The sequence below is a fragment of the Streptomyces albidoflavus genome (assembly GCF_000719955.1).
GTDB lineage: Bacteria > Actinomycetota > Actinomycetes > Streptomycetales > Streptomycetaceae > Streptomyces > Streptomyces albidoflavus.
The window spans coordinates 1-108,616 of sequence record NZ_JOII01000011.1; the positions used below are offsets into that span (position 1 = coordinate 1).

Below are 108,616 nucleotides of genomic sequence, written 5' to 3' on the forward strand. Positions count from 1 at the left end.
GAGTCGTCGGCAGCGTCAGATGTGTATAAGAGACAGGTTGTGGGCGGGGCTGCTGGGGCTGACGGCGGACGCGATGTGGCTGGCGTTCCCGCTGTTCTTCGTGCAGCTGCATCTGCTGGCGGGGCGGGCGGGGCCGTGGGCGGTGGCGTTGACGACGGGGGTGGCGGTCTGCTCGTACGCCGCGCACCAGGGCGGGTTCACGGCGGCCGCGGCGATCGGGCCGGTGATCGGGGCGGCCGTGGCGGTCGCGGTGGTCCGGGGGTACCAGGCGCTGTACCGGGAGAGCGAGCAGCGGCGGCGGCTGATCGAGGAGCTGACCCGGGCGCGGGCCGACCTGGCGGCGGCGCAGCACACGGCCGGGGTGCTGGCCGAGCGGGAGCGGCTGGCGCGGGAGATCCACGACACGCTGGCGCAGGGGCTGAGCAGCATCCAGTTGCTGCTGCGCGCGGCCCAGCGTTCGCTCGGCGGCGAGGAGGGCGCCGGGCGGTACGTCGAGCAGGCCCGGCAGGCCGCCGCCGACAACCTCGCCGAGGCCCGCCGGTTCGTCGCCGCCCTCGCCCCGCAGGACCTGGAGGGGACCACGCTGGCCGGGGCGCTGGAACGGCTCTGCGCCACCACCTCGGCGACGGCGCCCCTCACCGTCCGCTTCCACCTCGCCCACGACCCGGGCCCGCTGCCCGCCGCCTACGAGGTGGCGCTGCTGCGGATCGCGCAGGCGGCGCTCGGCAACACCGTGCGGCACGCCGGGGCGCGGACCGCCGAGGTGACGCTGAGCGGGCTCGGGGACGCGGTGGCGCTGGACGTGGTGGACGACGGGCGGGGGTTCGACCCGGCCGCCCTGCCCGCGCCCGACCCGGACCGGGGCGGCTTCGGCATCCCCGCGATGCGCGCCCGCACCCGCGCCCTCGGCGGCACGCTGACGATCGAGTCCCGGCCGGGCGGCGGCACGGCGGTCGCCGCCCAGCTGCCGCTGCCGGCCGAAGGAACCCGGCCCGACCCCGACCCCGATCCCGTACCGGAGGCACCGCGATGACCGTCATCCGTCTGCTGCTCGCCGACGACCATCCGATCGTGCGGGCGGGGCTGCGGGCCGTGCTGGAGACCGAGCCGGACTTCGAGATCGCCGGGGAGGCGGCGAGCGCGGAGGAGGCGGTGGCGCTGGCGGGACGGCTGGCGGTGGACGTCGTGCTGATGGACCTCCAGTTCGGGCCCGGCGCGCGGATGAACGGCTCCGAGGCCACCGCCGCCATCACCGCCCGGCCCGGGGCGCCGCGCGTCCTGGTGGTGACCACGTACGACTCGGACGCCGACACGCTCCCGGCGATCGAGGCGGGCGCCACCGGCTACCTGCTCAAGGACGCCCCGCCGGAGGAGCTGGCGGAGGCGGTCCGGACGGCGGCGGCGGGCCGGACCACGCTGGCGCCCGCCGTCGCGGACCGGCTGCTGCGCCGGATGCGCACCCCGGGTACGGCGCTGAGCAGGCGCGAGACGGAGGTGCTGGGCCTGGTCGCGGAGGGCATGTCCAACCTCCGCATCAGCGAACGCCTCCACCTGAGCCAGGCCACGGTGAAATCGCACCTGGTGCACATCTACGCCAAGCTCGGCGTCGACTCCCGTACGGCGGCGGTCGCGGCGGCCCTGGAACGCGGCCTGATCCGGCGCTGACCCGGGCGGCGCGGGGTCAGCCGCCCCAGACCGCCTTGGCCACCCCGAGCCCCATGACGGCGGCGCCGAGGGCGGCGCTGACACTGAGGGCGACGTTGGCGAAGGCAGCACCGCGGGCCCCGGTCTCGGCCAGGCGCAGGGTCTCGTAGGAGAAGGTCGAGTACGTGGTGTACGCGCCGCAGAAGCCGGTGGCGGCGAAGACCATCAGGTTCTCCGGGGCGGCGCCGGTGAGACGGGCGCCGACCAGCACGCCGAGGACGAGGGAGCCGCTCATGTTGACGGCGAGGGTGCCCCAGGGGAAGCCGGAGGAGTGGCGGCGCTGGACGGCACGGTCCATCAGGTACCGGCAGGGCGCGCCGATCATGCCGCCGACGACGACGAGCAGCCAGGTCATGCCAGGCTCCCTTCCGCGCGGCCGAGGCGGACCGCCGAGCGCGTGAGCCAGGACGCGCCGGCGACGGCGGCGAGCGCGGCGGCGACCGTGAGGACGAGGGTGCCCAGCGCGCGGCCCGGACTGCCGCCGTCGAACAAGGTCTGCACGTCGACGGCGTAGGTGGAGAAGGTGGTGAAGCCGCCGAGGACCCCGGTACCGAGGAAGGGCCGGGTCAGCCGGGGCGCGTCCGGCCACACCTCGGTGAGCAGCGCCATCAGCACGCCCATGGCCGCGCAGCCGACGACGTTGACGACGAGGACCGTCCAGGGGAAGGACCCGGCCGGGGTGGGCCACAGCACCGTCGCCCCGTACCGGATCACCGCGCCCAGCCCGCCGCCGAGCGCGATGGCGAGCAGCACCGGCGCCTGGCTCTCGGGCCGCTCACTCGGCGCGAGTTCGGGCCCCAGATCGGGGTCGACCGGTTCCGGGGGCGGCAGCGGGAGGTTGGCGCGGTGGCTCTCGGCGGGGTCGGGGGCCGCGCCGTCCGGGGTGTGGGGCGGGTGGGACATGGGAGGGAGGTTACGCCGGTCGTCGTCGGCCTAGCCTGACGGCATGCGTCCGCCCGCCGCCCCCGCGCCCGCCCACCCGCCGGGCCCCGGCCCCGAGCCCGAGCCCGAGTGGAACGTCGCCCTCCGGCGCCTCCTCGGCGACCCGTACGTCTTCGTGGCGACCGGGCCGAGGCGCCACGAGGAGTGGGCGCGGGACGTGCTCGCGGTGCTGCGGCGCGAGGTGGCCGACCCGCGCGGCCGGCCCGGGCTGGACGCGGACCGTACCGGTCCGGGGCGCGACGCCGTGCCCGCCTACCCGTTCGCGCCCCCGCCCGCCGAGCGGTTCCCCGCGTACCTGCGGCCGCTGGAGCGGGCGGCGGCGGTCGGCGCGCTCGCCGTCATGAGCGAGGAGTGGCAGTTCGAGCCCGCGCCCGTCCGCTCCCGCCCGGACCGCGAGGCCGTCCTGGCCGACGCGCGGACCCTGCTCGACCGGTACGGGCCGGACGCGGAGTACTGGACCAACGCGGTCGCGGCCGGCTCCGGCCCGGCCCCGGACTTCGTCGCGGCGGGGCTGCGGGGCACCGCCTCGTACACCTTCCTGACCGGGGCGTACGTCAACGGACTCGATCTCTGCGACGACTTGGGGCTCATCGCGGTCAGCGCCGACGAAGTGGGCGTCTTCTGGTCGGTGGGCGCCTGCTGAGGGGCGGCAGCTGCCGTTCCGGTCGCCTGGCCCCGCGGCCATCTCCCCGAAACACCCCTGTCGACTTTCTGTAAATAACAATGCCGGAGGGGTTCCCTCGGACGACCGGCCTTCTTACCATCGGTAACACCACGCATGTGGTATCGCCCGAATCCGGACGAAGGGGCCGCTCCCATGGCAACGACCGACGCACAGCCCGCCGCCCAGGACGAGGGCGGGCACGACATCAACGACATCACCCGCCGGCTGCTCGAATCCTCGGCGAAGCTCTCCTACGACCCGGCCACCGAGGTGGACTGGGACACACCGCTCGACAAGTCCTTCCACGGCATGAGCCCGGAGTGGAGCTCCCTCTACGGGACGCGCTACTGGGACGAACTGACGGAGGACCAGCGCAAGGAGCTGACCCGGCAGGAGTCCGGGTCGGTGGCGAGCACCGGCATCTGGTTCGAGGTGATCCTCCAGCAGATGGTGCTGCGGGACATCTACGCCAAGGACCCGGGCAGCCCCGAGTTCCAGTGGGCGCTCACCGAGATCGCCGACGAGTGCCGGCACTCCATCATGTTCGCCCGCGGCGTCCGCAAGCTCGGCGCCCCGGCGTACAAGCCGCGCCGCGCGGTGATGGAACTGGGCCGCCTCTTCAAGACGTTGGCGGTCGGCGAGGCCGCGTACGCCTCGATCCTCGTCGCCGAGGAAGTCCTCGACGTGATGCAGCGCGACTGGATGCGCGACGAGCGGGTGGTGCCCTTCGTGCGCACCATCAACAACATCCACGTCGTCGAGGAGTCCCGGCACATGAAGTTCGCCCGGGACGAGACGATCAAGCGGCTGGAGAAGGCGGGCTGGCTGCGCCGGAACGTCCAGGCCCTGGTCATCTCCATCTGCGCGTACTTCGTCATCACCAGCATGTGGAACCGCGACGTGTACCGCAACGCCGGTCTGAACACCGAACGGGCGCTGGCCGAGGCCAAGGCCAACCAGCACCACAAGTCCATGATCCGCTCCAGCTGCTCGGGGCTGATGGACTTCCTCGCCTCCGCCAAGCTCCTCACCCGCCCGGCGGCGGCGGTCTACCGGCGGGCCAACCTGCTCTGACCCGCCCGGCGCCACCACGGCGGCGGGCCGCGCGCCCGCCGCCGCGCGCCGCCGTACCCCCGCGGTCCGCGTCCTGGACGGGCCCGCACCCCCTCCTGGTCCGGACCGCCCCGGGCCCGTACGACCGAGCCGGAAGCGGACCATGACCTACGCCATCACCCAGACCTGCTGCAACGACGCGACCTGTGTCGCGGTGTGCCCGGTCAACTGCATCCACCCCACCCCCGAGGAACGCGCCTTCGGCAGCACCGAGATGCTGCACATCGACCCGCGCTCCTGCATCGACTGCGGCGCCTGCGCCGACGCCTGCCCGGTCGACGCGATCTTCCCGGTGGACCGCCTCAAGCCCGCCCACCGCGAGTACGCCGCCCTCAACGCCGCCTACTACGAGGAGGAGGCGACGACGACGGAGCGGGAGGAGGCAGCGGCGGCGCCCGCCTCGGTGACCGGGGACGGCGCCGAGGCGCAGGCCGAGGCGGCCGAGCGCACCGGCCCGCTCTTCCGCGCCTGGGACGCGCCCGGCTTCGCCCGCTCCCTGCCCTCCGACTTCGCCCCGCTGCGGATCGCCGTCGTCGGCACCGGCCCGGCCGGCATGTACGCCGCCGAGGACCTGCTGCTGCACACCGACGCCCAGGTCACCCTGGTCGACCGGCTCCCCGTCGCGGGCGGCCTCATCCGGTACGGCGTGGCCCCCGACCACCCGGCCACCAAGAAGGTCGGCGAAGCGTTCGCCCGCTTCCACCACCACCCGCGTGTCCGGATGCAGCTCGGCCTGGAGGTCGGCAAGGAGCTGTCCGCCGCGGAACTCGCCGCCCACCACGACGCGGTGATCTACGCGGTCGGCGCCGCCACCGACCGGCGGCTCGGCATACCCGGCGAGGAACTGCCCGGCTCGGTCTCCGCCACCGGGCTCGTCGCCTGGTACAACGCCCACCCCGACCACGCCCCCGACGCCGTCTCGCTCGACGCCGAACGCGTCGTCGTGGTCGGCAACGGCAACGTCGCCCTCGACGTCGCCCGCATCCTCGTCTCCGACCCCGACACCCTCGCCGCCACCGACATCGCGGGCCACGCGCTGGACGCCCTGCGCGGGCGGCGGGTCCGCGAGGTGGTGCTGCTCGGGCGCCGGGGCCCCGAGGACGCCGCGTACACCCGGACCGAACTGCTCGCCCTCGGCCACCTCGACGGGGTCGACCTCGTCGTCGACGACCACGACCCCCGGATCGGCGCCGCCATCGACGCCGCCGGGCCGCTGGACAAGGCGGGCATGCTCGGCGGGGTCACCCGTACCGCCGTCGACTGGTCGCGGCCGCCCGAGCCGGGCCGCCGCATCGTCTTCCGCTTCCACTCCGCGCCGCTCGCCGTCACCGGCGAGCAGGCCGTCACCGGGGTCCAGGTCACCGGCGGGACCGAGATCCCGGCCCAGCTGGTGGTCCGCTCGATCGGGCACCGGGGCGTGGCCGTACCCGGACTGCCCTTCGACGAGACCACCGGGACCGTGCCGCACGAGGGCGGGCGGGTGCGCGGGCGCAGCAACGAGTACGTGGTCGGCTGGATCAAGCGCGGCCCCTCCGGCGGCATCGGCGCCAACCGCTCCTGCGCCGCCGAGACCGTCACCACGCTGCTCGCCGACGCGGTCGCGGGCGGGCTGCCCACGCCCTCCGGCAGCGCCAAGGAGTTCGCCCGGCTCGCCCGGCGCCGCAACCGGCGCCTCGTCGACGCCCGGGGGCTCGCCGCCATCGAGCGGGCCGAGCGGGAGAGCGGGCAGCGCGACGGGCGGGTCCGCACCAAGTTCGCCACCGTGCCCGAACTGGTGGCGGCGGCCCGCCGGAGCAGGCTGCGGCTGCCGGGCTGAGACCGGGCCGCGCGGGGCGGCCCGCCGCGAGGTGGTACGGAAAGGTCCCGGCCCGGACCTTCCGTACCACCTCGTGATGTTTCACGTGAAACACGCACGACGCGTCAAAGGTCACAGGGCGGGCGGCCGGGCGGGGCCGGAGGGGACGCGGGAGGGCCCGTTTAACCTGGACGACGGCCCGCCCGCCGGCGGGGCCGTGTCCCGCGAGGAGTAACCGTGAACGCCGTCGTGCCCGCTCAGGGCGTCCCCGATCTGGCCGGACCCGTACCGATCGGGCCCTGCGTGCTGCTGAAGCACGGCGAGGTCTTCCTCAAGGGCCGCAACCGGCACCTCTTCGTCGAGCGCCTCCACGACAACCTGCGCGGCGCCCTGCGCGGCGTGACCGGCTCCATCTGGATCAAGGAGATGCAGAACGTCACCGTCCTCGGCGGGGACGCGCCGCAGGACGAGCTGATCGCACGGGCCCGGCGCGTCATGGGCTTCGTCGCCGTACAGCCGGCGATGCGGGTGGAGACCGGCGAGGAGGCGATCGTCGCCGCCGCCGTCGCCGCCCTGGACGGGGCCGCGCCCGGCACCACCTTCGCGGTCCGCGCCCGCCGCCGCCACAAGCCCTTCCCGCTCACCTCCACCCAGCTGGAGCGCCTGGTCGGCGCGCGGATACAGGAGGCCCACGGGCTGCCCGTCGACCTGACCCGCCCCGACATACGCGTCGAGGTCGAGATAGACCGCAAGGAGTCCTACGTCTCCGGCCTGCGCCACACCGGCCAGGGCGGCCTCCCCGTCGGCACCAGCGGCCGCGCCCTCGTCCTCCTCTCCGGCGGTTACGACTCGCCGGTCGCCGCCCATCGCGCCATGCGGCGCGGGCTGCGGTGCGACCTCGTCCACTTCACCGGGGCGCCGTACACCAACGCCGCCTCCGCCTTCAAGGCGTACGCGCTGGCCCGCGAGCTCAACCGGTACCAGCCGCCCGGCAAGCTCCACATCGTCGCCCTCGGGCACGCGCAGAAGCAGCTCGCCGTGGTCGGGGCCGGCCGGTTCCAGGTCGTCGGCCAGCGGCGCCTCATGGTCAAGGCCGCCTCCGTCCTCGCCCGGCGGCTGCGCGCCCAGGCGCTGGTCACCGGGGACGCGCTCGGGCAGGTCGCCAGCCAGACGCTCAGCAACATGGCCCTCGTCGACGAGGCTGCCACCTTGCCCGTGCTGCGGCCCCTCATCGGCTGGGAGAAGCAGGAGATCATCGACGAGGCGCGCCGGGTGGGCACCGCCGAGATCTCCGTCCTGCCGGACGAGGACTGCTGCCAGTTGCTCGCGCCGCGACAGGTGTCCCTGCGGACCAAGCTGGAGGATGTGGCCGGCTTCGAGAAGCGTCTCGACGCCGACGAACTCATCGACCAGATGCTGGCCTCCGCCCAGGTCACCAGGCCGGGCACGGACGAGACTCCGGCCCCCGCGACCCCGCCCGCCGCACCGGCCTGCGGCACGGACTGAGCGGGGCTGCCCCGGCGGGGCTGGGGGTTGCGGGGTGGGTTGGCTTGGCTTGGCCTGACTTGGCTTGGCCTGGGCCGGGCCGGGCTGGCCTCCGGTGGCGGCGGGGCTGGATTCGGCTGAGCCCGGCTCACCTGGCCGGTCACAGATGGCCTCAAACGCCGGCCGGGCTTGGTTCGGTCGCGACGCGACTGGGCTGCACCTCCACCTGCCGGCCCCGACCTTGCGGGTCAGAGATGGCCTCAAGCGCCGGCCGGGCTGAAGTGTGGTGACGCTCGGCCCCACCGCGCCGGTCACTGCTCGGCCTCAAACGCCGGCCGGGCTTGGGTGGACCGCGATGGAGGCAGGGCTCCGCCTCCATCTGCTCGCCCCGACCCTGCGGGTCACCGATGGCCTCAAGCGCCGGCCGGGCTGAGATCGGCTGAGCACCGGCTCAACGGTGCCGGAACAGAACGGCCTCAAGCGCCGCCCGGGCTAGGTGGCCTCAAACGCCGGCCAGGCTCAGTGGCCTCAATCGCCGGCCGGGCTGTCATTGGCCCTGTCGTTGGCCCCGTCATTGGCCCGACTCCGGCTCGACCGTGCCCGCCACCGATCGGCCTCGAACGCCGCCCGGGCTTGAACAGCCGGCGCAGGACGCCCGCCGGGGCGGGAGGCGCCCTCAGTCGCCGGCGCGCCCGGCGGTGCCCAGGGGCGCCAGGCCGGGCCGCTTCGCCACCCGCCCGTCCGCCGACGAGCGCCCCCGCACCCTGCGCCCCAGCCACGGCCCGAGGAACCCCGACACCCAGCGCGCCTCGGCGGCCAGGGCGCGTACGCCGCGTACCGGGGGCACGGCGGGCAGCGGTACGGCCCAGCCCCGGTCGCTGCCCGGCAGTGCGAGGGCATGGGCGAAGGCGGCGGCGATGCGGGCGTGGCCGAGGGGGGCCGCGTGGAGGCGGTCCGGGCTCCACAGGCGCGGGTCGACGACAACCTCCTCGCCGTACGTCTCCACCACCAGCACGCCGTGCCGGGCGGCCGCCTCGCGGATACGGGCGTTGAGCGCGGGGACGCGCGGTGCCAGCGGCCGGGCCAGCGGGACCAGCCGTTCCATCGCCGGGAAGGTCAGGGTCGCGACGCGCGCCCCGGCGCCGGTCAGTGCGGCGAACATCGCCTCCAGCTCGGCCCCGACGGCGTCCGCGTCGAAACGGGGGCGGAGCAGGTCGTTCATGCCCGCGACGACCGTGGCGAGGTCCGGCCGCAACGCCAAGGCCGCGTCGAGCTGCGTGGCCCGCACCTGCCCGGCCAGCTGCCCGCGCACGGCGAGATTGGCGTACCGGAGCCCGGGCTCGGCCGCGTCCAGCAACTCGGCGAGCCGGTCGGCCCACCCCCGCAGCCCACTCGCCTCGTCCCCGTCCCCCAGCCCCTCGGTCTGACTGTCCCCCAACGCCACATACCGCACCACCGACATCCCGGCCCCTCCTCATCCCTGTCCGGCCCCAACCCTGCCCCGCCCGTCCCCAGGAGGCTAACGGCCTCCCCGTTCCCCCCGACCAGCGGTCGAGGCCACCTTTCCGCCCGGCCGACGCTTGGCCGCCTCCCGGCTCCGGCGGGGGTGCAGGGCCGGTTGTCCAAGCCCGGCCGGCGCTTGAAGCCGGCCAATCAGTGACCGCCACGGTCGAGACGGAGCCCGGCCAATGACAGCCCGGCCGGCGATTGAGGCCACTGAGCCGGGCCGGCGCTTGAGGCCGTTCTGGACCGGCACCGTTGAGCCGGTGCTCAGCCGATCTCAGCCCGGCCGGCGCTTGAGGCCACCGAGCCCGGCCGGCGTCTGAGGCCACCCCACACCTTGCCGAAACGGCAACCCCCTTTGCCCATAGCGCCACCCCGGCCGCATCCTCGGCCCTACCAGCCACCGAAGGGAGCCCCCCTCATGCCCACCCCGCACACCTACGACGTAGTCGTCATCGGCGGCGGCGCAGCCGGCCTCGCAGGCGCCGTCACCCTGGGCCGAGCCCGCCGCACCGTCCTGGTCGTGGACGCGGGCACCCCCCGCAACGCCCCCGCCGCAGGCGTCCACACCTTCCTGAGCCGCGAGGGCGTCAGCCCCGCCGAGCTGCTGCGGACCGGCCGGGCCGAGGTCACCTCGTACGGCGGCGAGATCCAGGAGGGCACGGTCACCGACGCCCGCCGGGAGGGGGACGGGTTCGTCGTCACCCTGGCCGACGGGAGCGAGGTGAGTGCCCGCCGCCTGCTGGTCACCACCGGCATCACCGACGAGCTGCCGCCCGTCCAGGGCCTGGCCGCCCTCTGGGGCAAGGACGTGCTGCACTGCCCGTACTGCCACGGCTGGGAGGCCCAGGACCTGCCGACCGGCGTCCTCGCCACCGGCCCGCTCTCGGTCCACCAGGCCCTGCTGTGGCGCCAGTGGACCGACGACCTGACCCTCTTCACCCACACCACCGCCGGCCCCACCCCCGAGGAGCGCGAGCAGCTGGAGGCCCGGGGCACCCGGATCGTCGACGGCGAGGTCACCGAGGTGGAGACCGACGGGGAGGGGCGTCTGGCGGGCGTACGGCTCGCCGACGGCAGCACGGTCCCGGTCCGCGCCCTGGCCACCGGCGGCACGCTGACCGCCCGCGCCGGTTTCCTCGCGGGGCTCGGCCTGGAGACGGTCCCGGTGGAGGTCGGCGGCACGGTCATCGGCAGCCGCCTGGACACCGACGCGACGGGGCTGACCAGCGTCCCGGGCGTCTGGGCGGCGGGCAACGTGGCCAGCCCGACCGACCAGGTCGTCATCTCGGCGGGCGCCGCGGTCCGGGCCGCCGCCGTGCTCAACATGGACCTCGTCACCGAGGAGACCCGCCGCGCCGTCGAGGCCCGCCGGGCGGGCTAGGACGGGCCAGGTCCGGCGCCCAGGACGTACGAAAGCCCGGCCGGGCCGGTCGCGAGGACCTGGTCCGGCCGGGCTCGGCGGGTGCGTCAGCCCTGCTCCGGGGCGCCCCCGAGCTGGGCGGCGGCCGTTTCCACGGCGGTGCGCTCGACGGCGGGCTCGGTGCCGGGGGCCGGGCGGCAGGTGAAGCCGAGGCGGGTCAGGGCCCGCGTGACCTCACCGGCGCTGAAGTCGCGCCGGTCCTGGCGGGTGATGACCTCGCCGACCTGCTTGACCGGGTAGTGGTGGCGGCCGATGATCACGTACTCGCCGGTGACCGGCTCGGGCTTGACGCCCTTCATCTTCGCCACCACCTCGCTCTTGACGAGGTCGAAGGGGAAGCGGGCGATGACACAGCGCATGGGTGCCTCAACTCACGGGGTTTCGAAGGGGACCGGCGCCGGACAGCGCCCCTGGGATGCCGGTCGGGAAGGGGAGCGCGAGGACAGGCTGAGCGTATCCGTCCACGCGCCCTGCGGGGGAGGATTCGGGCAGGCGTTCTGCCCGCCCGGACAGCGGGCCGCCCCGGGCCCTGCCGCCTAGGCGGCAGGACGGGCCCGGACCGCCGCCGCGCGGCGTGCCTGGGCCGCCGGGCTGCGACGGCCGCGCGAGGAGGAGGCGCCGCGACGCGGGGAGGCGGGCGCGGGGGCCCGTACGACGACGGGGACGCCGGAGGGCGTCCGGGCGCCGGTGATGCGGCTCAGCTCGGCCTCGCCGGAGCGGACCCGGGTGGTCTGCGGGGTGATGCCCGCGTCGGCCATCAGGCGGCTCATGGAGCGCCGCTGCTCGGGCAGGACGAGGGTGACGACGCTGCCGGAGGCCCCGGCGCGGGCGGTGCGGCCGCCGCGGTGGAGGTAGTCCTTGTGGTCGGCGGGCGGGTCGACGTTGACGACCAGGTCGAGGTCGTCGACGTGGATGCCGCGGGCGGCCACGTTGGTGGCGACCAGCGCGGTGACGTGCCCGTCGCGGAACTGGGTGAGGGTACGGGTGCGCTGGGCCTGCGAGCGGCCGCCGTGCAGGGCGGCGGCGCGCACCCCGTTGCGAAGCAGGTGCTCGGCGAGCCGGTCCACGGCGTGCTTGGTGTCCAGGAAGAGGATCACCCGGCCGTCGCGGGCCGCGATCTCGGTGGCCAGGGCGTGCTTGTCGGGCCCGTGGACCTGGAACAGATGGTGCTCCATCGTGGTGACCGCGCCGGCCGAGGGGTCGACGGAGTGGACCGTCGGGTCGTCGAGGTAGCGGCGGACCAGCAGGTCGACGTTGCGGTCGAGGGTCGCCGAGAAGAGCAGCCGCTGCCCGCCCGGGCGGACCTGGTCGAGCAACTCGGTGACCTGCGGCATGAACCCCATGTCGGCCATCTGGTCGGCCTCGTCCAGCACGGTGGCGCCGACCTGGTCCAGCCGGCAGTCGCCCCGGTCGATGAGGTCCTTGAGCCGCCCCGGCGTCGCCACGACGACCTCGGCGCCGCCGCGCAGCGCCGACGCCTGCCGCCCGAGGGAGAGCCCCCCGACCACCGTCGTCATCCGCAGCCGCAGCGCACGGGCGTACGGCGTGAGCGCCTCGGTGACCTGCTGGGCCAGCTCACGGGTGGGGACCAGCACCAGGCCGAGCGGGCTGCGCGGCTCGGCGCGCCGCCCCTCCAGCCGGGCCAGCAGGGCGAGGCCGAAGGCGAGGGTCTTGCCGGAGCCGGTGCGGCCCCGGCCGAGGATGTCGCGCCCGGCCAGCGAGTTCGGCAGGGTCGCCGCCTGGATCGGGAACGGCTCGGTGACGCCCTGCGCGGTCAGGCAGGCCAGCAGCGGGGCGGGCAGGCCGAGCTGGTCGAAGGCGTCGACCGGCGGGAGCGCGGGGGTGCCGGTGACGGGCGGGGCGAACTCGCCGCGGGCTCCGGCGCGGGTGCGCTCCCCGCCGGAGCGGCGGGCGCCCTGCGGGCCGCCGCGGCCCGGGGAGCGGAAGCGGTCGGGGCCGGCGGAGCGGGGGGCGCCGGCGCCCCGGTGGCCGCCGCCGGAGCGTCGGCCGGTGCGGTTGTCGTCGCGACTCGCGCGGTTCTGGTTCATGGGAACCTCCTCGTTGCGGAACGCCGGGGAATCCCGGCCGCGCGGAGCTGAACGCGGAAGAGTCACCGATACGAACCGAAGAACATGCGGGGTGAAGCCGGGGCAGCCGAAGAGCCGCGAGGCTCAGGAGCTGAACTCGCTCGGGAGCACGACTGGCTCAGGAGCTGCACTGATGGACGCTCGGGCGTCCGGAAAGCGCGAGGGGCGGCGACAGTACGCCGGTGACGCGCTCGCTCACTGCGGTGAAGGCCGGGGGACGAGGCCGGGTGTGCCGTGCGGCACCGCGCGGGGCGCGGTGGGGCGGGCGGTCCACAGGGGGTGTCCGGGCGGGGCAGGTCGGCTCCGCCGGGGGAAAGCACGAGCTGGGGCCCGCACCCAAGGTGCGGGCCCCAGCTGCGTCGGTGCTGAGCGTCGTCAGGCGACGACGATGTTCTCGGCCTGCGGGCCCTTCTGGCCCTGCGTGACGTCGAAGCTGACCTTCTGGCCCTCGATGAGCTCACGGAAGCCCTGGGCAGAGATGTTGGAGTAGTGGGCGAAGACGTCGGCGCCGCCGCCGTCCTGCTCGATGAAGCCGAAGCCCTTTTCCGCGTTGAACCACTTCACGGTGCCAGTAGCCATGTCAATTCTCCTTCGGGGCAATTCACCGGGACACACACTGTGCGTATCCCGCGCCGCCGCGATGATTACCCCGCCCGGAGAAAAATCTCCGGAAATACACAAGCGTTCCTGCTGATGGCCGTCGGTTTCCGACGGGCCCTCCGCGAAGAGCGTGAAATTCTGGCAACCACAACTGCAACTCGACCGACACTAGCACGCGCCCTCCGGCGGCACAGGGGCGAAAAGTGCTCATTCCGGCGGCCCCTGCGGATTACCGTCCGCAGCCCCGTGAGGAAACCCGCACCCGCCGCGCGACCTCTTTCTGCACCAGCCGCGACAGATATTCGGCGGCCAGCTGTCGGGGCTGTGCCGGGGCCGGTCGCCCACCCCGGCCCGCGAAGGCCCGGGCCTACCCTCGTCGCGGTCGGTCGAACCCCGCGACACTCCGCCGAAAACTGTCACGGCCACGTTAGACATGGGACCTTCCCGGAGTTAGCCTTTTTCCTCCGGGTGCTGTGATCCGCCGGAGTCCCGAGCCCGCCGCAGGCAGCGGAATGGGCCGGGGGAACTTCCTCCGGAAGGAGCAGCGATCCGTCCCACGAAGAGGTGCAGGTGACCCGAAAGACCCCGCCGGACCCGGCGGACAAGTTCGACGACGAGGACTACCCCGCGTACACGATGGGCCGCGCCGCCGAGATGATCGGCGCGACCCCGGCGTTCCTGCGGGCCGTGGGCGAGGCCCGGCTGATCACGCCGCTGCGCTCCGCCGGCGGCCACCGCCGCTACTCCCGTTACCAGCTCCGGGTGGCCGCACGCGCCCGGGAACTGGTCGACCAGGGCACGCCCGTCGAGGCCGCCTGCCGCATCGTGATCCTGGAGGACCAGCTCGAAGAGGCCCTCCGCGTCAACGAGCGGCTGCGTGACGCCGCCTCCGCGGCTCCCCGCGACTGACCCGTTCAGACTCGCTCCTGTCCCTGGTCAGACCAGGGACAGGGTGACGGTCACGCACTTGCCGCCGCCGGGCAGCGGCCGCACCGAGACCTCCCGGCAGAGGCGGCGTACCAGCGGCCAGCCGTAGCCGCCGACCAGCGGGCGGTCGGGGTCGAAGGGGCCGTCGGGGCGAGTGGCGGCGGGCAGCTCGGGGCTGGCGTCGCTGACGTGCAGCGTGAGGTGGGACTCCTCCAGCTGGACGTCGAAGCCGGTGAGGCCGCCGCCGTGCCGGATCGCGTTGGTGACCAGCTCGGAGGTGACCAGCAGGGCGTCGGCGACGACCACGGTGTCGCCGAGCCCGTCGTCGCTGTCCCCGATGGCGTCCGGGCCGAAGCTGTCGCGCAGGGCCTGCTGGACCAGGGCGCGGGCCTCGCCCGCCGTACCGGGCACCTGCGGGGTACGCCGGGTCTGCCGGTGCTGCGGCGCCTCGACGATCCGGGGTGCCTGCGCGGGACGGTGGCCGTTCCCGGCACGGGCGGCGCCCTGCCGGTACTGGATCAGATCTCCGTCGCCTTCGTCGACTGTCACGGCTGGCCCCCTTGCACGTCGGTACGGCTGCTCGGCTCTGCGGTTGCGGTACGGCCTGTTCGCGGCCGGGGTCCGGGCCCCCGGCGGGGGTGCCGCCGGAGGACCGGGTACCCGGGTGCGGCCGGTTTCATTGCTCCCGGGCCGCCCTGGCGTCGGGTGCCGTCTCGAAAGCGGCGAGGGTGCCGGTCACCTCGAAGAGCCGGGTGACGAGATCGCTCATCGGTCCGGCGAGGATGAGGCGCCGCCCCTGCTCGCGGTGGTCGCGCAGGGCCCGTAGCAGGCTGCCCAGAATGCTGGAGTCGGCGAAGCCGGTCCCGGAGAGGTCCACGACCGTCCGGGACGTTTCCGCGCGCAGCGCCTGCGCGAGAGCGGCGTCCAGCGCGGGTGCGGTGTGCAGGTCCACGTCGCCGTGAACCCCGATGACGAAGGCGGAGAGCTCCGCGCTCGTCGTGATGTCCATACCGGATCTCTCCAGCATGCTCCTGTCCTCCTTTTCCGTCCGGGGCAACGCGGCACCCTCGGTCTCGGTTCTCGCGGAGGCCCGGACTGCGGGCCCGCGGATCTCGCCGGTGGCCGCGGGGGCGCACGGTGCGGTTCTCGCGGCCGGACTGCTTCTCCTGGCGTTCCACGAATCCCACTCCTCGGTTCGGACGGTCCGTTCCGTTCAGCGCTTTTTGCCACGATCTCCCTGTTCAAACGGGCGGGCGGCGTGTACGGGGGAAATCTCGGAGCGCGCACCGGGCGTACGCGGGAAAGGTCCCGACGCGCCGGAGGAGCGGGCCGCCGGGGGCCGGATTCCGGCCCTCGTGAGGGGTTTACGTCCTGTTCGGAAGCGGAATGCGGGCGGCGGCGCACCGCTCCCGACCAGCGAGGACGCCGGGAGGTGGCGGCCGGGAGCCCGGCGGGAAGGCCCCGGATTCCGGGATCGAAACCTGCGAATCCCGTGAAATTCGCTTTTCCGGGAGGTGGGCGCCGGGGCGGAATAGGAAATGCGGCCGTCAGGCCGGGCCGGGCTCCTCGCCGGGGCCCACCAGGTAGCCGTGGGTCCCGGTGATTTCCAGCAGCCGGTCCAGGTGGGGCGGGCGCCGGTCGAGGCGCAGGGCGCAGGCGGCGGCGCCGGTGCGGCGGCCGATCATGAGGAGGGCGGACAGTCCCAGCGAGTCGCAGGCGGTGAGCCCGGCGCAGTCCAGCCGCAGCAGCCGGGGTGCGGGGCGCTCCGCCAGGCGGCGGGCGACCTCCCGTACCAGCGCGTCGGCGCTCTCGTGGTCGAGGGCGCCGGCGAGCCGCAGGGCGAGGGTGCCGGGGGCGGCGGGCTCGGCGGTGAGGGTCAGACCGGTGCCGCCGAGGTCGTCGGGGTCGTCGGGGTCGTTCAGAGGGGGCATGCGGGCTTTCCGGGGCCGGTGGGGGGCGGGTGGGTCGAAGAGGCGGTCAGCCGCCGGTGAGGGCGACGCCGCCCCGGCGGAGGAGGCGGGTGGCGCGGGGGAAGTCGCGCAGCGGTTCGCCGAGGAGTTCCAGGGCCGGGGTGAGGGAGCGGGCGGGGACGCCGCGCGCTTCGAGGATGCCCGCGGTCCAGACGAGGAAGGAGGTGAACAGCGCGTCGTCGTCCACGTAGAGGGCGGTGGCGAGGAAGTCGACGATGTGGGCGATGTCCTCGGCGGTGCGCTCGCGCTGGCGCTCGGTGTAGCCGCGCATGGCCGGGAAGCGGTCGTCGAGCCCGTCCACGGTCTCCCGGACGAGCCGCGTCCGGCCGCGGCTGACCAGCGTGTACTCCTGGTCGGCGAGGTGCGGCAGGTCGTCGACCGGCTCGTGGAGGACGGCCCCCGAGGGCACCCCGAGTCCGCCCGCGGCCACGTCGGCGGCGGACCGGGCGTCCGGCGCCCAGCCGTCGGCGCCCAGCAGCCGCGCGTACCGCCCGTCGGCGCCGAAGGCGGCCCCGCCCGCGAGGACGGGCACCCCGGCGGCCTGGCAGGCGGTGATGGCGGCGTGCGCGGTGGGCAGCCGGGTGGGGATCGAGGAGGAGAGGGCGACCAGGTCGGGGCCGGTCTGGTGGAGGTGGGCGATGAGGTGCGGGGTGGGGGCCTGGGCGCCGAGGAAGTCGACGCGCCAGCCGCGCAGCCGCAGCGTCTCGGCGAGCAGCCGGGCGGGCAGCGCGTGCCACTCACCCTCCACGCAGGCCACGGCTATCCGCCCGCGTCCCTCGCCGGGCGGCGGCGAGCGGTGGGCGAGGGCGGCGATGATCCGGTCGTTCATCGCGGTGGCGGCGTGCTCCTGGACGACGGAGAGCCGGCCTGCGGCCCAGCCGAGCCCCACCTCCGCCTGGACGGGCCCGATCACGTCGAGCAGCGCCTCCTCGGCGCTGAGCCCGTCGTCGAGGGCGGCGAAGAGGACGTCGGCGGCGGCGTACTCGTCGCCGGCCAGCAGTGCGTCCCAGAGCAGCGCGCGCAGCGGCTCGGCGGCAGTGACGGTCTCCTCGGGCGTACGTGTGGTCATGCGCTGCCCCTGCCCCGGCCGGCGGCGCTCACCACGCCTCCGGGGGATTTCCTCGGCACGGTGACGGCGACCATGGCCATGTCGTCGTGCTCGCCGGCGCCGACCCACTGGGCGGCCAGCATCTGGACGCGCTCGACGACGGCCTCGGCGGGCATCCCGGCGCATTCGGCGAGCGCCTCGCGCAGCCGCTCCTCGCCGAACATCCGGTCGCCGAAGGGGCCGCCCCGCGCCTCCGTGACGCCGTCGGTGTAGAGCAGGCAGGTCTCCCCGGCGCGAAGCGTGACCCGGGCGGTGGTGGCCTCGACCTCGGGCAGCGCGCCGACCAGCGACCCCCGGGTGTCGGCCGCCTCGACGGTGCCGTCGGCGCGGACCAGCAGGGGCGGCGGGTGTCCGGCGCTGGTCAGGTCGAGGCGGACCGCGTCGCCCTCGCGGACCGCGGAGGCGAGGACGAGGGTGGCGAAGCGGGTGTGGTGGGAGCTGAGCAGCGAGTCGTTGAGCATCCGCAGGACGCGCGGGTGGTCGTCGGCCATCGGCAGCAGCGCCTGGAGGGTGTTGCGGATCTTGCCGGTGAGGACGGCGGCGTCCAGTCCCTTGCCGCAGACGTCGCCGAGGACGACCAGGGACGCCCCGGCCTCGCCCGCCGTCGGGTGGACGTCGTAGAAGTCGCCGCCGACCCGCTCGCCGCGCTCGGAGGCGCGGTAGCCGCCGGCGAACTCGACGCCGCGGATCTGCTCCAGCCGGGGCGGCAGCAGTTCCCGCATGAGGGTCTGGGTGACGGCGGCCTGCTCGGCGTACATCCGGGCGGCGGAGAGGGCGGCTCCGGCGCGGGCGGCGAAGAGGCGGGCGAAGACCTCCTCGGGCTCGGTGAAGCCGCGCTTGCCCTCGCGGCGGAGCAGGATCAGCGCCCCGGCCGGGACGCCGTGGCCGGGCAGCGGGATGACGGCGACCGCGCAGACCGGCCCGTCGAACTCCTCCGGCACGGCCCACGTGGGCAGCGCCCCCGGGTCGATCCAGCGCGAGGGGACGGGCGGGAAGCCCTGGAGCGCCTCGGCGAGGCCGGGCACCTCGGCCGGGTCGAGGGCGAGCAGCGCGCGGGTCGAGCCGCCGCCGTCCACCGCCCAGGCCAGCGGGGTGCGCCGCCCCGCGCCGGGGAGGACCACGACGACGCCGTCGGCGAGATGGCGGGCGGCGAGCTGGGCGGTCACCTCCATGCAGCGCTCGGTGTTGAGGGTGGCGAGCAGCGCGTTGGAGGCTTCGGAGAGGAAGGCGGTGCGGGCCCGTTCGACGGCGAGCGCGGCCTCGGCCTCGGCCCGCCCGGTGTCGTCGCTCAGCCACCAGACGAGTCCCGCGGCGCCGGCGCCCCGGCTCCCACCGCCGGCCGCCGGCCGTGCCACGGCCCGGTAGACCCGCTCCCCGACCGCTCCCGAGACGGCGTCACCCGGCTCCTGTCCGGCAACGGCCGCCCGGTGGGCCGCGCCGAGCCACTCCGGTACGGCGTCGGAGAGCGGGGCGCCGGGGACGGCGGCGGGGAAGAGGGCGGTGGCGTGGGCGTTGGCGGTGACGACGGCTCCGGCCGCGTCGGCCACCAGGACCGGGCAGGGGGCCTCGTCCCAGGCGCCGGGCGCGGCGGTGCGCCCGGTCCGCGCCCGGGGCGCGCCGATGGTGGAACTCTTCGTAACGTCCACGTGTGTGGGCCCTTCGCTGGGACCCTGCCACCTTCCCGGCAGATAGAGACGACGGTCCTCCCCTCCTGGAACCATCCCGCACGCCCGGCCCGCCCGGCAAGCCGCCCCCGCCGCGAACCAGCCCTTCCCGGCCCCGAGGTCCCTGCTCCCGCCGGTGAAAACCGCTCGCCCCGGCACGCGCGGCCCTCGCAGAATTCCTCACCGCACCCCTTCTCCACCCACTCCGCCCCACCGAACGGACCCGCCGTGCCCCTCGCCTCCGCGCTCCCGGCCCACCACGACCGCACCGGCCGCCTCGTCACCCTCGGCCCGGTCACGGACGCCAACTGGCGGGCCGTCGCCGATCTCGCGCCCCACGACGAGCAGCGCCGCTTCGTCGCCGCCCTCGGCGCCCGCTATCTCCTGCTCTCGCTGCGCGAGGAGGTCTGGACCTCGCTCGCCGTCGACGCCGCCGGCCGCACGGTGGGCCATGTGATGTGGGCGTACGACGCCGACGAGGACGTCCACTGGATCGGCGGGATGCTCGTCGACGCCGCCGAGCAGGGCCGGGGCGTGGGCCGGGCCGCGCTGACCCTCCTGCTCGATGGCCTCGCCGCCGCTCCCGGCTGCCGTGAGATACGCCTCTCCGTCCACCCCGGCAACACCGCCGCCACCCGCCTCTACACCGCCCTCGGCTTCCGCCCCACGGGCCTGGTCGAGGACGACGAGGCGGTGCTCGCGTGGACACCGCCGGCCTGAGCGCCGGATCGCGGGTGGTCGGGGACCACCCCGGCACTCGTGTACGGTGGGGTCTACCGACGCGGGGTGGAGCAGCTCGGTAGCTCGCTGGGCTCATAACCCAGAGGTCGCAGGTTCAAATCCTGTCCCCGCTACCACGATCCGGCCCCCGGGCGCGCACAGCGCCCGGGGGCCGGATGCTTTTCACGGCGCCCACGGACGGGGAACGACCCCCGGTACCTGGTGGTCTCGGGGCCGGGGCCCGGCGGGAGTTCGTTCCCCTCCGTCGAAGAACTCCGCGCCTCCCCCGGGGCCCGGCCCTCTCGGTGCGCCGCCCCGGCCGGCGGCACGGCGGGACGAGGGCTCCCCCGCCGCCCTCGTACCGCTCGCGCGCACGAGCGGGCGGGCCACCGGCTCGTGGAGCGGTGGCGACCGACCGGAACAGTGTGCGGGAACCGGCCGAGAACCGGAACCTTTTTCTGGAATCCGTTTCCAGAAAAGGTGTTCTAGGCTGGCGCCGACCCGCTCACCCGCCCGCGCTTCGCGCCGCCCACCCCCGAGGACACCTCAGCCGATGAGCCCGAAGCAGCAGCGCGGCGAGGCCACCGTCGAACGGGCCCTGGAGGCCGCCCTGTTCGTCTACGCACGCGAGGGCGAGCAGGGGTTCACGGTGAGCGCGGTCACCCGGGCCGGCGCGCTGAGCCCCGGCAGCCTCTACCACCACTTCGGCAACCTCGACGGGCTCGTCCACGCCCTCGTCCAGCGCTGGCTGGAGCGGCTGATGACCCCGCTCGCCACCGCCCTGCTGGAGGCGGACTCCGCCCGCGAGGGCATCCGCGCCGCCGTCCGCGCCTACCTCGGCTTCGTCCGGGACCACCCCGACGCCGCCCTCCTCCTGCACTCGGCCACCGCCGACCGGCACGGCATGGCGCACGCGAAGGAGCTGCGGGACGCCCAGGAGGCCCGCCTCTCCCCGCTCGCCGTCTGGCTGCGGCACCGCATCGCCACCGGCGAACTGGCCGACGTCTCCCCGTCGTTGCTCGAATCGCTGATCCTCGGCCCGGTCGTCGCCACCGCCCGCCGCCACCTCACCCTCGGCGACACCGACCTCGACGAGGCCGCACGGGAACTCCCGGAGCGCATCTGGAGCGCCGTACGGGGATAGAGCGACCACGCTCCATTCCCCAGGCCTTCACCAAGGCAACCCCAAGGGGAATTTTCCGCCATTTCTCGGGGGCGGGTTCTCCGCCAGCCCCGGCGTCCGCCTTCCGGGCCCCACCGGCACACCCCGGCCCCACCCGCACCCCTGACTGCACATCAGGCCCCTGACCTGGCCGGATCAAGCCAGGGCGCACCATTTCCCGCCACCCCGTTCGAACTCATTGTGCAATTACCGGCGTTCACTTGTGCGAAATATGTGACGAAAGAAAGAGGAGGCGCCGGTCACCGCCAGAACTAAAGAGCGAGTAAAGGGATGCGGGGCTCTCCTTTTCACATCGGGTTAACTTGGCAATCGCTTTACGCTGTTAGCGTTTTGTCGATGCCGGGCCCGGACCGGAAGGAGGCACCGTGCGCTTCACCCTCAGCCGTTTCGCCGGCGCCCTCCTGGCCGGCCTGCTCCTGGCCCTCCCGTTCACCGGCCCGGCCACCCCGCCCGTCCCCGCCGCGCACGCCACCCACGACCAGGCTCCGGTCCTGGCGGTGGAACCCACGCACGCCGGCTGCGGTGCGGGCGAACGCACCGGTGAGATCAGCGCCTTGCGTCACACCCGCGACCGGCACCGGGCCGCCGCGGGCGCACCCGGTGACGGGTCCGCCCGAGCGATCCCGCCGAACCGGTTCGCCACCCCGCACGCGACGGCCGTCCGCGTCCCCTTCCCGGACGCGCACGCGCCGAGAACGTCCGGCGTGCACGAACCCGCGGCCCTGCAAGTCTTCCGCTGCTGAGCCGACCCGCGGCACCCCCCGGACGCGCCCCGCGCCCCGGCCGGCACCCCCTGGTCACCGACCCGGGGCCACCCCGGCATGCCGCCAGCGCCACCCTCACATCCGCACCGACGCGCCCCCCGGCGCGCCAGGAGGAACCACTGATGCAGCCCCTCATCGATCACGCCCGCTCGTTCCGCCGCCAGTCGGCCGAGCGCCCCGAGGAGTTCGCCCGGCTCGCCCAGGGCCAGTCCCCGCAGGTCCTCTTCATCACCTGCTCCGACTCGCGGGTCGTCCCCGCGCTGATCACCGGCGCCCGCCCCGGCGAGCTCTTCGAGCTGCGCACCGCGGGCAACATCGTCCCGCCGTACGCCTGCCAGCCGCCCACCGGCGAGGCCGCCACCATCGAGTACGCCGTCGAGGTGCTCGGTGTCGCGGACATCGTGGTCTGCGGCCACTCGCACTGCGGAGCCGTCGGCGCCCTGGTCCGCGGCGACGACCTGACCGCCGTCCCCGCCGTCCGCGACTGGCTCGCCCACGCCGCCCCGCGCCCCGAGGGACCGGTCGAGGACCCCGCCGTCGGCGGCGCCGTCCAGAACCACGTCCTCACCCAGCTGCTCCGCCTGCGCTCCTACCCCTGCGTCGAACGCCGCCTGGAACAGGGCACGTTGCGGATGCACGGCTGGTACTACGAGGTGCACACCGGGTCCGTCCTGGCCCACGACGCCCGCGCCGACCTCTTCCGGGCCCTGTGAGGGCCGCCGTGGAGAAGACCGCCCGCTTCCCGTACCTGCGGCAGGACTTCGCCGCCTCCCTCGTCGTCTTCCTGGTCGCCCTGCCGCTCTGCGTCGGCGTCGCCGTCGCCTCCGGGGTCCCGGCCGAACTGGGCCTGGTCACCGGCATCGTGGGCGGCATCGTCACCGGCCTGATGCGCGGCAGCAGCCTCCAGGTCTCCGGCCCCGCCGCCGGCCTGACCGTGCTGGTCTTCGAGGCCGTCCAGAACTTCGGCCTCGCCACCCTCGGCGTCATCGTGCTCGGCGCCGGAGTGCTCCAGCTCGCCATGGGGCTGCTGAAACTGGGCCGCTGGTTCCGGGCCATCTCGGTCTCCGTGGTCGAGGGGATGCTCGCCGGCATCGGCCTCGTCCTCATCGCCGGCCAGCTCTACGCCGCCGCCGGGCTCAAGGCCCCCGCCGCCGGTCTGGACAAGATCACCCACCTGCCCGGCGCCCTCGCCGGGGCCCTCGGCAGCTCCACCGCCCTGATCTCGCTCGCCGTCGGCGCCGGAACGGTCGCGGTGATGGTCGGCTGGAACCACCTGCCGCGCAAGTTCCGGGCCGTACCGGGCGCGCTGGCCGCCGTACTCCTGGCCACCGTCGCCTCGCTCGTCCTCAGCCTGCCCGTCGCCACCGTCGAGGTACGCGGGCTGCTCGACTCGGTCCAGCCGCCCGGCGCCGGTGCCTTCGGCCAGCTGGCGAGCCTCAGCCTGCTCGGGACCATCCTCGCCTTCACCCTGATCGCCTCCGCCGAGTCCCTGTTCAGCGCGGCGGCCGTGGACCGGATGCACGACGGCCCCCGCACCCGCTACGACCAGGAACTGGTCGCCCAGGGCGCCGGCAACACCGTCTGCGGCCTGCTCGGCGCCCTGCCCATGACCGCCGTCATCGTCCGCAGCTCCGCCAACGTCCAGGCGGGCGCGCGGACCAAGGCGTCCCGGGTCATGCACGGCGTCTGGCTGCTCCTCTTCGCCGCCCTGCTGCCCGGCGCCCTCGCCCTGATCCCGCTCCCCGCCCTGGCCGGCATCCTCGTCCACGCCGGGTGGAAGCTGATCCCGCTCCGCTCCTTCGTGCCGCTCTGGCGCCACCACCGGGGCGAGGCCGTGATCCTGGTCGTCACGGCCCTCGCCATCGTCACGGTCAATATGTTCGAGGGCGTCCTCATCGGCCTCGCCCTCTCCGTCGCCAAGACCGCCTGGACCGCCTCCCACGTCAAACTGGAGGTCATAGACAAGGGCGCCGGCCCCGTCCAGGCCCACCTCTCCGGCAACGCCACCTTCCTCCGGCTCCCCAAGATCCTCGACAGCCTCGAATCCCTCCCCCAGGACCGCCCCGTCGAACTCGACCTCTCCGGCCTCCACCACCTCGACCACGCCTGCCGCACCGCCCTGGAGAACTGGGCGGAACGGCACAGCGCCTCGGGGACGGAGCCGGTGCGGATGACGGCACTGGCCCCGCCGGAGGGCACCCCGGACTGACGCGGGCGTGCGCGGGAGCCCTGTTCACGAGCGGTACGCCGGGAACAGGGCCTTCCGCGTGCCGGGCCGCCCGGCCCGCGGGCTCAGCTCGTGGGGAAGGGGCCGATGCGGTACAGCACCTCGTCGGCGTGGGCGGCGGGAAACCGCTCCGCCGGGAAGAGGAGTGCGGTACGAACCGGGGCCGAGCGCCCGCGGGCGTACTGCTCCAGGACGGTGATGAGGCCCTGGCTGCCGGTCGCGGCGGTGGTCTCGACGTACCGGGCGCCCCGGGCCCGTTCGCGGTCGGCCGCCGCCTCGAACAGCTCGGCGTCGAGGAAGGGGAGGGCGAAGCGGGCGACGGCGGCGTACTGCCAGACGAAGTAGGTGTCGGGGGCCTCGGGGCGCCGGTAGCCGGTGACGAAGCCGACCACCTCCTCGTCCAGGGTGGCGACGAGGGAGGTGTCGGCGAAGTCGCGGAACCAGAGGGCGTAGTGGTGCGGGCCGTTCGGGTCGAGTGCGGCAGTCCGCTCGGCCAGCCGCCAGACCGCCGGGGCGTCGGCGGGGCGGGGAGTGCGGTACTGGACTCCCCACTGGGTGGTCCGCCCCGAGGGGCCGGGCGTGGGAAGAGCCGTCGTCATGGTCGGACCACCTCGGTGACGAAGGGGTAGGCGCCGTTCTCGTCGTGCTGCTGCCGGTCGTGCCAGAAGAATCGTACGACCATGTCCCGTCCCTTCGTGGTGGATTCAGCCTGCGCTGTCGGCCCGCTCCGGTGTGGCGGGCTGCTCGGCCACCACCTCGACCTGGTCGGCGAAGGGGGTCGTCGCGCTGTCCGGATCGGCCTCCCAGGGCAGGTCGACCACGACCGAGGCACAGCGGCCCGAGGAGTCGTGCAGGGCGCCGAGGGTCGCACCGGGCGCCAGCCCGACCATGACCGAGGCCGCCCGGGCCGGGGCGTCGGCGCCGGAGGGCTCGACGGTCGGCCAGTAGCCGTCCTCGCCGATCCAGGAGACCGGGGCGCTCGCGCACCGCACGTCCGCCAGCCGCGCCCCGGCGGTGTGCTCGACGAAGCGCTGCACGGCGCGCCGGGACGGCACCGGGTAGTCCGGCCGGATGCCGAGGGCCAGGTCGACGATGGCCGGTTCGACGGGCTTGCCGGTGGCCAGGTGCCACAGCATGGTGATCGCGTCGCCGGGGAGGCGGGCGGCCACCTCCATCAGCACCGGCTGGCCGTCGCGGAGCCGGAACTCGGCGTGGGTGATGCCGCTGTCGAACCGCAGCGCCTTGAGGATGGCGGCGTTGGCGCTGACCAGCGCGTCGGTGTGGGGCAGCGGGAGCTTGGCGGGGCTGGTGTGGCCGATCTCGGTGAAGTACCGGCTGCTGTCCTCGTTGGTGAGCTTGGCGGTGACGCCGCTCCACACCACCTCGCCCTGGTGGACCAGCGCCTCCACCGAGAACTCCGGCCCGACGACCAGCTCTTCGACCAGGATCGTCTCGTCGGGCTCGTAGGCGGCGAGCGAGGCCCGCAGCTCGGCGTCGTCGTCGACCCGCAGGACACCGGAGCTGAACATCCGCCCGGCCGGCTTGACGACGCAGGGGTACACCTCGGAGCTGGCGTTCTCCCGCTCGTGCGGGGCGAAGGCGCGCGAGACGGGGCCGTGGTCGCGCAGGATGACGCGCTGCATGACCTTGTTCCGGCAGACCCGCGCCGCCCAGGTGCCCGCCCCCGGCAGGCCCAGCACCTCGCAGAGCACCCCGACGGGGTCCACGAAGACCTCGCCGCTGCATATCACCCCGCGTACGTCGTAGTCGGCGATCCAGTCCTGGACCGAGGCCAGTACGCCGTCGACGGCGGCGTCGGGGAGCTGGCGGACGGTGGCGATGCGGGACAGCGGGTGGGTGCTGTCCGCCATGTGCCCGGTCAGCCTGGGCAGGTCGGTCACGGGGCCGACGACGACCAGGGGCGCCATCCCGCGCTCGGCGATGTCGGTGATCAGCCGGTGCTGGCGGGCCAGGGCCGGCAGGTCGCTCATGACGATCACGGCGGGCGGACGCTCGCTCTGACGGTTCAACAGAACTCCTCCAGACGGAATGCCGTCCCGGATCGGGCGCGGCGGCAGGGTGAGGGCGACCGGGAAACGGGGCGAGGTGTCCCGCGCTCGCGCGACGGCTGCCTGCCGGGATCATCAACTTCCCTGCTCCACACTGGTGTTGCGGGAGCAGCGGCGTACGCCACGGTACGTTCCGCGCGGAGGCCGATCAAGGCATATCGGAGTCATCTCGCCGTTTTTACCGGCACGTGGGAAAGTCGGGTCCGTACGCGCGCCGAAGGGGCGGGCCCGGCTACTGGCGGTAGCCCGCGAGGAAGCGGCCGATGCGGTTGATGGCGACCTCCAGGTCGTCGGCGCGGGGCAGGGTGACGAAGCGGAAGTGGTCGGGGCGGGGCCAGTTGAAGCCCGTGCCCTGGACGACGTGGATCTTCTCGCGCAGCAGCAGGTCGAGGACGAACCGCTCGTCGTCGACGATCTTGTACACGTCCGGGTCGAGCTTGGCGAAGGCGTACAGGGCGCCCTTCGGCTTGACGCAGCTGACGCCCGGGATCTCGTTGAGCGCCCGGTGGGCGACGTCGCGCTGCTCGGTGAGCCTGCCGGTCGGCAGGGTGAGTTCGGCGATCGACTGGTGCCCGCCCAGCGCGGCCTGGATGGCGTACTGCGCGGGCACGTTCGGGCACAGCCGCATGCCGGCCAGCATGGACAGGCCCTCCAGATAGTCCCTGGCCTGCTCCTTCGGGCCGGAGACCGCGAGCCAGCCGCTGCGGAAACCGGCGACTCGGTACGCCTTGGAGAGGCCGTTGAAGGTGAGGGTGACCACGTCGTCGCTGAGGGCGGCGAGGCAGTGGTGCTCGGCGTCGTCGTAGAGGATCTTGTCGTAGATCTCGTCCGCCAGGACCATCAGGCCGTGCCGGCGCGCGAGGTCGAGGATGCCCTCCAGCAGCTCCTTGGAGTAGACCGCGCCGGTCGGGTTGTTCGGGTTGATGACGACGATGGCCTTGGTGCGGTCGGTGATCTTCGCGGCGATGTCGTCGAGGTCGGGGAACCAGTCCGCCTCCTCGTCGCACAGGTAGTGCGTGACGCGGCCGCCGGCCAGCCGGACCACGGCCGTCCAGAGCGGGAAGTCGGGGGCGGGCACGAGGACTTCGTCGCCGTCGTCCACCAGCGCCTGGACCGCCATCTGGATCAGCTCGGAGGCGCCGTTGCCGAGGTAGACGTCGTCGACGGTGACGCCGGCGACCCCGCGCTGCTGGTAGTACTGCACCACCGCGCGCCGGGCGGGCATGATGCCCCGCGCGTCGCTGTAGCCGTGGGCGTTCGGCAGGTTGCGGATGATGTCCTGGAGGATCTCCTCCGGCACCTCGAAGCCGAACGGCGCGGGGTTGCCGGTGTTCAGCCGCAGCACGCTGTGCCCGGCCTCCTCCAGGGCGTTGGCCTGGTCGACCACCGGCCCCCTGATCTCGTAGCACACGTCCTTCAACTTGCCGGACTGTCGAAACATCATCTGCGGCCTCCCGACCGTGACTGGCACCGCGCCGCCGTGGCCACTTCGTTCTACCAAGTACCTACTTGGAAAGTCCAACCTTTTGATAGGCTGCGCGTCATGACGCGCCGAAGCTACGACCAGTACTGCGCCGTGGCCCGAGCCCTGGACGCGGTGGGCGAACGCTGGAGTCTGCTGATCGTCCGTGAGCTGCTGGCCGGCCCACGGCGCTACACCGACCTCCACGCCGACCTGCCCGGCGTCTCCACCGACATCCTCGCCACCCGGCTCCGGCAGCTGGAGAGCGAAGGCGTGCTGGAGCGCTGCCGGCTGGAACGCCCCGTCAACGTCTCCGCCTACCGGCTCACCCCGCGCGGTGAGGCGCTGCGCGGGGTGATCGAGGCCCTCGCCGCCTGGGGCGCGGAAGGGCTCGGCGAGCCCCGCCCGACGGAGGCGATGCGCGGCCACTGGTTCACCGGCCCCGTCACCGCCCCGGTCAGCCCCGGCCCGTGAGGGCGGGCTCAGCCGGACACGGCCACCGCCTCGTCCAGGAGGTCGAGCCCCTCGGCCAGTTCGTCGTCGGTGCTGGTCAGCGGCGGCAGGAGCTTGACCACCTCGTCGCGGGAGCCCGAGGTCTCCACCAGGAGCCCGCGGGCGAAGGCCGCGTCGGCGGTCCGCCGGGCCGCCTCCGGCTCCCGGAAGGCCAGCCCCCAGACCAGTCCCCGGCCGCGCACCTGGGCCACCCGTACCGGGTGACGACGGGCGAGTGCGGTCAGCCGCTCCCGCACGATCAGCCCGCGCTGCTCCGTCTGCTTGGCGAGCAGGTCGTCGGACCAGTACTCCCGCAGGGCGGCCGTGGCCGTCACGAAGGCCGGGTTGTTGCCGCGGAACGTGCCGTTGTGCTCGCCCGGCTCCCACACGTCCAGCTCGGGGCGGAAGAGGGTGAGGGCCAGCGGCAGGCCGTACCCGCTCAGGGACTTGGAGAGGCAGACGATGTCCGGGGTGATCCCGGCCGCCTCGAAGCTGAAGAAGGGCCCGGTCCGGCCGCAGCCCATCTGGATGTCGTCGACGATCAGCAGGATGCCCCGCCGGCGGCACAGCTCCGCGAGGTCGGCGAGCCAGGTGTGGCCGGCCGGGTTGACCCCGCCCTCGCCCTGCACCGTCTCCACGATGACGGCGGCGGGCAGATCCATGCCGCTGCTGCTGTCCTCGACCATGCTGTCCAGGAGTTTCAGCCCCGAGACCTGGCCGTCCCCGAACCCGTCGTAGGGCAGCCGCCAGGTGTGCCCGAGGGGCAGGCCCGCGCCCGCGCGTTTGGCGGCGTTGCCGGTGACGGCCAGGGACCCCAGCGACATGCCGTGGAAGGCCCCGGTGAAGGCGACGACCGTCTCCCGCCCGGTCACCTTGCGGGCCAGTTTGAGTGCCGCCTCCACGCTGTTGGTGCCCGTGGGGCCGGGGAACTGGACGCGGTACTCCAGCCCCCTCGGCACCAGGAGGCGGGCGGCGAACTCGGCGAGGAACTTCTCCTTGGCACCGGTCAGCATGTCGAGGCTGTGGGTGACCCCGTCGCGCTCCAGGTAGTCGATGAGCGCGCGCTTGAGCACCGGGGGGTTGTGCCCGTAGTTCAGGGCGCTGGCGCCGGCGAAGAAGTCCAGGTAGACGCGGCCGTCGCGGGAGGTCATCCGGCTGCCGCGCGCCTGCTCGAAGACGACGGGCCAGTTCCGGCTGTAGCTGCGGACTTCGGATTCGATGGTGGTGACGGTCATGAGGTGTCCTCGGGTGCGGGCTGCAACAGGAAGTCGCGGGGAGTGGGGAGTCGGGGCTCAAAGGCCCCTCGTTCAGGCGCCGCGCAGGGACGGCACGGTGAGGACCACCGTCGCCGCGAGGGCCAGCAGGACCAGGACGCCGGTACAGCGCAGCCCGGGCCCGCCACGGCGTACGGCGGCGACGGCGCCCAGGGCGTAGCCGGTCACCGCCGCGGCGGCCGGTCCCAGCAGGAGCAGCGGGATGCCGCCCTCCCGGGTGCCGAGCCAGGCGAAGACGCAGCAGGCGACGCCGACGGCCGCCACCAGGGCCCGGGAGGGGCCCGCTCCGTCGGGGCGGAGCCGCGCCGCGATCCGGGCGGCGGTACGGACGTTGGTGAAGCAGTAGGAGAGCAGGACGGCCGTGGCGGCCCCGGCGAGCACCCAGCGCAGCGGCGCCGCCGCCGGGTCCCGCCCCGGCGGGCCCCCGGCGGCCTGCTGGACGGCGGCGAGCCCCAGGTGGACGACGGCCACCCCGGCCGCGCCCAGGGCGACGCCCCCGGCCACGCTGCGGGCCCCGGCGGCCGTGCCGGGGACGGCCGAGGTGACCACCTCCCAGCCGACCCCGGCGAAGAACAGCGCGGCCAGCGCCAGCCACCAGGCCCCGGCCCCGGTGAGCCCCGGGGGCGCCAGCGAGGTGGGCGCGCCCGCCGCCGCCTGGCCCGGCACGGACCAGGCGACGCAGGCCAGCGCCACCGCCCCGGCGGCCCAGGGCCGGAGCCGCAGCACCGCCGCCGGGAGCTGGAGCGGGGTGAGCGCCGCCGCCACCGCGACCACGAGCAGGGCGAGGGCGAGCAGCAGGCCCGCCGTGCCCGGCCGGGGCGGGGCCCCCTGGGCCGCCGTCAGCAGGCAGGTCGCGGCGAACCAGGCGATGGCCGCCTGCCCGGCGGTGAAGGCGACCGCGAAGACGCCGTCCACCGCCCGCGCCGCCCAGCCGCCCAGCAGGGCGCCGACGGTCCCGGCCAGGGTGGCCGGGGTCAGGCGCGTACGGACCAGCAGTGCCAGCAGGAGGCTGACGGTGGCGCCCAGCACGAGGTGGGCCGACCAGACGAGCAGGGCGCCCTCGCCCGTCAGCGAGGCGACCACGGAGGGCATGACCAGCATGCCCGCACCGAGGACCCCGGCGGCGACCTGTCCGGCGAGCGCCGGCGCGGGTGGGTGGCCGGTGTTCCGCACGCAGACGGCTTCGCTCGTCGGCTCCATCAGAGGAGACGCTTCCGCAGGCTCTCGGCGATGACCTTGGCGCGCAGCGACAGCAGGCTGAACGAGCCCGCGTCGCCGATGCCGTGGCTGGACTCGCAGAGGCCGTTGAGGAAGAGCGTGGGCGTGTCGGGGTCCACCGTCTCCACCTCGTAGTCCTGGCCGACGGAGAGGTAGCCGTGGTCGTCGAAGGCGAAGGCGTCGGCGACCTCGCGCAGCAGCGCGGGGACGCGCTCCTGGTGGGCGGCGGGGCCCAGGTCGCGGAAGCCGGTGGCCAGCACGACGAAGTCGGCCTGGTGCTCCTCCGCCTCCCCGGTGGTCAGCTCCTCGACGTCGAGCCGGACCCCGTCCTCGCGCGCCTCGACGGAGCGCACCTGGCGGCTGCCGCTGACGAAGACCCGCTGGTTGCCGTCGAGCCGCTGCTCGTAGACGAGCCGGTACAGCTCGCCCAGCACATCGCCGTCGGCCGAGGAGTAGTTGGTCAGGCGCATGTACGCGTCGATGGCGTCCTTGCGCTCGCGCGAGGCCCGGTAGTAGTAGTCCGTGAAGCCGGGGAAGTACCCCTCCTCGCTGAACGGGCTGGTGTCCTTCTGCCGCAGCGTCACCGAGCGGACCAGGGTGGTGACGCGGGCGCGGGGGAAGCGGCGGGCGAGGTCGAGGGTGAGTTCGACGGCGCTCTGGCTGCCGCCGACGACGGTCACCGCACGCGGGGCGGCCTCGTCCTCCTCGCCCATGCCCAGGGCGCGCAGGGAGGGCAGGTAGCGGGTGAGGTGGAAGACGCGCGAGGAGTCCACGGCGTCGAAGGGTTCGGGGATGTAGGGGGCCCGTCCGGTGCCGACCACCAGGGCGCGGGCCTGGTGGGTCTCGCCGGCGGAGGTGGTGACGGTGTAGAGGGGGCGGCCGTCGGCGTCGCGGTCGACGGTGACGCCGGTGACGTGCACGCCGTAGTCGACCAGGTGGCCGAAGTGGCCCGCGGCCCAGGTGACGTACCGCGCGTACTCCTTGCGCAGCGGGAACTCCATCGGGACGTTGAGGTGTTCGAGGAGGCGCCCGTTCTCGAAGAGGTAGTTGATGAAGGTGAAGCGGCTGCGCGGGTTGCGCAGCGACACCAGGTCGCGCACCGGGTGGTTCTGGATGTCCGAGCCGTCGAGCATCATGGCGCTCTGCCAGGACGGCCCCGTCCTGGCCTCCAGGAAGTGCACGTCGAAGTCGCGGCCCTCTTCGTCGAGGGCGATGGCGAGGGCGAGGTTGGCCGGGCCGAAGCCGATGCCGAGCACGTCGTGGCAGCGGGTCACAGTTCCCCCTAGGGATGAGGCGGAAGATTGGGTGGATGCTCCGGTTCAGGTGCGCTCCGTCGCCCTCAGGCGGCGGCGGAACGGGCGGCCGTCACGACCGCTTCGGCGATTCGGCGGCCCGCTTCGGGCGCCGTCTTGACACCGGCTCCGTTCCAGCCGCGTACCGCCCAGACGTGCGGTACCCCGGTGGTTTCCAGGAGGCCGGCGGAGGGGCCGTACGCGTCCGCGGCGCGGACGGTGGTCAGGTGCGGCGCCGTCGGGAGCCACGGCAGATGGGCGGTGAGCGCGCGGGCGGTGGCCCGCGCGTGCTCGGGGTCGGGCCGCGCGTCGAGGGGCGGGTCCCAGACGAGGTGCGGCATGCCGATCAGGGTCCGGCCCGGGCCGGCCGGTTTGGCGTACAGCCCGGTGCGCAGGTCGACGAAGGTGGCGTGCGGGGGTACGGACGGGCGGCGTTCGACGATGCTGACCTGGATGGAGCGGGCCCGCACCGGCGAGCGGGGGCGCAGCCCGGGCACCGGGTCGGCCGCCCAGGGCCCGACCGCCGAGACGACGCTCCCGGCGAGGACCTCCCCCGCGTCGGTGACCACCACCGGCCGCCCGCCCCGGGCCTCCACCGCGCGGACCCGCACCCCGCAGCGGACGGTGGCCCCGTCGGCGGCGGCCTGCTCCAGCCAGTCCGCCGCCACCTCGGCCGGGGCGACCCAGCCCGCCTCCGGCTCGACCAGGGCGATACCGCCGGCCAGGTGGATGCCGGCCGCCTCGGGGCGGCGGGCCACCACGTGCGCGGAGGTGCCGAGCGTGCCGTTGATCCGGGCGGCCGCCTCCCGGAGCTCGGCGTCCTGGGCAGGGTCGGCCACCGTCACCGCCCCGGCCGCGTGCAGCGGGGAGCGGCCCGACGCCCAGCCCTCGGCCCTGCGGTAGACGGCCAGGCTGGGCGCGGCCAGTTCGGCGACGTCCGGGTCGGGGTCGTAGGCGCGGACCATGCCGCCGGAGGGACCGGTGGCTCCGGTGCCCGGCCGGGGCGCCTGTTCGAGGACGAGCACCGAGGCGCCCCGGCGGGCGAGGTGGTGGGCGACGGCGGCGCCGGTGATCCCGGCGCCCACCACCACGACGTCCGCGCGGCCGGGTAAGTCGCCGCCCGCCGGCCGCGCCCCCGTTCCGGCCGCGCTCACGCGTGCCCGCTCGCGGCCGCCGGCGCCGGCGCCGGTGCCGCGCACCGGGTGCCGGAGGGCAGGAAGGTCCAGTCGGCCTCGCGGACCGGCTCCCCGGGCAGCCCCAGCCACTCCCAGACCCGCTGGGCCAGGCCGGGGGTGATCGGCCAGGCCAGCGCGGCGAAGACCTTGGCGGCCAGGTACTCCAGGGCCAGGCTGGTGCGGGCCTCCTCGGCCAGCGAGGGGGTGGCCCGCAGCGCCTGCTCGGCCGCCCGGAACTCGGCGCAGCGGGTCACGAAGGACTCCAGCTGGTCGACGTAGCTGCGGGCGCTGAACGACTCCGGCAGCAGCAGGCCGTCGAGCTGGCGGGTGGCGAGGTTGAGGTACCGGTAGAACTCGCGGTGCACGTCGGTCCAGGCCCCGGTGCCCGGCACCACGGCGCCGTCCTCGCCGGCCGAGGCGGCGAAGCCGTCGAGCCAGGCGTGGGCCGCGCGGTACAGGGGGTCCTCGGTGAGCTGCCCGGCGCGCTCGGCGGTGATCCGGGTGACGCGGCCCTCCGGGGCCTCGCGCAGCAGGGCCAGGCGTACGGCGTCGGGGCCGGCGGCGGCCAGCGCGTCGTCGGCCCAGACGGCGTGGCCCCGGCTGGTGGAGAACTTCTCGTCGCCCAGGTGGAGGAACTGGTTGGTGACGAAGGCGGCGGGCAGGTGGTCGGCGAGGCCGGCGGCGAAGGCCAGGACCGGCAGCAGCACCGCGTAGTAGAAGCTGTTGTCGTAGCCGAGGAAGAGCGCGATCCGGGCCGGGCCGTTCTGCTCCGACTCGGTGCGGGCGGCGTCCAGGAAGGTGAGGGCGAGGTCGGCCCAGGCGTCGAGGGCCTGCCCGTCGCCCAGGTCCACGCCCCACTCGGTGGTGCGCCCCAGCCGGTAGGCCGGCAGCCCCTCGTCCAGCAGCCGCTCGACGAGGGTCAGCAGGTCGGGCGGGGTGTGGGCGAGACGCAGGTACTCCCGCAGCTCGGCGGCGTAGGCGTCGAGGTCCAGCCAGAGCGCCCGCTCGGTACGGGTGACGGCCTCGGTGCCGCAGATCCGGCAGTGGGCGGCGCTGAGTTCGCGCGCCTCGTTGGGGCGGCCGCAGGCTTCGCAGATCTCCCCGTCGCTGGCCGCGTCGCAGTGTGCGCAGCGGCCCCGGGCGAACGCCTGGTGCAGCGAGAGCGCGCAGGTGGGGCAGTAGGCGGTGGGCCGCTCCTCCTCCTTGGCGGCGGGCGAGGCGGCCACCTTCTCGAGCAGTTCCCTGATCCGGGCCCCGTGGCCGGGGTCGGCGGCGGGGCGGGTGAGCCGGTCGAGGGTGACGCCGGCCGAGCGCAGGGTCGCCACGATGGCGTCGCCCTCGGCGGTGGCCACCTCGGCGGGGGTGGTGCCGCGCAGGCGCGCGGCGGCGGCGACGTACGACTGGTGGTCGTCGGTGCCGGTGACGTAGCGGGCCTCGCGGCCCATGCTGCGCAGGGCGCGGGCCAGCATGTCGGCCCGGACGTAGGGGCCGGCGAGGTGGCCGAGGTGGAGGCCGCCGTTGGGCGTGGGCGGCGGGCAGAACACCAGGCTGCGCTCGGCGAGCTGGTCGCGCGGCGGGCTCTTCTCCAGGACGGCCACGGCGCTCGGGATGTGCTCCCAGAAGACGGAGACGATGTCGAAGGGCTCGTCGAAGTCGTTGCGGATCTCGTGGAAGCCGAAGGGCGAGAGGTGGACGACCTCGCCCGGCCCGAGCACCCGCTCCTCCTCGCCGAGGACGACGACGGCCTTGCCCGCGAGGACGATGAACATCTCGCCGTCCTGGTGGGCGTGGCGCTTGGAGACGGTGTGCGCGGGCACGCTGCCGAAGACGGAGCCGAACGGCAGCCCCTCGATGTCGGTGGCGGACAGCATGGGTTGCAGGTGCATCTCGTAGGACCAGCTCATCGCCGACCGGTCGAAGGCACGCGTGATCACAGGGACTCCCCCAGAGGTGTGAGGTGGAAGGGACGGTCCGGCGTCAGCCGTCCGTGCCGGGCCGCGTGGCGGGGCCGCGCAGCTTCGTCGGGGTGCCGTCGGGCCCGAAGGGCTTGCGGAGGGTGAAGGAGGTCGGCGTCGGGCCGTGGTCGTGCAGGTGCTCCAGCCGGCCGCAGGCGTCCTCCCAGGTGGGGATGGTGTCGTCGGCGACCCACCAGGCCGCGTACGAGGGCCACTCGGGCTTGAGGAACCACTCGTGGCGCCGGCTCAGGGTGGAGCGGTGGATTCCGGAGTAGACGAAGGCGAAGACGGATTCCAGGTCGGCCCAGAGGGAGAGCGTGGAGGCCCGGCTGTCGGTCTCGTCGGTCCGGCCGCCGGTGTAGAAGCGCGGCACCTCGAACTTGCCCCACTCCCCCCAGTCCCGGTCGAAGTTGGTGATGTGGCTCTGGCCGGGGTCCTCCTTGGCCCGGGCGAGGAACCCGGGGCTGCCCTCGGCCTCCTCGAAGGTGGGCGGCGTCAGGTCGTCGAACTCCTGGACCTCGGGGTCGCCGTACGGCTTCTTCAGGATCGCGAATGTCGTGAACGCGACGCGTGGCATCGGTCTCTGTCCTCCCATGGGTGTGGTGCGCGGCCGGACGCGGCCCGGCGCCTAGGGGGTGTCTTCAAATCCTGTGCGGTGTCCGCGGTGTCCGGTGCGTGCTCTCGGCACGCCGGGCGGAAGCTCTCGTACTGGACGTACTTGGGTTTCCGCCCGGTGTGGCGAGAGTGCGTGCCGGGCGCCGTGGGCGCCGTGCGGGATTCGAAGACACCCCCTACGTGCGCGCGGCGCGCTTGGAGCGGGCCATCAGCCCGCGCATGAACTCCCGCTGGAACTCGGCGGGCCGCACCATGCGCCCGGTCAGGGCCAGGTACTTCTGGCTCAGCTCCTGGCTCTCGCAGATGGTTTCGAACATCCGCAGCCGGGTGGCCTCGTTCTTGCCGACCAGGGAGTCCCCGCAGATGCCCTCGGCGTGCGGGAGGAGGTTCTCCTCGAACCGGCGGCGGTACTGGTCGAGGCCCTCGCGCAGGTCGTCGCCGGCCAGGGAGCGGCCGTCGAGGGAGTCGGCCAGCAGCTCGGCGGTGAGCAGCGCGAATCCGCAGCCGACGCCGGCCATGGCGTCCAGCGACAGGGCCGCGTCGCCGACGAACGGGACGGACCCGGCCACGGGCGCGCGGAGCTGGCTCGGGTAGTCGCTGTAGCCCAGCAGGGGGGACTCGGGGACGGCGTCGGCCACCGACGGGGCCTCGGCCAGGCCGTCGAAGTACTTGAGGAACTCCTCCATGCGGCTGTCGGCGCCGCGCCATTCGGCGACCCGCGCCTTGTCCGCGAAGAGGACCAGTTCGGTCCTGCCGCCGACCAGCGGGTAGGTGCAGGCCAGGTCCCACTCGTTCATGATGAAGACCGAGCGGTTGTCGGCCCGGGTGTCGATCCCGGTGAAGTAGCCGAAGAGCGCGACCCGTTCGTTGGGCCGGACCTCGGCCTCATTGCCGAGCAGCCCGGCCAGCCGGGAGCGGCGGCCGTCGGCGGCGACCACGAGCCGGGCGCGAAGGCGGTGGGTGCCCCGGGCGTCGCGGGTGTCGAGGGTCCAGCCGGAGTCGTCCTCGGTGACGCCCTCCACGGCGGTGTCGTCGAGGAAGTGGACGCCCCGCTGCCGCGCGGCCTCGCGGATCGCGGGGTCCAGGACCCGCCGTTCCAGGTTGAGCGCGTAGGAGTCCGGCTGCTCGGGGTCGTAGCCGGGGCCGGGGGTGTCGACCACGCCGCCGGGGGTGACGAAGACGGCCTTGGTGGTCACCGAGTGGGCGGGCTCGCTGAGGTGGCCGAGGCCGAGCCGGGCGAGGAGCGGGACCGTGTGCGGCTGGACGAAGTGGGTGCAGAGCTGCTTGTAGTGCTGGTCGGTCAGCGGCTTCTTGTCGAGGACGGTGACCCGGTACCCCTTCTCGGCGAAGTGGATCGCGGTGGCGCAGCCGGCGAGGCTGCCCCCCACCACCGCGACGTCCCACGTCGGGTCGTCGGGTATCTCAGTGCTCACAGGACGACTACCAACTCTCTGTTCGGGCTGAATCTCTCCATGGCGCATGTGCTGCGGGTACGTCCTGGGGTGCCGGTCAGCCGGCGCAGCCGCAGGCGGCGTGGTGGACCTGGTGGGCGTGGCCCTGCCCGGCGGCGTGGCCCTCGGTCGGGTAGCCGTCCCGCTTCCACCAGTCGAGGCCGCCGATCAGCTCCTTGACCCGGAAGCCCGCGGTGGCCAGCTTGATGGCGGTCTTGGTCGAGGCGTTGCAGCCGATGCCGTCGCAGTACGCGACGTAGAGCGACGCCTTGGAGAGGCCGGCCAGCGACTCCTGGGAGATCGAGCGGTGCGGGATGCTGATCGCCCCGGCGATGTGCTCGGCCGCGTACGCCTCGCTGCTGCGGCCGTCCACGACGACCAGGTCCTGCCCGGACTCCAGGGCGTCCCGCAGGTCGGCGGAGTCGGTCTCGTACGCCAGTTTGGCCTGGTAGTGGGCGAGTTGGGCGGACTGCTCGCGGGAGCCGCCCGGGTCGGCGGCGGCCACGGTCTGCTCCTCGGGCTCCTCGGGGGCGCCCAGGAACCGTTCGGCGATGGCGTAGAGGTCGCCGAGGGTGCTCGGGGTGACCAGGGAGTCGGCGTGTTCGCCCAGGTCGACGCCGGCGTCCTCCAGCAGCGTGACCAGGACGCTGATGGTCAGCAGGGAGTCCATCCCCAGGGTGTTGAGCGGGGTGTCGTCGGGCAGCGGGGCGAGGTCCACCGGCTTGCCCAGCGACGCCTCCAGGTACTCGGCGACCTTGTCCTTCACCACTGTGGTCACAGCTCCACCTCTTCAAGGGTCTCGACGGCACCGTCGGCCGTCAGCGCGAAATAGTGCGAGTTCGACTGCTCGGCCGCCGTCGCGAGCCGCTGGATCAGCTCCGGTTCGCCGGCTTCGGCGGCCGCTTCCGTGGGGGCCCAGCCGAGCAGGGCCGGGCGCAGGGGTTCGGGCAGGGCGCCGCGCAGGTGCTCCACCGCGTCGGCGACCACCCGCCGGTCCTTCGCGAGGAGGACGAGGGCGAGCACCTCGCGCTGGTGGCGCGGGATCACGGCCACGGCCGCGCCCTCGGCGCCGGGGCACTCCAGGGCGGCGCGGCGGATCTCGGCGAGGTGGGTCCGGCGCCCGGCCAGCCAGGCGATCTCCTCGGCGTACCGGTGCAGCACGAGGGTGCCGTCCGGGTCGCGGGAGCAGAGGTCACCGGTCCGGAACCAGCGCGTGCCGTCGGTCTCGACGACGGTACGGGCGGTCTCCCCGGGCTGGTCGAAGTAGCCCCGCATGACCTGCGGGCCGCCGACCCACAACTCGCCCACCTCGCCGGGTTCGCGGAGTTCGGCGCCGTCCCGCACGAGCCTGGCCCGGGTGCCGCGCAGGGGCCGGCCGACGGGGCAGGCGGTGGTGCGGTCGGCGTCGGAGGGGCCCAGTTCGTGGGTGAGGCTGAAGATGGTGGCCTCGGGCGGGCCGAACGCCTGGACGAGGCGGACCTGCGGCAGGTTCTGGAGCCAGGGGCGCAGCACCGCCGGTTCGCAGACCTGGGCGCCCGTCATGACCAGTTCCAGGGACGGCAGTTTGGCCGGGGTGATCTGGCGCCCGTCGCCGGTGATCTGCGTCAGCATCACGGTGACCGCCAGCAGGTGGGTGAGGCGCTGCCGGGCGAGGACCGAACGGATCACGGCGCCGGCCGGCAGAGAGCGGAACTGGTGGACGAAGGCGCCCACCGACAGCGGGAGGACCGTGTCGAGGAGCGAGACGTCGAAGTGGAACGGCGAGAGGCTCAGCACGCGGGACTCCGCCGTCAGGCGCAGCACCTCGTTGTGGCCGCCGAAGTGGGCCAGCAGGGCGGCGACGCCGATCTCGGCGCCCTGCGGCTCACCCGTCGCACCGGAGGCGAAGACGAGGTAGGCGGGGTCCTCGGGCCGGTGCGCCACGGTGGCGTGCGCCGCGTCGGTCCCGGCGAGGGCCTCGTCCAGCTGCTCCTTGCCGAGCCACGGGGCGGCGAGCGCCGGTTCCCGGTCGTCCAGGGCGAGGACGGCGGCCGGGGCCAGGCGGGTGAGCAGGGAGTGCAGACGGGGTGCGGGCTCGGCGGCGTCGAGCGGGACGTAGACCGCGCCGCGCTTCCAGACCGCCATGATGATCATGGGCATGACAGCTCTTTTCGCGGCCAGGACCACGACCCGGTCCCCCGGGCCCACCCCCAGCCCGGCCAGCCGGGAGGCGAGGGCGAGGGCGCCCCGCTCCAGCTCGGCGAAGGTGTGGCTGTCCGTCCCGTCGTCGATCGCGGTGCGGTCCGGCCACTTCCGGGCCGGGGCCACCAGCAGATCGCCGAGAGCGGGCGGGGTGCCGGCCCCGCCGGCGGAATCGTTCGACCACGGCGGCAGTACGGCCGCCTCGGCGTTGGCTACCACGCTCAGCGCGCTCCTTCCGGAGGAAATGCGGTCCGGGCGATCTCGGCCACCGCGTCGCGGGCCGAGGCCACCTTTCCGGCGTACAGGCAGAAGTCGTGCGGGAGGTCGGGGAAGTGGAGGTGGCGCAGGCCGTCCGGGCGGTCGGCCGCGCGCTGCCCGGCGAAGGCGAGCCCCTCGTCCCGGAGCACGTCGCACCCGGCGGTCACCACCGAACAGGGGGGCAGCAGGGCCAGGTCGCGCTCCGGCAGGGCCAGCGGATCGAAGTGGCGGGAGCGGAAGAAGGGCGTCAGCGCGGACTTGAAGAGCCGCATGCTGTCCCGGTCGAGGAAGTGGCCCTCCCCGTAGGCCCGGTAGGAGTCGCGCTCCGTCTCCAGGTCGAGGACCGGGTAGAGCAGGACGAGGCGCGAGAAGACCCCGGGCAGGGCGCGCAGGGCGAGGTAGAGGGCGAGCAGGCCGCCGACGCTGTCCCCGGCGAGGACGATCCGGGGCGCGGTCAGGGTGCGGCAGCGGGCCGTGAGCTGCGCGGCCAGCCGTTCCACCGACTCCTCGACGGTGTGCTCGGGCACCTTGAGGTAGTCGAACGCCTCGACGGGCGCCCGTAATCGGGTGGCCAGGGTGCGCAGGAAGGGCTGGAAGACCTCGGTGGAGTAATAGACCATCCCGCCGCCGTGGAGGTAGATCACCCACGGGGCCCGGGGGTCCTCCACGGCCGGGCGGATGACCACCGAGTCCTCGCCCTGCTCGGCCGAGGCGCCGTCGTCCGGGTCGGGGTCGCCGCCGAAGCGGGCGATCCAGCGCGCGGCGTTGAGCCGGTCGGTGACCGGAGAGCCGGTGGTGGCCGGCGCCCCCATGATCTTCCTGGCGGCGGCGAGGCGGCCGAACTCCGGGTGTAACGCGCCTGTCCGCGTCTCATCCATGGGCGTCCCCGTCGACAGGTTCGGCCTCTCCGGCGGGGGTGAGCACGTAGTGCGTGGCGCTCGCCTCCCGGGCGGCCTCGGCGAGCCGGCGCATCAGCAGCTTCTCGTCGGTCTTGCCCGTCGAGGAGACCGACAGCTCCGGCGACCAGGCGACCAGGGTCGGCCGCATGTACGTGGGCAGCAGCTCCGCCAGCCGCTTCTCGGCCTGGGCCACCACCGCCCGGTCCGGCGCCATCACCACCAGCGCGATCACGTCGTGGCCGTGGCGCGGGACCACCGCGACGGCCGCCCGCTCGACGCCGGGGCAGCTCAGCACGGTCTGCCGGATCTCACCCAGGTGGATACGGCGTCCGGCCAGCTTCACCTCGTCGTCGTCACGGCCACGGAAAACGATGTCACCCCCGGCGTCGTAGGCGCAGAGGTCGCCGGTGCGGTAGTGGCGGACACCGTCCACCTCCACCACGCGCCGCGCGGTCTCCTCCGGCTGGTCGAAGTAGCCGCGCATCACCTGCGCGCCCCCGATCCACAGCTCACCGGTCCGCCCGGGTTCGCGGATCTCGCTGCCGTCCTCGGCCACGATCCGCGCCACCACCCCGCGCAACGGCCGTCCGATCGGGTACGAGCCGACCCGCTCGTGGTCGGCCTCGGCGATCTCGTGGGCGACGCAGACGATGGTCGCCTCGGTGGGCCCGTAGACGTTGATGACCCGGACCGCGGGGAGGCCGGTCTTCCAGACGTTGATGACCCCCGGGTCGCAGACCTCGGCGCCCGTCATCACCATCTCCAGCGCCGGGAACGTCTCCGGGGAGACCTGGCGCCCGCCCTCGGTGATCATCGTCAGCAGGGTGGAGACGGCGATGAGGTGGGTGATCCGCTCCCGCGTGATGACCGCCCGCATGATGGCGCCGGCGTGGACCCCGCGGAACTGGTGGACGTAGGCCCCCAGCGACAGCGGCAGCAGCGTGTCCTCGATCGACACGTCGAAGTGGAACGGGGAGAGGCTGAACACCCGGGACTCCGGGGTGAACCGCAGCACCTCGTTGTGCGCGCCGAAGTAGGCGACCAGGTTGGCGACGCTGATCTCGACGCCCTTGGGCTCCCCCGTCGATCCCGAGGTGAAGATGATGTACGCCGTGGACTCCGGCCGGTGCGGCACGGTCGGCCACGGAGCGGCCGGCGCCGTGAGGATCGCGTCCAGCTCCCCGCGCCCCGCCCAGGGCACCCCGTCGGCCACGGGCTCCCGGTCGTCGAGCGCGAGCACGGCCTTCGGCCGCAGCCTGCCCAACAGCCCGCGCAGCCGCGGCTCGGGCTGGGCGGCGTCGAGGGGGACGTAGACGGCGCCGCACTTCCAGATCCCGATGGCCAGCACGGGCATGGTCGCGCACTTCTCGGCGAGGACCGCCACCCGGTCGCCGGGGCGGACGCCCTGCCCGGCCAGCCAGGCCGCCAGCGCCTGGGCCTGGGACTCCAGTGCGGCGAAGGTGAGGCCGGTGCGGCCGTCGTGGAGTGCGGGGCGCTCGGGCCACCGGCTCGCCGCGGCGGCGACGAGGTCACCCAGCGCGGGCGCCGTGTCGGCCTGGTCGGCCGCGTCGACCGACCACGGGGGAAGTGGGGCCGGCGCGGCCTGGGGTATAGGGCCTGTCGTCACGAGGCTCCCCGTTCGTCGGTGTCGTAGTGGAAGCGGAGCTTGGGCTTGCCCACGGCACCCATGCGCCGGTAGAAGCCGATGCCGAGTTCGTTGCCGGGCGGCGTCTGCCACTCGGCCCACTCGCAGCCCTGGTCGCGGGCGAACTCCCGCAGCCGCTCCAGGAAGGCCCGGCCCAGGCCCAGGCGGCGGTAGGGCTCCTGGAGGTAGAGACAGTCCAGGTAGGCGAAGCGCCGGGCGCTCCAGGTGGCGAAGTCGGTGGTGACGGTCATGAAGCCGCAGGGCGTGCCGTTGTCCGTCGCCACCCAGCCGTGCAGCGCGGGCCGCTCGGCGAAGAAGGCCGAGCGCCACCGCTCCACCTGGCCGTCCTCCGTGAACTCGGCCTCCTCGTACGCCGCGTGCTCGCGGCACAGCTCCAGCAGTGCGTCCAGGTGCCCCGGCTCGACCGGTTCCACCTTGATGTCGTGGTTCACACCCACCCCGAGAACGTCGTGCCCAGGTACGCGTCGAGCGTGGCCTGGTCCAATGTGCCTTGCGCCAGGACGGTGTTGACCCACGCGTCCCGTTCGAACTTGATGATCTCCAGCTCCCAGACGCAGGCGACCAGGTCCCGCTGGGCGAGCGGCGCGAAGACCGTCTCGCCGCCGGCGCCGGTGACCGCCCCGCGCACCCGGTGCCGGAGCATGTCGGCGTCGTACCACTGGCTCACCAGGAGGTAGTCGGCCTGCGCGCCGCGGTGCAGGATCAGGAAGCCGGCGGGGTGGTCCTCCTCCTGGAGGGGCTCGTCCAGTACCGAGGCCGCGTGCCGCCGCAGCCAGCCGGGCTCGGGGAGTTCGCGGTTCCGCTCCGGATCGGCGAACATCGCGTACGCCTTGAGGGTCCGGCCCCCCGCCTCCACCGGCGGAAGCGCCGTGACCAGGCGCGGTACGTAGGTCAGTGGGTTCATGGGGTGGCGTTCCCCGCCCGCAGGTTCTCGGCCATCTCCATCACGCGCAGTTCGCTCCCGGAATACTCGGATCTTCGCTGACGGAAGGCGTCTTCAAACATCCTGAGCATCTACCGCGAGGATGCTGATGACAACGCCCGCACTAATTACACAGTCAATCAAATACCGCAGGGCCTTCATCCCCGTTAAGTACGCCAGTTCGAGGACCCGACACGCCATAAGAGCACACGCCCCCAAGCCGCGCAATCACCTTCCGGAACTCGCCTTCCGTCGGCCACGTCACACTCACCTCCCGGTAACACCCCGCACAATCCCCGGCGGAACCCCGGAGGGACCGCGCACCGTAACGGCGTCCCGGAGCCCCGGCGCACCCCCTCGTACCGGCGGTACCATCTGCCGTCTACAGCTGGGTAGTTGGCCAAAAAACGCTGGTGTGGCGCCCGGGCACGCCAGGCCCGCGGGCTCCCCGTCCAGAGTGTGGAATTCCGGTCCCGACCGGCCCTGCGGGGCGGGACACATTCGCCCACCTCGCCCGTCCCCTCGCGGGGATATTCATTGGATATTCATAAGACGACCCGGAGATCGGTTCTCCGTCTCGTAAGATCCGCTGACGTTCAAGAGCGGGACAACGAAGGGGAAGGCATGCGATTCAAGCCACTCACGAAGACGCGATCATCACTGGTCGCGACTTTCGGCGGGCTTCCGGACGGCTTCTGGTGGCTCTGGACCGCGCAACTCATCAACCGGGCATGCGGCTTCATCATGCCGCTGCTCGCGTTCTACGTCACCGACGAGCTGGGCCGTGACGCGGCCTTCGCCGGCACCGTCGTGGCCGCCACCGGCGTCGGCTCGCTCGCGGCGGGCCCGTTCGGCGGGATCCTCGCCGACCGGCTCGGCCACAAGCCGACCCTCGTCGGCGCCCAGGCCGCCACCGCGGTCTGCATGGTCGCGCTGGCCTACGCCAGGTCGCCCTGGGCCCTGCTGCTGGGCGCCTTCGCCGTCGGGCTCGCCAACAACGCCACGCGCCCCGCGCACAACGCGCTCATCTCCGAAGTGGTCACCCCGGAGCACCGGGCCCGCGCCTACTCGCTCAACTTCTGGGCCATCAACATCGGTTACTCGGTGGCGATGCTCTCAGTCGGCCTCGTCACCTTCACCGGCTACACCGCGCTGTTCTGGCTCAACGGCGCCACCACCCTGATCGGCGGCATCCTGATCGCGGCCCGGGTCCCCGGCGGGCGCCCGACGCCGCCACCGCCCGACGCCGAGAAGGGCGAGGGGTTCGGCGCGGTCCTGCGCGACCGGACCTTCGTCGGGTTCGTGGTGGCCGAATTCCTGGTGCTCACGATCCTCTACCAGTCCGAGGCGGGGCTCCCGATCGCCATGGGCCAGGACGGTTTCTCGCCCAGCACCTTCGGCCAGGTGGCCGCGCTCAACGGCATCGTGATCGTCCTCGTCCAGCTCCCCCTCACCCGCTTCTACAAGCGGTTCCCCGAGTCAGGGGTGCTGGCCGGCTCCTCGGCGCTGATCGGCGTCGGCTACTCCGTCCTCCTCCTCGGCGACTCGGCCTGGATCTACGGCCTCTCGGTCGTGGTGTGGACCCTGGGCGAGATCGGCAACACCCCCACCAGCTTCACGATCGTGGCCCGCATCTCCCCCGACCACCTGCGCGGCCGCTACCAGGGCCTCTACCAGATGGCCTGGACCGGCTCCCTGGTGGTGGCGCCCCTGATCGGCGGCGGCGTCATCCACAACTGGGGCGCCACTCCCCTCTGGATCGGCTGCCTGATAGTCGGCCTGGCCGCGGCCGCCGCCCAGCTCGGCATCGGCACCCGCCTCGGCCGCCGCGTCACCGAGGAACCGTCCGAGGCCACGATCCCCGCCCCCGCCTCCCCCGCCGCCGAGAAGAGGCCGGCCACCGAGACCGACGGCTGACCCACCGGCCCCACCACGACCGAAGGCCCAGTCCGGAACCACTCCGGCCTGGGCCTTCCCCGAGCCCCCTGTCGGATTCGAACCGACGACCTACGCATTACAAGTGCGTTGCTCTGGCCATCTGAGCTAAGGAGGCGTGCCCGTGCAGTGTACCCATCGCGGGGGCGGGGGCCGGGTGGGTTTCCCGGGGGGTGCGGGCGGGATCGTTACCGGTCGGGGCATGATCCTTGTTCTGCGGGTACTGACAGAATCGCCGCGACCGGGTAGCTTCCAGGTGGTCCGCTTCGGTGGACTGGACCAATCACCCGCCACGGGAGTCCCCGGGGCGGTTCACCTTCTTTACTCGGATCGTCCGGCACGTTCCTGCCGGTGAAGGGGGCCTGTCACCATGGCCACGGTTACGTTCGACAAGGCGACGCGCATCTACCCGGGCTCGGAGAAGCCCGCGGTGGACCAGCTGGAGATCGAGATCGCCGACGGGGAGTTCCTCGTCCTGGTCGGTCCCTCCGGCTGCGGCAAGTCCACCTCGCTGCGGATGCTCGCGGGGCTGGAGGACGTCAACGGCGGCGCCATCCGCATCGGCGACCGCGACGTCACCCACCTGCCGCCCAAGGACCGGGACATCGCCATGGTGTTCCAGAACTACGCGCTCTACCCGCACATGACGGTCGCCGACAACATGGGCTTCGCCCTGAAGATCGCCGGCGTCAACAAGAGCGAGATCCGCGCCAAGGTCGAGGAGGCGGCGAAGATCCTCGACCTCACGCCGTACCTGGACCGCAAGCCCAAGGCGCTCTCCGGCGGTCAGCGCCAGCGTGTGGCGATGGGCCGCGCGATCGTCCGGGAGCCGCAGGTCTTCCTCATGGACGAGCCGCTCTCCAACCTCGACGCCAAGCTCCGCGTCTCCACCCGTACCCAGATCGCCTCGCTCCAGCGGCGCCTGGGCATCACCACGGTCTACGTCACCCACGACCAGATCGAGGCCATGACGATGGGCGACCGGGTGGCCGTCCTCAAGGACGGGCTGCTCCAGCAGGTCGACTCGCCGCGCAACATGTACGACAAGCCGGCCAACCTCTTCGTCGCCGGCTTCATCGGCTCGCCCGCGATGAACCTCATCGAGGTGCCGATCACCGACGGCGGCGTGAAGTTCGGCAACTCCGTGGTGCCGGTCGACCGGGACGCGCTGAAGGCCGCCGCCGACCGCGGCGACACCACCGTCACCGTCGGCGTGCGCCCCGAGCACTTCGACGTGGCCGAGCAGAACGGCGCCGCCGCCGAGGCGCTCACCAAGCAGAGCTCGGGCGCCCCGGCCGGTCTCGCCGTCACCGTCAACGTGGTCGAGGAGACCGGCGCCGACGCCTACGTCTTCGGCAGCGTCGACCTGGACGGCGGGTCGAAGGACCTGGTCATCCGCGTCAGCAGCCGGGCCGTCCCGGAGAAGGGCGCCACCGTGCACGTCGTCCCGCGCCCGGGCGAGCTGCACGTCTTCGCCACCTCCACCGGCGAGCGCCTCAGCTGACCGCACCCCGCACCGCACCCGGCAGGGCCGGTCCCCCGCAACACGCGGGCGGACCGGCCCTGCCGGCGTTTTCCCACGCCTTCCCCACCTTGCGTCAACTTCACACCCCGAAAAACCCGAGCGCCACAACTCGATCGAGTGACTAAATGTCGCCAAATCATCACTTGCCGCTACTCTCAGGCGCGTGAACCACACCGCTCGCCGCATCGGCCGCTCCCTCGCACTCGTCCTCCCCGTCGTCCTGGTGCTGTCCGGGACGTTCGCGGTCTCCCACGTCAACTGGTCGGGAAACCCGGCCGACTCCGTCCTCACCGCCTCCTCCGAGGACGCCTCCGTCCCGGCCAAGCCCCGCGCCGCCCACGACGTGCTGCGCGACAAGCTCCTCCTGGAGCTGCACGAGAAGGACCCGGGCGAGGCGCTCACCTCGCTCCAGCGCGCCGTCGACCGCAAGCCCTCGCTCGCCCGGCACTGCGTCTCGCTCGCCCGCGCCCTCGGCAAGGCGGCCGTGAAGACCTACGGCGCCACCCGCGCCCAGTCCTTCGCCCGCCCCGTCTGCGACACCTCCTTCGCCTCCGGCGTCGCCCAGTTCGGGTGACCGCGCCCGCCCCCGCCCCGCAGCCCCCGCCGGCCAGGCCCACGCAGGCGGTCGTCCTCGCCGGCGGGCAGGGCACACGGCTGCGCCCGTACACCGACGACCGCCCCAAACCGATGGTGGAGATCCCCGGCACGGGCACGCCGATCATCGGCCACCAACTGGCCTGGCTCGCCGCCGAGGGCGTCACCGACGCCGTGATCTCCTGCGGGCACCTGGCCGGGGTGCTGCAGGAGTGGCTGGACTCCGCCCCGCTGCCCCTGCGCACCCTCACCGTGGTCGAGGAGGAGCCGCTCGGCCGGGGCGGCGCCCTCAAGTACGCCGCCACGCGCCTGCCGGACCCCGGCGCGCCCTGGTACGCCACCAACGGCGACATCTGGACCCGTTTCCCGCTCGGCGAGATGGCCGCCTTCCACACCGAGCGGGACGCGCTGGCCACCCTCGCGCTGGCCCGGCCGCGCATCCCCTGGGGCGCCGTGGAGACCGACGCCTTCGGACACGTCACGGACTTCGTCGAGGCGCCCCCGTCGCCCTTCCACATCAACGCCGGCGTCTACGTCTTCGCCGCCGCCTTCACCGCGCTGCTGCCCGAACGCGGCGACCACGAGCGGACCACGTTCCCCCGGCTGGCCCGCGAGCGCCGCCTCGCCGGGTACCCGATCCCGCAGGGCGCCTACTGGCGGGCCATCGACACCGCCAAGGACCTCACCGAGGCTGCCGCGGAGCTGGCCGCGTACCCAGGCCGCTGAGCCGGACGGCGGAGCACACCCGGCCGTCCGGCGCAACGACGTACACCACACGCTCTGGCGGGAACGCCCCACCCGCCCCGGGCGTTCCCTGGGGACCGACCCAGCTCATAAGGAGAGAAAGCGTGTCCGCCAGTCCGACGGACCCTCCGGGGCACAGTCCCCGACCATCCCGCCCACATCATGATCAAGGCACTCGGCGGGGTGGTGTTCGATGAGTGCCGCTCTCGGCCTGCTGGCCGTCTTCGTCCTGACCGCCGGCACCGGCTACTTCGTCGCCCAGGAATTCGCCTACGTCTCCGCCGACCGGCTCAAGCTGGCCCGCGAGGCGGAGCAGGGCGACCATCGCGCCGCACGCGCCCTGAAGGTGCTGGAACGCCTGTCGTTCATGCTCTCCGGAGCACAGCTCGGCATCACCGTCACCGGCCTGGTCGTCGGCTTCCTCGCCGAACCGTCCGTCTCCGCGCTGCTGCGTCCGGTCCTGTCCGGCGTCGGCATCCCGGACGCGGCCGTCCCCAGCATCTCGGTGATCCTCGCCTTCGTCCTGGCCACCGCCATCCAGATGGTCCTGGGCGAGCTGGCGCCGAAGAACTTCGCCCTCGCCGTCCCCGAACGGCTGGCGAAGTCCCTCGCCGCCTCCACCCTGCTCTACCTCAAGATCGTCGGCCCGCTGGTCCGGGTCTTCGACAGCTCCGCCAACTGGCTGCTGCGCAAGGTCGGCATCGAGCCGGTCGAGGAGCTGCACCACGGCGCGACCCTGGAGGAACTGGGCCACCTGATCGGCGAGTCCCACCAGCAGGGCGAACTCCCCCGGGACACCGCCCTCCTCCTCGACCACGCCCTGGAGTTCTCCGAGCGCCCCCTCAAGGAGGTGCTGGTGCCCCGGGCCGACACCGTCTTCGTGCGGTACGACGCCCCGGCCACCGAGGCGGTCGACCTGATCGCCCGCCACGGCCACTCCACCTACCCGGTCCTCGGCGACCACCCCGACGACGTCACCGGCGTGGTCGGCGTCCGGGAGCTGATGCACCTGTCCGAGCCAGCGCTGGCCGCCACCACGGCGGGCGGGGTGGCCCGGCAGCCCCTGCTGCTCCCCGAGATGCTGGCGCTGCCCGACGCGGTCGAGCGGATGCGCGAGGGGGACGACGAGTTCGCCGTCGTCCTCGACGAGCACGGCGGGGTCGCCGGCATCGTCACCTACGAGGACATCGCCGAGGAACTGGTCGGCGACATCGCCGACGAGTCCGACCAGGTCACCGACGTGGCCGCGCCGGACGGCACCGGCTGGCTGGTGGACGCCCACCGCCGCCTCGACGAGGTGGCCGAGGCCACCGGCGTCACCCTCCCCGAGGACGAGGCGTACGAGACGGTCTCCGGGCTCATCGTGGACCGGCTCGGCCGCTTCCCGGCCATCGGGGACCGGGTCGGCGTACCGGCGGGCGACGGCCGCGAGGCCGTCCTGGAGGTCCGCACCCTGGACCGGCACGTGCCGGACCTGGTGCGGCTGGAGGTCGCGCCCGCCCCGGCGGCGACCGCTGAAGGGAGCGAGGCATGAGCTTCGGTCTGGCCATGTTCGTGACCGTGCTGCTGCTGATCGGCAGTGGCTTCTTCGTCGCCGCCGAGTTCGCCCTGGTCGCCGCCAAGCGGCACCGGATGGAGAAGGCGGCCGCCGAGGGGAAGCGGGGCGCGGCCTCCGCGCTCGCCGGGATGAAGGAGCTGTCCCTGATGCTGGCCGGTGCCCAGCTGGGCATCACGGTCTGCACCCTGGGGCTCGGCTCGGTCTCCAAACCGGCCGTCTCCCACGCCCTCGACCCGGTCCTGGTGAGCTGGGGCCTGCCGGCCTCGCTCAGTTACGGGATCGCCTTCGCCATCGCCATGATCGTGGTGGTCTTCCTCCACATGGTGGTCGGCGAGATGGCGCCCAAGTCCTGGGCGATCGCCCACCCGGAGAGTTCGGCGATGCTGCTGGCCCCGCCGTTCCGGGGGATCGTGACGGTGGTCCGCCCGCTGATCTGGGTCATGAACCGGATCAGCAACGCGCTGGTACGGCTCTGCCGGGTCACCCCGCGCGACGAGCTGGCCGAGGTCCACAACCGCGAGCAGCTCACCCACCTGGTGGCCGAGTCCCGGCGCCTGGGCCTCATCAGCGAGGACGACTCGGAGCTGATCACCAGCTCGCTGACCGAGCCGCTGAGCCCCGTCGAGGCGCTCCAGGTCCCGGCCGAGCGGATCGTCTCCGTACCGGCCGGGGCGGACGCCGAGACGATCCTGGCGACCGCCGCCGCCCACGACCGCAGCCGCCTGCTGGTCCGCGACGGCGACCGCTTCATCGGCTCGCTGCACGCCCGGGACGCGCTCATCACGCGCGCCCGGGGCCGTAAGGCGACCGCCCGCGCGCTCGCCCGGCCGCTGCCCGCCCTCACCGAGGGCGACACGGTCGGCCAGGCGATCGAGCTGCTGCGCCAGCGGCGTGCCTCGCTGGCGCTGGTCCAGGACCGGGAGGGCCGGGTCACCGGCCTGGTCTCCCTGGACGACCTGCTGGCCCGCCTGCTGCACCCGCAGGAGGCGGCCTGACGGACCGTCCGGCCCCACCGGGCCGGACACCGCACCACCGCGAAGGCCCCGGACACGTACCGCGTACGTGTCCGGGGCCTTCGCCCGTTCCCGGCGGGCGCCGGGCCGGGGGTCAGCCGAAGAGGCCGCCGACCAGCTTCGGGCCGCCTCCGCCGCCGGAACCGCCGTCGGCCGGGTCCTCGCCCGGCTCCTCGGCGCCGCCGCCGTCGCCGGGACCCGGGCCGCCGCCCGGCTCGCCGGAGCCGCCGCCGGAGGAGTCGTCACCCGGGCCCGCGCTGGTCTGCGGCGGGGGCTGCGGGGCGTTCTGCTGCGGCGGGGCCTGGCCGGGGCCCTGGGTCTCGGCGGGGGCGGTGGTGCCGGTGCCCGCGGTCTCCCGCTGCTCGCTGCCGGCCGGGCCGCTGCTGGTCTCGGAGGGGCCCTCCGACGTGCCGCCCGAGGGGGCCTCGTCGGGCCCGGCGGAGGCGTCGGGGCTGCCGGAGACCTGGCCGGACTCGCTGGGCAGCGGCATGCCCGGGACGCTGTTGCGCGGGGCCTCGCCGGGGCCGGGGACGACGACCCGGTCGGCGTCGCGGACGGCGCTGCCGAGCAGGGCGCCGAAGAGCAGGGTGAGGCCGACGGCGACGGTGGCGACGACCAGGCCGCGCTTGAGCACCCAGCGCCGCAGCTGCCAGAGTTCGGCGCGCGGGCCGAGCTTGCGCCAGGCGTCGGCGGCGAGTTTCCCGTCCACCGACCAGACCGGGGCGCCCGCGATGATCAGCGGGGTCCAGGCGGCCAGGTAGATGACGTCGGACATCGAGTAGACGGGGTTCGCGCGCCAGCTCACCGTGATGAGCAGCCCCGCCGCGAGCACCGCGCCCGCCGAGGCGGCGAGCCGCTGCCACAGGCCGAGCACGGTCAGCACACCGACCAGGACCTGGAGGAAGGCGACCAGCAGGCCGACCCCGACCGGGTGGTGGACGGCGAAGCCGTGCAGCGGCTCGGCGAGCGACCAGGGCTGGAGCGAGCCGAGCCACCGCATGAGGGAGCCGCGCTCGCCGCCGTCGAAGTAGGCCGGGTCGCAGAGCTTGCTCATCCCGGCGTAGGCGGTGGCGAAGCCGAGGCCGACGCGGAGCGGCAGCAGGACGACGCCGAGGTTCATCCGCCGGTACGGGTAGTACGCGTGGCGCACGGAGGAGCGGGCCTTGGGGCGGCCGTCCTGGTCGAGGTCGCTGCCGTCGCCGCCGTCGGTCCCCGCGCGGTCGCCACCGTCGTCGCCGTCGTAGGCGGGGGTGCCGTGGCGCGGGGTGTACGTGTCGTCGTCGTAGGCGCTGCCGGCCGAGCGCATCCGGGGCAGGAGCGGTTCGCCGGGGGTGTGGCCGGTGAGGGTGGGGATCTCGCCGGTGGCGACCTCGTCGGGGTCGACGCGCGGGATGACCTGGGTGGCGCCGGGCGGGTCGTCACCGTGCCGGACGCCGGAGGCGCGGACCGCCTGGAGCAGGCCGGTGGTGGCGCCGCCGTCGCCGGGCGCGGACCGGCCGGACCAGACGACGGGCGCGCGGCGCCGGGTGACGGTACCGACGACGGGGATGCGCGCGGTGTCGGCCGACGCGCCGCCGGTGAGCCGCGAGATGCGCGGGGACTGCGCCTTCTGCGCGGAGGGGAGCTGTACGCGGAAACTCGCGTGGTTGACGATGACCTGCGCCGGGTCGCAGTGGACTTTCACCATGCTGAGCGGCGCGGGAGTTTCGTCGAACCCTGACGAGCGTCCCCCCGTGGGCGTGCGGGGCGTTCTGGTTTCCACGCTCATCTAACCGAGTGATGCGTGGTTTGGACACTGCCTTGACGCCACCGAATCTGTCCGGGCCCCGTCAAATGATCTTGGGGCCCGGACCGGAAGCGGATCAGGCGCGGCGGCGGGCCGCCTCGTAGAGGACGATGCCGGCGGCGACACCGGCGTTGAGCGACTCGGCGCCGCCCGGCATCGGGATGCGGACCCGGATGTCGCAGGTCTCGCCGACCAGCCGGGACAGCCCCTTGCCCTCGCTGCCGACCACGACGGCGACCGGGCCCTCCAGCGCCGGCAGGTCGGTGACGTCGGCCTCGCCGTCGGCGGCCAGGCCGACCACGACGACGCCTTCCTTCTTGTACGCCTCCAGGGTCCGCGTCAGGTTGGTGGCGCGGGCCACGGGGGTACGGGCGGCGGCGCCGGCCGAGCTCTTCCAGGCACCGGCGGTCATGCCGGCGGCGCGCCGCTCGGGGACGACCACGCCGTGGCCGCCGAAGGCGGAGACGGAGCGGACGACGGCGCCGAGGTTGCGCGGGTCGGTGACGCCGTCGAGGAGGACGATCAGCGGGTCCTGCCCGGCGTCGTAGGCGGCGGCCGTCAGGTCCTCGGCGTGCGCGTACTCGTACGGCGGGACCTGGAGGACGAGGCCCTGGTGGTTGAGGCCGTTGGTCATGCGGTCCAGCTCGGGGCGGGGGGCCTCCATGAGGTGGATGCCGCCGCGCTCGGCCGCGAGCGCCAGGGCGTCGCGGACCCGCTCGTCGTTGTCGATGAACTGCTGGACGTAGAGGGTCGAGGCGGGCACGCCGTCGCGCAGGGCCTCGTAGACCGGGTTGCGGCCGACGACCAGCTCGGAGGTGGAGCGCTGGCCGGGGCGGGCCTTGGGGCGGCGGGCCTGCTGCTTCGCCTTGGCGTTGGCGAGGCGGTTCTTCACGTGCCCCTTGCGCGCCTCGGCGGGCGGGGTCGGGCCCTTGCCTTCGAGGCCGCGGCGTCGCTTGCCGCCGCTGCCGATCTGCGCGCCCTTCTTACCGGACATGCGGCGGTTGTTCGCGGCCATGAGGTCTACCTGTTTCCGTCGGGTACTGCGTCAGTTGAAGCGGGGTGGTGGTGCCCGGTGGCCCGGGCACGCCGCCACCCAGTGTGCCGCCTCGCGGGCGGGGTGGCACACCGGGTGGGGTACGGCGTCTGCGCCGGGGCTCAGCGGGGGCCGAGCGTCCAGCGCGGGCCGGTGGGGCTGTCCTCGATGACCAGGCCGGACTGCTGGAGCTGGTCGCGGATGGCGTCGGCGGTCGCCCAGTCCTTGCGGGTGCGGGCGGCCTCGCGCTGGTCGAGGACGAGGCGGACGAGGGTGTCGACGGCGCCGTGCAGGTCCTCGCCGCGGTCCGCCTCCCCCGCCCAGTGCGGGTCGTACGGGTCGAGGCCCAGGACGCCGAGCATCGCGCGGACCTCGGCGAGGCGGGCGACGGCGGCTTCCTTGTCGTCGGCGGCGAGCGCCGAGTTGCCCTGCCGGACGGTGGTGTGGATGACGGCGAGGGCCTGCGGCACGCCCAGGTCGTCGTCCATCGCCTCGGCGAAGGCGGGCGGCACCTCGGTGGCCGGCTCGGGGGTCTCCCCGGCCTTCTCGGTGACGCGCTGCATGAAGCCCTCGATCCGCGCGAAGGCCGACTCGGCCTCGCGCAGCGCCTCCTCGCTGTACTCGATCATCGAGCGGTAGTGCGGGGTGCCGAGGTAGTAGCGGAGGACGATGGGCCGCCAGTGCTTGACCATCTCGGAGACGAGGACGGAGTTCCCGAGGGACTTCGACATCTTCTCGCCGGCCATGGTGACCCAGGCGTTGTGCACCCAGTACGTGGCGAAGTCGTCGCCGTACGCCTTGGCCTGCGCGATCTCGTTCTCGTGGTGCGGGAAGACCAGGTCGAGGCCGCCGCCGTGGATGTCGAAGGCGGAGCCGAGGTACTTGTGGGCCATCGCCGAGCACTCCAGGTGCCAGCCGGGGCGGCCGCGGCCCCAGGGCGTCTCCCAGCTGGGCTCGCCGGGCTTGGCCGCCTTCCACATGGCGAAGTCGCGCGGGTCGCGCTTGCCCGTCTCGCCCTCGCCGGAGGGCTGGCGCAGCTCGTCGAGGTCCTGGTTGGAGAGTTCCAGGTACTCCGGGAAGGAGCGCACGTCGAAGTAGACGTTGCCGTCGGCCTCGTAGGCGTGGCCGCGCTCGATGAGGCCGCGCATCATCTCGATCATCTCCGGCACGTGGCCGGTGGCGCGGGGCTCGTAGGTGGGCGGGAGGCAGCCGAGGGCGTCGTAGCCGTTGTTGAAGGCGCGCTCGTTCTCGTAGCCGATCGCCCACCAGGGGCGCTCCTGCTCGGCCGACTTCTTGATGATCTTGTCGTCGATGTCGGTGACGTTCCGGATGAAGGTCACGTCGTAGCCGCGGTAGGCGAACCAGCGGCGCAGGATGTCGAAGTTGAGCCCCGAGCGGATGTGCCCGATGTGCGGTGCCGACTGCACGGTGGCGCCGCAGAGGTAGATCGAGACACAGCCCGGCGTCAGGGGGGCGAAGTCACGGATCTGCCGGGCGCTGGTGTCGTACAGCCGAATAGTCACGTCTCCCAGGGTAGTAGGCCCCGGGCAGTGCCCCGCCCCCCGTGCGCGAAGGTCGTCCACTTCGTGACCGAAGGGAGCGGGGTACGGGCGGCTCAGAGGCGGCCGACGACCTTGTCCGGGGTGACGCGCACGACGACGCGGGCGGCGTCCTGGCCGGAGGCCGGGTTGAACTCGGCGTAGGACTTGCCGGTGTACTTCCGGGACAGCTCGTCGATCAGCTCCTGGCCGCCCTCCTCGGTGACGGTGGCCCGGCCGCGGATCTCGGCGTAGGTGTAGGGCTCGTCGAACGGCTGGACCTGCACGGTGACGCGCGGGTCGCGGCGCAGGTTCTTGGTCTTGCGCCGGTCGACGGTGGTGGAGAAGAGCACGTCGTTCCCGTCCCGCTTCACCCAGACCGGGGACAGCTGCGGGCTGCCGTCGGGCTGGATGGTGGCGACGGTGATGAAGACGGGGGTGTCCAGCTTCTGCTTGAGGGCGTCGCTGAGCTGCGCGGTGTCACTCATCGCGGGAATGCCTCCTGATGCGGATGGTGCCTACGGTTCTTTGCTCACCCCTACCCCGCAGCGCGCCCCGCCTCACCGCCGCCCCGCCCGGACGGCAGCAGCCGCGCCGCCACCGCCCCCGCCAGCGGTACGGCGGCCAGCGCGCCCCACAGCACCGGCGCGGGCGCCTGGAGCAGCAGCCCGCTCGCCGCGCTCCCGCCGAGCACCGCGAGCCCCGACACCGAGGAGAGCGCCCCGGTGGCCAGCCCCAAATGCCGCCCGTCCACCAGATCCGGTACGAGCCCCCGGGCGGCCGGGACCAGCAGCATCTGCCCGCAGGTCAGCAGGGTGACCAGGACCGCGCCGGGGAGCAGCCCGCCGGGCCCGCCCGGGGTGACGGGCACCAGGGCGAACCCGGCGGCGACCAGGGCGAGCCCGCCGGCCAGCGCGGTGCGCGGGGCGAGGCGGACGGCGGCGTGCCGGGTCAGCGGGATCTGGGCGGTGACCACCAGCAGGGAGGAGAGGGCGAAGAGCCAGCCGAGGGCGGCCTGGGAGCCGGTGGCCCGCTCCACCTCGGCGGGCAGGGCCAGGTAGAGCTGGTTGTAGGCGAGGAGCCAGGTGCTGTAGGTGAGGCAGAGGACGAGGAAGCGGGGGTTGCGGGCGAGGTGGCGAACGCCGCCGCGCGGGCGCTCGCGGTGGACGGCGGCCCGGCGCGGCATCAGCACGGCGTGCCCGGCGAGGACCGCGACGAAGACGGCGACGCCCGCCGCGCAGGCGGCCCGGAACCCCCACTCACCGCCGGCGGCCAGCAGCAGCGAGCCGAGCAGCGGCCCGAGGAAGGCCCCGGCCTGCCCGGCGGCGGAGAAGACGGCGAGGGTGCGGGCGCGGGCGGTGCCGTCGGCCTGTTCGCGGCGGACGGCCTCGCGGGCGGTCTCGGACTCGACGGCCGGGGAGAACAGGGCGGCGGCGAAGCCGGTCAGCACCACGGCGGCGACGACGGTGGCGGTGGAGCCGGCCAGGGCGAGCCAGGCGAAGCCGGCGATCCGCAGCAGGCATCCGGCGAGGACGACGGGCCGGGGCCCGTACCGGTCGGTGAGGGCGCCGCCGACGACGAACAGCCCCTGCTGGCTGAAGGTGCGCAGCCCCAGCATTAGCCCGACCAGCCACCCCGCCATGCCGAGGCCGTCGCCGAGGTGGCCGGCGAGGTAGGGCAGCACGGCGTAGAAGCCGGTGTTGAAGGCGAACTGGGTCCCGGCGAGCAGCCGCAGGTAGGGCGGCAGCCCGGTGATCTCGCGGAGGCTGGAGGTGGCCGGGCGCAGGCCGGTGCCGGTGCTCATGCGGCGGCCTCGCGGGCGGCGGGGGCGGTCGGGGCGGTGGCCGTGGCGGTGTCGGCGCCGGTGCGGCCGCGGACGGCGGCGGCCAGCAGGACGGCCAGGGCGCCGAGGACGGCGAGGGCGGCGGCGGGGGCCAGCACGGCCCAGGGGGCGCGTTCCACGTACGGCATGTTCTCGGAGAGCATCCGGCCCCACTCGGGGGCGGGCGGCTGGGTGCCGAGGCCGAGGAAGCCGAGGGCGGCGAGGGCCAGGGCGAGGGCGGGGACGCGGAGCAGGGCGTGGCGGGTGACCGGGGGCAGCACGGCGGGGAGCAGGTGGCGGCGGAGCAGGTGGGCGCGGCCGGCGCCGAGCGAGCGGGCGGCGGCGAGGTGGGGCGCGGCCCGCTCCTGGACGTACAGGGCCTCGGTGTGGGCGGCGAGCGGTGCCCAGGCCACGGCGGCGACGGCGGCGGCCGCGCCCCAGGGTCCGGGTCCGGCGACGGCGGCGGTGAGGAGCCCGGCGAGGACGGCGGGGAGCGCGTTGACGGTCTCGGTGAGGGCGCCCGCGCGCAGGAACCCGACGGCCAGCCCGAGCAGCAGCGCGGCGGCGGCGACCGCGAAGGCCAGCAGCACGGTACGGGCGGCCCCGTGGCCCAGCCGGGCCAGCACGTCGCGGCCGAGCGCGTCGGTGCCGAAGGGGTGCGCGGCCGAGGGCGGCAGCAGCCGGGCGGCGGCGTCCACGTGCAGCGGGTCGCGCAGCAGCCCCGCGACGAGCACGGCGCAGAAGACCACGGCCAGCACGACCGCCCCCGCCGCGACCCCCTTGCGCGCGGGCAGCCGGGGCGCGACCAGTGCGGGCAGCGCCCGGTCGGTCAGGGCCGGGCCGAGCAGCACCCGGCTCAGCAGCCGTACGGCGAGGGCGGCGGCCAGCCCCGTCAGCAGCAGCATCAGCACGGCGGCCTGGAGGACGGGCAGGTCCTGGGCGAGGGCGCCGGCCAGCGCGGTGGAGCCGAGGCCGGGCACGGCGAAGAGCGTCTCGACGGCGACCGCGCTGCCGGTCAGCCCGACCACCACCAGCCCGCCCTGCGGCAGCAGCCCCGGCAGCGTGCGGCGCAGGGCGTGCCGGGCGATGCGGCGCGGCGGCAGCCCGGCGGCGGTGGCGGCCTTGGCCCAGGGTTCGGCGAAGGCGGCCGGGAGGGCGTCGTCGAGGAGGCGGCCGAGCAGGGCCCCGGCGGGCACGCCCATGGCGAGGGCGGGCAGTACCGCCTGGGCCGGGGTGCCCCAGCCGAGCGCAGGGAACCAGCCGAGGTGGACGGCGAGGACCGTGGCCAGCACGGCGGCGAGCAGGAATTCGGGGAGCGCGGCGAGGACGGCGGCGAGGACCCCGGCCCGGGTGGTGGTGGCCTCCCGGCGGGCGCCCCGGCGCAGGGTGCGGGCGCTGAGGGCCAGGGCGAGCAGCAGGGCGACGGCGAGCGAGACGCCCATCAGCGAGAGCGAGGTGGTGAGCGCGGCCGTGACGTCCGGGCCGACCGGCTGCCCGGAGACCCAGGAGGTGCCCAGGTCGCCGTGGAGCAGCCCGCCGGCCCAGCCGCCGAGCACGTGCGCGGGTCCGCCGTCGAGGCCGGTCTCGGCGCGGATGGCGTCGAGGACCTCGGGGGTGGGCTGCCGGTCGCTGTAGCGGGCGTGCAGGATCGTCAGCGCCGGGTCGGTCGTGGTCAGCCAGGGCAGCAGGCCGATCAGGGCGAGGACGGCGAGCAGGGTGAGGGCTCGCCCGGCGAGATGCTTCACGTCGGTGGCGGTCGTGGTCGCGGCGGCGGGCCGGTCAGCGCAGCCGGGTGTCGGCGGTGATCAGGCGGCGCTCCATCGGGTCGAGGGCGACCCCGTCGACCTTCCCGGAGTCGAAGCCCTGCACGAACCGCTCGTGGACCAGCGGCACGGCGGCGTCGGCGCCGAGGATCTTCGCCTCGGCCGCCATCTCGGCGGCGTGCCGCGCGTCCTGCCCGTCCGCCCCGGCCGCCTTGGCCACGGCCTCGTCCACACCCTTGTCGCAGAGCTGAGCGATGTTGAAGCTGCCCTCGCAGGTGAAGTCGGAGCCGAGGTAGGAGACCGGGTCGGCGGTGTCGAGCAGGGTGTTCCGGGCCTGGATGAAGGCGTCGTACTTCCCCGCCAGCGCGTCCGCCTCCATCTGCGCGTAGTCCCGCACGTACTGCTTGACGGTGAACCCGCGCGCCTGAAGCTGCTGCTGGACGGCGGAGGCGACCTCGGGCAGCTCGGGCCGGTTGGTGTACGTGGCGAGCACGATCTCCTTCGTCTTCGCCACCTCGGCCTTGCTCGCCGCCTTCGCCCGGCCCTCGGGCTCCTTGCGCGCGTCGGCGGCCCACGGCACCCCGGGCCCGAGCAGCCCCCGCGCGGTGTCGGCGCGCCCCTCGTAGACCCCGTCGACCAGCGCCTTCGAGTCGATCGCCGACCGGGCGGCGGCCCGTAGGGCCGGGTCGGCGAAGACCCCGTTCTCCGTGTTCAGGTACAGCGTGTTGGTGCGCGCGGTCGGCACCTCGTGGATCTGCTTCTCGTCCAGCAGCGAGGTCTGCGCGACCGGCACGTACTCGGCGATGTCGGCCGTCCCGGTCCGCAGCGCGTTGGCCCGCGCGGTCCCGTCGGCGACGAACTTCACGTCGACACCGGGCGCCTTCGCCTTCCGGCCCCAGTAGGTGTCGTTCCGGTCCAGCTTCGCGGAAACGGCGCCGTTGACCTCGGTCAGCGTGTACGGCCCGGTCGCGTGCCCGGCCGGGTTCACCTTGCCGCCCTTCTCCCCCTTCGCGTAGGCCGCCTGGGACAGGATCGCGAGCGAGGGGTTGGCGAGGCGCTGGGGCAGCAGCGGGTCGGCCTCGTCGGTGGTGATCCGGACGGTCCGCTTCCCCGCCGCCTCCGCCGTGAGCCTCACCTCGCTGAGGACCCGCGGCTTGGGCGAGGCGTCCTGCGCGGCGGCCAGCGACCGGACGACCGCCTCGGCGTCGACCGCGTCGCCGTCCTGGAACCGGGCGTCGCGCAGGGTGAACTCCCAGCCCTTCGCGCCGTCCCGCTGCCACTTGGTGGCGAGCGCGGGCTTGGCCGCGCCCTCCTCGTCGATCCGGGTCAGCCCCTCGACGACCGAGAGGCGGCTGAGGGTCACCGCGTCGTCCCCGTACGGCGACATGGCCTGCGCGGGCGGGAACGCCATGACGGCGCGCAGCCGCTGGTCACCCCCGCCGGACGCGCCCCCGTCGGTCGAGCCGCCGCAGGCGGCGACGGGAACGAGCAGCGCGGCGGCCCCGAGCGCGAGCAGGGGACGGCGGCGGACGGAGTACTTCGACGGCTGGGACGGCTGGGACGGCTGGGACGACATGGGCGCGACCTTATATGAAAACGATTGTCATAAGAAAGCGGGATACGGATGTTCCGGCTCAGGCGGGCGTGGCGGCCGGCTGCGCCAGCCCCGCCACCGCCACCTCGAAGTGCACGATCCCCTGCCCGCCCCCGGGCAGCGCCCGCTCGTCGCAGACCTCCTCGGCGGTGGCCCGCCAGAACGCCTCGGCGCCGGGCACCGACGGGTCGGTGTGCAGATAGACCCGCTCGTACCCGCCGGCCCGCACCACGAAGTCGCACAGCTCCCGCACCAGCCGCCGGGCCAGCCCGTGGCGCCGGTGCTCGGGGCGTACGTAGATCCGGCAGAGCTGCGCGGTACTGCCCGAGGGGAAGCGGTCGGCGACCCACTGCGGGTTGGGCGGCGCGGCCGGGCCCCGGTCGCGGACGGCGCCGGTCGCGACGATCTCCCCGTCCCGCTCGACGACGAGCAGCGTGCACCGTTCGGGCTCCAGGTAGGCGGCGGCCGGGTCGATGATGTCGGCGTGCCAGCGGGGCACGTACCCGGAGCGCAGATCCCGGTAGACCGTGTCGAGCATCACGGCCCGCGCACCCGGAACATCGGCCTCCGACGCGGTCCGCACCACATACGCGTCCCGCCCGGCCTCCTCGGCCCGCTCCCGGACGCCCGCTTCCACTCCGGCCACCACAGCCATCCCGCCTGCCACCAGCCCCTCATCAGCCACACGAACCTGCCCCGCCAGCGTACGTGCAACTGATGTGCAGAAGCGGGCCCCCCTCTTCCGGAAGCACCCCCTCCGCCCTGTCGGACCCCCCTGCCACCCTGCTCCCATGGACAGCGACGACGAACGACTCCTCCGCGGCCGCGTCTACGGCCACGACCCCACCGCCCCCGAAGCCGGCCCCCTCCCGGGCCACCACTACGCCGAACTCGTGGGCGGCCCCCTCGACGGCCTCCTCCTGGACATCACCACCGTCCCCCCGGAAGCCCGCCCCGAAGGCGCCGCCCTCCCCACCGCCCTCAGCACCCACGGCCCCGAAGGCCGCTCCCTCTACCAACCCCGCCCCACCACCCCCTCCCGCTGGGACTGGCAGGGAGACCTCCGCTGACCAGAACCAACCCGGCCACAACCGCCCCACTCCCCATCAGCCCAGCCGCCCCCTCCCAGCCCGGCCGGCGTTTGAGGCCACTTCTCAGCCCGGCCGGCGTTTGAGGCCACTTCTCAGCCCGGCCGGCGTTTGAGGCCATCGGTGACCGGCACGGTCGATCCCACCGCACCCCCAAACCAGCCCGGCCGGCGTTTGAGGCCACCCCAGCCCGGCCGGCGCTTGAGGCCACCCCAGCCCGGCCGGCGCTTGAGGCCAAGACCAGCCGGGCCGGCGCTTGAGGCCAAAGAGCCCGGCCGGCGCTTGAGGTCAGCCCACCCGGTACACCAGGGCGGTGGCGATCGCCGCCAACCCCTCACCCCGCCCGGTGAGCCCCAGCCCGTCCGTCGTGGTCCCGGACACGGACACAGGCGCCCCGACAGCGCCGGACAAGGCAGCCACAGCCTCATCCCGCCGCTTCCCGACCTTGGGCCGCAGCCCAACGACCTGCACCGCCACGTTCCCGACGTGGAACCCCTCGGCCCGCACGATCCGCGCGGCCTCACCGAGGAGCGCGACCCCGGACGCCCCGGCCCACTCGGGCCGGGAGGTCCCGAAGTGCGCCCCCAGATCCCCGAGGCCGGCGGCCGAGAAGAGCGCGTCGCACGCCGCGTGCGCGGCCACGTCCCCGTCGGAGTGCCCGGCGAGCCCGAACTCCTCCCCCTCCCAGTGCAGCCCCGCGCACCACAGCTGGCGCCCCCGCTCGAAGGCGTGCACGTCGGTCCCGATCCCGACCAGCGGCATCGTGAACCCGGCCTGGCCCTGCGGCCCCGTCTCAGTACCCATCGTTGGCCCTCCTGCGCGCCAGTACCGCCTCGGCCAGCACGAGATCGAGCGGCCGTGTCACCTTGAACGCCTCTTCGTGTCCGGGCACGACCACGACCGGGAGCCCCAGCCGCTCGCAGAGCCCGGCGTCGTCGGTGGCGCCCTCCCCCTGCACGGGGCCCTGCCGGTGCGCCCGGTCGAGCGCCTCGCGGTCGAACCCCTGCGGCGTCTGCACCGCCCGCAGCCGCGCCCGCTCGGGCGTCGCCACCACGGGTTCACCGGGTCCGGTGGCGCCTTCGGCGAGCGCCCCGACCTCCTTGACGGTGTCGCTGAGCGGCAGCCCGGGCACGACGGCCGGGGCCCCGCCCCGCACCGCCGCCACGACGCCGTCGACGATGTCGACCGGCACCAGCGGCCGCGCCGCGTCGTGCACCAGGACGGTCGTCACGTCGGCGGGCAGCGCGTCGAGCCCGCGCCGTACCGACTCCTGCCGGGTCTCGCCGCCGGCCACCACCACGATGTCGGTCTCGTCGCCGCCCCCGGCCCGCGCGGGCGCGAAGGAGGGCGCCTCGGTGGGGTGGAGGTGGTCGTCGACCATGGCGCGCACCTCGGCGACGCCGTCGGACGGGGCGACCACCACGACCAGGGACACGGCGCGCGAGGCGGCCATGGCCCGGACGGCGTGGACGAGCATGGGGGTTCCGTGCAGCGTACGCAGGGCTTTCGGGGTGCCGGGGCCGAGCCGCACGCCGCGGCCGGCCGCCGGGATCACCACCGCCGTGCGGGGCGCCTGGGTTTCGTCAGTCATCGGTTCCGTTCAGGTTTGTACGCTCGGGCGTCCTGGGTATGGCCACCAACGTGCCGGGCGCGACGTCTGGACCGGACCCTTCCGTGACTTCCGGTCGAGCCGTTCACCGGGGACCCGGCACGTCCAGCAGCGACACGCCGGGGGCCTTCCGACCGCAGACGCGACACCACACCGCACGCGGCACGCGACGATCAGTATCCCGGTACGCCAGAGGGGCACACCGGCAGGCGTGCCCCTCTTTCGTGGCTCCCTCTCGGCGCAGCCCGCTTCTCCGTCCGGACATGCCGAATCGCCCGGTGAAGAAGATCAACGGGCGATACGGCAGATGGACGTGCGCGCTTCACGCCACGCCGCTCCGCGAGGAGCGGGGTGTCAGGAGGCGAGCACCTCGTCGAGGAGGGCCTCGGCCTTGTCCTCGTTGGTGTTCTCGGCCAGCGCCAGCTCGCTGACCAGGATCTGGCGAGCCTTCGCCAGCATGCGCTTCTCACCGGCGGACAGACCGCGCTCGCGCTCCCGGCGCCACAGGTCGCGGACGACCTCGGCGACGCGGATCACATCGCCCGACGCCAGCTTCTCCAGATTCGCCTTGTAGCGTCGGGACCAGTTGGTCGGCTCCTCGGCATACGGCGCTCGCAGCACCTCGAAGACCCGGTCCAGACCGTCCTGGCCCACTACGTCGCGCACGCCGACCAGCTCCGCGTTGTCCGCGGGCACACGCACCGTCAGGTCGCCTTGCGCGACCTTGAGAACCAGGTAGTTCTTGTCCACACCCTTGATCTGACGAGTTTCGATTGCCTCGATCAGCGCGGCCCCGTGATGGGGATAGACCACGGTGTCGCCAACCTTGAACGTCATGTGACAGGTACCCCTTCCGTGGCTATCAAGGGTAACACGAGAATCGGGGCCCTTGAATGGCGTTTTCGCAGGTCAGGCCATATCTCGGGGCTTGACAACAACAACGCGAACGTGCTGCGAAGGGCCTGCGGAACGAGGTATTCGCAGGTCGGGGCAGCTCTCCGGGGAAAGGGAAACGCGTACGTTACAGGTAGTTGAAGCCGTAAAGGAAGGGCTTTATGTCCTGTTTTGTCCGGTACGGTGACCCCCTGTACGGCTCCCGCGTTCGAGGGACCGCGTCACACTTCCCGGCATTGCCGGAATTGATCACGCGGGCGCGTCCGGGGCCCCCGGAGGGGCCGGCTCGGGGGCGCCGGGGAAACGCCGGGCGGGATCACGGCGCGATCACGGGGTGATCACACGGCGCGGCGCGGGGCGAGAAGCGGCGGGACTCTGATCCTTTTCCCCGGCGCCCATGCATTCCTTACCGAAAAACCCGGGAATCCCCCTCACCGGAGCCCCCCGCGCATTTCCGCATTGCCAGGGCCCGGGGCGTACGCCGGTCGCTGCGCGGGCGCCCTCCCGACGGGGGGACGTAGGGCCGCCCGGGGTGTCCCTGGTCCGGGTGGAGGCGGGTCGGGTGAATCCCGGTGGCGACGGCTCGGTAACCTGATCACGCTTGACCGGGAGGGTCCCGATGCGCCCCTTGTCCCGTACCGCCCTCGTTCCGTCCTCGTTCAAGGAGTTGCCCGCACCGTGAGCAGCAGCCTTCGACGCGGCGCCCTCGCCGCCGCCGCCATCGCGTTCTCGATCGCCTCGCTCGCCTCGTGCGCCGCAGGGAACAACGCCGAGACCCACCAGATCAACCCGGACAACGCACGGGCCACGGTCGGCGACATCATGGTCCAGAACGCCGTGGTCGTGACCCAGCCCGACCGCGAGTCGACCGGTCCGGCGATCGTCGCCGCCACGATCTTCAACAACGGCACCAAGGACCAGACCCTCGACTCGGTCGTGGTCGACGGCGTGAACAAGAAGGCCGAGCTGACCGCCGCGCAGGGCAACGGCAAGCTCACCATCCCGGCCGGCGGCCGCCTCATCGTCGGCGGCGAGGACAACGCCTCGGCGGTCCTGCCCAGCAGCCGCACCGCCGTCCTCGACGGCAACGCGCAGGCCATCACCTTCACGTTCAGCCGCACGGGTGACGTGAAGCTGAACACCCTGGTCGTCCCGGCCACCAGCTACTTCGAGAAGTGGGGCCCGAGCGAGATGCCGAGCGCCCCCGCCTCGGGCAGCCCCTCCCCCGACACCTCCGCGAGCCCCGGTGAGGGCTCCGAGACCCCGGCCGACGAGACGGGCGGCCCCACCGAGGGCGCTGAGGGTGCCGAGGGCGCGCAGGGTGAGGCGGCCGACGGGGCGTCGCACGCCGGTCACTGAGACGCGTACGTACGTGAGGAGGGCGGGACCCGGTGCGGGTCCCGCCCTCCTCACGTGTTCCGGCCCCCGTGCGGGGGCCGGGCCCTGTCAGGGCTCGAACTTGTAGCCGAGGCCGCGCACGGTGACCAGGTAGCGCGGGGCGCCCGGGTCCGGCTCGATCTTGGCGCGCAGGCGCTTGACATGGACGTCGAGGGTCTTGGTGTCGCCCACGTAGTCGGCGCCCCAGACCCGGTCGATGAGCTGCATCCGGGTCAGCACGCGTCCGGCGTTGCGCAGCAGCATCTCCAGCAGGTCGAACTCCTTGAGCGGCAGGTCGACCTTGCCACCGGAGACGGTGACCACGTGCCGGTCGACGTCCATCCGCACGGGTCCGGCCTCCAGGGCCTGCGGTACGGCCTCCTCCGGTTCGCCCCGGCGGCGCAGCACGGCGCGGATACGGGCGACCAGCTCGCGCGAGGAGAAGGGCTTGGTGACGTAGTCGTCGGCCCCTATCTCCAGGCCGACGACCTTGTCGATCTCGCTGTCCTTGGCGGTGACCATGATCACCGGCACGTTGGAGCGGCCGCGCAGCTGGCGGCAGACCTCGGTGCCGGGGAGACCGGGCAGCATCAGGTCGAGCAGGACCAGGTCGGCGCCGTTGCGCTCGAACTCGTCGAGCCCCTCGGGCCCGGTGGCCGCGATGGCCACCTCGAAGCCCTCCTTGCGGAGCATGTAGGACAGAGCGTCGCTGAAGGATTCCTCATCCTCGACGACGAGCACTCGGGTCACGGAAGGACCTCCGGGGCAGGAAGAACGGATGGTGGGGCGGTGAGCGGTACGGGTACGTCGCCGGTGGTGCGGGCGGCGGTCGCGCCGGAGGCGTCCGGGCCGCCCGTCGCGGGCCGGGGCCGTGTCTTCGGCCGCGTACGGCGGTCGCGGGTGGCGCCGGCCTCGGGGAGGCGGAGGGTGAAGGTCGAGCCCTGGCCCTCGGAGCTCCAGACGGTGACCTCGCCGCCGTGCGAGGCGGCGACGTGTTTGACGATGGCGAGGCCGAGGCCGGTGCCGCCGGTGGCGCGGGAGCGGGCGGGGTCGACGCGGTAGAACCGCTCGAAGATCCGCTCGCGGTCCTTCTCGGATATGCCGATGCCCTGGTCGGTGACGGTGATGTCGATGTAGGTGCCGTCGGGCTCGGCGACCCGGCGGGCGGCGACGCCGACGCGGGTACGGGGCGGGGAGTAGTTGACGGCGTTCTCGACGAGGTTGCCGAGAGCGCCGACCAGGGCGCCCCGGCTGCCCCAGACGAAGAGGTCGATGTCGCCGCCCCAGCTCATGGTGATCTGCTTGTGGGCGGCGGCCTGGCGGCTGCGGTCCATCGCCTCGGCGATCAGCTCGTCGACGTCGACGGGCTCGGCGTCCTCCATCGGGTCGTCGTTCTGCACCCGGGAGAGGTCGATCAGCTCCTGGACGAGGCTGGTGAGCCGGGTCGCCTCGATCTCCATCCGTCCGGCGAACCGCTCGACCGCCTCCGGGTCGTCGGCCGCGTCCCGGACCGCCTCGGAGAGCAGGGAGAGGGCGCCGACCGGGGTCTTCAGCTCGTGGCTGACGTTGGCGACGAAGTCGCGGCGGACCGCCTCGATCCGGCGGGCCTCGGTGAGGTCCTCGACCAGGAGCAGCACCAGCCGGGAGCCGAGCGGGGCGACCCGCGCGGAGACGGCGAGCCCGTCCCCCCGGCCGGCGCCGCGGCGCGGCAGGTCCAGCTCGGCCTGGCGTATCTCGCCGTCGCGCCGGGTGTCGCGGGCCATCTTCAGCATCGGCTCGACGGCCAGCTTGCCGCCCCGCACCAGCCCGAGGGCGTACGCGGCGGAGCTGGCCTTGACCACGCCGTCCCCCTCGTCGAGGACGACGGCGGAGGAGCGGAGGGCGGAGAGGACGGTGTCGACGCCCGGCGGCAGCACCGGGGTGCTGTGCAGGGAGGAGCGGGTGGGCCGCCGCAGCTCGCGTTCGCTCCAGCGGAACGCCAGCATCGCGATGACACCGGTGCACACCCCGGCGATCGCGGCCACCGCGGCCACTGCCGTGTTCACGTCCATGTGTCCAGGTTATGCGCGCGGAACCCCCCGCTCACAGCGGCGGGAGTGCGGCCCGCACCACTCGTCGCCCAGAGTTCACCGTGGCGACGGAGCTGGTTCACCGGAGATGCCGGATGTCGTCGCGAACACCGCTCATCGTGGGAGCGTGGGGCCCAGAGCCCCCCGTTACCGGGAGAGAGGGAGCCCATGCGGGACGCGTACCACGAGGAACTGGACTCGATCGGGGACAGCCTGGTCGAGATGGCGCGGCTGGTCGGTTCGGCCATCGGACGTGCCACGACGGCGATACTGGACGCCGATCTGAATCTGGCGGAGAGCGTGATCGCCGGGGACCAGAAGATCGACGACCTCCAGCACGACCTGGAGGCGCGGGCCATCGCGCTGCTGGCCCGCCAGCAGCCCGTCGCGACCGATCTGCGGATCGTCGTGACGAGCCTGAGGATGAGCGCCGACCTGGAGCGCTCCGGCGATCTGGCGAAGCACGTGGCGAAGCAGGCGCGGCTGCGCTACCCCGAGTCGCCGGTCCCCCGCGACCTGCACGCGACGCTGCTGGAGATGGGGCAGCTGGCGCAGCGCCTGATGGCGAAGGCGGCCGAGGTGATCATCACCAAGGACGTCGACCTGGCGCTCCAGCTGGAGACCGACGACGACGAGATGGACCTGCTGCACCGCACGCTCTTCCAGCACCTGATGGACGACCGCTGGAAGCACGGTGTGGAGACGGCGGTCGACGTGACGCTGCTCGGCCGCTACTACGAGCGGTTCGCGGACCACGCCGTCTCGGTCGCCAACCGCGTCGTCTACCTGGTCACCGGCGAGCACGCCGACGGCATCCAGACGCCGGGGGTGCCGGTCGAGGGCGTGTAGCCCGGACAGGTCACGCACGACACAGGTCACGCACGACAGGAGGGGCGGGGTGCCGTGGGGCATCCCGCCCCTCCTGTCGTCCCGCCCCTCCTGTCGTCCCGCCGGTCACGTCCGCTCCCGGTGCCCCGGCCGTCCCGCCCGTCACGTGCGGTGGTGTGAGCGGGCGCAGCGGCGTGCGACCGCCCCTGCCCGCACGCCCATGTGCGCCGTTGATGCGCCCGCCGGTCGGGGCGTCCAATGAGAGGCGGTACGGCTCCGAGCCGTACGCACCGCCCGCCCGTCCGCGAGCTGCGGACGCGTACCCGGCCGATCGACCGCCACCGCGCCGGCCGGGCCGCGTACGCCGTCCGCCCGCGACCTGTGAAGGGAACGCCATGGCCCAGGCCCGCACACCCGAGACCACCCAGGAACAGCGCGTCCACCCCGCCGACCGCCGCGACCTGCCCCGGCTCGTCCTGCTGGGCGCCTGCGGCTGCGGCTCCAGCTGCGGCTGCGGGTGCCAGTCCGGCGGCTCCTGCCAGTGCGGGGGCGGCTGCGGCTGACCCTCCGCCCGGCCCACGACCGCACCCGTGCGGTCGTGGGCCTCTCCGTGCCGGAATAACTGGACAAACGTCCAGGTTGTTCGTCCGGAAGATTCCCGCTGCAACGAAACGGAGCATCACGATGACGTGGGTCCTGCTGGCGTGCGCGATCCTCGCCGAGGTCACGGCGACGATCTCGCTACGGCTCTCCGAAGGCTTCTCGAAGATCGCCCCGTCGGTCGTCGTGGTCGTCGGCTACGTCACCGCCTTCACCCTGCTCGCCCTGGTCCTCAAGCGCGGCATGGCCATCGGCGTCGCCTACGGCATCTGGGCCGCCGCCGGCGTCGCCCTGGTCGCCCTGATCGGCGCGGCCTTCCTCGGCGACAGCCTGACCCCCGTCCAGTACGGCGGCCTGGTCCTGGTCGCCGCCGGTGTGGTCGCCCTGGAGGCCGGCGGTGCCCACTGAACCCGTGGCGGACGGCCGCCGGGCGCGCGGCGAGGAGACCCGGCGCCGCCTGCTGGACGCGACGGTCCGGGTGATCGAGCGGGACGGCGTCGCGGGGGTGACCCACCGTGCCGTCGCCGCCGAGGCGGGCGTCCCCAAGTCGGTCGCCTCGTACCACTACCCGGCCGTCGACGACCTCCTCACCGCCGCCCTGCGCGACAGCTCCGACGCCTACGCCCGCGACCTCGCCGCCCTGCTCCCCGAGGGGTACGGCCTGGGCGACCTCGCCGCCCACCTCACCGCCTGCCAGGAGGAGAACCGCTCCCGGGCGCTGGCCGAGTACGAGCTGTACCTCCAGGCGGCCCGCCGTCCGGCCCTGCGCCCGGCCGCCGCCCGCTGGACCGCCGTCCTCGCCGAGCTGGCCGCCCCCTTCACCACCGACCCCGCCACCGTCGCCACCCTCACGGCGACCCTGGACGGCCTCTTCCTCCAGGCCCTGCTGCGGGACGAGCCGGTGGACGCGGGCCGGGTGGAGGCGGCGATGCGGGTGGTGATCGAGGGGGCGGCCCGGTAGGTCAGCGGGCCGTCCGCCGGGTGTGCCAGTACCTCGGCCCGTCGTCCCCCGGCGTCTCGTGGTCGCTGCTCAGCACGGTGTCCGCCGCCAGGTCGGGGCGCTCGGCCGCGACGTAGTCGTCCTCGGCGGGCATCCACTCGCCCGTCCAGAGCGGCTCGGCCGCCGCCCCGTCGCGCTCCAGGCCGCGCCGGAGGCGCAGTGCGCGGGCGGCGCGGCAGAAGAGGCGGTGGTGGTAGTAGGGGCGGGCGGCGAGGTGGGTGCTGTAGACGCCCTCGACGATCAGCGGGGTACGGGCCGGGACCTCGACCCGCTCCCCGAGCCGGTCGCTTCCCCAGTCGTACCGCTCGTACGCCAGAGGCTCCCCGCGTGCGGCCGGGGCGAGGACCTGTTCGCGCAGGCGGCGCAGGTCGAAGCCGGGGCCGACGGGTGCGCCGGCCCGGGTGCGGTCGGCGCTGGGCAGGTGGAAGTCGTCGACGTGGACGATGTGGGCCTGCGGGAGGTGGCGGGCGAGCTGTCCGGCGAGGGTGCTCTTGCCGGAGGCGCCGGGTCCGTCCACGCCGAGCAGGTAGTGGCCGCCCCGGTCCCCGGCGCCGGCGCGGACGCGGGCGGCGTAGGCGGCGACGTCGAAGAGGGCGTACGGCCCGGATTCACCGGAGGTGGGGTCAGCCATGTCCGCCCTCCGTCCTCGCGGGGGTGTCCGTCGCGGTCCTGCGCCGGACCGTCTCGCGTGCCTCCTCGGGCAGCGCGTCGGCCGGCGCCAGGAGGGGCAGCAGCTCCGGTTCGCGGGTCAGGGCCCGGAAGGCGAGGGCCACCGTCACCTCGTGGCCGGGCCGGTGGACGATCTCCACCCGGTCCCCGGCGCGGATCTCCCCCTCCGCCACCACCCGCAGGTACGCCCCCGGCTCGGCGGCCACGGTGAACTCCTTGATCCACCCCGCCCGCTCCAGCCACCCCTGGAACGTCCCGCACGGCACCCGGGGTACCGCCACCTCCAGCACCACGTCCGCCCCGATCCGCCAGCGTTCGCCGATCAGGGCACCGTTGACGTCGAGGCCGCGCGTCGTGAGGTTCTCGCCGAAGGCGCCGCCGGCCAGGGGGCGTCCGAGCACCCCTTCCCAGCGGTCGAGGTCCTCGCGGGCGTACGCGTAGACGGCCTGGTCGGTGCCGCCGTGGTGGCGCACGTCGTAGACCCGGTCGCCCGCCAGCCCGACCTGTCCGTCCCCCTTGGGCCCCGGCGCGGACACCGCCACCGGACCCGCCACGGGACGCTTGTCGATCCCCGTGGTCGTCACGCCCTTCCAGGGGTTGGGACGGGGCACGCCGACGTTCACGGAAAGCAGTTCCATACCCGGAACGCTATGCGCACCACGCCCCCGCCGACCACGGATTTTTACCCGCGCCCGACCCCCACGGCCTCGTCGGCCGCCCGCGCCGACCCCTTCCACCAGGAGCTCACCGGCTCCCACACCTCGACGTACCGGCCGGCCCCCAACTCCCGCGCGGAGAAGGTCCGTCCGTGGTGCGAGGGGTCCGCCGCCACGGTCACGCCGCCGACCCGCCGGGTCTCGTCCCCGGGCGTCCCGACGGTCCGCACGGTCGCGTACGCCTCCTGCCCCGTCACCAGCCGGTACGGCCCGCTCTCCCCCGGCGGAACGTGCTGGGCCGCCCCGTCCAGGTTCCCGAAGGTGACGGTGGGCAGGCGGTCGACGGCGCAGGTGTGGCGCCCCCGGTTGGTCACGGTGATCCGGACGACGGTCTTGTCCCGGGCGTCCGCCCTGGCCCCGACCTCCACGGCGGAGGGGCGGCAGGTGGGGAGCGGGGCCGCCTGGACGGTGGCGGCCCCGGCCTGCGGGGCGACGGCGACGAGCGCCGCCCCGGCGGCGGTGAGAGCGAGCAGTGGACGGACACGCATGGGGTACCCCCTGTGTCGAACTCCGCCCGGGGCGAGCGCCTGCGGGCGGTTGTGGTCAGTTTGACCGGCTTGAGGGGGGCGAGGTTGTAGCGACGTCACCCGCACACGCACCTGACGACCCGGCTTCGCCCGATCGGGCACAGTTGCCGCAGCCGGGTTGCGCTTATTTCACTTGTTGCGAACAACTCGAATGCAACGGTGGAGGCGCCATGGGGAACGCAACCGGGAAAAAGCTCGAACCAGGCGTGGTGGACGCGGGCGACGCCCAGCGCGCACTGCGGCGGATCAACGACTACCTCTCAAGGACAGCCGGGAGCGACGACGACATCCAGGTACGCCTGGAAACCGGCGCCGACGACGAGGCGCTCGTCCTGCCACGGCCTGTGGCGGAGATGTTCGCCTCGATGCTGGCCGCCCTGGCCAACGGACAGGGCGTGCAGGTCATGCCGGTCGACGCCGAGCTGACCACCCAGCAGGCCGCCGACATGCTGAACGTCTCCCGCCCCTACCTGATCGGACTCCTCGAATCCGGCGAGATCCCCTTCAGGCTCGTGGGCCGCCACCGCCGCATCCGCTTCGCCGATCTGCACCAGTACATCCGGGAGGACGACTCTGCACGCAAGGGAGCAGCCGACGACCTGATGGAGCTGGACCAGGAGCTGGGACTGCTCTGACATGACCTTTGTCGTGCTCTACGACGCGTGCGTGCTGTACCCGAACACGCTGCGGGACCTCCTGATCAGAGTCGGCCGGAAAGGCTTCGTCCGGGCTCGGTGGACGGAGATGACCCTGGACGAGGTGGACCGGAGGCCGGCGAGCTCCGGCGGGGCGCCCCGGGCCGCGCGTGCTGTCAGGACACCGGTCCGCCGCCGCTCGGCGCGTTGCTCAGGTCGACCACGCAGAAGAGGTTGCCGTCCGGGTCGGACAGGACCACGAAGTCGGGCCGGGGCGGGTACAGCTGCCAGTCGACGGGCCGGGCTCCGAGCGCGGTCAGGCGGTCCACCTCCGCCCGCTGCTCCTCGGCCGAGTCCGTGAAGAGGTCGAGGTGGAGGCGGGGACGTGGCTCGGGCGGGGAATCGCTGAGCATCAGGGCCAGGGCGCGACCCGAGCCGTCGGCGTGATGGAGCGTCCGCCAGGTCTCGGACCGCCACTCCTCGGCGGCCACCAGATCCAGGGCTTCCGTCCAGAAGGTCACCGCCCTGGGGAGGTCCGTGACACCGATGACCGGGATACCGAGTCGCAGCATGCGAGCGACTCTAAAGGCCGGCCCACCGGATCAGGCCGAACGGAACCCGCCCGCCTTGACGCCCGCCACGAAGGAGGAGAACGCGGCGGCGTGGAGTTCGAGGACCGGGCCGCCCGGCGCCTTGGAGTCACGGACAGGGACGGTGCCGTGCGCGGCGGCCAGGTTGGTGGCCACCTCCACGCAGTTGCCGCCGTTGTTGCTGTACGTGGACGTGAACCAACGCGGGGACGGGGACGTGGACGCCATGGAAGTACCCCTTCGCAGACGGCTGTTCGTCAGCCGAGCGTAAGGCGCCGCCTCGCCCCGCGCGAGAGCGCCTCCGCGTCGTGGCCGGGACAGCAAGGAGCCCCGCCACCGCTCCCGCGACGGGAGGTGGACGGGGCTTCCTTGACGCTGTTCGCCTGGGTCAGGCCGAGCGGAACTCGCCCGCCTTGACGCCCGCCACGAAGGAGGAGAACGCGGCGGCCGGGACGCTGAGCACCGGTCCACTCACGACCTTGGAGTCACGAACAGGGACGGTGCCGCGCGAGGCGACGAGGTTCGTGGCGACCTCTACGCACTGGCCGCCGTTGTCGCTGTAGGAGGACTTGAACCAGCGGGGGGATTCGGTCGTCACGGGGTGCCCTTTCGTAACTGGTTGATCATGGCCACAGACGCCGCCTGGGACGGAGCCTCGGCCTGTAGCTGATGGTAGGCCGTCAGCAGAGGCAGTACTGACGTACTTTCCCGCTCCAGATGCCCTTGCTGAGCCGATTCGGCATATGACATCAGCGAACGATCCGGCATCGTGAGCAAGGTTATCGGCAGGTTGAAGGGTCGGCGAACACCCATGTCGAAAGTCGCCACCTGAAGCACGGTGTTGTGCAGGTCGGCGAACTCGACCAAATGCGCCAACTGTGCGTCCATGACCTTCGGGCTCCCGACGGGCCGACGGAGGCATCCCTCATCCAGAACCACGAAGACGAGCGGCGGAGGTTGCCGCTGGAGAACCGTCTGGCGTTCAGCGATCAAGCTGACCCGCTCGTCGGCCTGTTCAGCGGTGATCGCACCTCGTTTCACCGCGCTCTGCGCCAGGGCCTCGGCGTACTCCTGCGTTTGCAGCAGACCGGGCATGACGCCCACCTCGTACAACCGGACCTCTGCCGCGCGCCCCTCGTAGCCGATGAACTGCGGGAAGCCTTCGAGCAAGCTCCCCTGCTTCATCTCTCGCCACTTGCGCTCGAAGGACTCTTCCGAGCCAGACGTGCCGAAAACTCGGTCTAGTCGGCGGGAGAGACGCAAGGTCGGAAGCTTCCGACCAGTTTCCACGGCCGACATATGCGAACTGGCATATTCGACTTTGTCGGCCATCATCTGCTGTGTCCAGCCCAGTCCCTCTCTCAGCTCGCGCAAACGCGCGCCGTAAGCCGCCTGGGGACTGCTTTCCGGGTTCAGCTCCTTGCGATTCAAGGAGGCATCACCAACCTTCCGTGCTCAACTGTCACGTTGATCGCGCTTTGACTCTAGGTCAGCCTGAGTGCTCCCGGTAGCGAAATGGCTACAGAGAGGAACAGGCATGCCCGGATTGAACGTTGCCCCGGACGGGGACCCGGCAAGCGCCCGCGTCGACTGCGACTCCTGCGAGGAGTTCCGGCAGGGCGAGGCGGAGGCCAACGCCGAGCGGGACTGGAGCAGGGCGACCGACTGCCGCGTCCTGCTCAGACGGCACCAGGACTCGGCCGATTGCGTGGCCCCGGAGCCCCGGTGAACACGCCGGCCCCGCCCGACGAACCCCCCGGCGGACCGGACGAGCCCGCCGAACCGGCGGAGGACTCCCCGCAGTTGCGGCGCCTGCGGGCCCGCATCGCCGAGGAGAACCGCCTGCGCCGCTGGCTCCGGCGCGCCCTATGACCGCGCCCGGAGCCTGCCCGGCGACGGGCGTCGAGTACCTCGCCGAGGTCCACGGGGGTGCGGCCGCCTCCTCCGTGTTCCTCGGCGGGGTCGTCGCCCCGACCCGCCGCCTCGCCCTGCGGTGGCTGCGCCGCCAGGCCCACCGCCTCGCCGACGCCCTCGACCCCGATCCGCACACGACCCGCCTGCCCGCGCAGGCACTGCGCCCCACGCCCCGTACCGCCGAGCACGCTCCGGCCCAACTCCGCTTCTGGGCCGCCGACCCGGACTACGCCGAGGAGGCCGCCGACCGCCTGGCCGCCGGCTACCCGTACCGCTTCACCGCCCGCGAGGGCCCGGCCTGGTATCAGCTCACCGCCCGGCCCCTGCTCATCCCCGCAAGCTCCGTCCGGCCGCCCGCGTGACGGCGGCGGCCGGACGGCCCCCCATCCCGACCGAGGAGACACCGTGACCACGCCGAACCCATCCCCCGACGACGACCGGCCCGACCCGCCGGGCACCCCGGAGCCGGACCAGCCCCGGCCGGAGCCCCCGGACGCTCCCCGGTACGTGCGCTGCCCGATGCTGGGCTGCGGCAGGCTCCACGAGGTGACCGACTGGTGAGGGGCGGTCAGGCCGCCAGGGATTCCCGCTCGCGCTCGGCGACGCCCTGCTGTTCGGCCGCGTCCAACGCGTCGGCCACGTAGCGCAGTTCCTCCAGGAGGCGGGTCGCCTCCACCACCAGGACGCCGAAGGGGCGGTGCGGGTCGGTGAGCGGGAGCTCCTGGCGGTCCGCCTGGCCGAGCACCTCTTCCAACGCGCGCTCCGCCACCTCGTCGGCCTCGCGCAGGCGCGTGGTGCGTTCCGGGATGCGGTCGAGGTCGAGCTCGGTGAGGACGTCGACGGCGTCGGCCAGCGCGGCCAGGTAGACGCTGTAGGCGGTGAGCAGCGGGGCGGAGGAGTAGGTGTTCTCCGTCTCGCGCCACTGTTCGAGGCTGCGGATCAGGGAGTTGAGCTGGTAGACGACCCGGTCCATCGCACTGAGGACCTGGCGGTAGCGGTGGAATCCGGTGATCCGCCGGTGCGAGGGAAGCAGCCGGCGGGGGTTGCGGCGCAGGCTCGCGTCCCCCGTCTCCAGCGCCGCCCGCGCCTGCACGGCCGCCCGGTGGGCCCGCTCGCCGCCGGCCCGCCACTCCCGCGTCCGCTCCGGAGCGTACTCCCCGGCCTCCAGCCCCTCGGCCACGGCCCGGAGCAGGCCGCGGATCTCGCAGGCGAAGGAGCGCAGGCCCTGTTCGGCGCTGCGGTAGCGCAGCGGCGGTGCCAGACAGACGTTGACCACCAGGCCGATCCCGCAGCCGACGAGGACCAGCGCCACGATCTCCCCGAGCATGGTGGCCCGGGTGAGCGTGGTGGAGGCGGAGGTGAAGGCCGAGAAGGCGAAGAACGCGGCGGTGGGGACCTGCGCGCTCTGCTCACCGAGCCCCTTCCACTGCCCGATGGCCAGGGCCACCAAGGCAACCACCAGGAAGACGGAGAGTCCGGTTCCCAGCAGGAACCCGGCCACGGCCTGCACGGTGACGCCCACCGTGACGGCCGCGGTGTAGCGGAGTGCCTGGCGGATCGAGGTGTCCACGGTCGTGTTGACGGCCAGGAGCGCCGAGAACGGGGCGAAGGCCGGCGACTCGAAGCCCAGGACCTCCTTCGCCAGCCACCAGGAGACCGTGGCCGCCAGCGCGCTCTTGAGCACCAGCAGGACGAGGTTGCGCTCATGGCCCGGGTGCCGGAACACCGCCGCCCCCGCACGTCCCGTCCTCTTGAGAAAACCCACTGCCGCCATGTGCGCCACCGTCCTGCGCGCGGCACCGTACGCCCGGTCCGCCGCCGTATAGCTCTCCTTCGCCTCCGGCCGCTTCCTGACCTGGCTCACACTTCCGTGCCCGCTTCACACCGTGGCATACGTCGGCCCCCAAGGCTCAACCACGGATCTGTGAACCCGCCCACCCCGGCCCCTCAGACGTGCCCCGTCCCGGGCCCCACCCCGCGCATCCGCCCGTCGTGGCCTGCCAGGTCGCGCAGGAACACGCCGAAGCCACCCGGGGCCCGGGGCGTGGTGCGGCCCGAGGTCAGCACCGGGCACGCGTCGGTGCGGAGCACCCGCGCCGTGCCGGGCAGGGCCTCCACCAGGGCCCGGTCCTCCCCGCAGGCCACGGGGGGAAATCCGCCCGCGGCACGGTAGGCGTCGGCGCGGACTCCGAGGTTGGCGCCGTGGACGTGCGGGTGCACCCAGCCCGGCCCCGCCCGGTCGGCGAAGTAATGGGCGTCGTGCCGGACGCGCAGCGCCGCCGGCACGGGCGGGAGCGGGGCGATGCGGATGGTGCCGAGCACGCAGTCCCAGCCCTGCCCGGCGGCCTCCAGCTGCCGGGCGAGCCAGGAGGGCCGTACGACGCAGTCGGCGTCGGTGGTGACGATCCAGGTCTCCTCTGCCGGGGCGCGGCAGAGCCGCAGGGCGTGCTCGACGGCGGCGGCACGGGCGGCCCCGGCCTTGCCGTGGGCGACCTCCACCACGCGGGCACCGTGCCGCGCGGCGACGGCCGCCGTGGCGTCCTCACACGCGTCGGCGGCCACCACCAGGTGCGTCTCCCGCACCCCCGGCAGCCCGTCAAAGGCCAGTGCGCGGCGGATCGACCGGAGCGCGGCGGGCAGCGACGCCGCCTCGTCGTGCGCGGGCACGGCGATCACCAGGGAGCTGACGGCGCCGCTCACACCAGCCCCTCGGCCTCGGCGGGGGTGGGCGGCAGGGACCCGTCCGCGAACGGGCGGGTGAACGTCCCAAGGACGAAGTCGGGGTCACGGAAACCGGGCCCGGGCACCAGCCCGGCACGCGCTTCCAGCACGGGCGTGAGCTGGGAACCGGTCAGCCGGTGCTCGGGCACCTCGTGGTCCCAGTGCACGGTCACAAGCGTGCCGCCGGGCTCCAGCGAGCGGACGGTGTTCGCCAGGAGCCGGTCCAGCCGCTCGTCGTCGAAGTAGTAGAGCAGCTCGGAGAGGACCACGAGGTCGAAGCCGCCCTCCGGCCACTCCTCGGGCACCGCCATCCGCCTGACCCGCACGTGCGGGAGGTCCGCGGTGCGCGCGGCGGCCTCCTCGACGGCGGTGGCGACCCGGTCGGCGGCCACCACCTCCTCGCACCGTCCGGCGAGCATCCGGGTCAGCACCCCGACCGAGCAGCCCGGTTCGAAGGCCCGCCGGTAGCGGCGCCGGGGGAGCGAGGCGAGCGTGAGGGTGTACTTGCGGTGCTCGTACCAGCGGTCGGCGAGCCGCCACGGGTCGGGCGCGTCCGCGTACATCCCGGTGAAGTAGGACTCGGGGGTGGAGTCGTTCACGACAGGTCCGTTTCCACGATGACGGTCTCGAAGTCACGCTGGTGATGGGCGAGTTCCTCCGGCGGGAGGATGACGGCCGGATGGTCGGGCAGCGGCGCGGTCTGGGTGCGGAAGCGGCGCACCGCCGCCCGCTTGCGCGCCCGCTGCGCCGCGGACAGCGGCAGGCGGTGACAGCGGGTCCACGGCACCCGGGCGTCCTCGGGCACGGCCCAGTGCCACATCCACACCGGGTACTGCCACAGCGGGACGCCCACCGAGGCGGCGGCGGTGCGCGCGGCCCGGCCGACCGCCTCGTGGTCGGCGTGCAGATCACCGCGCCACGGCGCCACGCACAGTCCGGCCCCGGTGGAGCGCAACAGCTCGGCCACCGTACGGGCCAGCACCGTCTCGTGGGCGCCGACACGGGTGTCGGCCAGCGCGAGCCGGTGACGGGTCCGGCGGTCCACGCCGAGCGCGTCCAGCGCCTCGGCAAGTTCCCGGCGGCGGGCGCGGGCGAGCGCCTCGGGCGGCAGCACCCTGCTGCCCGGGTGGGACGCCTCCCCGTCGGTCGCCGTCAGCACGTGCACCTCGCGCCGTTCGGCGGCCAGCCGCGCGGCCGTCCCGCCGAACCCCAGGACCTCGTCGTCGGGATGGGCGGCCAGCACCAGCACCGGGCCCTCGGGGAGGGCCGGTTCCGGCCACTCGCCCGGCGCTGGCCACGCGGCCCACTCCCGCTCGTCGGTCCCGGCGGCCTCGATCGCGCGGGCCGCTTCCGACGCGGCCGGCTCCCGGTCCGGTCCGGGCGCACTCACAGGGCGCTCTCCGGGTCGCTCTTCGCCCCGGCGAGGTGGGCGCCGAGGGCCGCGAGGTCACGCTCGGCGTGGTGCTGGCGGATGTACACCGTCAGGTCCGCCACCCGCTGGGCGTGCTCCATGTCGTGGCACAGCGGTCCGGCGCCCAGGGCCCTGCCGACCTCGTCCAGCACCCGGGCGCAGACGTCGGCCACCAGCGCGCGCACGCGCGACGCACGCACCTCGGCCCGGCCCTCACGGTCCCGTGGGTCCCGGTCGACGGCGTCGGCCGCCGCCGCCAGCGCGCACACGGCTCCGTGGAGCGCGACGTCCACCGCCCCGAGATGGGCGGCGAGCAGCGCGTCCGGTTCCTTACGGCCCGCCTTCGCCCGCAGGGCGTCGGCGACGCCCTGCGCCCCGCCGAGCCAGCAGGCGGCCACCCCGATGCCGCCGTGCCAGAAGCCGGGACGGCGCAGGTAGGCGTCCACGTCGCCGACCGGCCGGGCCGGCACCTGGGCGAACCGCACGTCCGGCGAGTCGCTGCCCGCCATGCCCACGGCCTGCCAGGTCCCGGCCACCGGGGTGTACCCGGGCCCGCCGGTGGCCACCGCGAACAGCCTGCGACCCGCGTCGGTGTCGGCGGTCACCAGGGCGTGGGTGCAGCTGTGCGCACCCGAGCAGTAGGGCTTCACACCGTCGAGCAGCCAGTCGTCCCCCGGGCCCTGCCGCGCGGTGAGGACGGCTCCGGGCGGCTGGGCGGCCCAGACGGCCCAGCGCTCACCGGGGCCCGCGGGCGGGGCACCGAGTTCGGACAGGATCGCGAGGGCGTCGGCGTGCCCCTCGGCGAGCCGGGCGAGGGAGAGGTCGGCGAGGGCGAGGTCGTGCAGGACCCGCAGGCGTCGCCGGGTCCGGCCGGCGCCCGGGAGCGGCAGGCCGGCGGGGTGGCCGTGGTCCACCCAGCGGGCGAAGCGCTCGGCCGCCGCCCTGCGCAGCACGTCGCCGTCCGGGCCGCCGCGAGCGGACGGGTCAAGGGGGAAGGTCATACCTCCCGGATTCTCGCTGTCGCCGCTTTCACGCCTCCCCCGACACGCTCGTGAATCCGTTCACGCATGAGTGGGCGGCCACGGGACACACGTACATCATCCGCACAGGAAAGGGGCCGTCCTCCCATGATCACTCCGCATCCTCAGCGCCTTCGTACGCTGCTGGCCCGCTACGCCCAGGCCCGCATCGCCCACTTCGAGAACGAGGGCGAGGCCACCCGCAGGGCCCTGGAGGACGCCACCTACACCCTCTGCGTCACCACGGGCACGTCCACGGCCGAGGCCGCGCTGCACCGCGCGGACGACCTGCTGGCCGGGTCGGCGGCCCCGTACCGCAGCACCGTCCGGGACCAGGGCGAACGGGCGATGGCCGCCTGAGGACCGCCCACGGCGCCGGCCCCCGCGTCCCGCGACACGCCGCCCCCGCCCCGTAACAGGAATCGTTTACGTGTAACAGTCACGTATGAAGGAAAGGCGGACCGGAACGGCTCGCCCCGCAGCGCAGGTCTACGTGATCAGCAAGGCTCGCTCACGGCGAGCAGACATCACGACCGCAAGGACGACCGATGCGCGCTCAGAAGATCACCCTCGCCACGCTGGCCCTCGTCACGGGCCTCACCCTCACCGCCTGCCAGGGCGACGACACCGCCGCGAGCACCGACGACGCCGCCCCCGCGGCCTCCTCCCCGGCCGGGGACGACGGCGGCGCCGGCAAGGAGACGGTCGAGGAGACGGCGGCGGCGTCCGGCGGCGACACCGCCTCGGACGCGCCCGAGGGCAGCGGCGGCGGGCAGATCAACACCGGGCCCTGCAAGACGGCGAACCTCGACATCTCCGGCGCCCACGGCATGGGCGAGGGCACCATCCACATCGCCTTCAAGAACACCGGGGACGCCTGCTACCTCAAGGGGTTCCCGGGCGTCGACCTCAAGGCCGACAGCGGCCCGGGCAGCATCAACGCCAACCGCAGCGACCTCGCCACCCCGAGCGTCGTCCTCAAGACCGGCGAGTCGACCCGCGCCACCCTCCACTACCCGGCCAACCACTCCGGCGGCTCCGGCGTCGACATCACCCTGCTGGAGATCACCCCGCCCGAGGAGACCCACTCCAAGAGGATCCCGACCAAGATCAACGTGCCCGTCTCCGACAGCTCCACCTCGGACGAGGTCATCATCGACCCGGTGGGCACCGGGAAGCAGTAGCGGCCACGGGCGGAATCCGGCCACCGAGGGGCATGCCCCACTCACCCCGGGTGAGCATGGAGAGCGCGTTCCGGGACAGATGTGTCTGCGAGACCATCCGGCCCGAAGACCCGAGGAAGGCACCTCCATGGCCCCGCTCACCGCCCAGCACCTGCGCGTCCTGCTGTCCCGGTACGCCGAAGCCCGTATAGCGCAGTTCGAACACGACACCGCACCCAACCGGCGGGCGCTCAAGGAGGCGGCCGAGGTCCTGTGCAGCGCCACCAGATCGCCCGACATCAAGGCCGCCCTGTTCAAGGCGGACGACCTGCTGGCGGCCGGGGCTCCCGAACTCCACCTGCCCAGACGGGCGGCCGGGGCGCGGGAGACCTCCCGGGTCCTGATGACCTGAGGGCCCGGCCGCCGGGCACGCCGGGACCGGGAACGCGTTCAGCGGCCGGCCCCGGCCACCCCGTGCCGGCGGGAGACCTCGTCCCAGGTGTCGCCCGGACTGACGCCCACCGGGCGCCGGAACGCGTCGTAGCCGATCCGGCGCGGCCCCTCCAGCTGCAGCCAGCTCTGCCGCCCGTCCTCCCCGGGCAGCCGCAACGCCCGGTACTGGCGCGGGAACCGGCTCTTGTCCTGGCTGGTGATCTTCAGCACCTCGGCCGCCCGGGGCCCGCACCGCAGCACCAGACACGGCCGGTCCTTGCCGTCGTGCCCCTCCTCGAAGGGCACGTACGCGAACCAGATCTGGCCCGGTCGCGGCCGCGAGCCCGGCGCCGGTTCCGGGACGGGGCCCGTACGGCGAAGGGCGAGGGAGACAGCCGCGAGGCGACGCGGTTCACGGACCAGGGCGCGGCCCGCCAGGAAGAACATCCCGAGGGTGGCGATCCCGGCGGCGCCGAGACCGGCGTCCGCGTCATGCCCCACCAGGCCGAGCAGCGCGCCGAGCAGCACCGTCAGCACCAGCCCGGCGGCCAGGAAAACCCCGGTCACCGCCAGCGTGCGGTAGAGCGCCGGGAGCGCGACCGGGCCGCCCGTCCGGCGACGGGCCGACGCCCTGGCGAACTGGTGGCCGTACGCCGTCAGCAGGGCGAGCAGCGGGAGCAGGAGCAGGGCGGAGGGCAGTGCGGAGGTGCGGCCGGGCAGGCCGGGGACCACGGTGGTGTTCAGCCAGGCGGACATCAGCACGAAGCCGGCGAAGGCGACCGGGGTCACGATCAGGGTCGCGCCGCCCAGCAGGCAGCCGCTCCCCGCGCCGGCGGCACGGCTCCTCAAACGCCCGCGAATCGTTTCCTCGTCCATCGCTCCCCCTCGGGCCACGGGCCCCGGCCGGGCACCTCCCCGTACTGATGCCCTGGACCGGGGCCCTCACGTCAGCGAACCAGAGGGCGGCGGAGGTGTCTGCGCACCCCGGCACGGTCCGGGTGTGAACGAGTGCACAGTTCCCGGCCTCCTCGCGAAGTCGCGAAGTCCCGACGGATTCACCCGTTCGCAGCGCGCCACCGAGCCGGGGCCGCCCGCCCCCTTGCCCGCCCGCCTCGCGACACTTATTTTACGCACGAGTAAGTACGCGCATCGGGAGGGGAGTTGACATGACCGCCTATCAGACCGTCATGGTCGGCACGGACGGTTCCGAGTCGTCTTTCGCGGCGGTCGAGGGGGCCGCGCGGCTCGCCGCCGTCTGCGGGGCCGAACTCGTCGTGGTCTGCGCGTACGTACCGATGCGCGGGCCCGAACTGGTCCGCGCCCAGGACCAGCTGGGGGCCGAGGCGTACCAGGTCGTGGGGTCGGCCCCGGCCGAGGACACCCTGCAGACCGCCCGCGACCGGGCCCGCGCGCAGGGCGCGGAACGGGTGCGCTCCCTGGCGGTGGAGGACGAACCGGTGGCCGCGCTGGCCCGGGCCGCGCGGGAGTGCGCGGCCGATCTGCTGGTCGTCGGCAACCGGGGCCTGCGCTCCCTGGCCGGGCGGCTGCTGGGCTCCGTACCGGCCGACATCGCCCGCAAGGCACCGGTCGACGTGCTCATCGTGCACACCACATGAGCGCCGGGGCGGGGGCCGGAAACGGGGACGGGGACGGGGACAAGGCGCGGGCCGGGGAGCCGCACCCCGCCGTCGAGGAGCTGCTGCTCGGCGGCGGCCGGGCCTACACGCGGCAGGAGATCGCCGAACGGGCCGGGGTCGGGCCCGAACGCACCCGGCAGATCTGGCGGGCCCTCGGCTTCGCCGCCGTCGACGACGACGCGCGGGTCTTCACCGACGCGGACGCCGAGGCACTGCGCGCCGGCGAACGGCTCATCGCGGCCGGGCTCATCACCGAGGAGAGCGAGACGATGATGGCCCGCGCCCTGGGCCACCACCTCTCCCGCCTCGCCGAATGGCAGATCCACGCCCTGTGGACCTGGGCGGGCCGCGACCCCGCCCGCCCGGTGGACGGCGCGGCCCTGCTGGAACACGCCGCCGTCCTCCTCCCGGAGATGGAACTGCTGCAACGCCACGTCTGGCGCCGCCACCTCGCCGCCTACGCCGGGCGCGCCCTGGCCGGGGCCGCCGCGCCCGGCGGGCACGGGGAGGCGCGCCAGAGCGGGGACGTCCGCGAACGGGCCGTCGGCTTCACCGACATGGTCGGCTACACCCGGATGACCCGCGGCCTGGACAGCACCGCCCTCGGCCGCGTCCTCGACCGCTTCGAGACCCTCACCGGCGACGTGGTCGCCGAGGGACGCGGCCGGGTCGTCAAAACCATCGGCGACGAAGTCCTGTACGTCTGCGAGTCCGCCGCCTCGGCCGCCGACATCGCCCTCGAACTCACCGCCCGCGCCGAGGCCGAACCGGACCTCCCCCGCCTGCGCACCGGCCTCGCCCACGGCCCCGTCCTCAGCCGCTTCGGCGACGTCTACGGCTCCGCCGTCAACATCGCCGCCCGCCTCACCGCCGTCGCCCGCCCCGAAACGGTCCTGGTCAACACGGAACTGGCCGGGGAACTGGCGGGCGACACCTCCTACACCCTGAAGGTGCTGCGACCGGTGTCGGTCCGGGGGTACAGCCGACTGCGGCCGGTACTGCTGCGGCGGGGGCGGGGGGCGGGCTGAGCCCCGGTCACCGCTGCCGTTCCCCTGGAGGCGGGCTGCCGTACAGGGTTCAGGGGAAGCGGAGGTCCGCGATGGCATCGAGGTCGATGCCGTACAGGGCGTAGACCTTGGTCGTGTTGACCGATGTCAACCGGTCGCGGTCGATGCCGAGGGCGGCGGCGGTCTCCCAGACCTGGTCCGCGTCGTCCGCCTCGATCTCCAGGTAGGGAGGAATGCGGGGCCATGCGTCGATCTCCAGCCGCGCCGGGCCGAGGGTGTACGAGGTCCGCCGGTTCTCCTGGTAGCCGCGCGGCGTGAGGCCGATCAGGCCGAGGAGTTGGGAGGCTTCCTCGAACGAGTCGACGGTGACCTCGGTCTCGTGGGTGCCGTCCACGGCGTCCGTGGCGATCTGCTTGACGCACAGGGTCGTACCGGCGCCGGTGTCCCGCAGCCGCACCCAGCGGTTCGGCGTGGCCGGGAGGGTGTCGTACACGTAGCGGCGCATGAGCCGGGGACCGGAGCGCCGGATGCCGCCCGCCTCGGTGATGAGCCGGGCGGTCTTCACGGGGTCGATGTCGAGTGCCTTGGCCTCGTACTCGATGCCGGCCATCAGGGCTCCGTTCGTCGGGGTTCGCCGCTCCGTGAACGAGCGTCCCGCGCGGGTGAAACGGCCGGGGCCGCATCCACTCCGCCCCCGCGGCCCGAAGCTCCCAGTACCCCCCATCCCTCACCCCCAACAGGAGGCCCCCATGCACACCCCCCTGCTCCGCGCCGTAGGCGCCGCCACCGCCGTCTACGGGGCCCTGGTGACCGTTCGCCCGGGACTGCTGGCCAAGCCCTCGGGGCTGGCCACGGCGGACGGGGACGTTCCCCGGGACACGGAGATCTGTCTCCGGCCGCTGGTGTGGCGGGACCTCGCCGTGGGGATCGCCATGGCGACGGCGCCCGAGGGGCCGGCGCTGCGTACCGCGACCGCCGTGCGGATCGCCTCCGATCTGGGGGACGCGCTGTTGCTGGGGCCGACGCTGGACCGGCCCTACCGGCCGAAGGTGCTGGCGGTGTCGGTCGGGTGGGCGGCCCTGTCGGTGATCGGGCTGTACGCGCGGCGGGGGAAGTGACGGGTGCCGCCTACCGCTTCCCGGGCGGCAGCGGGAAGAAGCCGCTGGTCCGGGCGCGGTAGGCGGCGTAGCCGGGGCGTTCGGCCATGTGCCGCTCCAGCAGGGCCTTGCCGCTGCCGAAGATGAGGAGGGCGGACATGACGAGGGGGGAGACGAGGGTGGCGGCGGCGACCGGCGGGGCCGCGCAGACCAGGAGGAAGAGGCCCCACCAGACAAGGAAGTCGCCGAAGTAGTTGGGGTGGCGGGTCCAGGACCACAGGCCCCGGTCCATGATCTTCCCCTTGTTGGCGGGGTCGGCCTTGAAACGGGCCAGTTGCCGGTCCCCGATCGCCTCGAAGGCCACCCCGACCGCCCACAGCACGGCCCCGCAGACCGCGAGGACGCCGACCGGTTCACGGACGTACATCGCGGCCTGGACGGGGAGGGAGACCAGCCAGACCAGGGCGCCCTGGAGGAGATACACCTTGCGGAAGGCGTAGGCGGCGGGGCTTCCCGGCGCCTTGGCCAGCATCCTGGCGTATCGCGGGTCCTCGCCGTGGCCCCGGCCGCGACGCCCGATGTGGACGGCGAGGCGCAGGCCCCAGGCGCAGGTCAGGGCGGTGGCGAGGAGGGCGAGGGTGGTGTCGCCGGGGTCGGGGCGGGTGCGGGAGAAGGCGTACGAGGTGAGGGCGACGGCGGCGAAGGCGGCGCCCCAGGCGACGTCGACGATGCGGTGGACGCCCTTGCGCAGGGCGAGGGCGAAGGTCACCAGCATGACGGCGAGGGCGGCGCCGGCCGCGACGGCGAGGTTGAGGGCGAGGCCGCCCCAGTCGGTCATCGGGCCGCCTCCCCGAGGCCGTCGTACCAGGCGGCCGGGGTCGCGGGCATACCGCTGCTCCCGTCGCGGCCGGGCCGGACGGCGAGGATCTGGTCGACGCCCATGCGGCGCTGGTCGAAGGCGAGGGAGCCCCCGGCGAGGTAGAGCCGCCAGACGCGGGCGGTGACCTCGCCGACCAGGGCGACCGCCTCGTCCCAGCGCTCCTCCAGGGTGTCGGCCCAGGCGTCGACGGTCCGGACGTAGTGCTCGCGCAGCGACTCGGTGTGGCGGACCTCCAGGCCCGCGCCCTCCAGGAGACCGGTGGTCTCGCCGAGGGGGCGCATGTGCATGTCGGGGGCGATGTACGTCTCGATGAAGGCGCCGCCGCCGGGGGCGTGGGCGCCGCGTGACATCTGCTGGACGAGGGCCCGGCCGCCGGGGCGCAGCCGGTCGTGGATCAGGCGGGTGAAGGCGGGGTACTCGGCGTCGCCGACGTGCTCGCCCATCTCGATGGTGGTCACCGCGTCGTACGCCTCGCCGGGCTCCAGGTCGCGGTAGTGGCTGAGGCGGACCTCCACCAGGTCGTCGAGGCCCTCCTCCTTGACGCGTGCCTCGACGTGGTCGCGCTGCTCGCGGGCGAGGGTGACGGCGGTGACGCGGGCGCCGTGGTGGCGGGCGGCGTGCAGGGTCAGCGAGCCCCAGCCGCAGCCGATGTCGAGCAGGCGGGCCCCGGGGCGCAGCCCCACCTTGCGGCAGACCAGCTCCAGCTTGTCGAACTGGGCCTGGGCCAGTCCGTAGCCGCCGGTGCCGGGCGGGCGGGTGAAGTAGGCGCAGGAGTAGGCCATCGCCGGGTCGAGGAGGAGGCGGTAGAAGTCGTTGGAGAGGTCGTAGTGGTGGCTGATGGCGGCCCGGTCGCGGGCGGTGGTGTGGGTGGCGCCGGAGAGGCGGGCCGGGCGGCCGGGGGCCGGCGGGCGCGGGCCGAGCGCGCCGAGGGAGACGGCGGCGGGGACGGCGCGCAGGAGCTGCCGGGGCCCGGGCGGGCCCGGCAGGTCGCGGGGCGCGGCGGACCAGAGGGCGCGCAGGGCCTGGCCGAGGTCGCCGTCGACGTCCAGGTCGCCGCTGATGTACGCCTGGGCCAGGCCCAGTTCGCCGGGCGACCAGAGCAGGCGGCGCAGGGCGCGCCGGTGGCGGACGACGACCACCGGCAGGGTGCCCGAGGGGTCGGCGGGGCCGGACTCGCTGCCGTCCCAGGCGCGGAGCCGGAACGGCACGGGCCCGCCGGTGATCTCCTCCAGCGGCTCGGTCATGCGCTGGGCGGCGCCTTTCACGCGGGGCTCCCTTCGGTACGGGGTGCGGGGACGGCGGCGTCCTCGCGCTTGAGCAGGATCTGCTGGACGTCGAGGTAGCCGGTGGCGAACCCGGCCTCGGAGTAGGCGAGGTAGAAGTCCCACATGCGGCGGAACACGGCGTCGAAGCCGAGCGCGTCGACCTGGTCCGCCCGCTCGGCGAACCTCGCCCGCCACAGGCGCAGCGTCTCGGCGTAGTGCGGGCCGTAGCGGTCGCTGCGGACCAGGCGCAGGGTGGTGCCGGTGCGGGTGAGGTCGTCGACGGCGCGCAGGGAGGGGATCATCCCGCCGGGGAAGATGTACTTCTGGATCCAGGTGTACGAGGAGCGGGTGGCCCGCATCCGCTCGTGCGGCATGGTGATGGCCTGGAGGGCGACCCGGCCGCCGGGCGCCAGGCGCCGGTCCAGGACGGCGAAGTACTCCGGCCAGAACTCGGCGCCGACCGCCTCGATCATCTCGACGCTGACGATCGCGTCGTAACTCCCGCTCACGTCGCGGTAGTCGCAGAGCCGGACGTCGACGCGGTCGGCGTAGCCGGCGTGGGCGACCCGGGTCAGGGCGAGGTCGCGCTGTTCGGCGGAGAGGGTGACGGTGGTGACGTGGGCGCCCCGGGCGGCGGCGCGCAGGGCCAGTTCGCCCCAGCCGGTGCCGATCTCCAGCAGGCGGGTGCCGGGGCCTGCCTGGACCAGGTCGAGGAGCCGGTCGATCTTGCGGTGCTGGGCGGCGGGCAGGGTGTCGAAGGTGGCGGGCAGGGAGCGGAAGACGGCGCCGGAGTAGGTGAGCGTCTCGTCCAGGAAGAGGGCGAACAGGTCGTTGGAGAGGTCGTAGTGGTGCTGGATGTTGTCGCGCGCCGCCTCGACGGTGTTGCGCTCGGAGGCCGGGCGGCGCAGGTCCCAGAGCCGCCGCACCCGGTGCAGCGGCGCGGGCACCAGCTGGGTGAGGTGCTGGGCCAGCACCCCGAGGACGGCGGGCAGGTCCTCGGCGTCCCACTCCCGCGCCATGTACGACTCGCCGAAGCCGATCAGCCCGCCCACCGCGATCCGGCGGACGAAGGCGTCGGTGTCGCGCACCCGCAGCCACGGCCCGCCCTTGCCGAGCCGCCGCCCCTCGGGCCCCTCGCCCCACGCCACGTGCAGCGGCAGCCGGTCCAGGGCGCGGGTCAGCAGCAGCCGGCCCAGCAGGGCGCGGGGCGGGGAGCAGCGCGGCACGATGGCGACGCCGGGCCAGCGGGCGGCGTCGACCTGGTCGCCCCCGGGCGGGGCGTCGGGCGTCGGGGCGGACACGTTCATTCCAGGCCCTCCTGGGGGCGGTGGCGGGGACGGGGGACGACCGGCAGGCCGCGCGCCCACAGCCGGATGCCGTGGAGGCGGATGCCGAGGGAGACGGCGAGGGTCGAGAAGGGGCGGCGGGCGGCGGCCCGCAGCAGGGCGCGCGCCGTGGCGGGCCCGCGCGTGCCGCGCACGGTCGCGGTGAACCGGCGTACGCCCTCGCGGTCGAGGTGGACGGCGAGGTCGAGGCGGGCGCCGGGTTCGGGGAGCCGCATGCGGTAGGTGCCGTCGACGGTGAAGAAGGGCGAGACGTAGAACTCCTTGGGCGTCTCGGCCCGGCCGTCGGCGGCCTCGGGGCGCAGCAGGTAGCAGTGGCGTTCGCCGTAGGTGTTGTGGACCTCGGCGACGACGCACCGCAGGTCACCGGTGCCGCCGCTGTCGGTGCCGCTGTCGCCGTCGGTGGCGGTGGCGGTGGCGGGGCCGTGGCACCAGTACAGGGTCAGGGGGTTGAAGACGTGGCCGAGGACGCGGGCGTGGGCCAGCATCAGGACGCGGCCGCCGGCGAGGTCGATGCCGTGGGCGGCGAGGTAGCGGTCGAGGCCGGCGCGGAGGGCGGGGCCGGGGGCCTCGCCGGGCGCGGCCGTGCCCGCGAAGTGGTCGCGGGCGTCGAAGCGGGCCAGCGGGCGCAGGGCGCGGGGCAGCACGGGTATGTGGTCGAGGTCGACCAGCCACAGGTAGGTGCGCTGCCCGAAGGCGTACCGGCGCGGGCCGGTGCGGACGTGCCGGATCTCGCAGCGGTACAGCGCCGGGGCGGACGGCGCCGGGGTCACCAGGTCACCCCGAGCCGTTCGGCGGCCAGGACCCCGGAGCGGCAGCCGTCCTCGTGGAACCCCCAGCCGTGGTAGGCGCCGGCGTAGACGGTCCGCTCGCCGCCGAGGGTGGGCAGCTCCTTCTGCGCGGCCACCGACTCCGGGGTGTAGACGGGGTGTTCGTACGCCATCCGGGCCAGGACCGTGTCCGGGTCGACGCGGCCCTCGTCGCCGAGGGTCACCACGTACCGCTCGGGCGCGTCGAGGCGCTGGAGGCGGTTCATGTCGTAGCTGACCCGGACGTGGCCCCCGGCGCCCGCGCCGCGCGGCACGACCCGGCCGCACTCGGGCAGCAGGTAGTTCCAGGAGGCGCGGGCGCCGGGCGCCTTCGGCAGGAGCGAGGTGTCGGTGTGCAGCACGGCCGGGTTGGCCGAGTACGGGAAGGCGCCCAGCACCCGCCGCTCGTCGGCGCTCGCGTCGGCGAGCACCGCCAGCGCCTGCCCGGGGTGGACCGCGATCACCGCCGCGTCGTAGACCTCGGTCGAGGTGGACCCGTCGCCGGTCGCGGAGGTGACGTGCACGGCGGAGGCGGTGCGCACCACGCGCCGGACGGGGGCGGAGGTCCGCACGTCCGGGAGCTGCTTGGCGAGCACGTCCACGTACGCACGGGAGCCGCCGGTCACCGTCCGCCAGACCGGCGACCCGCTCACCGAGAGCATCCCGTGGTGCTCCAGGAACCGGAACAGGTAGCGCGCCGGGTACTCCAGCGCCGTCCCCGGCGCGCACGACCAGACCGCCGAGACGAGCGGGATCGCGAAGTGCTGCACGAAGTACGGCGAGAACCCGTGCCGGTCCAGGAACTCCCCGAGCGTCGGCCCCGCCTCGCCCCCGTCCGCCAGCAGCGCCCGCGCCCGCCGGTGGAAGGCCGTGACCGCCGTCAGCATCCGGACGAACCGCAGGTCGGCCACGTTCCTCGGCTGCGCGAAGAGCCCGCGCGGCCCGAGCGCGCCCGCGTACTCCAGGCCGCACCCCTCGCACCGCACCGACATGCTCATCTCGGACTCCTGGGTCTCCACGCCCAGTTCGGCGAAGAGCCGCAGCAGGTGCGGGTAGGTCCGCTCGTTGTGCACGATGAACCCGGAGTCGACCGACCGCACCACCCCGTCCGCCCCGGTCAGCTCGTGCGTGTGCGCGTGGCCCCCCAGCCGCTCGTCCGCCTCGTACACGGTGACGTCGTCCGTCCCCCGCAGCACGTACGCCGCCGTCAGCCCGGCGATCCCCGCCCCCACCACCGCGATCCGCCGCCGCTCCCGCCCCATGCCACGCTCTCCTTCACCACGCCCGCCGAGAAGAGGGGCCCGGCCGGAACCCCTCACCTCTCTCTTCGGAGCGGGGGGCCGGTTGGATTGGGGAAGAGATGATTTTTTCCGCGAGAGGGCGGGCGGCGGGGATCACGCCCCGGGCAGGTGGCCGCCCTTCCGCGCCCGCTCCCACGCCTCGGCGCCGTCCGGGACGAACCTTCCCGCCGTGATCAGCGCGTCGATCTCCGCCGCCGTGCACCAGCGGATCCCGGCCATCTCCCCGGGGTCCGGGCGCAGCGGGCCGTCCGTGCGGGCCTCGTGGAGGGCGAGCCAGTACGGGGCGATCGCGCCGTCGCAGAAGAAGGTGAAGAGGGGGACGGGGCGGGCGCGCACGCCCAGTTCCTCGGCCAGCTCGCGGGCGGCCCCCGCCGCGTAGCTCTCACCGGCGGCGACCGCGCCCCCGACCAGCCAGTTGTGGAGGCCGGGGAAGCGGGTGGCGTGGGCGGGGCGGCGGTGGACGAGGTAGCGGCCGTCGGCCCGGTGACAGACGGTGACCGCGATGCGGTGGGGCCAGCCGTTGCGGACGGCCTCGCCGCGTTCCACCACGCCGATCACCCGGTCATGCTCGTCGACCCGGTCGACCCATTCCGTCATACGGCAACTCCCCTGCTCAGCGGACCCCTTCAGCCTCTCAGCCCGCCCCCGGCCCGTACCCTGCGCCCCATGACGACCCACGAACGCGAACTCACCCACGGACCTGTCGACCTGTGCCGCTCCGACGGCACGTTGGCGCCGGAGGCGGTCGGCTGGTCGCGGCGGCCGGTGCACCGGGCCAACCTGCGCGGGTGGGGGCGGACCAAGCGCTGGGAGTACTGGTGCGTCACCACCCCCACCCACCTGGTGGCGCTGACCGTCAGCGACCTGGACTTCCTGCGGCTGGACGCCGTGTACGTCCTCGAACTCGGCGCGGGCGGGCGGGAGATCGAGCGGACCGCGCTGCGGCCGGGCGGGCCCGGCACCCCGCTGCCCGAGGGTGTCGCGGGCGCCCCCGGCCCCTTCGGCGGCCATGACCTCACCGTCGGCCCGGCCCGCCCGGTGCGCGACCAGGTCCGCATCGGCATCCGGCGCGAGGGCGCAGGCACCCGGCTGACCGCCCGCTGCCTGGCCCCCGGCACCGGGGAACAGGTGGAGGTGGACGTGTACGCGGGGCTGCCCGAGGGCCACGAGACCCTGTCCGTGGTGGTGCCCTGGGGGCCGGACCGCTTCCAGTACACCTCGAAGCAGACGGCGCTCCCGGCCCACGGCCACGTCCGGATCGGGCGGCGCGAACTCCCCTTCGCGCCCGGCGACTCCTGGGCGGTGCTGGACCACGGGCGCGGGCGCTGGCCCCGGGTGGCGCACTGGAACTGGGGCGCGGGCTCGGGGCGTACCGGCGGGCGGACGGTGGGGCTCCAGTTCGGCGGGCGGTGGACGGAGGGCACCGGGGCCACCGAGAACGCGCTCTGCGTCAACGGCCGGCTCTCCAAGCTCGGGGAGGAGCTGACCTGGTCCTACGACCTGGCGGAACCGCTCGCCCCCTGGCGGGTGCGCACCCCCGGCTCCGACCAGGTCGACCTCACCTTCACCCCGGTCCACGACCGGGTCACCCGGACCGACGCGGGGCCGCTGTCGAACCACACCGACCAGTGCTTCGGCCACTGGAACGGCACCGTCCGCACGGACACGGGCGAAGAAGTCGCCGTCCACCAGGTGCTGGGATGGGCGGAGGACGTCCGGATGCGCTGGTGACAGGGCCGGACGGGTGGTGTTGAACACTCCGTTCAACATATGTCGTTGACAACGGAGTGTGCGCCTCGCACGCTGGTGCCATGACGACCGAGCCGGGCGCCCAGCAGCCCTCCCCCGACGCCAACGCCGACGCGCCCTTCACCGCCCCCGCCCCCGAGCGGGCGCGCACCCACCGCGTGCACGCCTCGCTCTTCCGGATCGCCGAGCGGCACGCCGCCACCGACGAGCAGCGGCGCCGCCAGGTGCACCCCTCGATGATCGGCCCGCACGAGGCCGTCCGCCTCGTCTCCTACCTGCTCAGCGGCACCGCCCTGCCCGAGGGCGACGAGCCGGAGGTCGACCAGGCCGACGTCACCGCCGCCCTCACCCTCGTCCCCAGCGCCCGCGCCGACCTGGACGAACTGGAGACCGGCCTCATCCGCATGGCCCGCGGCCGCGGCATGACCTGGCAGGAGATCGCCTTCGGCCTCGGCCTCGGCACCCCCCAGGCCGCCCGCCAGCGGTACGAGCGGCTGGCGGGACGGGCGGGAGAGGAGTAGCGGGGGCGGGGGGCGGACCCCCGGGCAGGGGAAGCGCGTCCGCGCCCCGGCCGGCTCACCCCACCAGTGCCCGCCAGGTCACCGGCCCCGCCTCGCCGTCGACGACCAGGCGGTTGAGGCTCTGGTAGGCGCGGACGGCCGTGGTGGTGACCGAACCGAAGGAACCGTCCACGACGAGGCCGGCGCTGCGCCTGTTCAGGGCCGTCTGCAAGGCGCTGACCTGCTGGCCGGAGCTGCCCTGGCGGAGCGTGAGGACCAGCTTGGGCCAGGTCGCGGGGCCGACCTGGCCGTCCGCCACCAGGCCCTGGGCCGCCTGGAACTTCTTGACGGCGGCCACCGAGACCGAGCCGTACTGCCCGTCGGCGACCAGCTGGTGGCCGCGCTGCGTCATCAGCCGCTGGACGACGACGACCGTGGCGCCGGACGCGCCCGGGTCGAGCCGGGGCCAGCCCCCGCCGAGGTCCACCCCGCGTGCGGCCATGAAGGCGACCGGGTCGGTGATGCCGCCGAGGCCGCCGGTGTGCGTCTCGAAGTGCAGGTGCGGCCCGGTGACGTTGCCCGTCGCCCCCATGTCGGCGATGCGCTGCCCCGCCTTGACGGTGGCGTTGAGCGCGACCCGGTAGGCGCTCAGGTGCCCGTAGTACGTGTACTGGCTGCCCCCGTGCGAGATCACCAGGGCGTTGCCGGTCCGGCCGCCGAGGCCGCCGCCCCACGCACGCCGGATCACGGTCCCGGCCGCCGCCGCGTAGACCCCCGTGCCGGTCGAGTTGGTGACGTCCTGCCCGGCGTGGGAGGAACCGCCGCGGGGGGCTCCGTAGTGACCGCCGCTGGGGAAGTGGCCGAGCGCGGGGTTGGCCCAGCTCCCGTTCTTCGCCGAGGCGGCGGAGGCGGCCGGGGCCCCCGCGACGAGCCCGACGACGGACAGCCCGAGCCCGGCGCCGAACCCGGCGAGCAGCCCTCGCCGCGAGACCACGCCACGCTCCGGCACCTCAGCCGCCGTGACACAGGATTCGCACATGGTTCTCCCCTCCCGGAAGGGCCAGAGACTGACCCGCACATGACAACAGTGTCTACCCGCATAGACCATAGAGAGGATGACGGCGTCCGGCCAGAGGCCGAGCGGCCGCGGCCCCGGCGAGCGGGCCCCGGCCGCGTCCGTCCGCGCGGCACGGTCAGTCCGTGGCCCGCTCCGCCGCCGACTTCTCCGTGGTGGCCCCCGAGGTGCGCAGGGAGCCGCCGGAGGTCTCCAGGTGGGCGCGGACGAACCACTGGAACTGCTCCAGGTCGCGGAGCTGCTCGATCAGGAGGTCCTCGGTGGCCGGGTCGATCCGGCCCGCCTCGGTGACGGCCTTGCGGACGTCCTCGACCACGCCGGTGTAGACGACGTCGAGGGCGCCGAGGTGGGCGATGGCGTCGCCGCGGCCGATGCTGTAGTCCTCCCAGGTGCGGGCGGAGACCAGCGCGCCGGGCGTGCCCTTGGCGACGCCGCCGAGGGCCGCGATCCGCTCGGCCACGTCGTCGGCCATCTCGCGGACCCGGTCGACCTGCGGGTCCAGCATCTCGTGGACGGCGATGAAGTGCGGGCCGACCACGTTCCAGTGGATGTGCTTCAGCGTCAGGTGGAGGTCGTTGAGGGCGTAGAGCCGCAGGCGCAGGAGGTCGATGAGCTTGCCGCCCTGCTCGACCGTGAGGCCGGGGACGGTGTAGCGGGGGGTGGTGTCGGTGGCCATGGGGTGTCGTCCTTCGTGTGGGGCGGCGGTGAGCTGGTGATCTTTTTCTGTTCCCCGTGATCACGAGGCTCACCGCCCGCCCACTCGACGGAGTGACAGGGAGGAGGGGATGTTGACGCCAGGCGGGGGAGGCCGCACCGGCGTGCCGGTCACTCCGGCACGTACACCACGTTCGGCCTTCCGGTCACCGGGTGCGGCCCGATACGGGTGTGGACGCCGTAGACGTCGTGCAGGAGTTCCTCGGTGAGTACCTCGGCGGGGGTGCCGGTGGCGACGACGCGGCCGGCGGCCAGGACGTAGAGGCGGTCGCAGTAGGCGGCGGCGAGGTTGAGGTCGTGGAGGACGACGAGGACGGTCGGGGGCAGGGTGCGGGCCAGGTGGAGGATGTCCAGCTGGTAGCGGATGTCCAGGTGGTTGGTGGGCTCGTCCAGGGCGAGGATGCGGGGGCGCTGGACCAGGGCGCGGGCGATCAGGGCGCGCTGGCGTTCGCCGCCGGAGAGTTCGTCGAGGCGGCGGTCGGCGAGGTGGGCGGCGCCGACGCGTTCCAGGGCGGCCCGGCACTGGGCGGCGTCCTCGGCGGTGTCGCCCTCCCAGAAGCGCTTGTGCGGGCTGTGGCCCATGGCGACGGTCTCACGGACGGTCAGGCCGAAGGCGCCGGTGGCGTCCTGCGGTACGGCGGCCACCAGGCGGGCCCGCTCCTTGGCGGTGAGGCCGGCCGCGTCCTGCCCGTCGAGGAGCAGCCGGCCCGAGGTGGCGGTGAGGGTGCCGTAGACGCAGCGGAGCAGGGTGGTCTTGCCGCTGCCGTTGGGGCCGACCACGCCGACCGTCTCGCCGGGGGCCACCTCCAGGTCGACGCCGTCGAGGAGGAGGGCACCCGCGCGGCCCCGGCCGGGCGGGGGGAGGCGGTAGCCGAGCCCTTCGGCGCGCAGCGAGCCGGGGGCGGCGGCGCCGAAGCCCGGGTCGGCGGGGGCGGGGGCGGTGCGGTGGGTCATCCGGTGACTCCTTCTCCGCGCGAGGACCGGCGCAGCAGCCAGAGGAAGAACGGCCCGCCGGTGAGAGCGGTGATCACGCCGACCGGGATCTCCTCGGGCGCGGCGACGGTACGGGCGACCAGGTCGGCGACGACCAGGAAGAGGGCGCCGCCGAGCGCGGTGACCGGCAGCAGCCTGCGGTGCCCGGCGCCGACCAGCAACCGGGCGGCGTGCGGCACCATCAGCCCGATGAAGCCGATCGCCCCGCTCACCGCGACCAGCACGCCGGTCACCAGGGAGGCGAGGACGAAGGCGCCGGCGCGGAACCGGTGGGTGTCCAGGCCCAGCACGGTGGCGCCCTCCTCCCCGGCGAGGAGCAGGTCGAGCGGCCGGGAGAGGGCGAGGAGCAGCCCGGTCCCGGCGATCAGCACGGCGGCCGGGAGGAAGAGGCTGTCCCAGCGGGCGCCGCCGAGGCCGCCGAGGGTCCAGAAGAGGATGGCGCGGGCGTGCTCGGCCTCGGTGGAGAGGACCAGGGCGAGGCTGGTCAGCGCGGAGAGGATGTACTGCACGGCGACCCCGGCGAGGATCAGCCGCCCGGTCGTCATGGTGCCGCCGCGCCTGGCCATCGCGTAGACGACGACCAGGGCGCCCATCGAGCCGGCGAAGGCGGCGACGGGCAGGGCGACGGTGCCGAGCAGGCCGGTGCCGACGCCCGCGACGATGACGAGGACCGCCCCCGTGGAGGCGCCGGAGGAGGCGCCGAGCAGGAACGGGTCGGCCAGCGGGTTGCGGACCAGCGCCTGCAGGACCGTACCGGCGACGGCGAGTCCGCCGCCGACCACGACTGCCAGCAGCACGCGCGGCAGCCGCACGTTCCAGATGACCGGCGCGAGCGGCGTCGGCTCGCTCCCGGTGAGCGCGGCCAGCACCTCGCCGGGCGGGACGCGGACCGAGCCGAGGGCGAGCCCGGCGAGGGCCGCGAGCAGCAGCAGCCCGGTGAGCAGGGTGAGGACGGCGGGGTAGGGCAGGGCCCGGCGGCGGGGCTTCAGCGCCGCCGGGGTGTCCGCGAGGGCGGTCACCACGGGGCCCTACTTCGCGGCGCGGTCGGGGTGGAGCTGGTCCGCCAGCTCGTCCACGGCGTCGGGGACGCGCGGGCCGAGCACGGCGGAGGAGAGCGGGAGGACGGCGAACCGCTCGTTCTTGATAGCGGGCACGTCCTTGAGCGCCGGGTCGTTGAGGAGCTGCTTCTTCTTGGCGGCGACGGGGGTGCCGCCGTAGTCGTAGATGACGACGACCTCGGGCTTGCGCTCGACGACCTTCTCCCAGGAGACGTCGCCGAAGGACTTGTCGAGGTCGGCGAAGACGTTGCGGCCGCCGGCCCGGGTGATGAGGTCGTTGCCGATGCCGTGGCCGCCGGCGGTGAAGGCGGAGCTGTCGCCGCTGTCGAAGACGAAGACGGCGGGCTTCTCGGCGCCCTTGAGCCGCTCGGCGGTGGCCGCGAGCTGCTTCTCCTGCTCGGCTATGAGCTTCTCGGCGCGCTCGGGCACGCCGAACGTCCGCGCCACCTCGCGCAGTTCCTTGCGCAGCTCCTTGACGCCCACGGGTCCGTCCGTGCAGCCCTCGACGTTGAGGCGGGTGGTGATGCCGTCCTTGGCCAGGGCCGCGCGCTCGCGCCCGGAGCCCTTGTCGAAGGCGCTCGCGTAGCCGCCGTAGACGAAGTCGGGCGAGGTGGCGATCAGCTTCTCGTACGAGGGGTACTCGTCGGCGACGACCTCGATCCGGTCGTAGGCGGCGCGGTACTCGGGGAGGATCTTGTCGTCCAGGAAGGCGGTGCCCGCCATCCGGTCCTCCAGGCCGAGGGCGAGCATGACCTCGGTGACGTGCTGATTCATCGTCACGGCCCGCTCGGGCGCCTGCTCGAAGGTGGTCTTCACCCCGCAGTTGGTGACGGTGTACGGGAAGCCGTCGCCGCCCTTGGCCTCCTTGCCGCCCTCCGCCCCGGCCGGGCTGTCGCCGCCGGCGCCGCAGGCGGTGAGCGGGAGGAGGAGTGCCGCCGTGGCGGCGAGGGCGCGCGGGGCGCGACGGGGTCCGGGCATGACCGTGCCTCTCCGGGGGATGACCGCGTCCCCTGGTAGTGCGAGTTGAGGCGGCGGGTCAGTGTCGGACTCCCGGGCCCGTCCGCGTCGCCGCGTCGTGCCCGGTCACCGTGGCGGGACCGCGCCGGATTCGCACCGGCTTCCTGTCCTCCGCCGCCTGGGTGAACGCCGCGATTCTGCCACGCGGGAGGCGGAGGTTCCGGGGCGAGGCGGGGAGATCGTGCTCACACCGGGCGGGACGGGACGGGGCCGCCGCGCCCGCCCGTGCGCCCGGGCCGTGCGGCGGGCCATGCTGGTCCCCGACCGCCGAGCCCCGGAGACCCCCGTGCCCCCACCCCCCGCCTCCAGCGCCTCCCCCGCCGTCGGCCGCGCCCTCGACATCCTGCTGTTCCTCGCCGGGCGGACCGGGCCGGTGCGGGCCGGGGTGCTGGCGCGGGAGCTGGGGATGCCGAGGTCGTCGGCGTACCACATTCTGGCGGTGCTGGCGGAGCGCGGGTTCGTCACCTACCTGCCCGGGGAGCGGGCGTACGGGCTGGGGGTGGCGGCGTTCGAGATCGGGTCGGCCTATCTGCGGCACGAGCCGCTGGAGCGGCTGGCGCAGCCGGTGGTGCGGCGGCTGGCGGGGCGGCTCGGGCAGACCGTGCACCTCGGGGTGGTCTACGGCGCCGAGACGGTCTACCTGCTCAAGGAGCGCCCGCCGCGTGCCTCCGCCGCCGGCACCGCCCTCGTCACCGACATCGGCGTCCGGCTCCCCGCCCACCTGACCGCCAGTGGCCGCGCGATCCTCGCCCACCTCCCCGAGGCCCAGGTCCGCGCCCTCTACCCGCGCCCCGGCGACCTGATCACCCGGACCGGCCGGGGTCCGCGCTCGCTCGCCGAACTTCTCGACCTGCTCGCCGCCGACCGGGCCCGCGGCTGGTCGGAGGAGACCGAACTCGTCTCGGAGGGGCTGCGCTCGCTGGGCACCGCCGTCTTCGACCACCACGGCCACCCGGTCGCCGCCCTCTCCACCACCTGGCGCCGCCACTACGCGCCGCACGACCCCGAGCGGGTACGGGAGGAACTGGGCCGGGCGGCGGCGCGGCTGACCTCGGCGGTGTCGGGACGGGCGCCCGGGGCCGGGTGAGGGGTCAGCGCTTGCGGGCGACGGCCCCGTACATGGCGATGTCGCGGCCCTCGACGCCCTCCTGCTCGGGGCCGGGGCGCCAGGTGTGGACCTGGGTGACGCCCGGGTCGAGCAGGTCCATGCCGTCGAAGAAGGAGGTGGCGGTGGCCAGGTCGCGCAGGGCCATGGGCATGCTCTGCTGCCGGTACTCCTCGGCGACCCGGCCCACCTCCTCGGGGGCGAAGTCGGCGGTGCCGATGGTCATGGCCAGGTAGCTGCCGGAGGGCAGCGGCTCCAGCAGCCGGGCGACCAGGCGGCGGTCCTCCGGGGGCAGGATGAAGTGCATGATCCCGATGATCATCAGGCCGACCGGCTTGTCCAGGTCGATGAGGTCGCGGAACTCGGGGCTGTCGAGGATGGCGTCCGGGTCGTGCATGTCGGCGTCCACGTACGCCGTGGCGCCCTCGGGCGTGCTGCGGAGCAGGGCGCGGGCGTGGGCCAGCACGATGGGGTCGTTGTCGACGTAGACCACGTGCGACTCGGGGGCGACCTCCTGCACCACCTCGTGGAGGTTGGGCGAGGTCGGCAGACCGGTGCCGATGTCGAGGAACTGGCGGACGCCGTGCTCCTCGGCGAGGTACCGGCCGGCGCGGTGCATGAACCGGCGGTTCTCCCGCATGTGGACGGGGAGCGCGGGCCAGTGCCGGCGCATCGCCTCGCCGGCCTCGGCGTCGACCGGGTAGTGGTCCTTGCCGCCGAGGATGTAGTCGTAGACGCGGGCGGAGTGGGCGCGTGAGGTCACCAGTCCGCTCGGGCGCGGGTCGGGGGTGTTCATGCGGCGTCCCTTTCGGTCGAACACGTGCGTGGGGTCATCTTCTCCTGCCTCTCCGCGGAGCGCGGCAGCATGTATGCGCCGGTTGGCCGGAGTTCACCGTTCTGCCTGTATCTGGAGGGCGATGACGGCGATGTCGTCGAGGCGGTTCTGCACCGGCGGCAGCAGGCCCTTGACCAGTTCCGTCAGGGGAAGTCCGAGGCCCGCCAGTTCGTCGGTCCGCTCGCGCAGCCGCCCGAGGTTGTGGCCGATGTCGGTCCCCGGTGTCTCCACCAGCCCGTCGGTGTAGAGGACCAGCGTGTCGCCCTCGCGCAGCACCGTGTACAGGTCGGAGCGGGAGACGCAGTCGGCGACGCAGAGCGGCGGGTCGGCCGTCGTCAGGCCGTGGAGGTACCGCGCGGGCTGCCCGGCCGGGATCAGCAGGGGCGGGGGATGGCCCGCGTTGGACAGGGTGACGCGCCAGAGGTGCTCGCTCTCGCGGCGCAGGATGGCGTGGACCGCCGTGATCATGGACGGGGTGTCGAGCGCCTGCACGACGCGGTCCAGGCGGGCCAGGGTGGTGGCGGGGCTGGTGTCGGGGCCGCTGTCGTACGCGAGGGCGCGCAGCATGCTGTTGACCCGGCCCATGGTGGTGGCGGCGTCCACGTCGTGGCCCGCGATGTCGCCGATGGAGAGGGCGAGGGCGTCCGGGGCGAGGCTGACGGCGTCGTACCAGTCACCGCCGACCTCGGCGTCGGAGTCGGCCGGGTGGTAGAGCGCCGTGCTGACCAGCCCCGCGACGGGCGGCGGGGCGGCGAGGAAGGACTGCTGGAGTGCGAGGGCGGTCTCCCGGGCGCTCTGGAGTTCCATGGTCCGCCGCAGGGGGCCGCTCATCTGCTGGAAGACGTCCTGGAGCAGCGCGAGGTCGCCCTCGTCGCAGGGCGGGTTGCCCCGGCAGGTCGCGGTGGTGGCCAGCGCGACCGTCCGCCCGGAGACCACCACGGGCACCAGGGCGACGCTGGTCGCGCGGGCCTCCCGCAGCCATTGGGCGGAGGCGGGCGAGATCCCCTTCTCGGGCGGGTGACCCTCGGGGAAGGTGATCAGCTGGGCCTGCTGCTCGCGCATGGCGCGCTGCGCGACGGGCCCGAGCAGGAAGTCCGGCTCCAGCGGGGCGAGCGAGGGCAGGCCGGGGGCGAGGTCGACCCGCTCGACCTTGTCCACCGGCGGGCTCGCCGTACTCCAGAGGTCGGCCTCCTGCCCGTGCGGGACGAGGAAGATCGCGACGGCGTCGGCGAGTTCGGGGACGACGGCGGCGGCGGTCGTCATGAACGCCTCGCTGAGGTCGCGGGCGGCCGGTACCGGGGCCATCCGGGCCAGCAGCTTCTCGCGGGTCCGGGTCCGCCAGTGCTCCTCGGCGTCGGCGACGCTGCCGACCCACTCGATCCCGCCGGCCTGGTCCTCGACGGGGGTGGCGACGATCCGCACATACCGGTGGCGGCCGCCGCCGCCCTCCGCCCGCATCCGCACGATGGTGTCCAGGGGGGTCCGCTCCCGGGTGGACCGGAGCCATTTGCGCTCCAGCCCGTCCCGGTCCTTGGGGTGGACCGCCTCGGCCCACGAGCCGTCCTCGCCGGGGTGCCACAGCTTCTTCTGCACCTCGCCGCCGACCAGGGTGGTGACGACCCCGTCGGCGGAGAGCGTCCAGACGGTCTGCGGCACGGCACCGAGAAGCGCCTCGTACCGCCTCAGGAGGCGGTCGCTGTCGGTCACCGCTGCCTCCTTCGCCCCGCGGCACCGCCGACCGGGCTGCGGCAGAGATCCTCCCGGCGGCACGCAGGAGGAAGCCGCTCCTCCGCAGCGCCAGTATCACCCGCCCCGGCCGACTCGGCATGCGCGGCGCCGGCGGCTCAGCCGGGGCTCCCCTCCCCGACCAGCAGGACCCGGCGCCCCCGCGTGTGCCCGGCCTGGCTGTCGGCGTGGGCTTGGGCGGCCTCGGCGAGCGGGTACGCCCGGGTCACCGGAATGCGCAGCTCACCCCGGTGGAGCAGGGCCACGGTCGCCTCCAGCGCGGCCCACACGTCGCCCGCCGTCCCGGAGAACCGCACCCCCTGCTCCGGCGCCGTCAGGTCCGCGATGGAGACGACCCGGCCCGCCTCCCCGGTCAGCCCGACCAGCTCGCGGACCACTCCGGCCCCGGCCAGGTCCAGGGCCGCGTCGACGGGGCCGATCCGCCGCACCCGCCCGGTCCACCCCGGGCCGTACGTCGTGGCGTCGGCGCCCAGGCTCCGCAGGTACTCCTGGTTGGCGGGCCCGGCGGTGCCGGTCACGGCGATGCCCCGGGCGCGGGCGACCTGGAGCACCGCCGAGCCGACCCCGCCGGCCGCACCGCTCACCAGCAGCCGCTGTCCGGGGCGGACGCCGACCTCGCCGAGGACGCGCAGGGCGGTCTCCATGACCGAGGGGTAGCCGGCCGCCTCGGCGAAGGAGAGCCCTTCGGGCATCGGGGCCCAGGCCGACAGCACGGCGGACTCCGCGTAGGTCTCGTGGCCCTCGCCGAACACCCGGTCCCCGGGCCGTACCCCTTCGACGCCCTCGCCGACCTCGTCCACGACACCGGCGGCGTCCAGTCCGAGCCCGGCGGGCAGCGGGGCGGGCGGGTGCGCGCCCAGTTTCTGGCCCTCACGGATGCGCCAGTCGACCGGGTTCACCCCGGCCGCCCGCACGGCGATCCGTATCCGGCCGGGGCCCGGTCGGGGCTCCTCGGCCTCGGTCAGGCGCAGCACCTCGGGGCCGCCGTACGCGGCGAAGCTCACTTTTCTCATGCCGGGGAACGTAACACTAACGGTTAGCCTTTTGAAACCGTTACGTTTTCGTGGCTGATAGCGTACGACCCATGCCCGAGCCGACCGGACGCCGCGAACGCAAGAAGGCCGCGACCCGCCAGAAGATCGCCGACGCCGCCCGGCGGCTCTTCCTGGAGCGCGGCTACGAGGAGGTGGGCATCCGCGAGGTGGCCGCCGAGGCGGACGTCGCCGTCACCACGCTCTTCTCGCACTTCCCGGCCAAGGAGGCGCTGGTCTTCGCGGAGGACGCCGGCTTCGCGCGCCGCCTCACCGAGGCCGTCACCGGGCGGGCCCCGGACACCCCGCTCGTCCCCGCCCTGCGCCGCGAGGTCGAGGCCCTGGTCCGGCACTGCTCCTCGGACGAGGCCGCCCCCGTGTACCACCTGATCGACACCACCCCCGCCCTGCGCCAGTACGAGGCGGCCATGCGGCAGCGCCACGCCGACGCGCTGGCCACCGCCCTCACCGGGGCCCGGGCCGGGAGCGCGACCGCCTGCCGCGCCCTGGCCACCTTCACCGTCGACGCCTACGCGCTGGCCCGGGACGCGGACGAGCCCGGGGCCGCGCTGGACGAGCTGTTCGCGATGATCGAGGCGGCCTGGGCGGCGGCGGGACCGGGCCGGCCGTAGCCGCCGGGGCCGCGCCCGTCTCGTATCCGAGATTTCGCGGCGCGCCCTCTGGTCCGGCCCGCCGCCGCGCCCTGTCATGGGGAGACCCGGTCCACCCGGCCCACCCCAGGAGGCAGCAGTGAGCACCGTTCCCCCGTACTCCCCCGTCCGTGCCGCCCAGGGCACCACGCTCAGCTGTCTCGGCTGGCAGCAGGAGGGCGCGCTGCGGATGCTGATGAACAACCTGGACCCGGAGGTGGCCGAGCACCCCGAGGAGCTGGTGGTCTACGGCGGCACCGGCAAGGCGGCCCGGAACTGGGAGGCGTACCACGCGATCGTGCGGACCCTGCGCACGCTGGGGGACGACGAGACGCTGCTGGTGCAGTCCGGCAAGCCGGTCGGGGTGCTGCGGACCAGCGAGTGGGCGCCGCGCGTGCTCATCGCCAACTCGCACCTGGTCGGCGACTGGGCCAACTGGGAGGAGTTCCGCAGCCTGGAGCAGCGCGGGCTCATCATGTACGGCCAGATGACGGCCGGTTCGTGGATCTACATCGGCAGCCAGGGCATCCTCCAGGGCACCTTCGAGACCTTCGGCGCCGTCGCCCGCAAGCGGTTCGGCGGCAGCCTCGCCGGGACGATCACCCTCACCGCCGGGCTCGGCGGGATGGGCGGCGCCCAGCCGCTCGCCGTCACCATGAACGACGGCGTCGCCCTCTGCGTCGAGGCCGACCCGACCCGCATCGCCCGCCGCCTGGAACGCCGCTACCTGGACGTGGCCGCCGACGACCTGGACCACGCCCTGCGCCTGGCCACCGAGGCCCGCGACGCCCGCCGCCCGCTCTCGATCGGCCTGGCCGGGAACGCCGCCGAGGTCTTCCCCGAACTGCTGCGCCGGGGCGCCCCGATCGACATCGTCACCGACCAGACCTCGGCCCACGACCCGCTCGCCTACCTGCCCGAGGGCGTCACCGTCGAGGAGTGGCGCACGCTGGCCGCCGCCGACCCCGCCGCCTTCACCGAGCGGGCCCGCGCCTCCATGGCCCGTCACGTCGAGGCGATGGTCGGCTTCCAGGACGCGGGCGCCGAGGTCTTCGACTACGGCAACTCGATCCGCGACGAGGCCCGCAAGGGCGGCTACGACCGGGCGTTCGCCTTCCCCGGCTTCGTCCCCGCCTACATCCGGCCGCTCTTCGAGGAGGGCCGCGGCCCGTTCCGCTGGGCGGCGCTCTCCGGCGACCCGAAGGACATCGAGGCGACCGACCGGGCGCTGATCGAGCTGTTCCCCGACAACACCCACCTGCACCGCTGGCTGAAGCTGGCCGGCGAACGCGTCACCTACGAGGGACTGCCCGCCCGCATCTGCTGGCTCGGCTACGGAGAACGCCACCGCGCGGGACTCCGCTTCAACGAGATGGTCGCCTCCGGCGAACTCTCCGCCCCCGTCGTGCTCGGCCGCGACCACCTCGACTCCGGCTCGGTCGCCTCCCCGTACCGCGAGACCGAGGGGATGCTCGACGGCTCCGACGCCATCGCCGACTGGCCGCTCCTCAACGCCCTGGTCAACACCGCCTCCGGCGCCACCTGGGTCTCCCTGCACCACGGCGGCGGCGTCGGCATGGGCCGCTCGATCCACGCCGGCCAGGTCTGCGTCGCCGACGGCACCGCCCTGGCCGCCGCCAAGCTGGAACGCGTCCTCACCAACGACCCCGCCATGGGCGTCCTGCGCCACACCGACGCGGGCTACCCGCACGCGAGCGAGGTCGCGCGGGAGCGCGGCGTACGGGTGCCGATGAACGAGGGGTGATCCGGCCTCGGTACTGGTGGGCTCGCGTGTTCAGCTGTCGCGAGGTGCCGGTGCGGTGAAGACCGGCTCGGTGAGGTGCGGCGGAATGCCCGTGCCGTCGAAGGTCCTGCCCGAGCGGGTCAGGAACTCCTCGTTCGGCAGCCAGGCCACCATGCCGTTGGGGAGCTTGGGCCCTGGGGCGGTACTGGTCGCGCAGGGCGTGCCAGTCGATGCCCTTCGCGGAGAAGAAGGGGTAGTTCTCCTCGAAGGACTGCCAGAAGACGTCAAAGGCGGCGAGCGGATCCTCGGGGGCGGGACGCGTGCAGGCGTCGGGCAACTCCGGGATCCGGCGCAGGCCCCGGTCGCCGACGGAGCCGTCCACCCGCAGGGAAGCGCGGTCGCGGCTTCCTCGGGTGCGCACAGTGAGGACGGTGCCGTCGGGTGTGGTGTAGGTCCCGGGGCCGGTCCGCTGTGCGGAGTCGCCCTTGAGGCAGCTGACGGCGGTGGTCTGGTACTCCTGGAAGGTTCCGTTCCGGATGGAGAGCACGGTGCCGTAGCCGTCCGTGCGCCAGATTCCGTCGGTGGCCGGCTGGTGGGCGGTGGCGGCCGGGGCGGCCGGGCCGACGAGGGCCAGTGCGACGGCGGTGGCCGTGACCATGCGCACGATCTTGCCTTCTCTGTAGGCGACTTGCTCGGGGCAGCCCCACGGTCGCCGACACCGCGTTCTCCCGGCCATCCGGCTGTCCGGTCGGTCGACGGTGGGGCCAGCCCCCGCCACCGGCGATGCCCGGGGTGACCGCGTTCTCGCCATGCACCTCACCGCCCGGCATCCGCGCACCGGTGAGCTGCTGTCCACCGTGAGAATTCCCGGTGCGGACCCTCGCCGCCGCCCGTAAACTTCAGCGCGATCTTGAGCGCGAGCTGACCTACGAGAGGCTGCGCGCCGCCGAGGCCATGATCCGGCGGCCCGGCGGGTACGGATGGCCCCGAGCCTGGAGGAGGCGCCGATGCACGCGTCAGAGGGGGTCCGGGCGGTGGCCGTGGCCAGGTCGGTGGCGGCCTCGCTCGGCCTGACCGCCGACGAGGCGGCCGTCCTGCACGACTCGAACAAGCTCACCCTGCGACTGCTGCCCGCCGACACCCTGGCGCGGGTGGCACCCGCCGACGACCAGGTCGCGGAGTTCGAGGTCGGCCTGGCCCGGCGACTCACCGAGGCGGGCTGCCCGGTGGGCGCGCTCGACCCCCGCGTGGAGCCGCGCGGGTACGAGCGGGACGGCTTCGTCGTCACCCTGTGGAGGTACTACGCGCCGGCGGCGGGCGAGGTCACCCCGGCCGCGTTCGCCGCCGCGCTGGCCCGGCTGCACGCCGGGATGCGCGCACTGGACGTACCGGCGCCCCGGTACACCGAGCGCGTCGAGCGGGCCCTGCGGTTCCTCGCCGACCACGCGCGCACGCCCGGGCTCGCCCCGGCGGACCGGGCCCTGCTCCAGGAGACCCTGCGCTCCACGGCGGAGTGGATCGCCGCCCGGGGCGCCCCCGAACAGCTGCTCCACGGCGAACCGCACCCGGGCAACGTCCTCGCCACCGCGCAGGGCCCGCTCTTCATCGACTGGGAGACCTGCTGCCGGGGCCCGGCCGAGTTCGACCTCGCCCACGCGCCCGAGGAGGTCGGGGCCCATTACCCGGGCGTGGACGTGGAGTTGCTGCGCCGCTGCCGGCTCCTCGTGCTGGCGGTCATCACGGTGTGGCGCTGGGACCGCGAGGACCTCTTCCCGGACGGGCGGCGGATGGGCGAGGAGTGGCTGGCCCGGATCAGGGCGGCGGCCGGGCGGGAGTGACCCGCACCCTTCAACAGTTGCGTAAACAGACAACTATGCTCGGCGTCATGGACGATGCGACGACCCCGCGCCCCGCCGACGCCGCGACCGAACCCGCCGTACTGGACGACGGCCCCGCCGCCGGGCTCCGCCTGCGCGTCACCGGCCGCCCGGCCATCCTCCAGGTCACCCGCGCGTGCGAGACGGAACAGGCGCCCGGCGAGCGGGAGTTCGGCGTGAGCGAGGTGCACGTGTACCGGCGCGACTGGCGGGTGAAGAACCCGCCCCTGCGGTACGGATACGACCCGGCCAGTCCGTGAGCCGGGCCGTCACGCGGCGGGCGGGACCGGGCGCTCGGTCTTGGCCTCCTCGGCCGGGGTGGCGGCGGCCCCTTCCTCCTCCTTCAGCGCCCGCGCCTCGCTCTTGAGGATGCGCAGGGAGCGGCCCAGCCCCCGCGCCGCGTCGGGGAGTTTCTTCGAGCCGAACAGCACGATGACCACGAGGGCCACGATCAGCAGATGCCAGGGCTTCAGGGCGTTGGCGTACACGGCGGGCCCGTCCTCTCCTCGTACGGCGCGGGCCCCCGGGGGTGACCCCGCCTCGTCAGTTGCTAGATTGCGCAACCATAACAACGACGGGCTACGGTGAGGCGGCGGGGATGGCACGGGCGCACAGGCACAAGGACCGCCGGGCCGGGCGGCGCGGGCGGGAGAAGCCCCGCCGGCCGCTGCGGACCGCGCTCCTCGTCGGGCTGTCGCTGGCCGTGCTGACGGGGGCGGGCGCGGGCTGGGCCTACCTGCGGCTGGGCGGCAACATCGACACCTTCGGCGCCGACGGCCTCTCCGACCACCGCCCCTCCTCGGCGGCGCTCGGCCAGAACGTGCTGGTCATCGGCTCCGACTCGCGCTCCGGCGAGAACAGTTCGCTGGGCGGCGGCGAAGGGGAGGTGGGCCGCTCCGACACCGCCTTCCTGCTCCACGTCTACGCCGACGGGAAGCACGCCGTGGCCGTCTCCATCCCCCGGGACACCCTGGTGGAGATCCCCGCCTGCAAGCTCCCGGACGGCAGCTGGACCGAGCCGCGCCGACAGGCCATGTTCAACGCCGCGTTCTCCGTCGGCGAGACCCCCGAGGGCAACCCCGCCTGCACCCAGAACACCGTCGAGAAGCTGACCGGGCTGCGGGTCGACCACACCGTCGTCGTCGACTTCCAGGGCTTCGCCGCCCTCACCGAGGCCGTCGGCGGGGTGCGGATATGCCTCCCCGCCGACATCCACCAGGGCGACCTCGACCCGAACCGCGCCACCCCGGGCAAGCGCGTCTTCCGCAAGGGCGTCCAGGAGGTCCAGGGCCAGGCCGCGCTGGACTACGTACGGCTGCGCCACGGTGTCGGCGACGGCTCCGACATAGGCCGGATCAAACGCCAGCAGGCCTTCGTCGGCGCCCTGGTCAAGAAGGTGCGCGAGGACGGGCTGACCCCCACCCGCCTGCTGCCGCTCGCCGACGCCGCCACCCGCTCCCTCACCGTCGACCCCGGCCTCGGCTCCGCCGACCGCCTGATCTCCTTCGCCATGTCGCTGAAGAACGTCGAACTGGACGACACCCGTTTCGTCACCGTCCCCTGGCGGTACGAGGGGGCCCGTGTCGCCGTCGTCCAGCCCGAGGCCGACGCCCTGTGGGCCGCCCTCCGCGCCGACCGGCCCCTCGACGAACCGGAGTCGGGCGGCGGCAAGGGCAAGGACAAGGGTGAGGACGCGGAAGAGGAGGAGGTCGACGGGGCCGGGATCGCGGTCGCCGTCGCCAACGGGACGACCGTCACGGGGCTCGCCGCCCGCGCCGCCGAGGCGCTGAGCGCGCACGGCTTCACCGTGACCGGGACCAGCACGGCGGCGGAGCAGGGCGGTACGGCCACCGTCGTCCACCACGGCCCCGCCGACCGCGCGGCAGCCGCCACCACCGCCCGCCTCTTCCCCGGCGCGAAACTGGCCGCCTCCCCGGACCCGGGCGTACGCGTCACGGTCGGCCAGGAGTACGCGGACGCGCCCTCGCCCGGCCCGTCGCCGAAGCCGTCCAAGGCCCCCGGCGAGGACGCCCGTTCCGCCGCCGACGACATCTGCTCCGACCTGAGCTACGGCTGAGGGCGCCCGGGGCGCCGGTGGAGTCGCCGGAGCAGCCGGAGGTCACACCGCGCCGCCCGCCCGCTCGTGCCGCCTGCGGGCCAGGACGAGGACGAGCGCGTACAGGGCCAGCACGGTGGCGAGCAGGGCGT

Annotated in this window: 116 protein-coding genes, 2 tRNA genes, 1 pseudogene and 1 riboswitch (1 of these 120 cut by a window edge); of the genes and pseudogenes, 46 read left to right on the forward strand and 73 right to left on the reverse strand. The window is 74.1% G+C overall.

The features are described 5' to 3' along the window. Positions 1-19: 19 nt before the first annotated feature. Together IF45_RS0114225 and IF45_RS0114230 are read left to right on the forward strand one after the other, a co-directional pair. Positions 20-1,033, forward strand: coding sequence for a sensor histidine kinase (locus IF45_RS0114225; RefSeq protein ID WP_256671082.1), 1,014 nt, complete (start codon positions 20-22; stop codon positions 1,031-1,033). Then, the gene (locus tag IF45_RS0114230) at positions 1,030-1,665 is read left to right on the forward strand and encodes a response regulator (RefSeq protein WP_003949867.1); all 636 of its coding nucleotides are present in this window, start codon (positions 1,030-1,032) and stop codon (positions 1,663-1,665) included. The genes IF45_RS0114225 and IF45_RS0114230 overlap by 4 nt, the downstream gene beginning before the upstream one ends. 16 nt (positions 1,666-1,681) lie before the next feature. On the opposite strand, the gene crcB is transcribed toward IF45_RS0114230, so the two are convergent. Then, positions 1,682-2,059: a fluoride efflux transporter CrcB gene (gene crcB, locus IF45_RS0114235; protein WP_003949866.1), complete on the reverse strand. Its 378-nt coding sequence runs from the start codon at positions 2,057-2,059 to the stop codon at positions 1,682-1,684. Further along, positions 2,056-2,607 carry a fluoride efflux transporter FluC gene (locus IF45_RS0114240; RefSeq protein ID WP_030307717.1) on the reverse strand — a complete coding sequence of 184 codons (552 nt, stop codon included), beginning with the start codon at positions 2,605-2,607 and terminating at the stop codon, positions 2,056-2,058. Before IF45_RS0114240 ends, crcB begins: the two co-directional genes overlap by 4 nt. A gap of 43 nt (positions 2,608-2,650) precedes the next feature. Here IF45_RS0114240 and IF45_RS0114245 point away from each other — a divergent pair, with 43 nt between their 5' ends. The 4 genes from IF45_RS0114245 (at position 2,651) to thiI (ending at position 7,724) form a co-directional block, all read left to right on the forward strand. Next, positions 2,651-3,289, forward strand: coding sequence for a hypothetical protein (locus tag IF45_RS0114245; RefSeq protein WP_030307719.1), 639 nt, complete (start codon positions 2,651-2,653; stop codon positions 3,287-3,289). 174 nt (positions 3,290-3,463) lie between these two features. Next, on the forward strand, positions 3,464-4,384 hold the full coding sequence (locus tag IF45_RS0114250) for an AurF N-oxygenase family protein (protein WP_003949863.1): 921 nt from the start codon (positions 3,464-3,466) through the stop codon (positions 4,382-4,384). 142 nt (positions 4,385-4,526) lie between these two features. After that, positions 4,527-6,239, forward strand: coding sequence for an FAD-dependent oxidoreductase (locus tag IF45_RS0114255; RefSeq protein WP_008409865.1), 1,713 nt, complete (start codon positions 4,527-4,529; stop codon positions 6,237-6,239). 216 nt (positions 6,240-6,455) lie between these two features. Beyond that, entirely contained in the window at positions 6,456-7,724 is a 1,269-nt protein-coding gene (thiI, locus tag IF45_RS0114265) for a tRNA uracil 4-sulfurtransferase ThiI (protein ID WP_030307721.1), read from the forward strand. Positions 7,725-8,379: 655 nt separating this feature from the next. Here the strand turns inward: thiI and IF45_RS0114270 are convergent. Further along, entirely contained in the window at positions 8,380-9,165 is a 786-nt protein-coding gene (locus IF45_RS0114270; RefSeq protein ID WP_018893819.1) for an SGNH/GDSL hydrolase family protein, read from the reverse strand. A gap of 462 nt (positions 9,166-9,627) precedes the next feature. Between IF45_RS0114270 and IF45_RS0114275 the strand changes: the two genes are divergently transcribed. After that, the gene (locus IF45_RS0114275) at positions 9,628-10,590 is read left to right on the forward strand and encodes an NAD(P)/FAD-dependent oxidoreductase (protein ID WP_030307722.1); all 963 of its coding nucleotides are present in this window, start codon (positions 9,628-9,630) and stop codon (positions 10,588-10,590) included. Between the two features lie 86 nt (positions 10,591-10,676). Here IF45_RS0114275 and IF45_RS0114280 read toward each other — a convergent pair whose 3' ends face one another. The 3 genes from IF45_RS0114280 to IF45_RS0114290 all read right to left on the reverse strand — a co-directional run bounded on the left by IF45_RS0114280 (position 10,677) and on the right by IF45_RS0114290 (position 13,295). Further along, on the reverse strand, positions 10,677-10,988 hold the full coding sequence (locus IF45_RS0114280) for an SCO5918 family protein (RefSeq protein WP_003949857.1): 312 nt from the start codon (positions 10,986-10,988) through the stop codon (positions 10,677-10,679). A 177-nt stretch (positions 10,989-11,165) separates the two neighbouring features. Continuing rightward, positions 11,166-12,677 (reverse strand): DEAD/DEAH box helicase, encoded by a 1,512-nt coding sequence (locus IF45_RS0114285; protein ID WP_003949856.1) that lies wholly within the window; start codon positions 12,675-12,677, stop codon positions 11,166-11,168. A gap of 414 nt (positions 12,678-13,091) precedes the next feature. Further along, entirely contained in the window at positions 13,092-13,295 is a 204-nt protein-coding gene (locus IF45_RS0114290; RefSeq protein WP_003949855.1) for a cold-shock protein, read from the reverse strand. A gap of 591 nt (positions 13,296-13,886) precedes the next feature. Here IF45_RS0114290 and IF45_RS0114295 point away from each other — a divergent pair. Further along, on the forward strand, positions 13,887-14,225 hold the full coding sequence (locus IF45_RS0114295) for a MerR family transcriptional regulator (protein WP_003949854.1): 339 nt from the start codon (positions 13,887-13,889) through the stop codon (positions 14,223-14,225). Between the two features lie 27 nt (positions 14,226-14,252). Here IF45_RS0114295 and IF45_RS0114300 read toward each other — a convergent pair whose 3' ends face one another. The 5 genes from IF45_RS0114300 to IF45_RS0114320 form a co-directional block, all read right to left on the reverse strand. Further along, entirely contained in the window at positions 14,253-14,792 is a 540-nt protein-coding gene (locus tag IF45_RS0114300) for an ATP-binding protein (protein ID WP_030307726.1), read from the reverse strand. A gap of 127 nt (positions 14,793-14,919) precedes the next feature. Next, entirely contained in the window at positions 14,920-15,270 is a 351-nt protein-coding gene (locus IF45_RS0114305) for an STAS domain-containing protein (protein WP_030307727.1), read from the reverse strand. A gap of 520 nt (positions 15,271-15,790) precedes the next feature. Then, positions 15,791-16,174: an STAS domain-containing protein gene (locus IF45_RS0114310; protein WP_030307738.1), complete on the reverse strand. Its 384-nt coding sequence runs from the start codon at positions 16,172-16,174 to the stop codon at positions 15,791-15,793. Positions 16,175-16,220: 46 nt separating this feature from the next. Beyond that, on the reverse strand, positions 16,221-17,282 hold the full coding sequence (locus tag IF45_RS0114315) for a cobalamin B12-binding domain-containing protein (protein ID WP_030307748.1): 1,062 nt from the start codon (positions 17,280-17,282) through the stop codon (positions 16,221-16,223). After that, positions 17,279-18,967: a PP2C family protein-serine/threonine phosphatase gene (locus IF45_RS0114320; protein WP_030307753.1), complete on the reverse strand. Its 1,689-nt coding sequence runs from the start codon at positions 18,965-18,967 to the stop codon at positions 17,279-17,281. Before IF45_RS0114320 ends, IF45_RS0114315 begins: the two co-directional genes overlap by 4 nt. 246 nt (positions 18,968-19,213) lie before the next feature. On the opposite strand from IF45_RS0114320, the gene IF45_RS0114325 reads away from it, so the two are divergent. The 6 genes from IF45_RS0114325 to IF45_RS0114350 all read left to right on the forward strand — a co-directional run bounded on the left by IF45_RS0114325 (position 19,214) and on the right by IF45_RS0114350 (position 23,861). Further along, positions 19,214-19,705, forward strand: coding sequence for a GNAT family N-acetyltransferase (locus IF45_RS0114325; protein WP_030307755.1), 492 nt, complete (start codon positions 19,214-19,216; stop codon positions 19,703-19,705). Between the two features lie 60 nt (positions 19,706-19,765). Beyond that, a tRNA-Met gene (locus IF45_RS0114330) sits at positions 19,766-19,842 on the forward strand. 416 nt (positions 19,843-20,258) lie between these two features. Beyond that, on the forward strand, positions 20,259-20,849 hold the full coding sequence (locus tag IF45_RS0114335) for a TetR/AcrR family transcriptional regulator (protein WP_030307756.1): 591 nt from the start codon (positions 20,259-20,261) through the stop codon (positions 20,847-20,849). Positions 20,850-21,253: 404 nt separating this feature from the next. Then, entirely contained in the window at positions 21,254-21,631 is a 378-nt protein-coding gene (locus IF45_RS0114340; RefSeq protein WP_003949846.1) for a hypothetical protein, read from the forward strand. Positions 21,632-21,774: 143 nt separating this feature from the next. After that, entirely contained in the window at positions 21,775-22,365 is a 591-nt protein-coding gene (locus IF45_RS0114345; protein WP_003949845.1) for a carbonic anhydrase, read from the forward strand. 8 nt (positions 22,366-22,373) lie between these two features. After that, a complete protein-coding gene (locus tag IF45_RS0114350; RefSeq protein ID WP_003949844.1) occupies positions 22,374-23,861 on the forward strand; it encodes a SulP family inorganic anion transporter in 1,488 nt (495 codons plus the stop codon). Positions 23,862-23,944: 83 nt separating this feature from the next. On the opposite strand, the gene IF45_RS0114355 is transcribed toward IF45_RS0114350, so the two are convergent. The 3 genes from IF45_RS0114355 to IF45_RS0114370 all read right to left on the reverse strand — a co-directional run bounded on the left by IF45_RS0114355 (position 23,945) and on the right by IF45_RS0114370 (position 27,392). Next, positions 23,945-24,478, reverse strand: coding sequence for a GNAT family protein (locus tag IF45_RS0114355; RefSeq protein WP_030307758.1), 534 nt, complete (start codon positions 24,476-24,478; stop codon positions 23,945-23,947). A 105-nt stretch (positions 24,479-24,583) separates the two neighbouring features. Continuing rightward, a complete protein-coding gene (locus IF45_RS0114365; protein WP_030307760.1) occupies positions 24,584-25,909 on the reverse strand; it encodes an ATP-grasp domain-containing protein in 1,326 nt (441 codons plus the stop codon). Positions 25,910-26,180: 271 nt separating this feature from the next. Then, on the reverse strand, positions 26,181-27,392 hold the full coding sequence (locus tag IF45_RS0114370) for a pyridoxal phosphate-dependent aminotransferase (protein ID WP_030307762.1): 1,212 nt from the start codon (positions 27,390-27,392) through the stop codon (positions 26,181-26,183). Positions 27,393-27,491: 99 nt separating this feature from the next. On the opposite strand from IF45_RS0114370, the gene IF45_RS0114375 reads away from it, so the two are divergent. After that, positions 27,492-27,884, forward strand: a complete 393-nt coding sequence (locus IF45_RS0114375; RefSeq protein ID WP_008409833.1) for a winged helix-turn-helix transcriptional regulator — start codon at positions 27,492-27,494, stop codon at positions 27,882-27,884. 8 nt (positions 27,885-27,892) lie between these two features. On the opposite strand, the gene ectB is transcribed toward IF45_RS0114375, so the two are convergent. From ectB to IF45_RS0114440, 13 genes are all read right to left on the reverse strand, one after another. Continuing rightward, on the reverse strand, positions 27,893-29,137 hold the full coding sequence (gene ectB, locus IF45_RS0114380) for a diaminobutyrate--2-oxoglutarate transaminase (RefSeq protein WP_008409831.1): 1,245 nt from the start codon (positions 29,135-29,137) through the stop codon (positions 27,893-27,895). 72 nt (positions 29,138-29,209) lie between these two features. Beyond that, positions 29,210-30,376 carry a hypothetical protein gene (locus tag IF45_RS0114385; RefSeq protein WP_030307764.1) on the reverse strand — a complete coding sequence of 389 codons (1,167 nt, stop codon included), beginning with the start codon at positions 30,374-30,376 and terminating at the stop codon, positions 29,210-29,212. Then, positions 30,376-31,668, reverse strand: a complete 1,293-nt coding sequence (locus IF45_RS0114390) for a lysine N(6)-hydroxylase/L-ornithine N(5)-oxygenase family protein (protein ID WP_030307766.1) — start codon at positions 31,666-31,668, stop codon at positions 30,376-30,378. The genes IF45_RS0114385 and IF45_RS0114390 overlap by 1 nt, the downstream gene beginning before the upstream one ends. Before the next feature lie 65 nt (positions 31,669-31,733). Continuing rightward, entirely contained in the window at positions 31,734-32,774 is a 1,041-nt protein-coding gene (locus IF45_RS0114395; RefSeq protein ID WP_256671083.1) for an NAD(P)/FAD-dependent oxidoreductase, read from the reverse strand. Positions 32,775-32,836: 62 nt separating this feature from the next. After that, positions 32,837-34,795 (reverse strand): class I tRNA ligase family protein, encoded by a 1,959-nt coding sequence (locus tag IF45_RS0114400; protein ID WP_030307769.1) that lies wholly within the window; start codon positions 34,793-34,795, stop codon positions 32,837-32,839. 43 nt (positions 34,796-34,838) lie between these two features. Then, complete coding sequence (locus IF45_RS0114405; protein ID WP_010643576.1) at positions 34,839-35,393, reverse strand: DUF3291 domain-containing protein; 555 nt, start codon at positions 35,391-35,393, stop codon at positions 34,839-34,841. 214 nt (positions 35,394-35,607) lie between these two features. Beyond that, positions 35,608-36,864: an NAD(P)/FAD-dependent oxidoreductase gene (locus tag IF45_RS0114410; protein ID WP_030307773.1), complete on the reverse strand. Its 1,257-nt coding sequence runs from the start codon at positions 36,862-36,864 to the stop codon at positions 35,608-35,610. Between the two features lie 76 nt (positions 36,865-36,940). Continuing rightward, positions 36,941-37,660, reverse strand: a complete 720-nt coding sequence (locus tag IF45_RS33545; protein ID WP_008409816.1) for a rhodanese-like domain-containing protein — start codon at positions 37,658-37,660, stop codon at positions 36,941-36,943. Then, on the reverse strand, positions 37,657-39,282 hold the full coding sequence (locus IF45_RS0114420) for an AMP-binding protein (protein ID WP_030307776.1): 1,626 nt from the start codon (positions 39,280-39,282) through the stop codon (positions 37,657-37,659). Before IF45_RS0114420 ends, IF45_RS33545 begins: the two co-directional genes overlap by 4 nt. 2 nt (positions 39,283-39,284) lie before the next feature. After that, entirely contained in the window at positions 39,285-40,199 is a 915-nt protein-coding gene (locus IF45_RS0114425; protein ID WP_030307778.1) for an alpha/beta fold hydrolase, read from the reverse strand. Then, complete coding sequence (locus tag IF45_RS0114430) at positions 40,192-41,847, reverse strand: amino acid adenylation domain-containing protein (RefSeq protein WP_003949831.1); 1,656 nt, start codon at positions 41,845-41,847, stop codon at positions 40,192-40,194. Before IF45_RS0114430 ends, IF45_RS0114425 begins: the two co-directional genes overlap by 8 nt. After that, complete coding sequence (locus IF45_RS0114435; RefSeq protein WP_003949830.1) at positions 41,844-42,323, reverse strand: GNAT family N-acetyltransferase; 480 nt, start codon at positions 42,321-42,323, stop codon at positions 41,844-41,846. The genes IF45_RS0114430 and IF45_RS0114435 overlap by 4 nt, the downstream gene beginning before the upstream one ends. After that, the gene (locus IF45_RS0114440) at positions 42,314-42,790 is read right to left on the reverse strand and encodes a hypothetical protein (protein ID WP_008409806.1); all 477 of its coding nucleotides are present in this window, start codon (positions 42,788-42,790) and stop codon (positions 42,314-42,316) included. The genes IF45_RS0114435 and IF45_RS0114440 overlap by 10 nt, the downstream gene beginning before the upstream one ends. Positions 42,791-43,432: 642 nt before the next feature. Between IF45_RS0114440 and IF45_RS0114445 the strand changes: the two genes are divergently transcribed. Then, entirely contained in the window at positions 43,433-44,725 is a 1,293-nt protein-coding gene (locus tag IF45_RS0114445) for an MDR family MFS transporter (protein ID WP_008409804.1), read from the forward strand. Between the two features lie 62 nt (positions 44,726-44,787). On the opposite strand, the gene IF45_RS0114450 is transcribed toward IF45_RS0114445, so the two are convergent. Beyond that, a tRNA-Thr gene (locus IF45_RS0114450) sits at positions 44,788-44,861 on the reverse strand. Positions 44,862-45,113: 252 nt separating this feature from the next. Between IF45_RS0114450 and IF45_RS0114455 the strand changes: the two genes are divergently transcribed. The 5 genes from IF45_RS0114455 (at position 45,114) to IF45_RS0114475 (ending at position 50,159) form a co-directional block, all read left to right on the forward strand. Beyond that, positions 45,114-46,247, forward strand: coding sequence for an ABC transporter ATP-binding protein (locus IF45_RS0114455; RefSeq protein ID WP_008409802.1), 1,134 nt, complete (start codon positions 45,114-45,116; stop codon positions 46,245-46,247). 184 nt (positions 46,248-46,431) lie between these two features. After that, complete coding sequence (locus IF45_RS0114460) at positions 46,432-46,842, forward strand: hypothetical protein (protein WP_003949808.1); 411 nt, start codon at positions 46,432-46,434, stop codon at positions 46,840-46,842. Next, a complete protein-coding gene (locus tag IF45_RS0114465; protein WP_003949807.1) occupies positions 46,839-47,588 on the forward strand; it encodes a nucleotidyltransferase family protein in 750 nt (249 codons plus the stop codon). The genes IF45_RS0114460 and IF45_RS0114465 overlap by 4 nt, the downstream gene beginning before the upstream one ends. A 211-nt stretch (positions 47,589-47,799) precedes the next feature. Next, entirely contained in the window at positions 47,800-49,140 is a 1,341-nt protein-coding gene (locus IF45_RS0114470) for a hemolysin family protein (protein WP_030307780.1), read from the forward strand. Beyond that, the gene (locus IF45_RS0114475) at positions 49,137-50,159 is read left to right on the forward strand and encodes a hemolysin family protein (protein WP_003949805.1); all 1,023 of its coding nucleotides are present in this window, start codon (positions 49,137-49,139) and stop codon (positions 50,157-50,159) included. The genes IF45_RS0114470 and IF45_RS0114475 overlap by 4 nt, the downstream gene beginning before the upstream one ends. A 112-nt stretch (positions 50,160-50,271) precedes the next feature. Here the strand turns inward: IF45_RS0114475 and IF45_RS0114480 are convergent, their stop codons facing one another. From IF45_RS0114480 to IF45_RS0114515, 8 genes are all read right to left on the reverse strand, one after another. After that, positions 50,272-51,864 (reverse strand): DoxX family membrane protein, encoded by a 1,593-nt coding sequence (locus tag IF45_RS0114480; protein WP_015507413.1) that lies wholly within the window; start codon positions 51,862-51,864, stop codon positions 50,272-50,274. A gap of 175 nt (positions 51,865-52,039) precedes the next feature. Then, a complete protein-coding gene (rlmB, locus tag IF45_RS0114485; protein ID WP_008409796.1) occupies positions 52,040-52,978 on the reverse strand; it encodes a 23S rRNA (guanosine(2251)-2'-O)-methyltransferase RlmB in 939 nt (312 codons plus the stop codon). 140 nt (positions 52,979-53,118) lie between these two features. Next, complete coding sequence (gene cysS / locus IF45_RS0114490) at positions 53,119-54,519, reverse strand: cysteine--tRNA ligase (protein WP_008409794.1); 1,401 nt, start codon at positions 54,517-54,519, stop codon at positions 53,119-53,121. 92 nt (positions 54,520-54,611) lie between these two features. Then, positions 54,612-55,022 (reverse strand): PPOX class F420-dependent oxidoreductase, encoded by a 411-nt coding sequence (locus IF45_RS0114495; RefSeq protein WP_003949801.1) that lies wholly within the window; start codon positions 55,020-55,022, stop codon positions 54,612-54,614. Between the two features lie 50 nt (positions 55,023-55,072). Continuing rightward, on the reverse strand, positions 55,073-56,338 hold the full coding sequence (locus IF45_RS0114500; protein WP_030307782.1) for an MFS transporter: 1,266 nt from the start codon (positions 56,336-56,338) through the stop codon (positions 55,073-55,075). After that, the gene (locus IF45_RS0114505) at positions 56,335-58,101 is read right to left on the reverse strand and encodes an ABC transporter permease subunit (RefSeq protein WP_030307785.1); all 1,767 of its coding nucleotides are present in this window, start codon (positions 58,099-58,101) and stop codon (positions 56,335-56,337) included. Before IF45_RS0114505 ends, IF45_RS0114500 begins: the two co-directional genes overlap by 4 nt. 34 nt (positions 58,102-58,135) lie before the next feature. Continuing rightward, complete coding sequence (locus tag IF45_RS0114510; protein ID WP_030307787.1) at positions 58,136-59,695, reverse strand: ABC transporter substrate-binding protein; 1,560 nt, start codon at positions 59,693-59,695, stop codon at positions 58,136-58,138. Positions 59,696-59,753: 58 nt separating this feature from the next. After that, complete coding sequence (locus tag IF45_RS0114515) at positions 59,754-60,368, reverse strand: GNAT family N-acetyltransferase (RefSeq protein ID WP_030307789.1); 615 nt, start codon at positions 60,366-60,368, stop codon at positions 59,754-59,756. Between the two features lie 136 nt (positions 60,369-60,504). On the opposite strand from IF45_RS0114515, the gene IF45_RS0114520 reads away from it, so the two are divergent. Further along, complete coding sequence (locus tag IF45_RS0114520; RefSeq protein WP_008410364.1) at positions 60,505-60,783, forward strand: hypothetical protein; 279 nt, start codon at positions 60,505-60,507, stop codon at positions 60,781-60,783. 306 nt (positions 60,784-61,089) lie between these two features. Here IF45_RS0114520 and ispF read toward each other — a convergent pair whose 3' ends face one another. The 3 genes from ispF to IF45_RS0114535 all read right to left on the reverse strand — a co-directional run bounded on the left by ispF (position 61,090) and on the right by IF45_RS0114535 (position 63,247). Then, on the reverse strand, positions 61,090-61,605 hold the full coding sequence (ispF, locus tag IF45_RS0114525; RefSeq protein ID WP_008410341.1) for a 2-C-methyl-D-erythritol 2,4-cyclodiphosphate synthase: 516 nt from the start codon (positions 61,603-61,605) through the stop codon (positions 61,090-61,092). After that, positions 61,595-62,392 (reverse strand): 2-C-methyl-D-erythritol 4-phosphate cytidylyltransferase, encoded by a 798-nt coding sequence (ispD, locus tag IF45_RS0114530; RefSeq protein WP_003949796.1) that lies wholly within the window; start codon positions 62,390-62,392, stop codon positions 61,595-61,597. The genes ispF and ispD overlap by 11 nt, the downstream gene beginning before the upstream one ends. 372 nt (positions 62,393-62,764) lie before the next feature. Continuing rightward, the gene (locus tag IF45_RS0114535; protein ID WP_003949795.1) at positions 62,765-63,247 is read right to left on the reverse strand and encodes a CarD family transcriptional regulator; all 483 of its coding nucleotides are present in this window, start codon (positions 63,245-63,247) and stop codon (positions 62,765-62,767) included. Positions 63,248-63,982: 735 nt separating this feature from the next. On the opposite strand from IF45_RS0114535, the gene IF45_RS0114540 reads away from it, so the two are divergent. Continuing rightward, complete coding sequence (locus tag IF45_RS0114540) at positions 63,983-64,663, forward strand: hypothetical protein (protein WP_030307792.1); 681 nt, start codon at positions 63,983-63,985, stop codon at positions 64,661-64,663. An 87-nt stretch (positions 64,664-64,750) separates the two neighbouring features. On the opposite strand, the gene phoP is transcribed toward IF45_RS0114540, so the two are convergent. Continuing rightward, entirely contained in the window at positions 64,751-65,422 is a 672-nt protein-coding gene (gene phoP, locus IF45_RS0114545) for a two-component system response regulator PhoP (RefSeq protein WP_003949793.1), read from the reverse strand. 5 nt (positions 65,423-65,427) lie between these two features. Next, the gene (phoR, locus tag IF45_RS0114550; protein WP_008410335.1) at positions 65,428-66,732 is read right to left on the reverse strand and encodes a two-component system sensor histidine kinase PhoR; all 1,305 of its coding nucleotides are present in this window, start codon (positions 66,730-66,732) and stop codon (positions 65,428-65,430) included. 186 nt (positions 66,733-66,918) lie between these two features. On the opposite strand from phoR, the gene phoU reads away from it, so the two are divergent. From phoU to IF45_RS0114570, 4 genes are all read left to right on the forward strand, one after another. After that, positions 66,919-67,599: a phosphate signaling complex protein PhoU gene (gene phoU, locus IF45_RS0114555; RefSeq protein ID WP_003949791.1), complete on the forward strand. Its 681-nt coding sequence runs from the start codon at positions 66,919-66,921 to the stop codon at positions 67,597-67,599. A 374-nt stretch (positions 67,600-67,973) separates the two neighbouring features. Further along, positions 67,974-68,141, forward strand: coding sequence for a hypothetical protein (locus IF45_RS33305; protein WP_003949790.1), 168 nt, complete (start codon positions 67,974-67,976; stop codon positions 68,139-68,141). Between the two features lie 121 nt (positions 68,142-68,262). Further along, entirely contained in the window at positions 68,263-68,586 is a 324-nt protein-coding gene (locus IF45_RS0114565; RefSeq protein WP_003949789.1) for a DMT family transporter, read from the forward strand. Continuing rightward, a complete protein-coding gene (locus tag IF45_RS0114570; protein WP_026235414.1) occupies positions 68,576-69,139 on the forward strand; it encodes a TetR/AcrR family transcriptional regulator in 564 nt (187 codons plus the stop codon). Before IF45_RS0114565 ends, IF45_RS0114570 begins: the two co-directional genes overlap by 11 nt. A 1-nt stretch (position 69,140) precedes the next feature. Here the strand turns inward: IF45_RS0114570 and IF45_RS0114575 are convergent, their stop codons facing one another. Genes IF45_RS0114575 through IF45_RS0114585 form a run of 3 tightly spaced genes read right to left on the reverse strand, consistent with a single transcriptional unit; the run spans position 69,141 to position 71,051 of the window. Next, positions 69,141-69,809, reverse strand: a complete 669-nt coding sequence (locus tag IF45_RS0114575) for a uridine kinase family protein (RefSeq protein WP_030307795.1) — start codon at positions 69,807-69,809, stop codon at positions 69,141-69,143. Next, entirely contained in the window at positions 69,802-70,485 is a 684-nt protein-coding gene (locus IF45_RS0114580; protein WP_026235415.1) for an MOSC domain-containing protein, read from the reverse strand. Before IF45_RS0114580 ends, IF45_RS0114575 begins: the two co-directional genes overlap by 8 nt. Before the next feature lie 44 nt (positions 70,486-70,529). After that, positions 70,530-71,051: a DUF4232 domain-containing protein gene (locus tag IF45_RS0114585; protein WP_008410291.1), complete on the reverse strand. Its 522-nt coding sequence runs from the start codon at positions 71,049-71,051 to the stop codon at positions 70,530-70,532. A gap of 209 nt (positions 71,052-71,260) precedes the next feature. Between IF45_RS0114585 and IF45_RS0114590 the strand changes: the two genes are divergently transcribed. After that, on the forward strand, positions 71,261-71,725 hold the full coding sequence (locus IF45_RS0114590; RefSeq protein WP_030307796.1) for a helix-turn-helix domain-containing protein: 465 nt from the start codon (positions 71,261-71,263) through the stop codon (positions 71,723-71,725). Between the two features lie 176 nt (positions 71,726-71,901). On the opposite strand, the gene IF45_RS0114595 is transcribed toward IF45_RS0114590, so the two are convergent. The 4 genes from IF45_RS0114595 to IF45_RS0114610 form a co-directional block, all read right to left on the reverse strand. Then, positions 71,902-72,297 carry a VOC family protein gene (locus IF45_RS0114595; RefSeq protein ID WP_008410295.1) on the reverse strand — a complete coding sequence of 132 codons (396 nt, stop codon included), beginning with the start codon at positions 72,295-72,297 and terminating at the stop codon, positions 71,902-71,904. A gap of 30 nt (positions 72,298-72,327) precedes the next feature. Further along, on the reverse strand, positions 72,328-72,543 hold the full coding sequence (locus IF45_RS0114600) for a DUF397 domain-containing protein (RefSeq protein ID WP_003949782.1): 216 nt from the start codon (positions 72,541-72,543) through the stop codon (positions 72,328-72,330). Between the two features lie 160 nt (positions 72,544-72,703). Further along, positions 72,704-72,913, reverse strand: a complete 210-nt coding sequence (locus IF45_RS0114605; RefSeq protein WP_030307798.1) for a DUF397 domain-containing protein — start codon at positions 72,911-72,913, stop codon at positions 72,704-72,706. After that, the gene (locus IF45_RS0114610; protein ID WP_030307800.1) at positions 72,910-73,746 is read right to left on the reverse strand and encodes a helix-turn-helix domain-containing protein; all 837 of its coding nucleotides are present in this window, start codon (positions 73,744-73,746) and stop codon (positions 72,910-72,912) included. Before IF45_RS0114610 ends, IF45_RS0114605 begins: the two co-directional genes overlap by 4 nt. 106 nt (positions 73,747-73,852) lie before the next feature. Here IF45_RS0114610 and IF45_RS0114615 point away from each other — a divergent pair, with 106 nt between their 5' ends. Genes IF45_RS0114615 through IF45_RS33315 form a run of 4 tightly spaced genes read left to right on the forward strand, consistent with a single transcriptional unit; the run spans position 73,853 to position 74,790 of the window. After that, positions 73,853-74,044 carry a hypothetical protein gene (locus IF45_RS0114615; protein WP_003949779.1) on the forward strand — a complete coding sequence of 64 codons (192 nt, stop codon included), beginning with the start codon at positions 73,853-73,855 and terminating at the stop codon, positions 74,042-74,044. Beyond that, positions 74,041-74,187 carry a hypothetical protein gene (locus tag IF45_RS33310; RefSeq protein ID WP_003949778.1) on the forward strand — a complete coding sequence of 49 codons (147 nt, stop codon included), beginning with the start codon at positions 74,041-74,043 and terminating at the stop codon, positions 74,185-74,187. The genes IF45_RS0114615 and IF45_RS33310 overlap by 4 nt, the downstream gene beginning before the upstream one ends. Continuing rightward, positions 74,184-74,591, forward strand: coding sequence for a hypothetical protein (locus tag IF45_RS0114625; RefSeq protein ID WP_008406886.1), 408 nt, complete (start codon positions 74,184-74,186; stop codon positions 74,589-74,591). Before IF45_RS33310 ends, IF45_RS0114625 begins: the two co-directional genes overlap by 4 nt. Positions 74,592-74,634: 43 nt before the next feature. Further along, positions 74,635-74,790, forward strand: coding sequence for a hypothetical protein (locus IF45_RS33315; RefSeq protein WP_010643642.1), 156 nt, complete (start codon positions 74,635-74,637; stop codon positions 74,788-74,790). Positions 74,791-74,797: 7 nt separating this feature from the next. On the opposite strand, the gene IF45_RS0114635 is transcribed toward IF45_RS33315, so the two are convergent. From IF45_RS0114635 to IF45_RS0114655, 5 genes are all read right to left on the reverse strand, one after another. Continuing rightward, positions 74,798-75,955 (reverse strand): FUSC family protein, encoded by a 1,158-nt coding sequence (locus IF45_RS0114635; protein ID WP_030307802.1) that lies wholly within the window; start codon positions 75,953-75,955, stop codon positions 74,798-74,800. A gap of 221 nt (positions 75,956-76,176) precedes the next feature. Then, on the reverse strand, positions 76,177-76,929 hold the full coding sequence (locus tag IF45_RS0114640; RefSeq protein ID WP_003949775.1) for a glycosyltransferase family 2 protein: 753 nt from the start codon (positions 76,927-76,929) through the stop codon (positions 76,177-76,179). Then, on the reverse strand, positions 76,926-77,549 hold the full coding sequence (locus IF45_RS0114645) for an SAM-dependent methyltransferase (RefSeq protein WP_030307804.1): 624 nt from the start codon (positions 77,547-77,549) through the stop codon (positions 76,926-76,928). The genes IF45_RS0114640 and IF45_RS0114645 overlap by 4 nt, the downstream gene beginning before the upstream one ends. Next, positions 77,546-78,340, reverse strand: a complete 795-nt coding sequence (locus tag IF45_RS0114650) for a PIG-L deacetylase family protein (RefSeq protein WP_003949773.1) — start codon at positions 78,338-78,340, stop codon at positions 77,546-77,548. The genes IF45_RS0114645 and IF45_RS0114650 overlap by 4 nt, the downstream gene beginning before the upstream one ends. Then, positions 78,337-79,362: an acyl-CoA dehydrogenase family protein gene (locus tag IF45_RS0114655; RefSeq protein WP_003949772.1), complete on the reverse strand. Its 1,026-nt coding sequence runs from the start codon at positions 79,360-79,362 to the stop codon at positions 78,337-78,339. The genes IF45_RS0114650 and IF45_RS0114655 overlap by 4 nt, the downstream gene beginning before the upstream one ends. A 126-nt stretch (positions 79,363-79,488) precedes the next feature. Here IF45_RS0114655 and IF45_RS0114660 point away from each other — a divergent pair, with 126 nt between their 5' ends. From IF45_RS0114660 to IF45_RS0114670, 3 genes are all read left to right on the forward strand, one after another. Beyond that, positions 79,489-79,740, forward strand: a complete 252-nt coding sequence (locus IF45_RS0114660) for a DUF5133 domain-containing protein (protein WP_010643651.1) — start codon at positions 79,489-79,491, stop codon at positions 79,738-79,740. Between the two features lie 188 nt (positions 79,741-79,928). Then, complete coding sequence (locus IF45_RS0114665) at positions 79,929-80,564, forward strand: DUF4232 domain-containing protein (RefSeq protein WP_003949770.1); 636 nt, start codon at positions 79,929-79,931, stop codon at positions 80,562-80,564. 127 nt (positions 80,565-80,691) lie between these two features. Then, positions 80,692-80,955, forward strand: a complete 264-nt coding sequence (locus tag IF45_RS0114670; protein ID WP_015507422.1) for a DUF5133 domain-containing protein — start codon at positions 80,692-80,694, stop codon at positions 80,953-80,955. Positions 80,956-80,993: 38 nt separating this feature from the next. Here IF45_RS0114670 and IF45_RS0114675 read toward each other — a convergent pair whose 3' ends face one another. Continuing rightward, positions 80,994-81,824 (reverse strand): putative type II toxin-antitoxin system PemK/MazF family toxin, encoded by an 831-nt coding sequence (locus tag IF45_RS0114675; RefSeq protein ID WP_239469446.1) that lies wholly within the window; start codon positions 81,822-81,824, stop codon positions 80,994-80,996. Positions 81,825-82,141: 317 nt separating this feature from the next. Between IF45_RS0114675 and IF45_RS0114680 the strand changes: the two genes are divergently transcribed. Both IF45_RS0114680 and IF45_RS0114685 read left to right on the forward strand, forming a co-directional pair. Further along, positions 82,142-82,591, forward strand: coding sequence for a universal stress protein (locus tag IF45_RS0114680; protein ID WP_003949767.1), 450 nt, complete (start codon positions 82,142-82,144; stop codon positions 82,589-82,591). After that, positions 82,588-83,640 (forward strand): adenylate/guanylate cyclase domain-containing protein, encoded by a 1,053-nt coding sequence (locus tag IF45_RS0114685; protein ID WP_030307807.1) that lies wholly within the window; start codon positions 82,588-82,590, stop codon positions 83,638-83,640. The genes IF45_RS0114680 and IF45_RS0114685 overlap by 4 nt, the downstream gene beginning before the upstream one ends. A 49-nt stretch (positions 83,641-83,689) precedes the next feature. On the opposite strand, the gene IF45_RS0114690 is transcribed toward IF45_RS0114685, so the two are convergent. Next, positions 83,690-84,229, reverse strand: a complete 540-nt coding sequence (locus IF45_RS0114690) for a class IV adenylate cyclase (protein ID WP_015507424.1) — start codon at positions 84,227-84,229, stop codon at positions 83,690-83,692. A gap of 139 nt (positions 84,230-84,368) precedes the next feature. Here IF45_RS0114690 and IF45_RS0114695 point away from each other — a divergent pair, with 139 nt between their 5' ends. After that, on the forward strand, positions 84,369-84,737 hold the full coding sequence (locus IF45_RS0114695; RefSeq protein WP_030307808.1) for a hypothetical protein: 369 nt from the start codon (positions 84,369-84,371) through the stop codon (positions 84,735-84,737). A gap of 10 nt (positions 84,738-84,747) precedes the next feature. On the opposite strand, the gene IF45_RS0114700 is transcribed toward IF45_RS0114695, so the two are convergent. The 6 genes from IF45_RS0114700 to IF45_RS0114725 all read right to left on the reverse strand — a co-directional run bounded on the left by IF45_RS0114700 (position 84,748) and on the right by IF45_RS0114725 (position 90,911). Next, positions 84,748-85,554 carry a DUF1295 domain-containing protein gene (locus IF45_RS0114700; RefSeq protein WP_003949763.1) on the reverse strand — a complete coding sequence of 269 codons (807 nt, stop codon included), beginning with the start codon at positions 85,552-85,554 and terminating at the stop codon, positions 84,748-84,750. After that, positions 85,551-86,861 carry a class I SAM-dependent methyltransferase gene (locus IF45_RS0114705; protein ID WP_030307809.1) on the reverse strand — a complete coding sequence of 437 codons (1,311 nt, stop codon included), beginning with the start codon at positions 86,859-86,861 and terminating at the stop codon, positions 85,551-85,553. The genes IF45_RS0114700 and IF45_RS0114705 overlap by 4 nt, the downstream gene beginning before the upstream one ends. Continuing rightward, entirely contained in the window at positions 86,858-88,168 is a 1,311-nt protein-coding gene (locus tag IF45_RS0114710; protein ID WP_030307810.1) for an SAM-dependent methyltransferase, read from the reverse strand. The genes IF45_RS0114705 and IF45_RS0114710 overlap by 4 nt, the downstream gene beginning before the upstream one ends. Further along, positions 88,165-88,977 carry a DUF1365 domain-containing protein gene (locus IF45_RS0114715; protein WP_018893771.1) on the reverse strand — a complete coding sequence of 271 codons (813 nt, stop codon included), beginning with the start codon at positions 88,975-88,977 and terminating at the stop codon, positions 88,165-88,167. The genes IF45_RS0114710 and IF45_RS0114715 overlap by 4 nt, the downstream gene beginning before the upstream one ends. Continuing rightward, positions 88,974-90,275: an NAD(P)/FAD-dependent oxidoreductase gene (locus tag IF45_RS0114720; RefSeq protein ID WP_003949760.1), complete on the reverse strand. Its 1,302-nt coding sequence runs from the start codon at positions 90,273-90,275 to the stop codon at positions 88,974-88,976. The genes IF45_RS0114715 and IF45_RS0114720 overlap by 4 nt, the downstream gene beginning before the upstream one ends. A 132-nt stretch (positions 90,276-90,407) precedes the next feature. After that, on the reverse strand, positions 90,408-90,911 hold the full coding sequence (locus tag IF45_RS0114725; protein ID WP_030307813.1) for an NUDIX hydrolase: 504 nt from the start codon (positions 90,909-90,911) through the stop codon (positions 90,408-90,410). A gap of 69 nt (positions 90,912-90,980) precedes the next feature. On the opposite strand from IF45_RS0114725, the gene IF45_RS0114730 reads away from it, so the two are divergent. Together IF45_RS0114730 and IF45_RS0114735 are read left to right on the forward strand one after the other, a co-directional pair. Beyond that, on the forward strand, positions 90,981-92,045 hold the full coding sequence (locus tag IF45_RS0114730) for a DUF2804 domain-containing protein (protein WP_003949759.1): 1,065 nt from the start codon (positions 90,981-90,983) through the stop codon (positions 92,043-92,045). 80 nt (positions 92,046-92,125) lie between these two features. Then, the gene (locus IF45_RS0114735; protein WP_003949758.1) at positions 92,126-92,584 is read left to right on the forward strand and encodes a hypothetical protein; all 459 of its coding nucleotides are present in this window, start codon (positions 92,126-92,128) and stop codon (positions 92,582-92,584) included. Between the two features lie 55 nt (positions 92,585-92,639). Here IF45_RS0114735 and IF45_RS0114740 read toward each other — a convergent pair whose 3' ends face one another. The 5 genes from IF45_RS0114740 to IF45_RS0114760 form a co-directional block, all read right to left on the reverse strand. After that, on the reverse strand, positions 92,640-93,602 hold the full coding sequence (locus IF45_RS0114740) for a peptidoglycan-binding protein (RefSeq protein ID WP_003949757.1): 963 nt from the start codon (positions 93,600-93,602) through the stop codon (positions 92,640-92,642). A 154-nt stretch (positions 93,603-93,756) separates the two neighbouring features. After that, the gene (gene dps, locus IF45_RS0114745; RefSeq protein ID WP_003949756.1) at positions 93,757-94,314 is read right to left on the reverse strand and encodes a DNA starvation/stationary phase protection protein Dps; all 558 of its coding nucleotides are present in this window, start codon (positions 94,312-94,314) and stop codon (positions 93,757-93,759) included. A 149-nt stretch (positions 94,315-94,463) separates the two neighbouring features. Further along, positions 94,464-95,306: an ABC transporter ATP-binding protein gene (locus IF45_RS0114750; protein WP_003949755.1), complete on the reverse strand. Its 843-nt coding sequence runs from the start codon at positions 95,304-95,306 to the stop codon at positions 94,464-94,466. Beyond that, a complete protein-coding gene (locus tag IF45_RS0114755; RefSeq protein WP_008407844.1) occupies positions 95,303-96,367 on the reverse strand; it encodes a FecCD family ABC transporter permease in 1,065 nt (354 codons plus the stop codon). The genes IF45_RS0114750 and IF45_RS0114755 overlap by 4 nt, the downstream gene beginning before the upstream one ends. 6 nt (positions 96,368-96,373) lie before the next feature. Beyond that, positions 96,374-97,381 (reverse strand): ABC transporter substrate-binding protein, encoded by a 1,008-nt coding sequence (locus IF45_RS0114760; RefSeq protein ID WP_003949753.1) that lies wholly within the window; start codon positions 97,379-97,381, stop codon positions 96,374-96,376. Positions 97,382-97,440: 59 nt separating this feature from the next. After that, a riboswitch (cobalamin riboswitch) is annotated at positions 97,441-97,527 on the reverse strand. A 179-nt stretch (positions 97,528-97,706) separates the two neighbouring features. Between IF45_RS0114760 and IF45_RS0114765 the strand changes: the two genes are divergently transcribed. Beyond that, positions 97,707-98,507, forward strand: a complete 801-nt coding sequence (locus IF45_RS0114765) for an IclR family transcriptional regulator (RefSeq protein WP_003949752.1) — start codon at positions 97,707-97,709, stop codon at positions 98,505-98,507. A 4-nt stretch (positions 98,508-98,511) separates the two neighbouring features. Here the strand turns inward: IF45_RS0114765 and IF45_RS0114770 are convergent, their stop codons facing one another. The 3 genes from IF45_RS0114770 to IF45_RS0114780 all read right to left on the reverse strand — a co-directional run bounded on the left by IF45_RS0114770 (position 98,512) and on the right by IF45_RS0114780 (position 102,119). Then, a complete protein-coding gene (locus IF45_RS0114770; RefSeq protein ID WP_003949751.1) occupies positions 98,512-99,321 on the reverse strand; it encodes an SAM-dependent methyltransferase in 810 nt (269 codons plus the stop codon). Between the two features lie 93 nt (positions 99,322-99,414). After that, positions 99,415-101,067, reverse strand: coding sequence for a SpoIIE family protein phosphatase (locus tag IF45_RS0114775; protein ID WP_015507428.1), 1,653 nt, complete (start codon positions 101,065-101,067; stop codon positions 99,415-99,417). A gap of 137 nt (positions 101,068-101,204) precedes the next feature. Then, on the reverse strand, positions 101,205-102,119 hold the full coding sequence (locus IF45_RS0114780; RefSeq protein WP_015507429.1) for an NADP-dependent oxidoreductase: 915 nt from the start codon (positions 102,117-102,119) through the stop codon (positions 101,205-101,207). A gap of 71 nt (positions 102,120-102,190) precedes the next feature. Between IF45_RS0114780 and IF45_RS0114785 the strand changes: the two genes are divergently transcribed. Both IF45_RS0114785 and hutU read left to right on the forward strand, forming a co-directional pair. Continuing rightward, the gene (locus IF45_RS0114785) at positions 102,191-102,769 is read left to right on the forward strand and encodes a TetR/AcrR family transcriptional regulator (protein ID WP_015507430.1); all 579 of its coding nucleotides are present in this window, start codon (positions 102,191-102,193) and stop codon (positions 102,767-102,769) included. A 118-nt stretch (positions 102,770-102,887) separates the two neighbouring features. After that, entirely contained in the window at positions 102,888-104,552 is a 1,665-nt protein-coding gene (hutU, locus tag IF45_RS0114790; protein WP_003949747.1) for a urocanate hydratase, read from the forward strand. Between the two features lie 30 nt (positions 104,553-104,582). Here the strand turns inward: hutU and IF45_RS33905 are convergent, their stop codons facing one another. Both IF45_RS33905 and IF45_RS33910 read right to left on the reverse strand, forming a co-directional pair. After that, on the reverse strand, positions 104,583-104,705 hold the full coding sequence (locus IF45_RS33905; RefSeq protein WP_256129235.1) for a hypothetical protein: 123 nt from the start codon (positions 104,703-104,705) through the stop codon (positions 104,583-104,585). A 10-nt stretch (positions 104,706-104,715) separates the two neighbouring features. After that, positions 104,716-105,195 (reverse strand): annotated as a pseudogene (locus tag IF45_RS33910) (S41 family peptidase); the annotation flags it as partial. 343 nt (positions 105,196-105,538) lie between these two features. On the opposite strand from IF45_RS33910, the gene IF45_RS0114800 reads away from it, so the two are divergent. Both IF45_RS0114800 and IF45_RS0114805 read left to right on the forward strand, forming a co-directional pair. Next, complete coding sequence (locus IF45_RS0114800) at positions 105,539-106,369, forward strand: phosphotransferase family protein (RefSeq protein WP_015507431.1); 831 nt, start codon at positions 105,539-105,541, stop codon at positions 106,367-106,369. Positions 106,370-106,404: 35 nt separating this feature from the next. Then, the gene (locus tag IF45_RS0114805) at positions 106,405-106,668 is read left to right on the forward strand and encodes a hypothetical protein (protein WP_008407811.1); all 264 of its coding nucleotides are present in this window, start codon (positions 106,405-106,407) and stop codon (positions 106,666-106,668) included. A 9-nt stretch (positions 106,669-106,677) separates the two neighbouring features. Here the strand turns inward: IF45_RS0114805 and tatA are convergent, their stop codons facing one another. Beyond that, on the reverse strand, positions 106,678-106,896 hold the full coding sequence (gene tatA / locus IF45_RS0114810) for a Sec-independent protein translocase subunit TatA (protein WP_015507432.1): 219 nt from the start codon (positions 106,894-106,896) through the stop codon (positions 106,678-106,680). Positions 106,897-107,006: 110 nt separating this feature from the next. On the opposite strand from tatA, the gene IF45_RS0114815 reads away from it, so the two are divergent. Continuing rightward, the gene (locus IF45_RS0114815; protein ID WP_015507433.1) at positions 107,007-108,485 is read left to right on the forward strand and encodes an LCP family protein; all 1,479 of its coding nucleotides are present in this window, start codon (positions 107,007-107,009) and stop codon (positions 108,483-108,485) included. Positions 108,486-108,527: 42 nt separating this feature from the next. Here the strand turns inward: IF45_RS0114815 and mgtA are convergent, their stop codons facing one another. Beyond that, on the reverse strand, positions 108,528-108,616 hold the 3' portion of the coding sequence (gene mgtA / locus IF45_RS0114820; protein ID WP_003949741.1) for a magnesium-translocating P-type ATPase. It continues 2,542 nt past the right edge of the window; the window shows 89 of its 2,631 coding nt (coding positions 2,543-2,631); the start codon falls outside the window, past its right edge — the gene reads right to left on this strand; it ends in the stop codon at positions 108,528-108,530.

What these genes read in the sequence shown, in the direction of transcription:
- IF45_RS0114405 (WP_010643576.1), bottom strand. Translation starts at nt 35,393, where the DNA reads ATGCCACGCGTCGCGTTCACGACATTCGCGATCCTGAAGAAGCCGTAC.
- IF45_RS0114750 (WP_003949755.1), bottom strand. Translation starts at nt 95,306, where the DNA reads ATGACCCACCGCACCGCCCCCGCCCCCGCCGACCCGGGCTTCGGCGCC.
- IF45_RS0114655 (WP_003949772.1), bottom strand. Translation starts at nt 79,362, where the DNA reads ATGACCTTCCCCCTTGACCCGTCCGCTCGCGGCGGCCCGGACGGCGAC.
- IF45_RS0114310 (WP_030307738.1), bottom strand. Translation starts at nt 16,174, where the DNA reads ATGCCCCCTCTGAACGACCCCGACGACCCCGACGACCTCGGCGGCACC.
- IF45_RS0114740 (WP_003949757.1), bottom strand. Translation starts at nt 93,602, where the DNA reads ATGTGCGAATCCTGTGTCACGGCGGCTGAGGTGCCGGAGCGTGGCGTG.
- IF45_RS0114695 (WP_030307808.1), top strand. Translation starts at nt 84,369, where the DNA reads ATGCACACCCCCCTGCTCCGCGCCGTAGGCGCCGCCACCGCCGTCTAC.
- IF45_RS0114600 (WP_003949782.1), bottom strand. Translation starts at nt 72,543, where the DNA reads ATGGCGTCCACGTCCCCGTCCCCGCGTTGGTTCACGTCCACGTACAGC.
- IF45_RS0114375 (WP_008409833.1), top strand. Translation starts at nt 27,492, where the DNA reads ATGACGCGCCGAAGCTACGACCAGTACTGCGCCGTGGCCCGAGCCCTG.
- IF45_RS0114575 (WP_030307795.1), bottom strand. Translation starts at nt 69,809, where the DNA reads ATGGCTGACCCCACCTCCGGTGAATCCGGGCCGTACGCCCTCTTCGAC.
- IF45_RS0114815 (WP_015507433.1), top strand. Translation starts at nt 107,007, where the DNA reads ATGGCACGGGCGCACAGGCACAAGGACCGCCGGGCCGGGCGGCGCGGG.
- IF45_RS0114735 (WP_003949758.1), top strand. Translation starts at nt 92,126, where the DNA reads ATGACGACCGAGCCGGGCGCCCAGCAGCCCTCCCCCGACGCCAACGCC.
- IF45_RS0114710 (WP_030307810.1), bottom strand. Translation starts at nt 88,168, where the DNA reads ATGAACGTGTCCGCCCCGACGCCCGACGCCCCGCCCGGGGGCGACCAG.
- IF45_RS0114805 (WP_008407811.1), top strand. Translation starts at nt 106,405, where the DNA reads ATGCTCGGCGTCATGGACGATGCGACGACCCCGCGCCCCGCCGACGCC.
- IF45_RS0114565 (WP_003949789.1), top strand. Translation starts at nt 68,263, where the DNA reads ATGACGTGGGTCCTGCTGGCGTGCGCGATCCTCGCCGAGGTCACGGCG.
- IF45_RS0114345 (WP_003949845.1), top strand. Translation starts at nt 21,775, where the DNA reads ATGCAGCCCCTCATCGATCACGCCCGCTCGTTCCGCCGCCAGTCGGCC.
- IF45_RS0114780 (WP_015507429.1), bottom strand. Translation starts at nt 102,119, where the DNA reads ATGAGAAAAGTGAGCTTCGCCGCGTACGGCGGCCCCGAGGTGCTGCGC.
- IF45_RS0114685 (WP_030307807.1), top strand. Translation starts at nt 82,588, where the DNA reads ATGAGCGCCGGGGCGGGGGCCGGAAACGGGGACGGGGACGGGGACAAG.
- IF45_RS0114290 (WP_003949855.1), bottom strand. Translation starts at nt 13,295, where the DNA reads ATGGCTACTGGCACCGTGAAGTGGTTCAACGCGGAAAAGGGCTTCGGC.
- IF45_RS0114785 (WP_015507430.1), top strand. Translation starts at nt 102,191, where the DNA reads ATGCCCGAGCCGACCGGACGCCGCGAACGCAAGAAGGCCGCGACCCGC.
- IF45_RS33305 (WP_003949790.1), top strand. Translation starts at nt 67,974, where the DNA reads ATGGCCCAGGCCCGCACACCCGAGACCACCCAGGAACAGCGCGTCCAC.
- IF45_RS0114670 (WP_015507422.1), top strand. Translation starts at nt 80,692, where the DNA reads ATGGCCCCGCTCACCGCCCAGCACCTGCGCGTCCTGCTGTCCCGGTAC.
- IF45_RS0114500 (WP_030307782.1), bottom strand. Translation starts at nt 56,338, where the DNA reads ATGAGCACCGGCACCGGCCTGCGCCCGGCCACCTCCAGCCTCCGCGAG.
- IF45_RS0114255 (WP_008409865.1), top strand. Translation starts at nt 4,527, where the DNA reads ATGACCTACGCCATCACCCAGACCTGCTGCAACGACGCGACCTGTGTC.
- IF45_RS0114660 (WP_010643651.1), top strand. Translation starts at nt 79,489, where the DNA reads ATGATCACTCCGCATCCTCAGCGCCTTCGTACGCTGCTGGCCCGCTAC.
- IF45_RS0114245 (WP_030307719.1), top strand. Translation starts at nt 2,651, where the DNA reads ATGCGTCCGCCCGCCGCCCCCGCGCCCGCCCACCCGCCGGGCCCCGGC.
- IF45_RS0114275 (WP_030307722.1), top strand. Translation starts at nt 9,628, where the DNA reads ATGCCCACCCCGCACACCTACGACGTAGTCGTCATCGGCGGCGGCGCA.
- IF45_RS0114225 (WP_256671082.1), top strand. Translation starts at nt 20, where the DNA reads ATGTGTATAAGAGACAGGTTGTGGGCGGGGCTGCTGGGGCTGACGGCG.
- IF45_RS0114520 (WP_008410364.1), top strand. Translation starts at nt 60,505, where the DNA reads ATGGACAGCGACGACGAACGACTCCTCCGCGGCCGCGTCTACGGCCAC.
- IF45_RS0114515 (WP_030307789.1), bottom strand. Translation starts at nt 60,368, where the DNA reads ATGGCTGTGGTGGCCGGAGTGGAAGCGGGCGTCCGGGAGCGGGCCGAG.
- IF45_RS0114280 (WP_003949857.1), bottom strand. Translation starts at nt 10,988, where the DNA reads ATGCGCTGTGTCATCGCCCGCTTCCCCTTCGACCTCGTCAAGAGCGAG.
- ispF (WP_008410341.1), bottom strand. Translation starts at nt 61,605, where the DNA reads ATGGGTACTGAGACGGGGCCGCAGGGCCAGGCCGGGTTCACGATGCCG.
- ectB (WP_008409831.1), bottom strand. Translation starts at nt 29,137, where the DNA reads ATGACCGTCACCACCATCGAATCCGAAGTCCGCAGCTACAGCCGGAAC.
- IF45_RS0114475 (WP_003949805.1), top strand. Translation starts at nt 49,137, where the DNA reads ATGAGCTTCGGTCTGGCCATGTTCGTGACCGTGCTGCTGCTGATCGGC.
- IF45_RS0114305 (WP_030307727.1), bottom strand. Translation starts at nt 15,270, where the DNA reads ATGCTGGAGAGATCCGGTATGGACATCACGACGAGCGCGGAGCTCTCC.
- IF45_RS0114315 (WP_030307748.1), bottom strand. Translation starts at nt 17,282, where the DNA reads ATGACCACACGTACGCCCGAGGAGACCGTCACTGCCGCCGAGCCGCTG.
- dps (WP_003949756.1), bottom strand. Translation starts at nt 94,314, where the DNA reads ATGGCCACCGACACCACCCCCCGCTACACCGTCCCCGGCCTCACGGTC.
- IF45_RS0114665 (WP_003949770.1), top strand. Translation starts at nt 79,929, where the DNA reads ATGCGCGCTCAGAAGATCACCCTCGCCACGCTGGCCCTCGTCACGGGC.
- IF45_RS0114250 (WP_003949863.1), top strand. Translation starts at nt 3,464, where the DNA reads ATGGCAACGACCGACGCACAGCCCGCCGCCCAGGACGAGGGCGGGCAC.
- IF45_RS0114725 (WP_030307813.1), bottom strand. Translation starts at nt 90,911, where the DNA reads ATGACGGAATGGGTCGACCGGGTCGACGAGCATGACCGGGTGATCGGC.
- IF45_RS0114335 (WP_030307756.1), top strand. Translation starts at nt 20,259, where the DNA reads ATGAGCCCGAAGCAGCAGCGCGGCGAGGCCACCGTCGAACGGGCCCTG.
- IF45_RS0114730 (WP_003949759.1), top strand. Translation starts at nt 90,981, where the DNA reads ATGACGACCCACGAACGCGAACTCACCCACGGACCTGTCGACCTGTGC.
- IF45_RS0114240 (WP_030307717.1), bottom strand. Translation starts at nt 2,607, where the DNA reads ATGTCCCACCCGCCCCACACCCCGGACGGCGCGGCCCCCGACCCCGCC.
- IF45_RS0114510 (WP_030307787.1), bottom strand. Translation starts at nt 59,695, where the DNA reads ATGTCGTCCCAGCCGTCCCAGCCGTCCCAGCCGTCGAAGTACTCCGTC.
- IF45_RS0114595 (WP_008410295.1), bottom strand. Translation starts at nt 72,297, where the DNA reads ATGCTGCGACTCGGTATCCCGGTCATCGGTGTCACGGACCTCCCCAGG.
- IF45_RS0114590 (WP_030307796.1), top strand. Translation starts at nt 71,261, where the DNA reads ATGGGGAACGCAACCGGGAAAAAGCTCGAACCAGGCGTGGTGGACGCG.
- IF45_RS0114760 (WP_003949753.1), bottom strand. Translation starts at nt 97,381, where the DNA reads ATGCCCGGACCCCGTCGCGCCCCGCGCGCCCTCGCCGCCACGGCGGCA.
- IF45_RS0114615 (WP_003949779.1), top strand. Translation starts at nt 73,853, where the DNA reads ATGCCCGGATTGAACGTTGCCCCGGACGGGGACCCGGCAAGCGCCCGC.
- IF45_RS0114455 (WP_008409802.1), top strand. Translation starts at nt 45,114, where the DNA reads ATGGCCACGGTTACGTTCGACAAGGCGACGCGCATCTACCCGGGCTCG.
- IF45_RS0114285 (WP_003949856.1), bottom strand. Translation starts at nt 12,677, where the DNA reads ATGAACCAGAACCGCGCGAGTCGCGACGACAACCGCACCGGCCGACGC.
- IF45_RS0114355 (WP_030307758.1), bottom strand. Translation starts at nt 24,478, where the DNA reads ATGACGACGGCTCTTCCCACGCCCGGCCCCTCGGGGCGGACCACCCAG.
- IF45_RS0114580 (WP_026235415.1), bottom strand. Translation starts at nt 70,485, where the DNA reads ATGGAACTGCTTTCCGTGAACGTCGGCGTGCCCCGTCCCAACCCCTGG.
- IF45_RS0114800 (WP_015507431.1), top strand. Translation starts at nt 105,539, where the DNA reads ATGCACGCGTCAGAGGGGGTCCGGGCGGTGGCCGTGGCCAGGTCGGTG.
- IF45_RS0114445 (WP_008409804.1), top strand. Translation starts at nt 43,433, where the DNA reads ATGCGATTCAAGCCACTCACGAAGACGCGATCATCACTGGTCGCGACT.
- IF45_RS0114495 (WP_003949801.1), bottom strand. Translation starts at nt 55,022, where the DNA reads ATGAGTGACACCGCGCAGCTCAGCGACGCCCTCAAGCAGAAGCTGGAC.
- crcB (WP_003949866.1), bottom strand. Translation starts at nt 2,059, where the DNA reads ATGACCTGGCTGCTCGTCGTCGTCGGCGGCATGATCGGCGCGCCCTGC.
- IF45_RS0114270 (WP_018893819.1), bottom strand. Translation starts at nt 9,165, where the DNA reads ATGTCGGTGGTGCGGTATGTGGCGTTGGGGGACAGTCAGACCGAGGGG.
- ispD (WP_003949796.1), bottom strand. Translation starts at nt 62,392, where the DNA reads ATGACTGACGAAACCCAGGCGCCCCGCACGGCGGTGGTGATCCCGGCG.
- IF45_RS0114770 (WP_003949751.1), bottom strand. Translation starts at nt 99,321, where the DNA reads ATGAACACCCCCGACCCGCGCCCGAGCGGACTGGTGACCTCACGCGCC.
- IF45_RS33905 (WP_256129235.1), bottom strand. Translation starts at nt 104,705, where the DNA reads ATGGTGGCCTGGCTGCCGAACGAGGAGTTCCTGACCCGCTCGGGCAGG.
- rlmB (WP_008409796.1), bottom strand. Translation starts at nt 52,978, where the DNA reads ATGGCCGCGAACAACCGCCGCATGTCCGGTAAGAAGGGCGCGCAGATC.
- IF45_RS0114480 (WP_015507413.1), bottom strand. Translation starts at nt 51,864, where the DNA reads ATGGTGAAAGTCCACTGCGACCCGGCGCAGGTCATCGTCAACCACGCG.
- IF45_RS0114680 (WP_003949767.1), top strand. Translation starts at nt 82,142, where the DNA reads ATGACCGCCTATCAGACCGTCATGGTCGGCACGGACGGTTCCGAGTCG.
- IF45_RS0114470 (WP_030307780.1), top strand. Translation starts at nt 47,800, where the DNA reads ATGAGTGCCGCTCTCGGCCTGCTGGCCGTCTTCGTCCTGACCGCCGGC.
- IF45_RS0114230 (WP_003949867.1), top strand. Translation starts at nt 1,030, where the DNA reads ATGACCGTCATCCGTCTGCTGCTCGCCGACGACCATCCGATCGTGCGG.
- phoR (WP_008410335.1), bottom strand. Translation starts at nt 66,732, where the DNA reads ATGGACGTGAACACGGCAGTGGCCGCGGTGGCCGCGATCGCCGGGGTG.
- IF45_RS0114535 (WP_003949795.1), bottom strand. Translation starts at nt 63,247, where the DNA reads ATGACGTTCAAGGTTGGCGACACCGTGGTCTATCCCCATCACGGGGCC.
- IF45_RS0114720 (WP_003949760.1), bottom strand. Translation starts at nt 90,275, where the DNA reads ATGGGGCGGGAGCGGCGGCGGATCGCGGTGGTGGGGGCGGGGATCGCC.
- IF45_RS0114690 (WP_015507424.1), bottom strand. Translation starts at nt 84,229, where the DNA reads ATGGCCGGCATCGAGTACGAGGCCAAGGCACTCGACATCGACCCCGTG.
- phoU (WP_003949791.1), top strand. Translation starts at nt 66,919, where the DNA reads ATGCGGGACGCGTACCACGAGGAACTGGACTCGATCGGGGACAGCCTG.
- IF45_RS0114625 (WP_008406886.1), top strand. Translation starts at nt 74,184, where the DNA reads ATGACCGCGCCCGGAGCCTGCCCGGCGACGGGCGTCGAGTACCTCGCC.
- IF45_RS0114700 (WP_003949763.1), bottom strand. Translation starts at nt 85,554, where the DNA reads ATGACCGACTGGGGCGGCCTCGCCCTCAACCTCGCCGTCGCGGCCGGC.
- IF45_RS0114370 (WP_030307762.1), bottom strand. Translation starts at nt 27,392, where the DNA reads ATGATGTTTCGACAGTCCGGCAAGTTGAAGGACGTGTGCTACGAGATC.
- IF45_RS0114440 (WP_008409806.1), bottom strand. Translation starts at nt 42,790, where the DNA reads ATGAACCCACTGACCTACGTACCGCGCCTGGTCACGGCGCTTCCGCCG.
- IF45_RS0114425 (WP_030307778.1), bottom strand. Translation starts at nt 40,199, where the DNA reads ATGGATGAGACGCGGACAGGCGCGTTACACCCGGAGTTCGGCCGCCTC.
- IF45_RS0114385 (WP_030307764.1), bottom strand. Translation starts at nt 30,376, where the DNA reads ATGGAGCCGACGAGCGAAGCCGTCTGCGTGCGGAACACCGGCCACCCA.
- IF45_RS0114585 (WP_008410291.1), bottom strand. Translation starts at nt 71,051, where the DNA reads ATGCGTGTCCGTCCACTGCTCGCTCTCACCGCCGCCGGGGCGGCGCTC.